This is a genomic window from Bacteroides graminisolvens DSM 19988 = JCM 15093 (genome assembly GCF_000428125.1).
GTDB lineage: Bacteria > Bacteroidota > Bacteroidia > Bacteroidales > Bacteroidaceae > Bacteroides > Bacteroides graminisolvens.
On the sequence record NZ_ATZI01000006.1, the window covers coordinates 1 to 115343 of the forward strand.

Below are 115343 nucleotides of genomic sequence, written 5' to 3' on the forward strand. Positions count from 1 at the left end.
TAAGTCAGAGAACTTCGGGACGACTCCTCTGCGAGGTATATTCCCTTTTTCGTTTACTAAATCAGCAGAAAACATCTTGCATATATCAAGAAATTTAGCGAATATTGCATATAAGTTGTGCATAATTGAGCTGTATATTAATAGTTTGATCACCATTAAAATACTAATAATCAATGATATGCACAACTTATTTCCTGACATTTTTTAGTGAATTAATTCCGCCAACGGGTATATCTTTGTTTCTATGTATGATCAGCTTGTTCTTGCTGGTTATTTCTTCTTTACCTCACCACCACCATGATGAAGGCGGTATTTGCTTTAAGAAAGATCTGGCCGAACATCCTATTCATCATCATGCTGATGATACGTGTTGCAATGATCAGTGCATCGCACAAATACAACCTCTTCACCCTTCAGGCGCTGAAAAGATTGTCTCGCCAGATTATTTTCTCATCCTTACACTCTTTACCGTGCCACTTATTGAGTGGCTGCTACAACCACAACAAAGGGTACTCAAAAACCAAGCATATCATTACCTAGAGAGGCTTCACAGCTCTCCGGTCACTTCGCATAACCAACTTCGCGCCCCTCCTGTGCTTTCTGCAATTCTGTAAAATACAGATTTTCTTATCAGTTAGCTGGGGTATTTCAGATCGAAATACTCGTTTATACGTATACTATTAATATTATAGATAAATAAACGATGAATAAAGTTATATATACAGGCGGCTTATTGCTGTGCCTGCTGGCATTGGGCGGATGCCGTTCAAATAGCGAAAGCGATCACCGTCACGAGCACGAAACAGAAGGTGAGCATGAACATGAAGGTCATGGCGAAGAGATTATTTTCCACAAAGAAAAAGCAGAAGCAGCCGGGATTGAGGTCAGCACCGTAAAAAGCGGAACATTCTATCAGGTTCTTCAAACGAGTGGTGAAATTATGGCTGCTCAGGGGGACGAAAAAACGTTAGTAGCATCAGTGTCAGGCATTGTCTCTTTTCAAACAAAGATAGTGGAAGGTATGAAAGTAGGTGCAGGTAGTATGCTGTTGAGACTTTCATCAAACAACATTGCCGATGGTGATCCGGTGCAGAAGGCCAAAGTTGCTTACGAAACATCGCAAAAGGAGTTTAACCGGATGCAGGTGCTGGTAAAAAGCAAAATTGTATCCGAAAAGGAGTTTAACACCGCTCGTCAGAACTATGAAACAGCTAAGATCAGTTACGAATCTCTGGCTTCCGGGCACTCCAGGTACGGACAAGCCATTCAGGCACCCATAAGTGGTTATATTAAAAACATTTTAGTGAAAGAGGGTGATTACGTATCAACCGGACAGCCACTCATGCAAATCAGTCAGAACCGTCGACTCTTCCTCAAAGCTGAGATCTCAGAAAAGGATTATGCACATCTGCCTCATATTACCACAGCCCGTTTCAAAACAGCCTACAGCCCAAAGATTTACTCCCTGAATGAGTTGAACGGCAAACTGCTTTCATTCGGCAAGAGCACTAACGGTAGTTCTTATTTTATACCGGTAACATTTGAATTTGACAACAGAGGCGATGTGGTTCCTGGCAGTTACGTGGAAGTTTATCTGCAATCGTCTCCGATAGAAAATACAATTGCCATTCCTCGAAGTGCGTTGACAGAAGAACAGGGTATTTACTACGTTTACCTGCAACTCGACGAAGAAGGATACGCCAAACAGGAAGTGACGCTGGGAACCGATAACGGCGAATTTGTTCAAATAACGAGCGGACTTAAAAATGGCGACCGTCTGGTTACCAAAGGTGCCATGCACATTAAACTAGCCTCCGCAAGTAATGCGATCCCTGCTCATTCACACGAACATTAAGAGAGAACGGTCATGCTAAATAAAATTATTCATTACGCATTGCACAACAGGTTAGTTGTGCTTGCCGCCTCGTTTATTTTACTGATAGCGGGGCTATGCACGGCTGTTCATACAGAAGTTGATGTCTTTCCCGATTTAAATGCGCCCACGGTGGTAATTATGACCGAAGCAAGTGGTATGGCGGCCGAAGAAGTTGAACAACTGGTTACTTTTCCCATTGAAACGGCCGTGAATGGTTCAATCGGCGTAAGAAGAGTACGTTCTTCCTCTACCAATGGTTTCTCGGTAGTCTGGGTGGAATTCAACTGGAACACTGATATTTACCTCGACAGGCAAATTGTATCCGAAAAACTAGCTGAGGTCAGCGAATCATTACCTCCTACCGTGGGTAGGCCTACGCTGGGGCCACAATCGTCTATTTTGGGTGAAATGCTTATTGTAGGACTTACGGCCGACTCAACTTCCTTGCTTGATTTGCGCACAATAGCCGACTGGAGTATAAGGCCGCGTCTTCTTTCGACCGGTGGTGTAGCTCAGGTTTCTGTTTTAGGTGGTGACATCAAAGAGTTTCAGATTCAACTAGATCCGGGATTAATGAAACACTACGGTGTTAGTGTTGATGAAGTGGTTGCAGCTACCAAGGATATGAACCTAAATGCGAATGGCGGTGTGGTATACGAATATGGCAATGAATACATTGTACGGGGTGTATTGTCAACCAACAACGTAGAGCGTTTAAAGAAAGCTCTGATTCGAAAAACCAACGAAAGACCAATATACTTAGGCGATGTGGCCGAAATTAAAATAAACGGCAAAGCACCCAAGCTGGGTTGTGCGTCTTTACGTGGTCACGAAGCTGTGTTATTAACCGTAACCAAACAGCCTAACACAAGTACGATTGAACTAACCGAAAAGTTAGAAGAAGCCTTGAATGATATACAAAAAAACCTGCCACGTGATGTTAAAGTATCTACTGATATATTCAGACAAAGTCAATTCATAGAATCATCTATCCACAATGTACAACGTTCATTGTTGGAAGGCGGTATTTTTGTAGTTATTGTTCTGTTCTTGTTTCTAGCCAATGTGCGAACGACACTTATCTCTTTAGTAACCCTTCCTCTGTCATTGCTTGTATCCATATTGGTACTACATTATATGGGAATGAGTATTAATACCATGAGTTTGGGAGGAATGGCCATCGCTATTGGTTCGTTAGTCGACGACGCCATTGTCGATGTGGAAAATGTATTTAAAAGGCTACGCGAAAATAAATTAAAGCCTGTAGCCGAACAAGATTCCGTTATTAAGATAGTTTTTGAGGCATCCAAAGAAGTACGAATGCCCATTTTGAACTCAACGCTAATTATTGTTGTGAGCTTTGTGCCTCTTTTTTTTCTAACAGGGATGGAAGGGCGTATGTTGGTTCCGCTAGGCGTTTCCTTCATCGTATCTTTATTTGCATCGACCATAGTGGCGCTCACTCTCACCCCCGTGTTATGTAGTTACTTGTTGGGCCGAGAAAAAGGAGACAAACTACCTAAAGAAGCTTTCGTTGCTTTATGGATGCAGAAAATTTACCGTAGAAGTTTGATGTGGGCATTAGCCAATAAACGCATCGTGCTGGCAGGTACGGCTGTTTTATTTATTGCAGCGCTAGTGACATTCCTGAATCTGGGAAGAAGTTTCCTCCCCTCTTTTAACGAAGGCTCATTTACTATCAACGTGAGCTCACTGCCGGGAATTTCGCTCGAAGAAAGCAATCGTTTAGGATTACAGGCCGAACAAGCCTTGCTCTCTATTCCGGAAATACAAACTGTGGCACGTAAAACCGGTAGAGCAGAACTTGACGAACATGCATTGGGAGTCAATGTATCCGAAATCGAAGCCCCTTTTATTCTGAAAGACAGGTCGCGTAACGAACTGATTGCCGATGTACGCAAGAAACTATCAATTATTTCAGGAGCAAATATCGAAATAGGCCAGCCCATCAGTCATCGTATTGACGCTATGTTATCGGGAACCAGGGCAAATATCGCCATTAAACTTTTTGGTGATGATTTGAATAAGATGTTTGTTATGGGAAATCGCATCAAACAAGCTATTGCGCAGATAGAGGGAATAGCTGACTTGAATGTAGAACAACAGATAGAACGCCCACAATTAACCATTGTGCCTCGTAGAGAGATATTGGCCAAATATGGTATCACTCTACCTGAGTTCTCAGAATACATCCGGATTGCATTGGCCGGAGAAACCGTTTCTCAGGTATACGAGGGGGGAAAAGCGTTCGACTTAACGGTGAAAGTGAAAGAGAATAGCAAGGATGAAATGGCCAAAATAGCAGCTTTGACTATTGATACATCCGACGGCAAAAAGGTTCCTCTTAGTTATGTGGCCGACATTTCTTCCACCGCCGGTCCCAACACCATTAACCGGGAAAATGTAAAGAGAAAAATTGTTATTTCAGCCAACGTGGAAAACAGAGATCTTCGTAGTGTGGTAAACGATATACAGAAGCAGATTGACGAAACCATTACCCTACCCGAGGGTTATCACATTGAGTACGGTGGCCAATTTGAAAGCGAAGAGGCGGCTAGTAGAACGCTGGCATTAACCTCCTTCTTGTCCGTTATCGTCATCTTTTTACTACTCTATCATCAATTCAAAAGTAGCACTCAGGCGGGAGTCATCCTGCTTAACCTGCCGCTTGCATTGATTGGTGGGGTATTTATGCTGGCCGTAACAGCCGGTGAACTAAGTATTCCGGCTATCATCGGTTTTATATCACTATTCGGAATTGCAACGAGAAACGGTATGTTGTTGGTGAGTCATTACCAGCATCTTCAAGACGTAGAAGGCTATTCTTTGCAGGAAAGTATCATTAAAGGTTCGCTCGACCGACTTAATCCGATATTGATGACGGCACTTTCATCGGCCTTAGCACTCATCCCGTTAGCCATTAATGGTGATCTGGCAGGCAACGAGATACAGAGTCCCATGGCAAAAGTTATTTTAGGAGGGTTGCTGACATCCACTTTCCTCAACGGATTCATTGTGCCCATTGTATACCGGTTCACCGCAGCTAAAAAGAAATCTAATCATTAATACGTATTAAAGATGAGAAAAATAAAAATAGTCCTCTACCTCGTTATTTGTTTCGGTAATATTTCAGCCAGCGGACAAATAACTCATGAGACGGGTTCCATAAACGAATTACTTCGTAGCGTGGAAACTCACAATACTGAACTGAAGGCCTTTTCTCAACGCATGCAGGCCCAGAAAACGGAAAACAAACTGAGTAATAACCTGCCAGATCCTACTGTGAGCTATTCACATCTGTGGGGAGCTGATAACAGTAGTGAAACAATTGGTGAATTGATTGTGTCGCAAAGTATGGACTTTCCTACATTGTACCATACTCGGCGGCAACTTAACAGGCAGAAAAATGTAATGGCCGATCACGAATATCAATTAAAAAGAAGAGCGATTCTGCTCAAGGCACAAGAAATCGGCTTTGACATTATTCTGCTCCGCAAGGAACAACTTCTATTAAAGGAACGCTATCAAAATGCTTCTGAACTAGCTATTTTGTATCAACAGCGGATTGAAAGTGGCGATGCCAATGTCATTGAACTTAATAAAGTTAAACTGGAATTGCTCAATGCTAAAACTGAAGCTAGTATAAACGAAACGAATCTTAAGAAGAAAGAAGAGGAACTGATTATATTAAATGGAAGCATTCCCTTTCAGACAGAGCAGCTAACTTACCCAGCGATTGTTTTGCCTACTGATTATGCCGAAATAAAAGATGATGTGTTGAACGGAGAATTGGCACTGGCAGCTTTAGAACAGGAAAGCCGGGTTGGGCACAACTTGCTGAAAGTAGCCCAAGAAAGCTGGTTGCCTAAATTGGAAATAGGATACCGCAGAAATACAGAATCGGGCGCCCCGTTTAACGGGTTCGTAGTAGGATTCAGCGTTCCATTGTTTGAAAACAAAGGCAAAGTAAAAATGGCCCGGCAGCAATTGCTCAGCACTGAGTTGAGTAAAGAGCAGGTTAAAAGCGAAACTTCCTACAACGCATTGCAGAACTTTCGCGAAGCACAAAAAACAAAACTACTCATGGATGAATATGCTTCGCTATTCAAGGAACACTCCGACTTACTTATTCTAAAGGAAGCATTAAAAAGTGGTCAGATATCATTGATAGAATATTTTTCCGAAGCAGCAATTATCTATCAAAGTCAACTCAACTATCTCCAGCTAGAGAACAAATATCATAAAACAGTAGCCAGCTTGTTTAAAAACAAATTATAGGGTGCGTACTATCTCGGGTAAATAACCGCTTCTTATCCTCCATTCTTGGGGATACAAATTATTAGCTCTGTTCCCGATATTTTTCACAAATCCTAATGGCAATTGTTTGTAAGTGAGCAATACATATCCGCGAGGGGCTGTTACATCTAATGTGACAGCCTCTTTCCTCAGGTAGGCAATGGCCTGTTCATAAGCGACTTCTACCCGAGGAAAAATGTCGGAACGAAGAACGGAGCTCATGGCTAGAGAGTGATCGGGAATCAGGTCCTTGCCTTTCACTTCTCCGATAACAACACCTGCAAAAATAACATGCAGATATTTCTGGATGAGCTGTAACTCATTTTGGTACTGCATTGGAAAAGCATATATCGCTGAGGGATTAAGAGACAACAATTGGTATTCCTCATTCTTATCAACCCATGTTTTGGCCTTTTCAAAAAACTCCTTCAAAGGTGCAACTCCTCCTTTGTTTTTGCTTTTACCGGACTTGGGTCCACCAGCAGAGAGAGTCCGCTGGTTTTCTTCTTTTCCGTATGGTTTACGTAAAACAGCTAAAAAGAATCCTTCTCCTTTGGTTATATGGGGCATAAAACGGTAAACTGGTAATCTCGCATCGATAAGACATCCTTTAATACCCCATTCTTCATGGGTATCAACAGGCAATACCTCCGCGCCCAATTCATGTTGCATCCACAAAAGATTTTCTTCATCTTCGTGTGTATTATAAGTGCAGGTACTGTAAATAAGTAGTCCACCCGGCTTAAGTGAAGGCCAGATATCAGCAAGTATCCGTCGTTGTCTTTTCCAGCACACATCCACGTTTTCTTGGCTCCATTCGGTTACGGCCGTTGCATCTTTACGGAACATACCTTCACCCGAACAAGGTACATCAGTGAGAATCACATCAAAGAAATGCTCCAAACAAGTGAAATCAGCCGGATCATTATTAGTTACCACCACACACGGGTTGCCCCACTTTATGATATTCTCAGCTAATATATTTGAGCGTGAACGAATCACTTCATTGGCAACAAGCAAACTACCTTCGGGTAAAACTCCCAAGCAATGCGTTGATTTTCCTCCGGGTGCTGCACATAGATCCAGCATCACAGACGGAACATTTACATATTGTTTCAGAGCTTGCTCCAAAAACATGGAAGAAGCTTCCTGCACATAGTAGCAACCGGCATGAAACAACGGGTCAAAGGTAAAGGTAAAACGTTCATCCAAGTAATAACCGGTAGAACACCATGGAACACTCTCCAGACGAGGGTCATTCCTATACCCTGCCATTGATTTTAAGGGATTGAACCGAATACTAACAGGGGTTTCCTGTTGCAAGGCTGTGTAAAGTTTATCATACTCCTCTTCGCCCAATAAATGGCGCGTATATGCTATAAAGTCGGCAGGTAAGTTCATTTTGTTCTTTTAAAGAATGCAAATATCAAAAATATTTCGTCTCTTTGCAACTTTCAGTCGCACATAATCCGTCTAACACACAAAGAAGAAATTTAAATTAAAAAATAAGAAGCATATGAAACGAATCATTTTTGTATTAATGGCCAGTATGGCCTTGTGTTCGCTGACGCTGGCTCAGAACAAAACAATCGCAGCAAAAGACAGCGTAGAAAAAACCAAAGTCACAGTTACTCAAAATGACAATTCTGCTGATGAAGAAAACTCAGATGCAACTTCCGCAGCTGAGTATACGGACACTCCCGATACCTCTTCAAACAATGCAACAATGTCTTTTGATGATGATTTTCCTTTTCAAACAAATGGAAAAGGCTGGGAAGCAGCTTTATTAATACCCATCATTGCTATTGTAATGGGCATAGGTCTTCCAATGTTTATTGTCTTTATAGCTTTTTACTTCAGGTATAAAAACAAGAAAGCGCAATACAGACTTGTAGAACAGGCTTTAGCCGCCGGACAGCCTATCCCGGAAAGCATGTTCAAGCAGAATTTGGATAGCGACATTCGGGTAAAGGGAATTAAGAATACCTTTTTAGGACTGGGACTTTTTATCTTCTTGTGGGCACTAACCGACGAATTCGGACTAGGGTGTATAGGTTTACTAATTATGTTTACCGGGTTGGGACAGTTGGTTATTCACTACACACAAGAATCGTCATTTAAGGGAAGCACGACTAACAGACCGACAGCTCCCAGACAATGTGACGAGAAAGCGGAAGAAAAAGAAGCCAAGCAGTCAGTTGAAGAATGAGTCAGCTTAACGACATATCATTAGTAGCGCAGGTCGTGGTGTTTAAAAACACCAAGGCCTTCGACGAGTTGGTTAAAAAGTATCAGTCGCCCATCAGGCGCTTCTTTTTAAATCTGACGTGTGGTGATAGCGAATTAAGCGATGACTTGGCACAAGACACATTTATAAAGGCATACACAAACATTGCATCTTTCAAAAATTTATCGAGTTTCTCAACTTGGCTGTACAGAATTGCATATAATATTTTTTATGACTATATTCGCAGCCGGAAAGAGACTAACGATTTAGATGCCAGGGAGGTAGATGCTATTAGCAGCGTAGAGCAAGATAATCTGGGCCAGAAGATGGACGTTTATCAGTCGCTTAAAACTCTCAAGGAAATAGAACGGACTTGCATAACACTATTTTACATGGAAGATGTAAGCATAGAGAAGATAGCAGGAATCACCGGATGCCCTGTTGGTACGGTAAAGTCACACTTATCAAGGGGAAAAGAAAAGTTAGCTAATTACTTAAACAAAAACGGTTATGACAGAAATTGATGATAAAATGCTAAAACAATTCTTCAATGACAATAAGAATGAGGTTGAAGATAACGGATTCAGCGAAAGAGTAATGTCACATTTACCGGGAAGAGCCCAACGCTTGGCTAAACTGTGGACATTGATTTCTTTCCTTTTAGCAATTACTTTATTTGTGATACTTGACGGTTTTCAAATTATTGCAGGTATCTTGAGAAATGTATTTGTTTCTCTTGTACAAAATGGAGCCGAGAATGTAGATCCCAAATCACTTCTCATTGCATTAATTGTACTCGTGGTAATAGGTATACGCAAAGCATGTTCCATTGCCTGATTGAATGATATATATTTTATTATTTTGACGTATACAAAAAGAGATATAAAACTATTGCTTTTTTTATTCATTTCTCTCTTGTGCATGCAAGGTTATGCACAAGAGAGAAATGATTCTATTTACACGACTGATTCGCTACTTAATAACCAAAGAAGCGATTCAATTCTGGTTCACTTTCTACAGAAAATACAAATTCCAATAACTGACACCAATGAAGTGAAACTTTTAAAGAGTGGAGAAGAAAAATTTCTCTGTCTCTTTTCTGAAATAAAAAAAGCTAAGCATCACATTCACCTAGAGTACTTTAATTTTCGCAACGACTCTATAGCCAATGCTCTTTTTGAGCTTTTAAAAGTCAAAGCCAAAGAAGGCGTTGAAATACGTTTGATTTTTGATGCATTCGGCAATTGGTCGAATGATAAACCGTTAAAACAAAAACACTTGGATTCCATAAGTAGTTATGGGATAGAGATTACTAAATTTGATCCGTTTAGATTTCCTTACCTAAATCATGCTTTTCACAGAGACCATCGAAAGATAGCCATCATTGACGGAACTATTGCATACACAGGTGGAATGAATGTGGCCGATTACTACATAAAGGGACTACCCAAGATAGGCAGTTGGCGAGATATGCACATCCGTATACAAGGAAAAGCCGTGAAATACTTACAAGATATTTTTCTGGAAATGTGGAATGAAACAACCAAACAGCAAGTTAAAGGAGCTGCTTATTATCCCCAATTCTCAGAAGACACAGCTATATTTGATAAAAGCATCGCTATTGTTGACCGCGCACCGCGCATCCGTTCCAAAGAAATGCGGAAGACTTATGCAGCATCCATACGGTCGGCCCAACACTGCATACAGATTGTAAATCCTTACTTTGTTCCTACGCATTCTATTCGTGAAGCCCTGAAAGATGCACTTGCCAGAGGTGTAAAAGTAGAAATCATGATTTCATCCAAATCGGACATACCTTTCACTCCGGAAGCGACATTCTACCTCGCTCATAAACTAATGAAACGAGGAGCTAACATATACTTATTTAATAAAGGGTTCCACCACTCCAAAATTATGATGGTGGATAGTTTATATTGTACCGTAGGTTCGGCTAACCTCAATAGTCGGAGTTTACGCTATGATTACGAAACCAATGCTTTCATTTTCAGCAAACAAACCACAAAAGAGTTAAGCGATTTATTTGAAAAAGATAAAAAAGGAAGCATCTTACTTACTCCTCAAAGATGGAAAGAACGCTCAAACTGGAAAAAAATTCTCGGATGGTTTGCTAACTTACTCACTCCATTTATTTAAAATTCGTATAGCAAAAAAGAAACATTCTGCGTACATTTGCATACATAAGCAATATTCACTGAAACATGAAACAATATTTGGAACTTCTCGACAGAGTACTAAAAGAAGGAATCAGAAAGGAAGACCGAACTGGAACCGGAACGATTAGCGTATTCGGACACCAGATGCGGTTTAACCTCGAAGAAGGTTTCCCATGCCTTACAACCAAAAAGCTTCACTTGAAATCAATTATCTATGAGCTTTTATGGTTTCTCAAAGGAGATACCAACATCAAGTATCTGCAGGAAAACAATGTTCGTATTTGGAACGAATGGGCAGATGCAAACGGTGATTTGGGACATATTTATGGATACCAATGGCGTTCGTGGCCCAATTACGAAGGAGGGTTTATTGACCAAATCAGCGAGGCTATCCATACCTTGAAAACCAATCCAGATTCTCGCAGAATCATTGTAAGTGCGTGGAATGTTGCAGATATTCCCCATATGAATCTGCCGCCCTGCCACATCCTTTTTCAGTTCTATGTAGCCAATAATCGTTTGAGCATGCAACTGTATCAACGAAGTGCCGACATTTTTCTAGGTGTACCTTTTAATATTGCTTCTTACGCCTTACTTTTACAGATGGTAGCGCAAGTCACAGGTTTACAGGCAGGAGATTTTGTGCACACATTAGGTGATGCACATATTTATCTCAATCATCTGGACCAAGTTAAACTACAACTATCACGTGATCCGCGTCCACTCCCCCAAATGAAAATAAACCCGGATGTGAATGATATCTTTAAATTCGAATTCGAAGATTTTAGTCTGGAAAACTATAACCCGCACCCACATATTAAGGGAGAAGTATCTATATAAGCTGATGAATGAAATTATTATAATAGCTGCTATTGATAAAAGGAATGCCATTGGTTTCCAAAATAAGCTCCTTTATTGGTTGCCCAACGATTTGAAACGTTTTAAGACGCTAACAACAGGCAATACACTCGTTATGGGAAGAAAAACGTTTGAGTCACTTCCCAACGGAGCGCTTCCAAACAGGAGAAATATCGTAATTTCTTCCAATCGGGATTTAAGCTACGCAAATGCTGAAATATTTTCAAATTTGGAAGAGGCCATACGGAGCTGTCAGGACGAGAAAGTATTTATAATTGGCGGTGAGAGCATTTATAAACAAGCTATTGATTGGGCCGATCGCTTGTGTATGACTGAAATACATGCAGAGGCAGAAGATGCAGATGCCTATTTCCCCACTATCAAACCTGATTATTGGAAAGAGGAAAGCAGAGACGATCATCCTGCTGATGATAAACATCCCTGCTCTTATTCGTTTGTCAATTACGTAAGACGAAATTAATCCTCATCAATATCTACCATGATGGGCATCTGTCTTTTAATTGCTTCATGGAAAGAAATCAGCGTTTCAGTTCTAGCCAAGCCCAATGGTTGTAATTTATCATGGATAATGCTCAATAAATGATGGTTGTTCTTGGCATATATTTTAATAAACATATCATATTGGCCGGTAGTAAAATGACATTCAACCACTTCAGGAATATGCTCCAATGCTTTCGCTACAGAATCAAAAGATTCAGGATCCTTCAAATATAAACCAATATAGGCACAAGTTTCATAACCTATCTTTTCCGGATCAAGAACATATTCAGAACCTTTTAGTATTCCTAAGTTTGTAAGTTTCTGAATTCGTTGATGTATGGCAGCACCGGAAACGTTACAAGCTCTGGCAACCTCTAAAAAAGGAATCCGGGCATTGCCAGCTATAAGTTTCAGAATTTGTTCGTCTAATGAATCCAATTGATGATGTCCCATTTAAATCAAATTATATAAGTATAAAATTATACATTGTATTTTTTCGCAATGAATATGCAAAGTTAATCATTTATTTCACAAATAATCATTCAATTTATTACTTTTATTTGCAAAATAAAGATAAATCAAAAGAAACAGAAAACAAAAACACAGTCTATGTATTAACAAGAATAATGCATACCTTTGCAATATTCAAATTGTTATATTATGAAATTACTATTAAGTATCCTTGTAGCTATTTTGTGCATTGGTAATACCTACGCACAGAAATTCGAAGATTATTTCGTCAACAAAAGTATAAGAGTTGATTACATATTTGCCGGAAACAGTTCGGCTCAACAAATCTATCTGGATGAACTATCGGCCTTGCCTGAATGGGCCGGTAGAAAAACACATCTAAATGAAGTGCCTCTGAAAGGGAACGGGCAAATCATTATGAAAGATATTAAAACCCAGCAAGTAATTTACAAAACATCCTTTTCTTCTCTTTTCCAAGAATGGATAACGACTGAGGAAGCTAAACAAACAGCTAAATCCTTTGAAAATAGTTTTGTTCTGCCGTATCCTAAGGATAGCGTGGAAGTGGTAGCATTATTGTTCGATAGCTACGGAAAAGAAACGAGTAAACTAAAACACATCATTGATCCGAAAGATATATTGATACACCAAAAAGAATCTGCGCACATCCCATACAAATACATTATACAAAACGGCGACTATAGCCAATGCATTGACATTGCTATTCTTGCAGAAGGTTACACGGAAAAAGAGATGCAACAATTCTATGCTGATGCAGAAATTGCCTGTCAAAGCCTTTTTGAGCATGAACCTTTCAAATCAATGAAAAGTAAATTCAACGTGGTAGCTGTTGCATCACCTTCAACTGATAGCGGGGTAAGCATTCCCAAAGATTGTTTATGGAAGAAAACTGCTTTTTCATCACATTTTGATACTTTTTACTCAGAGAGATACCTGACTACCAGCAGAGTGAAACAAATTCACAACGCCCTGGCAGGCATACCTTACGAGCACATCATCATTCTAGCTAATACCAAACAATATGGAGGTGGAGGAATATTTAATGCCTTTACACTTACTACAGCACATCATCCTCTCTTCCGCCCCGTTGTTGTACACGAATTTGGCCATAGTTTCGGTGGATTAGGAGATGAATATTTCTATGAAGATGATGTCATGAATGACACGTATCCTAAAAGCGTAGAGCCTTGGGAGCCCAATATTACCACTCTAGTAAACTTTAGTACGAAATGGAAAAGTCTACTGAATACCTCTACTCCGATACCTACGCCGGTAGATAAAAAAGACAAGTACCGCATTGGCGTTTATGAAGGGGGTGGTTATTCCTCCAAAGGGATATATCGTCCTGCATACGACTGCAGAATGCGTACCAATGATTGCACAGAATTTTGTCCGGCATGCCAAGACGCATTGCGTAAACTAATCCTTTTTTACACTGAAAAATAAAATGATTGAGATTGTCCGTATCACAGATTGTTCTACCCAAGAATATCAATTTACAGAAGAATTATTAACCGCGAGCTTTCCCGAAGAAGAATACCGGGAGTTAGCTATGCTGAGAAAATATGTAGAGAAGGAAAAAGATTTTTACTATCACATTATTTTGCATGACGAAGAACCCATTGGCTTGGTTTCATTTTGGCAACTAAGCAACTATTACTACGTGGAACATCTTGCTGTCCACACCAATAAAAGAGGGAAAAATTATGGAGGACTGATTCTAAGTCTACTGAAAGAGAGACTGCAACAGATTATATTAGAAGTGGAGCTTCCAAACGACGAAACATCCATGAAAAGAATCAAATTCTACCAAAGAAATGGTTTCCATCTTTTAGACTATGATTATCAGCAGCCTCCATATAGAAAAGGAGGCAGATGGATTCCCATGAGACTGATGACAAACTGCGTTTCATCGAGCGAACAGATCCCACAAATTGTGAAAGAAATACATCAGAAAGCATATCACTGCATCAAGTAAGTGATAAGACTACATAAAAAAAGAGATAGCCGTTTGACTATCTCTTTTTTTATATAATTAGCTAACTGATTACTGACGCGGCTGCGCAGAATAGTTAATCTTAAGAGCGTAAGCTTGACGAAGAGCCTGTTTAATATCAGTTACAACACCCATCTTAGTTTCTTTGTCAATTTTCAAAGATACCGTCATAAAGGGTTGGTCCTCTTCTTTCATACTTGATCTCTCTTGCGTAATATAGTCTTGAATCTGACTAATTTCAGCATAACTATCATTTAACTGGATACGGCTTTCAGAACCGAGTTTCTTACGAAATTCAGCGGTAGGCTTACCCACATAGATGAAAGTTACAAGAGACTTCTTCTCTAATTTTTCCAATTCAGTACCCGTAGGAACCTTGAACTCAACCTTTAATGTAACTTCACGCATTGTTGTTACAATCATAAAGAAGAACAACAAGGTGAAAATAAGGTCAGGTAGAGAAGAAGTATTCAGCGCAGGCATTCCACGCTTACCGGTTTTATTAAATTTTCCCATTACTTCTTTCCTCCTCCGTAGTTTTTAGGTTCAGCCTCAGATATCTTCTGAGGATAAATGTCACGAATCGCTTTTTGCTGCTCTTCATCCAAATCAAGATAATTTTTCTGCCACTTTTCCTGAGCAAGTTCATCTCTTAACTCATTGTATGCGGCAACTAGTTCATTTTGAACATCAATATATGCCTGATAAGTTGAATTACGGTCATTTTGTAAAGAGATCACGTGTTTCTCCGTTACCTGAACATTACCAAAGAAAGGAATATCCTTATTGTATTTTTCAGGCAATGATTCGTCATTGTACGGATTCGCAATGAAATCTTTTGCTCTTTGTCTTAATTGCTTAATGCTGATATAGTCCTTACCACACATTAGTTGGTCTTGGAAATTCAGGTAAACAACAAGAACATTTCGTTCTTTAACTATCACATCATCTTGTTTTTGATCCTTTTCGGGTGGAGGCGGCAAGCGTCTGGCCAAACCACGGTCAGTATCCATAGATGTTGTAATAAGGAAGAAGATAAGCAACAAGAAAGCAATATCCGCCGTAGAACTTGAGTTAATCTCAGGTACACTTCTTTTTCCTTTTGCCATTTTATGCTATCTCCTAATTATTTAAATTTCTTAGAAATCCCGAATCCTAAAATCAATAGGATCAGAACAGCCATCATTATGTAAATAGTATATAAGAACATATCTGTCAGCTTCAACCAGAAGGGCACATTTTCAGCACCATCATAACCCGGCATTACCAACGCCTGCTCACTACCTGCAGCCCAAGTAACGATTAAAAGACCTACAAGAACTATAATACTAGCTAACGATTTAATAGCAGCTTTTGGTGAATCAATAAAGTTCATCACAAACTGGTAAACAGCCGCAGCCAAAGTTATAACAATTGTTATACCTAATAGAACATACATCAAATAGATCAGAGAATCCGTATATACTGGCTGTGACATATCCGGTACAAGTGGATTGGGATCTTCCCCGCCAAAGAAGAAGAGGCCTGCCACAATAATCGTAATAGCAAGTATTACGTAAAGTACCGAACCTGAAACTTTCTGAATTTTCATTTTCATATCCCTGACTAATTATTTTTTGTATTTCAAATTGTATTTAATTACCATATCAAGCAATGTAATAGAAGAATCTTCCATATCACTTGTCAAGGCTTCAATTTTAGAAAGGATGTAGTTGTAGAATAACTGAAGAATCAAAGCAACGATCAAACCGAAGATAGTTGTGATCAAAGCCACTTTCATACCACCAGCAACAACTGTAGGAGAAATATCACCAACTTGTTGGATTTTGTCGAATGCCTGAACCATACCGATAACTGTTCCCAAGAATCCCAAAGAAGGAGCCATTGCGATGAACAGTGTGATCCAAGAACAACCTTTTTCAAGGTAACCAGCTTGTACACCACCATAAGAAACTACTGATTTCTCAACCACGTCGATACCTTGATCAACTCTCATCAAACCTTGATAGAAGATTGAAGCAATAGGACCTCTTGTGTTGCGACATACGTCTTTAGCAGCTTCAACATCACCTTTTTCCAAAGCAGCCTCAACAGCAGCAATCAGTTTCTTTGAGTTAACTTCAGCCAAGCTCAAGTAGATAACTCTTTCAATACAGAAAGCCAAACCGATAACTAAAGCGATAGCTACGAAACTCATGAAGAATGCAGAACCCTCGATGAACTTAACTTTAAGTTCTTTGTGAATACCACCTTCTTCAGCACTAACAGGTGCAGCAGCAGCTTCGTCAGCCGGAGCAGCAACTTCCTGAGTAGCAGCAGAATCAGTAGCAACAGCTTGTTCAGTTTGTTCAGCCGCAGGTGCATCTTGAGCCTGAGCAAGTTGAGTTGAGCCAAATGTAAGGACTCCCATCACAGCAACAATTGCAAATAACTTTTTCATTGTGTGTCTAATTTTTAAGATTAATTAATTGAATTATTATTATTATATTTACTCACGTTCTATCATTTAATAACAGCGGAGAGAGCGGGATTCGAACCCGCGATACACTTTTGGCGTATACACGCTTTCCAGGCGTGCCTCTTCAACCACTCGAGCATCTCTCCAACGATACATCCATCAAAGAAACAGATGTCTTGGTGATGCATCCGAATACCTTTTGAGGATTTCAGGCACAAATGTATTCTTTTTTTTCTTTTTCCCCAGCATTATCGCTTTTTTATATTTAAGTTTCCCACAAAATTAATAAACTTTAAAATCTGAATGGAGTTATTTGAGCATTCCAAACACTTTTAATGCATTCTCAGACGTGAGTTGGGAAAGGTGTTCTGGACTTACTTTACACACCTCTGCCACTTTCGTCAAAGTATCCTTTATAAAAGCACTTTCATTGCGTTTACCCCTGTGTGGTACAGGGGCCAGATAGGGAGAATCTGTTTCCAAGACAAGCCTATCGAGCGGAATAAGAGGTAGTATCTGAGGCAAAACAGATTTCTTGAACGTTACGGTTCCATTAATCCCAAACATAAATCCGCCAAATTCCATAGCTTGATTCAATTCTTCAGGTGTGCCCATAAAACTATGAAATATGCCTTTCAGCGAACTGCCTTCGTACTCTTTCAGCACCTTATATATATAGCTAAAAGCATCTCTACAGTGAATAACAATCGGCAAGTTATATTGCAAAGCCAATTCTATCTGAAATTTGAAAGCCTCAATCTGCTCATCAAGAAAAGTTTGATCCCAATACAAATCCATGCCCACTTCACCCACAGCAACATACGTTTCATTTTCCTTCAGCTGCCGGCTGATCTCTTGTAGTTCATGTTTGTACATACCATTCACACTAGTAGGATGTAATCCAATCATAGGGAAGCAATAACCTTTGTATTGGTTACAGACCTCTAATAAAGGAGTTACCGTACTACTGTCAATATTGGGCATAAATATATGTGAAACACCTGCCATACGGGCTCTTTCAATCACTTGAGGCAGGTCTGAGGAGAATTCCTCCAAAAACAGATGTGAATGTGAATCGATAACAGTCATTAATCTTTCTTTTCTCCGGCTCTATAATAATATACAATACCGTATTCACGGCATAAATCTAATCTCTTATCGACATCGGGTACGTCTTTATAATAATCTTCAATTTGATTCCACGCGTCCAAAATCAACTCATCAACCTGCGGCCTCATCAAAGTCACATCTTCCAGACTTTCTGCCGTCAGCCGCTGCAAATTCTTTTGCCTCTCGTTGCTTTCAACAAAGATATCATAACGGACCTTCACTTTGGCTATTGTGGGATTATAAATAGGTATCCCACCTTCGGATGTACGTTTCATTTCACCTACGATAATTTTCTCTCCCCACTCCATTAACGCAGTTTCGCTGATCAAGTCTGGGACATTATGTACATTGGGCTGTAATCCATAATAGTTTTTTTGCGCAGGTTTAATTTCCATACGCAATGCAGCCAAATTAAGTACCTGAATAAAATGAGAAATGTACAAGCGTGCCAATTTCGTATTTTCCTGATGCTTTCTACTAGCTTTAGACTGATTATCAAAACAATCTTTATAGTACTCACTCAATCGTCTGAAACGGTTTAGCAAGCCTCTGATCTTTGATATGGTATTCAAAGACACCGCCATTTCGGAAACAGAGATCATTCCAACTTTTTCCAGAAGCTTTTCCATGGCTCTAATTCTGGCTTGATCGGTATTTGGTAAACGTCTGTAGGGCATGAAACTATAAATTTAGGTCACACTTCTCTTTCTCTTAAATTATAAATAATATCTTTTAATTGCAATTTGCGTTCGTCGGGCACATTCAATTGCGTCAAACAATTTTCGGCCCGTTCGCAATACATTTCTATTTGCTGCTCACAATACATTCTGATCCCCAGCTCGTCATAAACAGACTTGACTGCAGCAATCTTCTCTTGAGGAACATATTCTGTAGCACTCAACCACTTTTGCAAGATTACTTTTTGCTCATTATTACTCTTTACCAAAGAATTGATGAGTAAGAACGTCTTTTTGTTGCACAAAATATCTCCGCCTATATTTTTGCCAAAAACTTTAGGATCACCATATACATCAAGCAAGTCATCTTTCAGCTGAAAAGCCAAACCAATATTGATACCTACTTCATATAATAAATCAGCATCTTTAATAGAAGCTCCTGCGAGAATAGCCCCCAGTTTTAAGCTACAAGCCAGTAAAACAGCCGTTTTCAACCGTATCATATCAAGATATTCCCTTTCAGAGACATCATTACGGTTTTCAAACTCCATATCAAACTGTTGGCCTTCACAAATCTCCAGTGCCGTGCGACTGAAAAGTGCAATAACCTCTTGCAATTGAGAAGAGTCACAGCTTCCTACCAGTTGATAAGACAATACCAACATGGCATCGCCCGAAAGAATAGCAGCATTATCATTCCATACCCGATGCACAGTGTCTTTTCCACGTCGTTTATCTGCTCTATCCATCAAATCATCGTGCAGCAACGTATAATTGTGATACATTTCAATGCCCATCGCCACGGGCAATATGTTTGCAACCTCCTCCTTATATATATTATGTGCCATCATCATCAAAACGGGCCTGATGCGTTTTCCACCCAAAGAAAGTACATATTTTACTGGATCATATAAACTTCTCGGCGATCTGTCGAAAGAGTAGGCCGACAAATACTCATTAAATAAATCAAGTAGTTGAGATTGCGAATACATCATTTTCGGGAAAGGTTAATAAAACGGTTATTTATGTAAAAGGGCTGCTTTTGGCAGCCCTTACACTTTAACAATATAAAAATTATTGTAGTCTAAACATTACAGGCACCGTGTACTTAACACGTACTGCCTTTCCTCTTTGCATACCGGGTTTCCATTTAGGCATGGTACCAATCACACGCAAAGCTTCCTTATCCAAGTAAGGGTCAACACTACGAACAACCACCGGGTCAACAACAGAACCGTCTTTGTTCACAACGAACTGAACGATTACACGTCCTTGAGTTCCGTTTTCCTGAGCAATAGTAGGATACTTGATGTTTTTAGCAAGGAACTGCATCAATGCAGCCTGTCCGCCCGGGAAATCCGGCATCACTTCCACTACTTGGAAAATGGTTTGTTCTTCAGGTTCTTCTTCCACCACCTTAACAGGTACATACTTCACTTCAACTTTAGCACCAGTCTCTTCAGTAGATGCAAGTGTAGTTTCCTGAAGGTCTGTCTTATCATCAACAATATTAAGCACTTCAGCTACAGCAGGCGCATCGGGTGGTGGAGGCGCTACTTTCTCTTCTTGTTGAGTGATAGGAATAATTTCCTCTTCAAAAACGACATCGGTCAAAGCCTGGCTGGTATCAATCTTTATGTCACGTTTGGTCCATTCGAACGCTACGAACATAAAGGCTAAAACTACCACGTAACCGACGAGCAACCAGGTAGACTTCTTATTCTCCAGGTCCGCTTTAGGCGATTTTTTAACTTCCATAATATAATTATTAATAAACGTGTGTCTTCTTTGTGGCAAATATAGTACATTTTCAATGATACGATAACACCTTAAATTCCTTTTTTTACTGCTTGCCCCTTATTTTTCGTTTTTTTAAGGTAATCAGAAGTTCTCAATGCAAACATGGCGTTGATATCTATAAAATGAAGTATATTTGACGCCGAAAACCGATCTGTTATATCATATTAAAAAACAATGAAAAAGATTACAATTGCCATAGACGGCTTCTCTTCCTGCGGTAAAAGTACAATGGCCAAAAGCCTTGCCAAAGAAATCGGATATATCTACATCGATAGTGGTGCCATGTATCGTGCCGTAACGCTATATTGCATAGAAAACGGGCTGATAGAAGACGGCGAGATACGTACAGAAATACTCAAAGAAGACCTAAAAAGAATAAACATATCGTTTAAGATTAATGCAGAAACCGGACAGCCCGATACATACCTGAACGCTGAGAACGTAGAAAACAAAATTCGCACAATGCTTGTTTCTTCCATGGTAAGTCAGGTTAGCGCTCTTGATTTTGTTCGTTCGGCCATGGTTGAACAGCAACAAAAAATGGGTAAAGAAAAAGGTATTGTCATGGATGGCCGCGACATTGGGACCACTGTTTTCCCCGATGCAGAACTTAAAATATTTGTTACGGCATCGGCTGAAGTACGTGCGCAACGCAGATTTGATGAGCTCAAATCTAAAGGCCAAGAAGCCAGTTATGATGAGATATTGCATAACGTGAAGCAGCGCGATTACTTGGATCAAAACAGAGAAGTAAGCCCGCTACGCCAAGCCAGTGATGCCATTTTATTAGACAACAGCACCCTAACCATAGAAGAACAAAAAGCCTGGCTTATCAATCAGTTTAACCGGGTGGTTAATCCATAAACAGATTAGCTGCCACAAAGCACAGGTATTATGATTAAAGTAGAAATAGACTCAGGATCCGGCTTCTGCTTCGGAGTGGTCAATGCTATCAAAAAAGCAGAAGAGGAGCTTTCAACAGGAGAAACGCTGTATTGTTTGGGAGATATTGTTCACAACGGACGCGAAGTGAACCGACTGAACACGAAAGGATTAATTACCATTAATCACGAAGAATTCAGCCAACTTAAAAACGTAAAAGTACTGCTAAGAGCTCACGGAGAACCACCTGAAACCTACGAAATAGCCAGAAAAAATAACATCGAAATCATTGACGCCACCTGTCCGGTAGTTTTGAGGCTCCAAAAGAGAATCAAGCAAGAGCATGACGGTAAACAAGAAGTAACTACTCCTGCGCCAAATGAAGACATACAAATTGTTATTTACGGTAAAAACGGACATGCCGAAGTGTTGGGATTGGTCGGACAAACAGCCGGAGAAGCCATTGTTATAGAGCATTTTGACGAAGTCAAAGAGTTGAATTTCAATAAAAGTATTCGTCTGTACTCGCAAACCACGAAATCACTGGATGGCTTTAAACGAATTGTGGAATACATACAAGAGCACATATCCCCCAAAGTTACTTTTGAGTATTACGACACTATCTGCAGGCAGGTAGCCAACAGAATGCCCAATATCAGAACATTTGCGGCCTCGCACGATCTTGTTTTCTTTGTTAGCGGTAAGAAAAGCTCCAACGGCAAAGTGTTATTCAACGAATGCAAAAAGATGAATGAGAACACTTATTTTATTGAAAGTGCTGATGAAATTGATCTTTCGGTTCTAACGAAAGACATCCGGTCCATTGGAATTTGCGGTGCCACATCTACGCCAAAATGGCTAATGGAAGATATTAGCATGTTTATCAAAGAAAAGGTCAAAGAACTTGAAAATTAACGTTATTTATTAGTAGATAGTTTACTTTGAGTGCAAAGCGCCCTAAATAATCTGGCTTTTTGCTATCTTTGCAACACATTTATATCTTAAAAAGGTTGTTATGGGAACGATTAAATGCATAGGTATTTTAACATCCGGAGGAGATGCTCCGGGCATGAACGCGGCTATCCGCGCAGTAACACGAGCTGCTATTTACAACGGACTTCAAGTCAAGGGTATTTACAGAGGCTATAAGGGACTCATCACCGGTGAAATTGCTGAATTCAAAAGTCAGAATGTAAGTAATATCATTCAATTGGGAGGAACGATCTTGAAAACCGCCCGTTGCAAAGAGTTTACTACGCCCGAAGGCCGACAAACCGCATACGAAACGATGCAGCGAGAAGGTATTGACGCGCTTGTCATCATTGGAGGAGACGGTTCACTTACAGGAGCCAGAATCTTCGCGCAAGAGCACAATGTTCCATGCATCGGATTGCCCGGAACCATTGACAATGACCTTTACGGAACCGATACCACCATTGGTTACGATACTGCGTTGAATACCATCTTGGATGCTGTTGATAAGATACGTGACACTGCAACTTCACACGAACGTTTGTTCTTCGTTGAAGTGATGGGAAGAGATGCCGGTTTCCTTGCATTAAACGGAGCCATTGCTTCGGGTGCCGAGGCAGCCATCATACCTGAGTTCAGTACGGAAGTTGACCAACTGGAAGAATTCATCAAGAACGGTTTCCGCAAGTCAAAAAACAGTAGTATCGTTATTGTAGCCGAGAGTGAACTAACCGGAGGCGCCATGCATTATGCCGAACGCGTAAAGAATGAGTATCCCGAATACGATGTAAGAGTAACCATTCTGGGTCACTTACAAAGAGGTGGAAGCCCTACGGCTCACGACCGCATTTTGGCCAGTCGTTTAGGTGCTGCTGCTATTGACGCATTAATGGAAGACCAGCGAAACGTGATGATTGGAATTGAGAACGATGAAATTGTTTACGTTCCCTTTACCAAAGCAATCAAGAATGATAAGCCGATTAAGAAAGAGTTAGTGAATGTTCTTAGAGAACTTTCCATCTAAATTGATCAGGGATATATACTAAAAAAGGCAACCTAACCGGTTGCCTTTTTTAGTATATGCCTATCGCTTCTTTAGCGGAACATATTCGGCTACATCAAGTACATTCTTGTACGCCGGACGAATAATGCGCTTACCGTCGAAGTTTAGTTCTTCGTTTCTGTGAGCACACCATCCAACGATACGAGCCATGGCAAACAGGGGAGTATATATTTCCTGGGGCAAACCTATCATCTCATATACAAATCCCGAATAGAAGTCCACGTTACTGGACACAGTTTTACCGTTATTCTTTACTTTAGCAAACATCGTAATGGCACGATCTTCGAGCAATTCAAGGAAAGCAAACTCCTTGTCACGACCTTTTTCTTTGGCCAAGTCGCGAGCCAATTCCTTCAACAGCAAGGCGCGAGGGTCAGAGATGGTGTACACCGCATGACCAATACCATAAATCAATCCGGTTTTATCGTAAGCCTCCTTGTTGAGCATACGAGTAAAATACGTATCAATCTCATCAACATTGGTCCAGTCTTTGATCTTTTCTTTCAGGTGATGAACCATATCAATAACCTGTAAATTAGCACCACCGTGGAGCGGTCCTTTCAATGAGCCGATACCCGCTGCGATAGCAGAATAAGTATCTGTACCCGTTGACGAAGTAACGCGAACAGTAAACGTAGAGTTGTTACCGCCACCGTGTTCTGCCTGCAACACAAGTAATAAATCGAGCGTGCGAGCTTCCAGTTCCGTATAATCCTTCTTCAACATGAACAAGAAGTTCTCGGCAATGGAAAGATTCTCCTGCGGGTGACGAATGTGCAGAGACCGTCCAAAAGTAGCATGCCTCAACATATTATAGGCATAAGCTATGATGGTAGGGAATTTTGAAATCAATTCAATGCTCTGCCTCATCAGATTATCACGAGAGTTATCATCGGGCTTTGGGTCAAAGGTGTAAAGTTCAAGTACACTTCTTGCCAGAATATTCATAATATCAGAACCCTCCAGTTCCAGAATATTCATTTTAGTTTTCTGTTCAAGCGGCATATTATCATTCAACAGCTCCAGAAAACCGGCCAACTCCTCTTTATCGGGCAAACGTCCCGACAGTAATAAGAAAGCCACCTCTTCGAATCCAAAACGTTTTTCCTTGATGGTAGAGTGAACAAGGTCCTCTACATCATAGCCCCTATAAAACAATTTACCGGGAATAGGCTGCAAGCCCCCACCGGGAATTCGCTCATAGCCCACTACGTTGCCAATCTTTGTAAGACCCACCAGCACTCCGGTGCCGTCTTCGTTGCGCAAGCCACGCTTCACATCGTATTTTTGGAAGAGTTCATTATCAATTTTGGTGCAACTCTTCATCTCTTCAGAAAGTTTGTATATAATATACTCCTTTTTCATATGGTTCATTGTTTTAGGGTTATTATTTCTTTTGTATTTTTTCCGTTATTTCTTTCGCAAAAACCGAGGTAGGCAACGCCTTTCCTCCGGGCATGAAACGAGCCAGATCATTGGTAGCCCTGCCATCGGCAAAGCTTTCTTCCAAAGCCTTTTCGATAACATCTGCTGCTTCTTGCCAGCCGAAGTACTCCAACATCATGACTGCCGATAAAATCAGCGAGCAAGGATTGACCACATCTTTTCCGGCAATATTGGGAGCCGTGCCGTGTGTCGCTTCAAAAATAGCATGACCTGAGTCATAATTAATGTTTGCCCCCGGTGCAATGCCAATACCACCTACCATAGCGGCCAACTGATCTGATACGTAATCGCCGTTGAGATTCAAAGTAGCAATAACGGAATATTCTTCGGGAACTAACAAGGTGTTTTGCAGAAAAGCATCGGCTATGCAATCTTTCATAACCAACTGGCCTGTGCTGATGTATTCACCAAATTCTTTTTCCGCCAGCTCGTAACCCCATTTCTTGAAGCCGCCTTCCGTGTACTTCATGATATTACCTTTGTGCACCAACGTTACCGAAGGTAAATGGTGCTCAATGGCATACTTACACGCCGCACGTACCAAACGCTCGGTGCCTTCACGCGAGACGGGCTTCACACCGAAAGAAGAAGTTTCCGGGAAGCGTACTTTTGTTACGCCCATCTCCTTATGAAGAAACTCGTAGAATTTATTTGCTTCAGGCGAACCTGCCTCCCACTCTATGCCGGCATATATATCTTCCGTGTTCTCGCGAAAGATGTGCATGTTGACCTTCTCGGGCTCTTTCACCGGAGAAACGACACCTCGGAACCAGCGAACCGGACGAAGACACACATATAAATCCAACGTTTGTCGCAAAGCCACATTCAAAGAGCGGATTCCACCTCCTACAGGAGTAGTGAGTGGGCCTTTAATACCTACCAAGTATTCTTCAAAAGCCAGCATCGTTTCGTCGGGCAGCCATGAACCGGTTTGGTTAAAAGCCTTTTCGCCGGCCAACACCTCCACCCAGTCAATCTTACGTTTACCTCCGTACACCTTTTCAACAGCCGCATTAACTATCAACTGCATCGCCGGAGTTATCTCGGCTCCTACTCCATCACCCGTAATATAAGGTACGGTCGGGGTATCGGGAACCAGTAATTTACCATCTTTTTGCTTAACAATCTTGCTCATTTTATTTTGTATTTAAAGCAGATCCTGCCTTAAACCAGGCAATCTGCTGTTCATTGTATGTATGTTGCACTTCAAAACTCTCCACCGTACCATCTGCATGCAGAAGTGTGATGGTGAAGTTTTTGCCGGGAGCAAACGCTGTCAATCCCGATAACGTGATAACATCCGCCTCACGAATGCGATCGTAATCATCTTTATTCACGAAAGTGAGTGCCAACATGCCTTGTTTCTTGAGGTTCGTTTCATGAATGCGCGCAAAGCTCTTTGCCAAAATCACTTTCACATTCAAGAATCGAGGTTCCATAGCCGCATGTTCCCGACTAGATCCTTCGCCGTAATTTTCCTCGGCTACTACGATGGACGAGATACCCGCCTGCTTGTATTGTTTGGCCGTGCCCGAAACGGTTTCATAAGTCTGTGTGAGCTGATTGAATACCTTGTTCGTTTCACCGTTGAAGGCATTGACCGCTCCCATCAGCATGTTATCGGAAATGTTTTCGAGATGCCCTCTGAAACGCAACCACGGACCAGCCATGGAAATATGATCAGTAGTACACTTACCCGCAGTCTTGATAAGTAATTTCATTGAAAGCGCATCTTCACCGTTCCAGGCAGAGAAAGGTTCCAATCGCTGCAAGCGCTGTGACTCGGGACTGATAGCCACCTGCACATGACCTCCCTTGGGAGCCAGGTAACCGCTTTCGCCGGGAGCAAAACCATGCAACGGAAGTTCATCACCTTTGGGCTCGGTCAGTTTCACTGCTTCGCCTTTTTCATTCACTAACGTATCAGTAAGCGGATTAAAGCCCAAGTCGCCTGCAATGGTCAGCGCCATAGTCAGTTCCGGAGAAGCGACAAAAGCAAACGTATTGGGATTACCGTCGGCACGTTTGGCAAAGTTACGGTTGAATGAAGTAACAATGGAATTTTTACGTGTAGGGTCATCGGTATGACGCTTCCACTGTCCGATACACGGACCGCAGGCATTGGCCATAATAACCGCCCCTACCTGTTTGAATGTATCAATCATACCATCGCGCTCCACAGTAGCCCGTATTTGTTCAGAGCCGGGGTTCACTATCAGCGGTGAAGCCACTTTTAAGTTCAACGCCACAGCCTCTTTCGCTATCGAGGCGGCACGACTTATATCCTGATACGAAGAGTTGGTACACGAACCAATCAGTCCCACTTCCATCTTCCGCGGATAGTCATTGGCCTTTACTTTAGCGGCAAATTCAGAGATAGGCGTAGCCGCATCGGGTGTAAACGGACCGTTAATGTAAGGTTCGAGAGTTGAAAGATCGATCTCAATCACCCGGTCGTAATACTGTTCTGGGGCAGCCATAACTTCAGCATCGGCACACAGTTCATGCGCCACGCTGCTTGCCATTTCGGCTACACAGGTTCGGCCTGTTGCTTTGAGGTAAACAGCCATGCGTTCATCATAAGGAAACAAAGAAGTAGTAGCTCCTACTTCGGCCCCCATGTTACAAATGGTGCCCTTGCCCGTTGCCGACAAACTTTCCGCGCCGGGACCAAAATATTCTATAATAGCATTGGTACCCCCCTTTACAGTTAAAATACCAGCCAACTTCAAAATAACATCTTTCGGCGAAGCCCAACCGTTGAGTGTGCCGGTAAGCTTCACGCCAATGAGCTTCGGCATTTTGAGTTCCCACTCCATGCCGGTCATCACATCAACCGCATCGGCACCACCCACACCGATGGCAACCATGCCCAGTCCGCCGGCATTGGGCGTGTGCGAGTCTGTTCCTACCATCATGCCGCCCGGAAAAGCATAGTTCTCCAGCACCACCTGATGAATAATTCCCGCACCGGGTTTCCAGAACCCGATACCGAATCGGGAAGAAACATCACGTAAGAAATCATACACCTCACGGTTGGTTTCCGTAGCCGTGGCAATATCTTCCTTTGCCCCTTTATAGGCTTGAATAAGGTGATCACAATGAACGGTAGACGGCACCGCCACGGTTTCTTTCCCCGCATTCATAAATTGCAGCAACGCCATCTGAGCAGTAGCATCCTGCATCGCCACACGATCGGGACGAAAGTCGACGTAGTCCTCTCCCCTTTGAAATGATTTCAGCTTGTTTTCATCGTAAATGTGAGCATACAGAATTTTTTCAGCTAGTGTGAGCGGGCGCCCCAAAGCCATCTTTGCCCGTTTTATTTTCTCCAGATAAGAGCCATAAAAGCTCTCTAACATTTCCTCGTCGTATACCATTGTCTCTTATATTTATAAATCTACATTATAACGAGCCAAAAAGCAGTAATGTTTAAGAAATAGGTGGTTTTTTGCGATTATCTTTCAACAAAAGACGTACCTTTGCAACGAATTCGAATAAAAATACAGGTGAACAAGATAAATACAAGCACTTTGTGCGCACAAACCTCTTTGCAGCAACAACAACTGTTGTTACGCATGGAATATGAATACGAAAAAGAAGAATTCCAACGTTTGACCCAGACCATGGGCATTGGAAGAAAGATAAAACGCGGACAATGCTGGTATCCTATTTCTACGGGAAGAAGTTATTACAACTCTCTGAATCAGTTCGTTATAGAAATAGAGCGCAAAGAGGATAAAGACATTGAACATGCTTTTGAATACGGTAAGCCGGTTTGTTTCTTCACGCAAGATGCCGGTAATCAGATAAAATATTTGCCATTTACCGCCCAGGTAAGCTATGCCGATGACGAACGAATGGTAGTGATCCTGCCCGGAGCTTCGGCACGCATTGAGCTGGAAGGAGCACATCAACTGGGTGTTCAGCTTTATTTTGATGAGACCAGTTACCGAACCATGTTCGAGGCATTGGCCGATGTGATCAGGGCAAAGGGCAACAGGCTGGCTGCTTTGCGAGACATCATGCTCGACAATCAGCTGCCTGCCGAGCGACAAATTTTCCCTCAACGCTTTCCCTGGCTCAACAGTACACAAGAAGAAGCTGTCAACAAGGTGTTACGAGCCAAAGATGTGGCGGTGGTGCACGGGCCTCCGGGCACTGGTAAAACAACCACGCTCGTGGAGGCCATATACGAAACATTGCATCGGGAGAATCAGGTGCTGGTTTGTGCGCAAAGCAACGCGGCTGTTGACTGGATTGCCGAGAAGCTGGTTGACCGCGGTGTGGCTGTGTTGCGCATTGGGAATCCCAGCAGGGTGAACGACAAGATGCTGTCTTTTACCTACGAGCGTCGCTTTGAAAGTCATCCGTTGTACAGTGAATTGTGGAGCATCCGCAAGGCTATTCGTGAAACGAGCCGCAAAAGGCATGAACGCATAAGCGAACTGAAGGATCGGGCCACACAAATTGAGATACAGATCAACGAAGATTTGTTTTCGCAAGCACGTGTCGTAGCCTCAACGCTGGTCAGCTCCAATCATCGCGTGCTGAGCGGACGCAAATTCAGCACGTTGTTTATTGACGAAGCGGCCCAGGCATTAGAAGCCGCTTGCTGGATTGCCATCCGAAAGGCCGAACGGGTAGTGTTGGCGGGCGACCATTGTCAGCTGCCACCCACCATCAAATGCATAGATGCGGCTCGCGGCGGACTGTCGAACACGTTGATGGAAAAGATCGTGACCGGTAAACCTCAAAGTGTTTCTCTGCTCAAAGTGCAGTATCGCATGCATCAAGCCATTATGCACTTTCCTTCGCATTGGTTTTACAGCGGCGAAGTTTATGCCGCTCCTCAGGTGCACAACCGAAGTATTCTGGATTATGATACTCCGCTGGTATGGCTGGACACGTCGGGACAGGACTTTCAAGAGGAGTTTGTGGGCGACAGTTACGGACGAATTAACAAATCCGAGGCTAACCTTTTGCTCACCGAACTGGAGAACTACATCAAACGCATCGGGGCCAAGCGCATGCTCGACGAGCGTATTGACTTCGGCATCATATCGCCATACAAAGCACAGGTGCAGTACTTGCGAAATGAAATAAAACGCAGTCGTTTCCTGCGGCCGTTCAAAGCGGCCATCACCGTTCACACCGTTGACGGTTTTCAGGGACAAGAACGCGATGTCATATTCATCAGCTTGGTACGCGCCAATGACGATGGGCAAATTGGTTTTCTGAGTGATCTCCGCCGCATGAACGTGGCCATTACCCGCGCACGGATGAAGTTGGTTATTTTAGGCGATGCCTCTACCCTGACCAAACATAAGTTCTACCGGGAGTTATTTGAGTACATTAAGTTGCTTTGATGGGGCGTTTTCATTAAAATACCTTTACTCCAACACCGCTTTCCGTGCTAATCTTGTCAAGAGCAAGTTTATGTATTATTAACTAATGGTTGGGTTCGCACCGACCATTGGGAAGAGTTGGGCAAAACATAACCAACTTTTTGAAAAACATAACGGCCGATTTGAAAAAGATAACGAGCAATTTGAAAAGACAAACCGTCTTTTGGGTCATGAGCAACCGTCTTACGGCCAAGAGACGGTTTGTCGCGGACCATTTGCTACCGTGCAAAACGGCATAAGCAACCGTCTCAGTGAAAAATGGAACCGTGCAAAACGAAAAAAGGCAGGAGTTTGAGCTCCTGCCTTTGCGCCTATATTAATTTGAATATACTATAGGATTATGATGACAAAGATAATACATTATACGATCAAAGTCAAGTATTAAAGCAATTATTTTGTATGTCAAGTCGGAATAGCATGAATAAAATGGACCTTCAAAACAAGCATTGGCTTCCATTACCAACAAAAAAACCGCCCCCAAGCCGGGAGCGGTTTCTATCCATCAACGAATGGATTGATTTATGTTAGTTGTTTTCAGGGCGAAGTTTACGAACCACTGCACCGGCTTGCCACATTTCACTTTCGCGAAGCTGACGAAGTTCTTCATTCAGTTTCTCACGATAGTCGGGTTGTGAGTTCGAGTCAATAGAACGTTGAGCCTCATTACCTACTTTTACTTCGTGATACAATTTCTCGAATACAGGCTTTGTTGCATCGTGGAACGGACCCATCCAGTCGAGCGCACCGCGTTGAGCAGTAGTTGAGCAGTTAGCATACATCCAGTCCATACCGTTCTTTGCAAACAAAGGCATCAATGACTGAGTCAACTCTTCCACTGTTTCATTGAAAGCTTCTGAAGGAGTGTGACCGTTTTCACGCAAAGTTTCGTACTGAGCCAATAAGATTCCCTGAATAGCACCCATCAAAGTACCACGCTCACCGGTAAGGTCAGAGTAAACTTCGCGTAAGAAAGTTGTTTCAAAAAGATAACCCGAACCTACGCCGATACCCAAAGCAACCACGCGCTCAAATGCACGACCTGTTGCATCTTGGAAAATAGCGTATGAAGAGTTCAAACCGCGACCTTCGAGGAACATGGTACGAAGTGACGTACCCGAACCTTTAGGAGCCACCAAAATAACATCGACATCTGCCGGAGGAACAATGCCTGTACGTTCTTTGTAAGTGATACCAAAACCGTGTGAGAAATAAAGAGCCTTACCGGCAGTCAGGTTTTTCTTCACTGTAGGCCATACTTCAATCTGTGCTGCATCTGAAAGCAGGTACTGAATAATTGTTCCGCGTTGACAAGCTTCCTCAATATCGAAAAGAGTTTCGCCAGGTACCCATCCGTCGGCAATTGCTTTTTCCCAAGTCTTTCCACCTTTACGTTGGCCAACAATTACGTTGAAGCCATTATCGCGCAGGTTCAATGACTGACCGGGGCCCTGTACACCATAACCAATTACGGCAATCACTTCGTCTTTCAATACTTCACGTGCTTTCTCCAAAGGAAATTCTTCACGGGTTACTACATTTTCAGTAACGCCACCAAAATTCATCTGTGCCATTTTGTTTTTAGTTTTTTATGCCTCTCTTACGCATTCTGTTTTACGTGGCGAAAGGCGGTTATTAATTATATAATTCTCTTTATTACTGTTATACGAATATCACTTTCGAACGACAAACCACCTCGTCATCGTTCTTCTTCACCTCCACATGATATTCATCGGGCCCGGCCTGCTGCATGGCAAATGCCAGCTTATCTCCGTAGTAGCTCTCGGCTACATAAGCCATTTCAAAGCGGCGGATACGCTTCGTTTGATACATTTCAATAGGAAACAAGTCGAGTATGTGCTCTATGTAACGAATACTATTAACGTGTCCGTTGATGTCAATGTCACTGTAACGTGCCTCCAGCGTACCGGCAGGCGGCACATCGGCATCGACTTTAATGCGCGAAGGCTTCTCAATAGGGCAAGGTTCCTTGCACACATAATCAACAATGCCGCCACCGTGCAAAGTAAGCAAGTCGGCAGGCTTGCGGGTTGAGAGGTTAATCATAGCCCAGATAGAACGGGCATAGCCAATCTTCTTGCCGTCTTTGTTAATGATGGCAAAGTTACGGTCTGTAAAAAGGCGATACACATTCTCAACCCAGGTTTGTATGCTGAACTCTTCGTATTGATAAGGCATTTCGTCGAGTTCAACGGCCAAACGTGAAAGAACCCACGTGTAATTGTCTTCATTGAGCGTGGCAATTCCAAAGCCACGGTCGGTAGCATGGAAGCCGGCACAGTTCAGTAAATGATTGCCCAGCACGCCCATGGTAAGCCTTCCGTTGAAGTCAACATGAAACGGTTCGGCAACAAAACGATAGGTTCCTATTTTATTCTCCGGTTCACTCATTCTTCACAATTCTTTTTACTGCGGATATGCTTCTGTTCTCTTTCGGTCAGATACTCACTCAGCTTTTCCACGCAACTCTTCGTAATGGCGATGCGGCCCGAACGAACAAATTGCAGTATGCCTATTTCCTTCAGGTCATCGTACAATTCCTGCGTTTCCTCCGTTGTTCCCGATTTCTGAATCACCATGTAAGTAGGATTAATTTCAATGATACGGGCATTGTGACGGCTCACGATGTACTCCACACGGTTACTGTCAAGCAACTCTTGCGTAGGGATCTTATAAAGTGCTATCTCGCGAAAGAAGATTTCATCATCCGTAAAGTAATGAGCCTGAACCACATCAATTCGTTTTTCAATCTGTTTGGTTACTTTCTGAATCGTATCTTCATCCGTACAAGTAGTGATGGTATATTTATGAATACCCTTGATGGAAGAAGCCGACACATTGAGGCTCTCTATGTTCAACTGTCTGCGGGTAAATATAGTAGTAATCTGATTAAGAATACCAGCTATGTTCTCCGAATAAACGTTGAGGGTGTATAATGTTTTATCCATAATGTTTTAATGATTAGCCTAACATCACATTGGTTACCGTATCTCCTGCTGGTACCATGGGATAAACCATGCCTACCTGCTCTACTTCTACTTCAAGCAGATAAGAGCCGTCGGTAGCAAGCATTTCTTCAATAGCACCGGCCAGTTCTTCGCGCTGCTGCACCTTACGTCCTTTGATGCCGTAAGCCGAAGCTATTTTCACAAAATCAGGATTTATCATAGGGGTGTTAGAGTATCTTTCCTTAAAGAAAAGCTCTTGCCACTGGCGAACCATGCCCAAGAAACTGTTGTTCAGCAAGATGATCTTCACGTTGGTACCGGTTTCCATGATGGTTCCCAGTTCCTGAATGGTCATCTGCAACCCGCCGTCACCACAAAAGAAACAAACAGTTCTGTTCGGTGCTCCGAAAGCAGCGCCAATAGCAGCCGGTAAGCCGAAGCCCATCGTTCCGAGTCCGCCCGATGTAACCATGCTGCGTTTCTGAGAGAATTTAAAGTAACGAGCAGCAAACATCTGATTCTGCCCCACGTCAGTAACAAGCACTGCCTGGTGGTTGGTCGCCTCCGAAACGGCATGAATAACCTCACCCATGGTAATTTGTCCTTCTTTAGGGTGAATTTCCTTTTCCACAACTGCCTCGTATTCTTTTTCTTCGCAAGGCAAGAAGCTATCTCTCCATTCACGGTGGTTGTTCTTCTCAAGAAGTTCGGTTACCGCTGCCAGTGTTTCCTTGCAATCGCCCAATACGGCTACGGTAGTCTTCACGTTCTTGTCGACCTCCGCGGGGTCAATATCGAAATGAATAATCTTGGCTTGTTTGGCGTATGTTTTGAGGTTACCGGTTACCCGGTCATCAAAACGCATGCCGATAGCAATCAGTACATCACATTCATTGGTCTTTAAGTTGGGACCCAAGTTACCATGCATACCCAACATGCCTTTGTTTAGCGGATGGGCCGACGGTAAAGCTGAGAGGCCGAGCAATGTGCATCCGGCGGGAATATCAGCCTTTTCAAGGAACTCCATCAGCTCGTTTTGTGCTTCACCTAGTTCAACGCCCTGGCCGACCAACGCCCATGGCTTTTTAGCTGAATTGATGATAGCAGCTGCTTCGGCAATGGCTTTCGGGTCCATTTCGGGAACCGGAACATAACTACGGATGTAGTCAATAGTACACGGCTCGTAAGCAACCTTTTCTATTTGTGCATTCTTGGCAAAGTCGAGCACTACCGGACCGGGCCTACCGCTGCGTGCTACGTAAAAGGCACGCGCTACCGCCCACGGTATATCTTCAGCTCTACGTATCTGATAGCTCCATTTGGTAATGGGCTGCGTTAAGCTAACTAAGTCTATTTCCTGAAAAGCATCCGAGCCGAGCAATGAGCTGACTACTTGTCCGGCAATCACCACTATCGGCGTACTGTCGAGCATGGCATCACCTATTCCGGTAATGGCATTGGTGGCACCCGGACCGCTAGTCACAACGCAAACACCAACTTCGCCCGATACTCTGGCATATCCTTGAGCAGCATGTGCGGCTCCTTGCTCGTGGCGAACAAGAACATGCTGCAACTTCTCTTTATAATCGTACAAACAATCGTAAACCGGCATAATCGCTCCTCCGGGGTAGCCGAAGAGGGTATGTACTCCCTCATGGATCAATGAGCGAACTAAAGCTTCCGATCCGGTGATGAGTTGTTTTTCCATTGTTTTATCTATTTCTTTTTTGTTTTTACTAGTTTTAATCAATCAACCGAACGGCTCCCTTATCGGCCGAGCTCACCATGCTGGCGTATGCTCTCAGGCTCTTTGAGACGTTGCGCTGACGGGTGACGGGTGTCATAGGCCGTGCAGCCAGTTCTTCGTCGGTCAGTTTCACGTTGATTGTTCTCTCGGGTATGTTTATTTCTATGATGTCACCGTCTTTAATTTTTCCGATATTACCTCCGGCAGCAGCCTCGGGTGAAACGTGTCCAATGCTTAACCCCGAAGTACCTCCGCTGAATCGGCCATCGGTTATCAAGGCACACTCTTTACCTAAGTGACGTGATTTGATGTAGGATGTAGGGTAGAGCATTTCTTGCATTCCGGGACCGCCTTTAGGGCCTTCGTGGGTAATGACGACGACATCGCCACTGACGACTTTGCCTTTCAGGATGCCTTCGCAAGCAGCGTCTTGAGAATCGAACACTTTAGCAGGACCGGTAAACTTCCAGATGCTTTCATCCACACCGGCTGTTTTAACAACACAACCGTCTTGCGCAATGTTTCCTTTCAAAACAGCTAGTCCGCCGTCTTTAGAATAAGCGTGTTCCATGTCACGGATACAGCCCGAAGCACGGTCGGCATCCAACTCTTTGTAATAGCATTCCTGCGATCCCATGACCAAGTTAAACTTGCCGGCAGGTGCGCTCTTGTACTTTTTCAAAGCTTCATCGCACACGTGGGGACTGGTAATACTATATTTATCAATGGCTTGAGCAAGAGTCATACCGTCAACACGATGTACGTTGGTTTCAACCAATCCGGCGTTAGCCAGTTCGTGCATAATGGCCATAATTCCACCTGCCCTGTTTACATCCTGAATATGATATTTTTGTGTATTGGGAGCAACCTTACACAAGCAAGGGCTTTTGCGCGAAAGCATGTCGATGTCATCCATCATAAAGTCAACTTCCGCTTCGTGAGCAATTGCCAATAAGTGCAACACGGTATTGGTTGATCCACCCATGGCGATATCAAGTGTCATGGCGTTGAGGAAGGCCGCACGTGTAGCAATGCTGCGGGGTAATACGGTTTCGTCTCCTTCACCGTAATATTTATAGGTATTTTCTACAATCAATTGGGCTGCATCTTGAAATAAAGCAGCACGGTTGGCATGCGTTGCCACGATGGTTCCGTTACCGGGCAAAGCCAATCCGATGGCTTCGTTCAAACAGTTCATGGAGTTAGCCGTAAACATGCCCGAACAGCTTCCGCAAGTAGGACAAGCACTACGTTCTATCTTCTCCACTTCTTCATCGCTCACGCTGGAATCGGCTGATTTAATCATCGCATCAATCAAATCAAGATGCTGACCGTTCAACTCTCCGGCCTCCATCGGACCGCCCGATACAAAAACGGTGGGAATATTCAGCCTCATCGCTGCCATCAACATACCCGGAGTTATTTTGTCGCAGTTGCTAATGCAAACCATCGCATCGGCTTTGTGCGCATTCACCATATACTCTACACTATCGGCAATTATATCTCGTGAAGGAAGCGAATAAAGCATCCCGTCATGTCCCATAGCAATACCATCATCAATGGCAATGGTGTTAAATTCGGCAGCAAAACAGCCCAGTTTCTCAATTTCAGCTTTCACCTTTTGGCCTATTTCGTGCAGATGCACATGCCCCGGCACAAACTGGGTAAATGAATTCACTATAGCAATAATTGGTTTACCCAATTGTTCTTTCTTCATACCATTGGCCGCCCACAATGCACGAGCTCCTGCCATACGGCGTCCTTGTGTACTAAACGAACTGCGTAACTGCTTTTTCATAATTCAAATCATTTTATAATTAAAGAGCCTCTCTCACACAGTGAGAAAGGCTCCAAATTAATATCTATACTATACTGACATACATATATAACCTTCCTCACGCTCTTGATGGGACCACCACGACGCTAATAATATCCAGCAGAGACAGGTTAATAGATGTACTTGTAATCATATTCTTCTTATTTCTTAAATCATGCTGCAAAGGTAGCGGCTTTTTTATAAACTCCAAACAAATCGAATAAAAAAAACGTTTATTAATTCATAATCGTAAGAAAAAGAGGTCTCAAAACCTTATTCTATTACAATTAGTTTCAGAAGAAACCTTTTAGGAGGGTATTATAAAAGAAGTTTCAGAACCACGGAAGTGCTTAATAATCTGAAATTTACGCGTCAAGATACCAGAATCGAACTAAATAATTAGTATATTTGCAAACTCTGTTATGGAGGTATTATTAACCAGCTATTAAAATTTGAAAATGGAAACATTAGGAAACAAGTATATCACTGTAGCGTATGATTTGTACACTACAGAAGATGGAGAAAGAGACTTGGTAGAACAGGCAACTGCAGAGCGTCCATTCCAGTTTATCTCTGGACTCGGAACAACTTTGGATTCTTTCGAGAGCCAAGTTGCAGGACTTGCCACAGGAGATAAGTTTGAATTTACATTAACTGCCGAAGAGGCATACGGCGAATACGTTGACGAACATGTTATTGAATTGCCTAAGCATGTCTTTGAAATAGACGGCAAATTTGATTCGGAAAGAATCTTTGCCGGCAACCCTATTCCTTTAATGGACTCAGAAGGTAACCGTCTAAACGGTACTGTAGTTGAAGTAAAAGACGAAGTTGTTATTGTCGACATGAATCATCCGTTAGCCGGTGCCGATTTGACTTTTATCGGTCAGGTAATCGAGAGCCGTTTAGCAACTAACGAAGAACTGCAAGGCATGGTAAACATGATGAGTGGTGAAGGTGGCTGCGGATGCGGTGGCAATTGCGGATGCGGTAGTGGCGATGAAGAAGGTGGCTGTGGCTGCGGAAGCAAAGAAGAAGGCGAAAGCTGCGGATGCGGCGGTGGCGGTTGTGGCTGTCACTAATCGGATAAGCTATACTTATTATAATAAAAGCCGTGAAAGTAGTTTCGCGGCTTTTATTTATATATATAGGTGTTTATCAAATAGCCGAACGCTACTCTTTGTGCGTCATAATATCAAGAACTAGTTTATCAGTTTCGTTCATTCCCTGTGAGCCAATAAGAGTAAGGTTCCGAATGCTGCGATCAACATCCTGATCAATAATACCCTCTACAGAAGTAACGCATCGATTCTCCATGGCCATCATAGCCGACAAAACAGCAGTTGATACGCCACTCGCTACTTTCAATGCGCAACTGGGCTTGGCCCCGTCACAAATCATTCCCGTCAGGTTGGCTATCATGTTCTGGACTGCAGAGGCAACTTGCGGAAAGCCTCCTCCCATGAGCCAGGTTATACCGCAACTGGAACCGGTCGCTGCCACCACGCAACCACACAAAGCCGATAACCGACCTAAACTTTGCTTAATGTAGATAACCGTAAGATGGCTCATCATCAGTGCACGTATCAGTTCTTCTTCTGTTTTTTCGTTTTCCTCGGCATAAATCACAACCGGCAGCGTAGCCGAAATACCCTGATTACCACTGCCGGAGTTACTCATAACAGGAATCATGGCTCCTGCCATACGAGCATCACATGCACCGGATGTATACGAAAGAATACGCGAAAGCGTACCGTTTCCCATCATTCGTTTCTCGGAATCACCTTTCAGCATTCTGCCTAAAGAATGACCGTAGTTTCCTTTAAAGGAACTCTCGGCAGCTGCTTTATTTAACTTTGCCGTATCTAAAATAAAGGCTATTTCAGCGAGTGGGGCCGTTAATGCAAAATCATACACCTTGTGTAAGGTCAGATTCAATGTTTTTTCTTGGGCGGAAGCATCTGCCACAACATCTTCTTTCAAGAGCACATCGGCATCTTTGGAAACAAATACAAAACGGGTGTGTTCACCCGATATAATTGCGCCTGAGTGTGATGAACCAGCCTCACACACAACCTCAACATATAACTTCTCCGTGCAATCGTCTTTCAAAGCAATGGATATACGCTTTTCGTTTAAGTAAGCTTTTCCTTCTTCCACTGCTTGAGGAGTGCTGTCTTTAAGAACTTCCAGCTGATAGCTTGATTTACCAATCAAGGCTCCTAGAGCAACTGCAATAGGCAAACCGATCATGCCTGTTCCGGGGATACCTACTCCCATTGCATTTTTAAGTATGTTGGCACTTAAAAACACATTAATCTTTTCGGGGCGACACCCCAATACCTCAGTTGCCTTCGCCACACACAAAGCAACGGCAATGGGCTCTGTACATCCAATAGCAGGAATAACCTCCTGTTTCACCAGGTTTATAATTTGTTGTCTCTCTTCTTGTGTCATAGGGAATATTACTATACGGTGCAAAAGTAGGCAATAATAAAGAGGGTGCAAAATAAAGGCATAGAAATACGGTCCGAATCTTTCTCTCAAAGACTCGAACCGTAGAAATCAATTAACCTTAATGAAAAAATATTATGAAAAACTAATTCGAAATATTATTTATGAGTGATTTTAAAAGTTACCTGACCTTTTAATGGATTCTCTGTTAAGAGCCATTTATCTTGCTGCTGTTTTATCTTCAAGTGATGCAAACGATTATCCGATGGGAAACAAACACTTCCCTCAGCAACAGAACTATCGGCAGTAAAAAGGCGAAGTTCAATGTTACTCCAATCCATTTTATCTGTACTCTGCGCCAAAGCGATGTGCGGCAAAGCTACACCATCACGTACTAAAATAACCGCAGGAATTTGTCCGGCTTCAATTTCATTCCAACCCGGTTGGTATACTTTGCCCGACTGGTAATCAATCCATTTACCACCGGGTAGGTAAACATTTCGTTTGTTTCCTGCTTCCATCAAAGGAGCCACCAACAAATCGCTGCCAAACAGATATTGATCTTCGATAGTCCACACAGCAGGATCGGTCGGATATTCAATGCAAAGAGCACGCAACATAGGCAATCCTTTCTCCGTACATTCTTTGGCTTGTGCATAAATGTAAGGCATCAAACGGTATTTCATCTCGGCGCTCTCACGGAAAGCACGAACAAAAGAATCGTTATATAACCACGGTTCTTTAGGAGGTGCACCGTGCGCACGACTATGTGAGGTTAAGAATCCGAATGGCAGCCAACGTCGATAAAGTTCCTCAGGGGCCTTCTGTACAAAACCACCAATATCATGACTCCAAAAACTAAAACCGCTTAAACCAAGAGAAAGTCCGCCCCGAATTGTACCTAGCATACCAATATCCGTATTAGCAGCATCTCCTCCCCAATGAAGCGGATAACGTTGAGAACCCGCCCATGCACTTCGTGCCCAAATAATGTTTTCACCTTTTACTTGCTTGGTTATCTCGGCTACCGCTTTATTGTATCGCAGCGGATATAAGTTATGTTCGTACAACCCTCCTTTGCCCGATGCATAAAAACCGTTAAGCGGTGCTGCTTCGCCAAAATCAACCTTTATGGCACCAACACCCATTGAAAGCAACCCTGATAACTTTTCCTGGTACCAACTAACGGTCTGTGGATTTGAAAAGTCGAGTACGGCATCTTCATAAGGCAACGTACCTGCAGCATTCTTCACTTGTAATCCTTTCTCTATTATTTCATTGAAATAGCGATTTTTAGGAGTGAAATAAGGAAGCTGCCACAACGAAATATGAAAGCCATCGGACAGTAAGTCTTTTATCATCTTCCGGGGGTTTGAAAAACGACTGGGTGCAAAGACATAATCACATTGCCAGTCCGTTTCAAACCAACCGGTATCAAAATGAATGACGTCGGCAGGTATCTTATATTTCCTTAGGTTCCGCGCCACATCGTACCCTTCGGCTTCACTGAAATAGGTAATGCGACTCATCCAAGTACCAAAGCTCCACAACGGAGGCATGGGTGATTTACCAGTCAGGCAGGTATATTCATTAAGAACCTCTTTGGGTTCTCCGAAGAAAACAAATAAGTCGAGCGCTTCATCAGCCATAAACAGTTTATTGATACCGATGTAAGTAGATCCAAAATCGCAAGTTACGGGTGCCGAAGTGTGCATGAACATACCATAACCCCGATTACTCATAAAGAAAGGTATTGGTTTATACATTTGATCCGTTTCCGGGCCTTGCGGATCAGTCACAAACAAATTCACTTTCTGCCCCACTTTATTAATGGAAGTAAAGGACTCTCCACAACCCACAATCTTTTCACCCGGCGACAAAGTAAATACAGGATTGATGCTGCGTGAATTATCAACCCCTCTTTTAATAAAGTTGAACGGCAGGCTTTTCACTTGGGTAGAATCATTGTCGCACCACCGCCAAGTGTCTGTCAGTCGGCGACCGGCAGCATCGTAGAAACTAACTCTCCAAGGGTTCTCCTCAATAACGATGCTACCAAAAGCACTTTTATATTGGTGTGCACCCTTTAACGCCGTATATTTCCAGCTAGTATCCTTACTAGGGGCTCCTGCCAGCATAAGAGAAGGCGCATCTGCGGGTGCAGCAGATGATGTCACCATGCGAATACGCAATGTACGCGGTGTAACAAAATCAACAGAAAAATTCAGTCGGGGATTGTTATCATAAGCAGCTTCAGGAAAATCAAGCATCTTTAAAGTTTGCGGCAACACAGTATTCACATTAAAAGCTTGCCGGGTATATAATGAATGACGTTTCCACTCAATGGTTCCCTGAGCTTTTTCAGTATCAAAAGCCGATAGCTTGTCGGCAAAGAAAAACAGATTGGTAAAATCGGCAAAGTCGGCACTCATATCTTTGGCCTGACTTAGCAAATAGGGTGTTCCTCCATTAGCAGATAACTGAGCAAAGAGTGGTAATGAGAGCGAGAAGATAAAAATCAAGACAGTTATTATTTTCCTATTCATATTTATTGCATTTAAGGTTATTAACAAGAATGCGTAAAAGTAGAATAAATAAACGGCTCGGATAGTAGTCCTTTGTTTTATTATGGGGAATGAAATGTTGCATTGAGAAAAGTTTGTTATATTTGCAAGATAACGTAACATTAAAACCACAACTATATGTTTAATTCATTCGGCAATATTCTCAGACTCACAAGTTTCGGCGAGTCGCACGGTAAAGGTGTAGGTGGAGTCATTGACGGCTTCCCGGCCGGTGTGGAAATCGACATGGAATTTATTCAGCAAGAACTAAATCGCCGCCGTCCCGGACAATCGGCCATTACCACCGCCCGTAAAGAGCCCGATGAAGTAGAGCTTCTTTCGGGGGTATTTGAGGGAAAAACGACCGGATGTCCCATCGGGTTTATCGTTTGGAACCAAAACCAACACTCTAACGACTATAACAACCTCAAAGATATTTATCGCCCATCGCATGCCGACTATACGTATGCAGTTAAATACGGAGTTCGCGATCACCGCGGAGGAGGTCGTTCCTCGGCACGCGAAACAACTTCGCGGGTAGTAGCAGGTGCTTTAGCCAAGCTGGCGCTGAAACAATTAGGAATCAAGATTACCGCCTATACAGCCCAAGTTGGTGAAATCAAACTTGAGAAAGATTATACGGCATACGATTTAAGTACAATAGAAGAAAATCCTGTTAGATGCCCGGATCAGGAAAAGGCAAAAGAGATGCAGGAACTTATTTACCAAACAAAAGGTGAAGGTGACACCATTGGAGGTATAGTTACGTGTGTAATCAAAGGTTGCCCGGTTGGGTTGGGACAACCTGTATATAACAAATTGCATGCAGCACTAGCTAACGCCATGATGAGCATCAACGCAGCCAAAGCCTTTGAATATGGAATAGGCTACAAAGGCATACACCAAAAAGGCTCTCAACAAAATGATATCTTCTTCAACGACAACGGTACCATAAATACCCATACCAACAATTCAGGAGGTATACAAGGCGGTATCAGCAATGGTCAGGACATCTACTTTAACGTATTGTTCAAACCCGTTGCCACCGTATTAATGGAACAACCTACTGTGAATGCCGACGGTACGGATACCACTATCAAAGCACGCGGCCGTCACGACCCTTGTGTGTTGCCACGTGCAGTGCCCATCGTTGAAGCCATGTCTGCTCTGACCATACTAGATTATTATCTGCTCGATAAGGCTACCAGATTATAATCAGAGTCATAAATAAAGAAACAATCATGAACAGAATTCAAGAATACATCAAAAAGAATGAAGAAGGCATGATGAACGATTTGTTCAGCCTAATCCGCATTCCCAGTATTAGTGCTCTTCCCGAGCACAAAGACGATATGACGGCTTGTGCACAAAGGTGGAAACAGCTTTTGCTCGAAGCCGGTGCCGACGAGGCAATAGTGATGCCTTCAGCCGGCAATCCTATTGTTTATGCACAAAAGCTGGTAAACCCGCAGGCCAAAACCGTATTAGTATATGCACACTACGATGTGATGCCCGCCGAACCATTAGAATTATGGAAAAGCCAACCTTTCGAACCGGAAATCAGAGACGGATACATCTGGGCAAGAGGAGCCGATGATGACAAAGGACAGTCATTCATTCAGGTTAAGGCATTTGAATATTTGGTAAAAAACAACCTGCTAAAGAATAACGTCAAATTTATCTTCGAAGGAGAGGAAGAGATTGGATCACCTAGTTTAGAAGCCTTTTGCGAAGAACATAAGGAAATGCTCAGAGCCGACATCATTTTGGTAAGTGACACCAGTATGCTCGGAGCTGATCTACCCTCACTGACTACCGGCCTGCGAGGCCTTGCCTATTGGGAAATTGAAGTGACCGGACCTAACCGTGATCTTCATTCAGGTCACTTTGGAGGTGCCGTGGCCAACCCTATCAACACTCTCTGCGCCATGATCAGCCGTATTGTTGATCACGACGGACGCATTACCATCCCCGGCTTTTACGATGATGTGGAAGAAGTACCGCAAGCAGAAAGAGAGATGATTGCGCAAATTCCGTTTGACGAAGAGAAATACAAAGCCTCTATCGGCGTCAAAGAATTGTTTGGTGAAAAAGGGTATTCCACATTGGAGCGCAACAGTTGCCGTCCGTCTTTTGACGTTTGTGGCATTTGGGGTGGTTATACCGGTGAAGGCTCCAAAACGGTATTACCTTCCAAAGCTTATGCAAAAGTTTCTTGTCGATTAGTTCCGCATCAAGACCATCACAAAATATCCAAGCTGTTTGCCGAATATATTACCAGTATAGCTCCCCAAAGTGTACAAGTAAAGGTCACACCTATGCATGGCGGTCAAGGATATGTATGCCCCATCACACTCCCAGCCTATCAAGCAGCTCAAAAAGGATTCGAGATAGCGTTCGGCAAAAAGCCATTGGCCGTTCGCCGAGGAGGAAGTATTCCTATCATCTCTACTTTTGAACAGGTATTGGGAATTAAAACCATTCTAATGGGATTCGGTCTGGAGTCTAACGCCATTCATTCTCCCAACGAAAACTGCTCACTAGATATTTTCAGAAAAGGCATAGAAGCCGTAGCCGAATTTCACTTGGCGTATCAGGAATAATATATTATTTTGAAAATGGAAAGCTTAACAATTCAAGCAATAGGCCTCATGTCCGGCACATCACTAGATGGGCTGGACATTTGTTGCACCACCTTTCAAAAAAGCAACGACCAGTGGGCATTTAAAATAGATTGTTCCAAAGCGTATTCTTATTCGGATGAGCTCAAAGAAAAGCTCGGAAACAAAGCGCAACAAATGTCAGCTATTGAATTTGTGACCTTTCATAGTGAATATGGAAAGTTCCTAGGCAAGAGAGTGAATGATTTCATGAAAGAGTTTCACGTAAAGCCCGATATTATTGCCTCACACGGACACACCATTTTTCATAAGCCGGAAAAACAAATCATGTTTCAGATTGGAGATGGAGCTGCAATTGCTGCGGAAACTCACATACCCACAGTCTCTGACTTTAGAAGATTAGACATCATGCTTGGCGGACAAGGAGCACCGCTCGTTCCTATAGGCGACCGTCTTTTGTTTGGGGCTTATGATTATTGTTTGAACCTGGGAGGTTTCTCAAACATTTCGTTCGAGAGCCAAGGGAAGCGTATCGCATTTGACATCAGCCCGGTAAATTATGTTATAAACCATTATTGCCGGCAAATTGGTCTGGAATTTGATAAAGACGGGGAAATTGCTCGTTCGGGTAATATCTACCAACCTCTTTTAGACGAGCTTAACTCTATCAAGTTTTATCAGCAACCGGGACCTAAATCACTGGGAAGAGAATGGGTGGAAACATTTATTTATCCCATATTAGTAAAGTACAATCTACCACTCAAAGATACACTTCGTACTTTTTATGAGCATGCAGCTTATCAAATTTCCCGTATTGCTAAAGGCGGAAATTTGCTGATTACCGGAGGAGGAGCATTCAACTTATTCCTTGTAGAACGAATAGAAGAGTTAACTGCCTGCCGCATTGTAATTCCCGACAGGCAGATTATAGAATACAAAGAAGCTCTTATTTTTGCTTTTTTAGGAGCACTATATTGGAACAATGAGCCCAATTGCCTTGCTTCCGTTACCGGTGCCCCTTTTGATAATATTGGAGGAATGTTATTTAAAATGAACCATTCACGTTAAAACGCGTCTTCATTCATCGTATAATGGCCTCAGTCAACTCCTCCACGGAGAAACCGGCAAAGAATTCAGCTGTATTAATGCTTTCAAGAGCACTGTGCACGTCCTCAACCGTATACCTCACTCCCTTTAAAGCATTCTCTACTGGCGAGAGATCACCGTTATTGCCAAAGAACGTTCCGTAAAATTTAATATTTTCAATCACCGAATTCTTTACCGTAGCAAAGACCTGAATTTTACCGGCAGTAAAACGAGTGGTGAGTGTAATATTAAACTGAGGCGAATGACCGTAATTCCATTCCCAAGAAGAAAATTTATCCTGACTGACCCGTTCTATTTCAGCCAATTCCTCATCACTGAATACATACTCCTGCATATCCGGGAATTTACGCTTCATGTGTTGTAAAATAGTCTCCGAGAATTCCTCAACCGTAATTTTCCGGGGCAAGTGAGGCAATATATTTGTTACCGCACTACGAACTGATTTGACACTCTTCGAGTCAATCAGATCCTTAGGAACCTCCAGCGCCTTAGATAAAACACCCAAATTCGTATCAAACAAAATGCAACCATGATGCATGATGCGCCCATTAATATAGGCTTGAGCATTACCACAAATTTTTTGTCCCCCAATCACCAAATCATTTCTTCCGGTGAAGCTAGCCTCAACGCCCAACTCTTTCAACGTTTCAATAACCGGTTCCGAGAAAGATTTAAAGTCAAATTGACTTCCTTTTTCCTCATTAGATATGATGGTATAATTGAGGTTGTTGTGATCATGATAAACAGCCCCGCCGCCCGAAATTCGTCTCACCACATTGATGTGATTCTCACGCACATATTCTGCGTTAATCTCTTCCAGTGTATTCTGATGTTTGCCAACTACAATAGTTGGTTCGTTGATCCACAACATGAACACCTTTTCGTGATTCAGCAACTTTTTGAAACAATACTCCTCAAGTGCAATGTTATACTGAGGCTTATTTGATTTACTGATAATATAGATCATACTGCATTATTTATAAAAAAGAAAATCAACTTACTGCATCCAAAGATAAGCAGAAATTGATTTTCTTTATCATGTATAGTAAAATTCCGGTTAAGATTTCTTTTTCGGGATATGTATAGACTCACCCAACACATCGGCAAAAGCCTCATATAAAGCTTCTGAATACGTAGGGTGTCCATAAATCACCTTCACAACCTCATCGACTGTTATCTCCAACTCCATCAATGCAGCAGCTTGATTGATCATTTCAGCAGCTGTAGGTCCAACGATATGAACCCCCAGAATCTCACCGTATTTGGCATCGGCAATTACTTTTACAAAGCCCAGATTATCACCGGAAGCCATGGCACGTCCGTTGGCTGCAAAATCAAAACGTCCAACCCTGATGTCATACTTCTCACGAGCTTGTTCTTCGGTCAATCCAACCATGGCAACCTCAGGTATGGTGTACACTACCGAAGGAGCAGAAGCCAGTTTCACTTCACGATGATTACCTTTCACTGCGTTTTCGGCAGCCACCTCACCCATACGGAAAGCAACATGTGCCAACATCTTAATACCGTTCACGTCACCCGGCGCATAAATACCTTTTACGCTAGTTTCCATAAACGAATCAACCTTAATCTTTCCACGCTCGGTCTCGAACTCAATTTCGCCTACCCCCTCTAAATCAGGAACGCGCCCGATAGAAAGAAGAGCTTTATCAGATTCAATCACCTCACCGTTAGCCAATTTTACCTGAAGCTTATTTTTTGCTTCTTCAATACCAACAATAGAAACGGAGTTCAGAATCTTAATACCTTTCTTTTTCAACGTATCCGCCAGTACTTTAGACGCTTCGGAATCAATTGCCGGAACTATTCGGTCCATCATTTCGACAATGGTCACTTTACTACCAATGGCATGCATGGCCAAAGCCATCTCCACACCAATCACACCACCACCAATTACAGTCAGTGTTTCAGGTACTTCCTTCAATGAAAGAAGTTCATCACTTGACAGAATACGAGGATTGTCAATGCCGGGAATATTGATTCGAGAAACCTTAGAACCACCTGCTAATATGATTTTATCAGCCTTAATAATTCGGTTACCGTCAACCACCACATCTTTGTTCTTATTAATTTTGGCCACCCCACGGAAAACATCCACACCATTACTTTTCAGCAACGCTTCAACGCCCATGGTAAGCCTCTTCACCACACCGTCTTTGAATTTCACCACCTGATTCATATCGATGGAGTATTTTGTGCTGGCAAAATTAATACCGCGGGCTGCTCCCATCTCGATAGCCTCAATAATTTCAGCGTTCTTCAAATACGTTTTGGTAGGTATACAACCCACATTTAAACAAGTACCTCCGTACCATCTCTTTTCAATGATAGCCACCTTGGCTCCCAACTGCGCAGCACGAATGGCAGCAAAATATCCGGCAGGGCCACCTCCGATCACAGCCACGTGATACTCGTCATCGGCCACCGAGGCCAAAGGTTCTTGTTCAGCCACCGGTTTGGGAGCAGGAACCTCTTCGTCAGATAAAGTCTCCAATGACTCACCCGGCTGTCCGATATAAGCAATCACTTCGGTTACAGGAACCATATCGCCCGCATGGCGGAGTATTTTCAACAAAACTCCAGAAGCCTCAGCTTCAATCTCCATACTCGTTTTGTCGGTCATAATCTCAAGAATAATCTCCCCTTCCGTGACCGTATCACCTTCTTGTTTCAGCCATTTTACGATTTGCCCTTCGGTCATATCAATTCCCGCTTTAGGCATAATTACTTCAAAAGCCATATCTTTTTATTTTTATATTATCATGAACTAGTTACCCATCAAATCAATAACGAGAACGGATTTTCAATCAAAGCCTTTAAATCCGTCATAAATTTAGCCGCCACCAAACCGTCAATCAGTCGGTGATCACTTGTCAGACTCATGTTCATCATCGGACGAATAACGATTTCATTATTGATAACGACCGGTTTTTTCACAGTTGCCGCTACACTAAGAATCGCCGCATTGGGTTGATTGATAATAGCAGAAAAATGACTCACACCATACATACCTAAATTACTGATTGTAAATGTACTTCCCATTTGTTCGTCGGGTAACAATTTTTTAGAGACAGTACGTGCAGTCAAATCTTTGATAGCGACCACCAATTCGCTGAGTGACATTTTTTCAGCATGTTTTACAACGGGAACAATCAATCCTTCTTCCAAGCCAACAGCAACAGCCAAGTTCACGTAATTGTGAAAAATAATTTGATTGCCGTCTTCCGAGAGACTTGAATTGATATACTTATGTTTCAACAGCATACGTACCAGTGCCAATGAAAGCAAATCAGTGACTGTGATTTTCTTTCCCGTCTTCTCCATAATGGGTTCAATCAGTTTGGCACGTAAAGCATTCATCTCCGTCATGTCCACCTCCCAAGTCTGCATGAAAGTAGGCGCACCAAAATAACTCTCAGACATACGCCGCGCTATCACCTTTCTCATCATACTCATCGGAACCATTTCCGTTTCATCAGTTGAGTTACTTACAGCAGCAACTTGCTGAGAAGCTTGTGCATTAGTAGCAGCTTTCGCAGCAACAGCGACTTTTATCCCGGCAGGAGGTGTTCCATACAACTCATCACGGGTAAAGAAGGCTTTCACCTGCGGATCAGACACCAACGCAAGCACATCATCCTTCATGATTTTACCATTGTGCCCAGACCCGCTAATGCCATTTAAATCAATATGTTGTTCTTCTGCAACGCGACGAGCTAAAGGAGAAACATGTATTTTTTTCACATAATTAAATCCCGCTACATCGTTTTTATGTATACGCCCTTTTGGCCCTGTACCTTCTACGTTTAGGAGACTGACTCCCAAACGCTTGGCCAAAGCACGTGCCGCAGGGGTTGCTCTAAATTTTAGTTCTTCCATCTTCCCCCTCCTTTACCTATTGTTCACTAATTTGAGGATATATTTCTTTATACGCTCAACACTCGGAATCATAGCCGTTTCAAGAGCCTGATTATATGGGACCGGAATATCTTCTGCAGCCAAACGTAAAATAGGGCCATCCAGATAATCAAAAGCTTCACTTTCTGAAATAATAGCAGACACCTCACCGATAAACCCGTTGGTTTTATGCGCATCATTCACCAATAAAACGCGTCCGGTTTTCTTCACTGACTCCAAAATAGCTTCTTTATCAAGAGGAATCAGTGTACGCAAGTCAACAACCTCAACACTTATTCCTTCAGTATCACGAACCTGATCGGCCGCTTGTAACACCCGGTCGAGCATACGTCCGTAAGTAATCACCGTCACATCCTTTCCTTCCCTTTTCAGATCAGCCTTTCCTAAAGGAAGCACAAAATCGGGATCAAGAGGAACCTCACCTTTCATGTTGTATTGGGCTTTGTATTCAATAAAAATAACCGGATTGTTGTCACGAATAGAAGCTTTCAGAAGCCCTTTAACATCAGCAGGAGTACCCGGAGCAACGACCTTTAATCCGGGAATGTGGCAAAACCACGACTCAAGCGACTGCGAATGTTGCGCCGCAGACCCTACACCAGAGCCAGCTGCACAGCGAAACACAACAGGTACCTGCCCTTTTCCTCCAAACATATAACGCGTTTTAGCCGCCTGATTAACAATGTTATCCATCATGTAAACTACAAAATCCATGAAAGTAACATCAACAATGGGACGCATACCGGTCATCGCTGCACCGATAGCACAACCCGAGATGGCATTTTCTGAAATAGGTGTGTCACGTATACGTTCCGCACCGAACTCTTCAAGCATCCCTACCGAAGTACCGAAATCTCCACCGAAAATACCGACGTCCTCACCCATGAGAAATACGTTTTCATCGCTACGCATTTCTTCAGACATAGCCATAATAATGGCATCTCTGACAGACATTAATTTGGTTTCGTTATTCATTTATATCGTATTCTTTTTTATTATTATACAACTTGCAACCTTAAATATGATGCTGAAAATCAATCGGCAAAAACATCTTCAAAAGCCGATTCATAAGATGGTTCCGGGCTACTCAATGCAAACTTAACAGCATCTTCCACAGCCGCTTTCGACTGCACATCCAGCTCATCAAGTTCTTGTGCGGTAGCGAGGTTATTATCAACAAGATAATTCCTGAATTTCACGATAGGATCTTTCTTTTTCCAACTATCAACCTCCTCCTTGGTACGATATTTACCGGGATCTGAAGTAGAGTGCCCAAACCAACGATAGGTAAGACTTTCAACCAATACAGGTCCATTACCGTTGCGCACATAGTCCACAGCCTCTTGCACTTTCTCGTACACAGCAACTACATCGTTACCGTCTTCAATAAAATGTCCGGGAATACCGTAAGCAGATGCTCTTTGATAATTATAGTCAACGTTAATAACATTCTTTATCGGGGTACTGATACCATAGAAGTTGTTAATGGAATAGAAGATAACGGGAAGCTTCCAGATAGAAGCAAGGTTGAGTGTTTCATGAAAAGTACCTTCATTACAAGCCCCGTCGCCAAAACAACAAAGAACAATTTTCCCTGTATTTTTCATTTTTTGAGTTAACGCAGCACCAATAGCCATTCCCATGCCTCCGCCAACAATGCCATTGGCACCAAGATTGCCATTGTCCAAATCAGCAATATGCATGGAGCCGCCTTTGCCTTTACAAGTTCCGGTAGCTTTTCCCATAATTTCGGCCATCATTCCGTTCAGGTCAATCTCCATGGCTATACTCTGTCCATGTCCACGGTGATTGGAAGTGATGAAATCTTGTTGTCCGATTGCTGCAATAGCACCCACATTGGCAGCTTCCTCGCCCACAGAGAAGTGAGTCATTCCAGGTACCTGCCCCTTTTTAACCATTTGGTTCACTTTATTATCAAAGTTACGAATGTCAAGCATCAGCCTGTGCATGTGCAGTAACTTTTCCTTTGGTATTTTTGCCATAAACTAATCGTATTACTATAGATTATATAGAATCATTCTACATAACGAACGATAAACGATACAGATTGTTCAGGCCTTTTATCATTTTAACAGTGGTATAGGTATTTTGGATAAACTAATCCAGCGGATGACGGAAGCTACAGCCGTTCCTCCATTCCGAGCAACCGTAAGCTGTTTTGCCCCGAATGATAGTTCCCTTACCACAAAGCGGACACACTTGTCCCGCCGCTACGGACATAGAGGTCGGCAATGATGCGGCACCTTTCTCTTTCTTCGGTTTCGGAGTTGTGGCCTTGCGCTCACGCTTCTTGGGTTCCTTTTCCTGCAGAGTAACGGCTTCCTGAATCGTAATGCGACGGTTGGTATTATCTGCCAACACCGTCATCACCACTTCCGTAACCATTTGCTTCAGCTCCTCTAAAAACTGGTGTGCATCATACGTGCGCTTCTCTATTTCCCGCAGTTTCTTCTCCCACAAGCCAGTTAACTCAGCCGATTTTAATAGCTCTTCGCGAATAAGTTGAATCAGTTCCACACCTGTTGGAGTGGCAATGAGGTTTTTTCGTTCTTTACGAATATAATTGCGTTTAAACAACGTTTCTATTATAGCAGCACGAGTAGACGGGCGACCTATACCATTTTCCTTTAAGGCATCGCGTAATTCATCATTATCGACCAACTTACCTGCCGTTTCCATGGCACGCAATAACGTAGCTTCGGTATACGGACGCGGAGGTTGAGTCCATTTCTCGTACAAATCGGGCACATGCGGTCCGCTCTCTCCTTTCACAAAGGCAGGCAATACATTTTCCTCCTCCTCAAGCTCTTTTTCTTCAGAAGTTTCCTTGGCAAAGACCACGCGCCACCCCGGATCCAGAATCTGCTTTCCCGTAACTTTGAATTCAATCTGATCCACCTCACCCAATACGGTAGTGGTAGCCACCTTACAGTCAGGATAGAACACAGCGATGAAACGGCGGGCAATCAAGTCGAACACGCGTCGTTCCATATCCGTTAATGCCTGCGGATGAACCCCTGTAGGAATAATAGCGTGGTGATCGGTCACCTTCGCATTATCGAATACTTTTTTTGATTTAGTCAACGGTTTTCCCTCCAAAGGAGCCGTGTAGACAGTATAATCACGCAAACCCTTTAAAATACCGGGGCACTTGGGATAAATATCTTCACTCAGAAAAGTAGTATCCACGCGCGGATAAGTAGCCACCTTCTTCTCGTACAGAGCCTGAATCAACTTCAATGTTTCGTCTGCCGAGTAGCCAAACTTCTTATTGCATTCCACCTGCAAAGAAGTAAGGTCAAACAAACGAGGAGGAAACTCTTTTCCCTCTTTCCTGTTTACGCCGGTTACTTCAAAAGGAGCCTCTTTGATTTGTTCCAACAGTGCCATGCCCTGCTCCCGGTTCTCAATAGGATCGATACCCGGATTGGGTTCCACTTTCTTATTGGCTGCATCACCCTTCTTCTCTTCCTCAAGCAACACCTCCTCCTCACTCTTCTTAATGATAGCCGAGAAAGTAGTATCCCGATACACCGTTTTGAGTTCCCAGTATTGCTTAGGGGTAAAATTCTCAATTTCAAGTTGACGGTTCACTATGAGCGCCAACGTAGGAGTCTGCACCCGTCCGATGGAAAGCACCTGTTTGCCTTGCCCATATTTGATGGTATACAAACGAGTAGCATTCATGCCCAGCGTCCAGTCACCGATAGCGCGTGACAGTCCGGCTTCATAAAGCGGCTGAAACTCCGATTGATCCTTTAGTTTAGAAAAGCCTTCGCGAATAGCCTCCTCCGTCAGTGAAGAAATCCACAAACGTTTCACCGGACACTTTGCTCCCGCCTTTTGCATGACCCAACGTTGAATAAGTTCCCCTTCTTGTCCGGCATCACCGCAGTTGATAATTTCATCGGCCTGCTGCATCAATTTCTCGATGGTGTGAAACTGCTTCTCATAAGTAGGATTACTGATCAGCTTTATACCAAAGCGAGGCGGAATCATGGGTAAACTGCTTAAGTTCCATGATTTCCAAGAAGGAGTGTATTCGTGCGGCTCTTTTAATGTGCACAAATGACCAAACGTCCAGGTAACCTGGTATCCGTTTCCTTCTATGTATCCGTCTTTTTTGATTTTAGCTCCGAGTACATCGGCAATATCACGCGCCACTGAAGGCTTTTCGGCAATGCAAACTATCATTCTGTCTTTTTATTGTAGAAGCAAAGGTATGGAAAATAGGGGATAGTTGAAAGGGATGGACAAAAAAAAAGGAGTCACGCCTGACTCCAACCTTTGTTAACCTTAAATCTAATACTATGAAAAACACATTGCAAAGGTACGCACTTTTTTGGCATTTGCAAGCTTCGTGTGCGAAAACGCATGCTTTATAACATAGTTTAAGAGTTACGCCCTATTTAATTAATTTTATAACAAAGAACAAAAAGAGGTAGCAAGTTTACCCTGCTACCTCTTTTATTTATCTAAAACCCGAAAGAGTTTTTAGTCTTCCATGAGTATCTCCAGAATCTGACAAGCAGCCTTGGCAACCGGAGAACCGGGACCAAAGATAGCTGCTACACCCGATTTGTAAAGGAAATCATAGTCCTGCGCCGGAATTACACCGCCGGCAATAACTATAATATCTTCGCGACCTAACTTCTTAAGTTCCTCAATAATTTGAGGAATAAGAGTTTTGTGTCCCGCAGCCAGTGAAGAAACACCTACTACATGCACGTCATTTTCAACGGCTTCGCGTGCAGCTTCGGCCGGAGTCTGGAACAACGGTCCCATATCCACATCGAATCCGCAATCAGCATAACCTGTTGCAACAACCTTGGCACCACGGTCGTGACCGTCTTGTCCCATTTTTGCAATCATGATACGAGGTTGACGTCCCTCTTTCTTGGCAAACTTATCGGCTAGTTCACAAGCACGCTTGAAGTCTGCATCGTTTTTACTTTCTGATGAATACACGCCTGATATAGTTCTGATTACTGCTTTATAACGTCCTACAATCTTTTCGCACGCATAAGAAATCTCACCTAAAGTAGCACGTACACGAGCTGCTTCAACAGCCAGTTCAAGCAAGTTACCCTCTTTTGTTTCCACACATTTGGTGATGGCATCGAGAGCAGCCTGAACTTTTGCTTCGTCACGACCTTCCTTGAGTTCCTTCAAACGCTCAATCTGTTCTTTACGAACAGCCGTGTTATCAATCTCAAGAATATCAATAGGAGCCTCTTTTTCGAGACGATATTTGTTAACACCTACAATGGTTTGCGAACCAGAGTCGATACGAGCCTGTGCACGAGCAGCAGCCTCTTCGATACGCATCTTGGGGATACCTGTTTCGATAGCCTTAGCCATACCGCCCAGCTTCTCAACTTCCTCAATCAATTCCCAAGCCTTGTGCGCCAACTCGTTTGTCAGACTCTCTACATAGTAAGAACCACCCCATGGGTCAACGTTCTTGCAGATGTAAGTTTCTTCCTGAATATAGATCTGAGTGTTACGGGCAATACGAGCAGAGAAATCAGTAGGCAAAGCAATAGCCTCATCGAGCGCATTGGTGTGCAAAGACTGAGTATGTCCCAAAGCAGCAGCCATAGCCTCGATACAAGTACGGCCAATGTTGTTGAACGGATCTTGCTCGGTAAGTGACCAACCCGAAGTTTGCGAGTGCGTACGCAACGCCAGTGATTTAGAGTTTTTCGGGTTGAACTGTTTTACGATTCTTGCCCAAAGCATACGTGCAGCACGCATCTTGGCTATTTCCATAAAGTGGTTCATACCGATAGCCCAGAAGAAAGAAAGACGAGGAGCGAAAGCATCGATATCGATACCCGCAGCCACACCGGCACGAAGATACTCCAAACCGTCGGCCAACGTGTAAGCCAGCTCGATATCGGCAGTAGCACCTGCTTCCTGCATGTGGTAACCCGAGATAGAAATAGAGTTGAACTTAGGCATCTTTTGAGAAGTATACTCAAAGATGTCAGAGATAATCTTCATAGAGAATGCAGGTGGATAAATATAAGTGTTACGCACCATAAACTCTTTCAAGATATCATTCTGAATAGTTCCGGCCATTTCTTCCAATTTAGCACCCTGTTCCAGTCCGGCATTGATATAAAACGCCATGATAGGAAGCACGGCACCGTTCATTGTCATTGAAACAGACATCTTATTCAAAGGAATACCATCGAACAAAACCTTCATATTCTCCAATGAACAGATAGAAACACCCGCCTTACCTACGTCGCCAACCACACGTTCGTGATCGGGGTCGTAGCCACGGTGTGTAGCAAGGTCGAACGCAACAGAAAGACCCTTCTGACCAGAGGCCAAGTTACGGCGATAGAAAGCATTTGATTCTTCTGCAGTAGAGAATCCGGCATACTGACGGATGGTCCAGGGACGCAACGTGTACATCACCGAGTAAGGACCACGTAAATAAGGAGGAAGACCAGCAGCATAGCCCAAGTGTTCCATTCCTTCGAGGTCTTCTTTTGTATAAACAGGCTTCACATTGATGTGCTCCGGAGTTTTCCAGTCGGCCTGAATACCGTTTGCCTTTTGCCATTCAGCACCGTTCACAGGCTGAAAAGCAGCATATATATCTAAGTTTTTAAAATTTGGTCGCATGTTCTTATTTCCTTTTTATTTCAACAGCTTTGCGTTATACTCTCTCAGTGTTTCAAGCACATTAACACGTACGTGAATAAAGTTCTCGATTCCGGCAGCCTTGAGCTCGTCCATGTTGGCAGGTGCTCCGGCTACGATAAACATGGCACGGCCGTTGAGTGCCTTAAAGGCAGGAACTGCATATTCAACGTATTCGTCATCGCTTGAACAAAGAACCACAATGTCTGCATTGGCAGCCATAGCCGCTTCAACACCGGCTTCAACTGATTCAAAGCCGAGGTTATCAACCACCTCGTATCCGGCACATCCCAAGAAGTTGCAAGAGAACTGAGCACGAGCCTGACGCATAGCCAAGTTACCGATGGTAAGCATAAATGCTTTCGGACGTTTGGCAGCTGCTTCTGTTTCCAGACGTAAAGCTTCGAATTCACTTGCTGCACGTTGCAATTTCACCGTGGCAATTTCCTTATGCTCGCATCCGCAAGAACAATCGGCATCAGCCGGTTTCTTTTCGCCTGCTTTTTCAGAGAAGTTAGGGAATTGATTGGTTCCGAGCAACACTTCCTTGCGTTGTGCTACTGCTTTGTGGCGAGCTGCGCAACTTGCGTTAACAGCAGCCTGAACAGTTCCGGCAGTTAATGCCATGTAGAAACCGCCTTTATCTTCTACTTCAAGGAAAAGATCCCAAGCCTGCTGTGCAATGGCAACAGTTAGGTTCTCAACATAATAAGAACCGGCTGCGGGGTCAACCACTTTGTCGAGGTGAGACTCTTCTTTAAGAAGCAGCTGTTGGTTACGTGCCAAACGTTCAGAGAACTCATCGGGGTTTTGGTAAACCTTATCAAACGGAGTTACCGTGATTGAATCTACACCTGCCAACGCAGCACTCATCGCTTCAGTCTGAGTACGCAACAAGTTTACATGCGCATCAAACAAAGTCATATTGAATGTACTTGTTTCAGCATGTACTTTCATTTTAGCAGCACAGCGGCATTCATCGTTTTCACCTTTATTATCGCAGTCGCGCAGGCAAGTTGGTTCATAAGAAGCAACGATATTGGCCCACAACATACGAGCAGCACGGAACTTAGCTATTTCAAGGAAATAATTAGAACTGATACCGAAGTTGAATTTGATTTTCTTAGCTACCACAGTTGCAGGTAAACCGGCATCAGTAAGCTGACGAAGATATTCATTTCCCCAAGCGAGCGCATAACCCAGTTCCTGAGAAATATAAGCACCGGCATTGTTCAAGGTAAGTGCATTTACATTGAGCACTCGGTAGAAAGGAAGAGGTTGAACGGCTTCGATAAGAGATTTGGCTGTTTGAATCAAATCACCCTTTTCTTTACCGTCAACAAGCATCTTATTAAAATAATCATAGTTAATAGATCCTTGCAGCTTCTTCAAGTCATAGTCTTTCTTCTCGAAATAAGCCACCAGAAGTTGAGCCAGCTCTACCACATGTCGTTGGCAAGTTGAGAAGTTCAGCTCTACGTTCTCTGCGCAAATATCCTTCAACAGAGTTTCAATCACTTCTGCTTTCAGATCTTTGGAGTCGATACGGAAAGAAAGAGAATCGATTCCTTTCATCAGAATGTCCAGCGCTTTTTTGTTAGCCTCTACCGGATCAACCACATTGATATCCTGACGCACCAACCATACATTGCTTTTCTTGGTACCTCTCAGGTAAGGAAATTCACCCGGAAGTGCATCAACGGTTTTCAAGCCCTCGAGGTCTTCCATGCGGTAGAAAGGTTTCACTTTAAAGCCTTCGTTTGTTTTCCAAACGAGTTTCTTCTCATAATCAGCCCCTTTAAGGTCGGCTGTTACTTTCTCCATCCACTTTTCTGTGGTTACGGGAGCGAAGTCCGAGAAGAGTTTTTCTTTACTGTCTGCCATAGTTTATTTAAATATTTAAATATAATAATAGTATATTTATTCTTTAATCTGCTTATTGAATGAAACGAATAAGGCTTGCAAATATACTGAATAACTTAAAACGAGGTACTTATTTTATAGAAAATTGATAATGAGAAGCTACCTGTGAGGCTCTTTTGGCATTTGTAGATTGCAAATTGACGTAATTTAGCGCTGGCCTGCTTGACGGGTCAGAACAATATTTCAAACTTACAGAATTTTATTCTACTTATTAGAATGAGATACAACTGAAAAACAAGATCACAAAAAAACATGAAATATAATTCTGATTTATTTTTTAAAGGAGCATAAGATGCTTCTAAACACAGAAATAGTGCAGTCATAATACAATGTTTTTTTATAAATATTTTCAAAACATTATTTTTTATTTAAAAGTTTACCATGTATAGTGTATTTACAATAACCAATTTCAATTTAGCAAAAAAAATGTAAGCCAATAGGTTACTTATTCCCAAAATTTCAAACACGTAAATCCATCACAAATATTTTATTATAAATTTAATTTACACATTAGACATTGCTACATAGTTAGAATACGTAGTCTCTTTCTTCAATATGTTAATACATATACTAGATAAAACGATTAGTCACACTTGGACCTATTTTAATCTTACAAACATTTACAATCGTTTCTTGTTCTTAGAAAATCGCGAATAAAAAATAAATCCGAGTAAAAAATGATCTATATCTTGTAGAACACATTTTTTATATATATTTTTGCAAAACGTTCTAAGGGAACAAACGGGTAGATTTATGTTTGATTGAAAAACCAAACCTTGGTTCTTTAAATTTAGTTCAAGATTTGAAGGAAGAAGAAAGCTTATTTTTACTTTTTCTCCCCGTGAAAAGCTCTTGTTAATCAAGAGCTTTTTGTTTTTTTTAAATTTTTAATATAATGGAAAAAATAATATTGCAAGATATATTAAAAGAAGCCAAAGAAAAGGCTGAATCTTTTCATCTATATCATAATCATTTAGAATTAAGTTATAAAAGAAACAGAAGGCGTATTCAAGATGCGCCTCGTAAAAAAATATACATTCCTGAAGAGTGGAATGGTGACTCAAAACATAATCCATTTTATGTCATAAAAAGAAGAAAGCAAATTGCTAAATCGATTTCCAAAAGTATATTAACGCACTCCTATAAGCCAAACCCTCCTTATTTAAAAAATATACCAAAAAAGGGAGGAGGCAGCCGTAAAATCAGAGTCTATCAAATCCCAGACGCTGCCGTTTCTGATAGATTTTACCATAATCTTTTATCCAAAAACAAACACAGATTCAGCTCTCTTTCTTATGCTTATCGAAATGACAGGAATATCCATTTTGCGATTCAAGACATTGCTCATGAGCTAACAAATGTATCTAGAATATTCGTTGCCGAATTTGACTTTAGCGATTTTTTCGGTTCCATAAATCATGATTTTTTATTTAAACAGTTTGAAGAAAATGCATTTTTAATAAGTGAATTAGACAAATACATAATACATGCATTTATTGATGATTTTGAGGTTGGCATTCCTCAAGGAACTTCAATCTCTTTATTTTTAGCAAATCTTGTATGCTGGAAATTAGATCGCCGCTTAGAAAATGAAGGCATCAGGTTTGCGCGATATGCAGATGATACTATTATTTGGTCTAAAGAGTATGCAAAAATATCAAAAGCCTTTGATATTATATCTGAGTTTTCAAAAGAATCTGGTATAAGAATTAATAAAAAGAAGTCCGCTGGCATAAACTTACTCCAAAGTAAAGAACTCGAATCCGAATTTCAAAGCACAAAAGAATATATAGAATTTTTAGGATATCGTATTTCGTATGAAAATATAGGAATAAAAGATACTTCTATACAAAAGATAAAGAAGCAAATTTCTTATCTTTTGTATAGAAATTTAATACAGCCTATAAAATCAGAACCTTTTAAAGCTATTAAGATACCCTCTAATGGACTTGATAGAGACTTTATGACTGCAATTATGCAGGTCCGCAGATATTTATATGGTAATATGACAGAGAACGTATTAAGAAGATATGTAAATGGAACTTATAAAAGACTATCTTTTAAAGGAATAATGAGTTTTTACCCTTTAATTACAGATGAAAGCCAAATGAAATATCTAGATCAATGGCTAGTATCAACGATTATCAATGTTATAAGAAAGAGAGAGAAATTATTAATACAACATAATCCTAATTTTAACGTAAATCAATTTCCTTTTAATTGCGACAAAGATTCTTTAATAATAAAATGCAAACATGAAGAAGTATTTGGAAAGAAAGGCCTAATGCAAATACCATCGTTTCTAAGAATTTACAAAGCACTAAGGTTAGGATTAACGCGAGAAGGTATTGAAAAGATAATGAATCCTAATTCTTTTTCATATTACGACAGTTAAATGACCATTGCCTATTATAAAGATATCACTAATACTGAAGCTCTGTCTAATTAAAATATAAGCTAAATAAAGTATTATGATGAATAACTAGTATCAAAGATTGCAATAGATATAAACTCTCTTCTAAAATATGAGGAATACATAATATCAAAATCTATTTCAAATTAAACTAAATTTCTTATAGGTCATATATCCCCATGGAATTGCTGATATTACATTTATCCCTAAAATAAAAAGTAGTAGTTTAAGATAAGACGCATCATTCTCTATTAAATTAAAAAGAAACAGAACGACAATAATAGAATTATTTTTCGCTGCATTCACAAAACCACTTACACAAATAAACTTCCACTTGCTTGTTTTTTGGAACAGTCGATATTCCCAACCATTCATATTAATATATTGCACCAATGGTTTCTTCGCAAACAGTCGCCACAAATAAAAGAGTAAACATGCGGCAAAAAATACAAGTCCGACTATCAGAATACTATCCGACATATTTTTATCACCGGTTACTATTTCAAATAAAATTAGACCTAAAAGACATGTACTGACTACAATCCCAAAAATGGTTCCAGGTAAGTTAGCATACTGGATTCTCTTTAATGCTTTCTTTTTCATATTGATATGGATTCAAAGAAGATTTATGGTGCGAATATAGGTAATATATTTCTAACACAAATGCAATTCATCGAAATAATTTTACCAAAACACGATTTTTCACCCCTCTTCGGCCGATTTTTGTCAAGAGCAGGTTTATACATTATTAACTAATAAAGCAGGGAGCAACAATCATCAGCAAGACTTTGGCAAAACATAACCAACTTTTTGAAAAACATAACCACCAATTTTAAAAAGATGACGAGCAATTTGAAAAGAGAAACCGTCTTTTGGGTCATGAGAAACCGTCTCTTGGCCGTGAGACGGTTTCTCGCGGACCTTTTGCTACCGTGCAAATGGCAATAAGCAACCGTCTCCGGGAAAAAATGAACGGCACATAACGAAAAAAGGCAGGAGTTTGAGCTCCTGCCTTTGCGCCTATAATAATTTGAATATACTATAAGATTATAGGTACAAAGATAATACATTATACTGTCAATTCCAAGTAATCCGGTCTTTTATTTGTTTGCAACAATCACACAATTATCTGTTATCCAATCCATGCTATTCAAACCAACAGAGACTGAACGGTTTTTTGCCGTTTTTCATCAAAAAGCACTCGAAATAGCCTAAACGTCGTCGTCTTTTTAGTTAAATTGGAGTTAATGAATCTATACTCTTAGTTAAAAGTGATAGATAGTGAGGGTAAAACAGTCGTTTTAGTGGTAGACATATTTTACCATCACTACCCCGAAACGCCTTTCAGCAAGTAGTTTTAGCAAGTTAGTGAGGGTAAGTGATGGTAAAACACACTTTTTTTTCTCTGGGAGAAGAGTTGTAAAACAAGCTAGCGGAACGTTCTAATTACAGCTGCAACTTCTTCTTCACAAATTCGGCTACGAACAGAACCGTATCATCTACTCCTAAAGCCGAAGAGTCTATGCATAGATGGTAGGTAGCAGCAGCTCCCCACGTTTTGTAGCTATAGTAATTATAGTATTCCGATCTTTTTTTATCTGTACGCTCAATCAGTTCCTCGGCCTCAGCCTTACCCACGTGCATGGTTTGACACAAACGCTCTATGCGGTCGTCAAGCGAAGCCGAAACAAACACATTGACGTGTCTGGGGTGATCTCTCAAAATATAATCGGCACATCGCCCCACAAACAAACACGACTTTTCGGCGGCCAGTTTGCGAATCACATCGCTTTGAACCTTAAACAAGGCATCATTGCTCAGGCAGCTGTTGCATGCCATAATGCTGTCATTCGGAAAAGGGAAACGCATACCAAACAATCCGTTCATCAACGGTTGAGAAGGTTTCTCGTCTGCCTTTTCAAAGAAATCACGACAGAGGCCGCTTTCTTCGGAAGCCAAGTTTATAAGTTCTTTATCATAAAAAGAAATCTCCAGAGAAGCAGCCAACTTCTCTCCTATCTCGCGGCCGCCACTTCCCAGTTGCCTGCCTATGTTAATTACAAAATTATCTCCCATAGCATTTTATTTTATCATGTTCAGCTACAAACTTACTGATAATTTCTAAAAATACATATCTTTGCACCGACAAAGTTCTTTCTCATCATTATCATTAAGGTGCCCCGGTAAAACGGGGAGAATAGGGAACCATGTGAAAATCATGGGCTGACGCGCAACTGTAAGCTGATCACGGTTTACCGCTCAATATCCACTGTGCAAACGGGAAGGATGGTAAATTATGCTAGCCAGGAGACCTGCCTTAATTGAGCTTTGACATGCTTCGCGAATAAAGCTAATGTCTGGAAATCCAATGGTATCTCCCGCCAAATAGTGTCATTTTGTTATTTCCTCTCAAAAAAACTTCTCAAGAAACATCCAAAGAAGCCCGTAATGTGTTATTAGATACGTGAGAAAGATATTTATTAACTCAAACAAATAAATATGATTAGAAAAATCTTAATCGCCAACAGAGGTGAGATTGCAGTCAGAGTGATGCGCTCCTGTTATGAAATGGGCATTCAATCGGTTGCAGTATTTTCCGAGGCCGACAGAACAGCAAGACATACTTTGTATGCCGACGAGGCATATTGTATTGGCAGTGCATCAGCAAAAGATAGTTATCTGAATATAGAGAAAATCATTCAAGTAGCCAAGGCTTGTCAGGCGGATGCCATACATCCGGGATATGGCTTTTTATCAGAAAATGCTGATTTTGCCAGAAGATGCAGGGAAGAGAACATTGTATTTATAGGTCCGCAACCGGAAACAATGGAGGCGATGGGAGACAAGATTGCTGCCCGTATCAAAATGATAGAAGCGGGGGTTCCTGTTGTGCCCGGCACACAAGATAATCTTAAAAGTGTAGACGAGGCAATAACCCTTTGCAAGCAGATCGGATTTCCGGTGATGCTGAAGGCTTCCATGGGTGGAGGCGGAAAAGGCATGAGGCTGATTCATTCGGAAAGCGAAGTGGAAGAAGCTTACACCATGGCCAAGTCAGAAGCAATGGCCTCTTTTGGTGACGACACGGTTTACCTGGAGAAGTTCGTAGAAGAGCCGCACCACATTGAATTCCAGATTTTGGGTGACAAGCACGGAAACGTTATTCATCTTTGTGAACGGGAGTGTTCTATTCAACGAAGAAATCAAAAAGTAATAGAAGAAAGTCCGTCGCCATTCATCAACGAGACTATTCGTCAGGAGATGGGAATGAAAGCGGTGGCCGCTGCAAAAGCGGTCAATTATGAAGGAGCGGGTACCATTGAGTTTTTGGTCGACAAACATCATCAGTATTATTTCTTGGAAATGAATACCCGCCTGCAGGTGGAGCATCCCATTACGGAAGAAGTTTTAGGGGTCGATTTGGTGAAAGAACAGATTCGCATTGCCGACGGACAGGTGATGCGTCTTTCGCAAAACAACATCAAACAGCGCGGACATGCCATTGAATGCCGGATATGTGCCGAAGACACCGAACAGAACTTCCGTCCGTCGCCCGGCATTATCAAACAGTTAATTGAGCCCAACGGCATCGGGGTGCGCATTGACAGTTATGCATACGAGGGGTATGAAATACCGGTTTACTATGACCCGATGATTGGCAAGCTCATTGTCTGGGCTACTACCCGGGAGTATGCCATCGAACGAATGCGACGTGTTTTGTATGAGTATAAAATTACCGGTATAAAAACAAACATCAACTACCTGAGGTGCATTGTGGAAACGGAGGACTTTATCGACGGGAAGTACGATACCGGCTTTATTCCCAAACACAGTGATCATTTACACATCGGCATTACGACACACACCGAGGAAGAAGAAAATGTAGCCATGATTGCAGCTTACATTGATTATTTAATGAATCTGGACGAGAACTCTACTCAGTCGGCAGACAATCGCCCCATAAGCAGGTGGAGGGAATTCGGCTTGCACAAAGGTATATTAAGAATTTAAACAGTGAAAGATGGAAATACACATTGGAAACAGAATAGCCGATATTCAATTAATCAGCAAAGATGGCAATAATGTAGTGCTAAGCATTGACGGAAAAGAGTTTGAAATAGATGTAGTAATGGCCGAAAACGGTTCTTGTTCCATATTGCACGACGGAAAGTCGTTCAACGCACAACTCATTCGTCAGGAAGACGGCAAAACGTATCAGGTGGATACACACATGTCTTCGTTTAAAGTCAATATTGTAGACAGTCAGGCCAAGTATCTGCAAATGAGAAAAAAGACTTCGGAAACACCCGAAGATAAAATTGCTTCGCCAATGGCCGGAAAAGTGATCAGCATTCCTGTTACGAAAGGACAGGAAGTGAAGGCGGGTGATGTGTTGATCATTGTGGAAGCCATGAAAATGCAGAATAGTTATAAGGCTTCCTCGAATGGAACCGTGAAAGAAATCTTGGTGCAAGAAGGAGATACAATCAACAGTAACCAGGTATTAATTACACTCGATTTATTTAAAGAATAACAAGATGAATACAACGAAATATAACGATTTTGAGGAGAAGAACCGGAAAGCCGAACTGGGCGGAGGGGCCGATAAGATTGAGAAACAACATGCAGCCGGTAAGATGACGGCTCGTGAACGCATTAACCTGTTGGTTGACAAAGATTCTTTTGTGGAACTGGATAAGCTGGTTACGCATCATTGTACCAACTTCGGCATGGAGAAAAACAAACTGGCCGGTGATGCCATGGTTAGCGGGTACGGAAAAATAGACGGACGCCTGGTGTTTGTTTATGCGTATGACTTTACTGCTTACGGCGGATCACTCGGAGCAGTAACGGCTCAGAAGATTGTTAAGGTACAAAAGCTTGCATTAAAAAACGGTGCGCCGGTTATCGCTCTCAATGATTCGGGCGGTGCCCGTATTCAAGAGGGAATAGAGAGTTTAAACGGTTATTCGGAGATTTTCTATCAGAACATTATGGCAAGCGGGGTGGTTCCGCAAATCTCAGCCATATTAGGCCCTTGTGCCGGTGGTGCGTGCTACTCTCCCGCTCTGACCGATTTCATCTTCATGGTGAAAGAGAAAAGCCACATGTTTATTACCGGTCCCGATGTGGTAAAGGCGGTAACTCATGAGGAGATTGATAAGGAGAAGCTTGGCGGAACAAGTACGCACGGTTCGCAAAGCGGAGTGACTCATTTTGTGTGTGATACCGAAGAGGAGTTGCTGATGTCCATTCGTGAATTAATCAGCTTTCTGCCGGCCAATAATATGGAGGATGCTCCCGTTAAGCACAACACTGACGATCCCAAAAGGGAGAATGAGGAGTTGCAAGACATCATCCCCGATGACCCCGATCAACCGTATGACATCAAGCAAATCATCGAATGTGTTGTTGATGAGCGGTATTTTTTTGAAATCATGCCCGACTTTGCCCGCAACATCGTAATCGGTTTTGCACGTTTAGCCGGACAATCGGTTGGCATTGTAGCCAACCAGCCCAACTATCTGGCAGGGGTGCTCGACATCAATGCGTCTGACAAAGCAGCTCGTTTCATCCGTTTCTGCGACTCTTTCAATATTCCGATTGTTACGTTCGTTGATGTTCCCGGTTTTCTTCCCGGTTATTCACAAGAGAGTAACGGTATTATCCGTCACGGTGCAAAGATGGTTTATGCTTACGCTGAAGCGACTGTTCCTAAAATCTCTGTGATTACTCGTAAGGCTTACGGCGGTGCTTACATTGTGATGAACAGTAAGTTAACCGGATCTGACGTGAACTTCGCCTACCCCACAGCCGAGATCGCGGTCATGGGTGCAGAGGGAGCTATCAATATTCTGTTCAGGAATGCCGACGAAGCAACCAGACTAAAGGAGTTGGATGCTTACAAGAATAAGTTCGCAACGCCCTATCAGGCTGCCGAACTAGGAAGCATTGATGAAATCATTCTGCCCCGGCAAACTCGCATCAGACTTATTCAGGCTCTTGAGATGACTCAAAACAAAGTGGTGACCAATCCACATAAGAAACATGGTAACATGCCTTTATAAGCATGTCAGGCCATCTTCTTGAATTTTCGGAACTGTCGCCAAAGCATAAAGCCTGATACAAGACTTGCCGCTAAATCGGCCGTTGGCATACTAGACCATACGCCGACAGCTCCAAAGTGTTGAGGAAGGATGATCAGGCAAGGAACTAAAAACAATAACTGGCGGGTAAGTGAAAGAAAAATCGCTTTACCCGCCATTCCTATGCTTTGGAAGAAGTTGGCAGTAACCATCTGGAATCCTACGATAGGAAAGAAGGTCACCACAATACTCAAACCTTGAGAAGCTAACGCAATGAGTTCTTCATCTCCGGTAAAGATCGAAGTGGCCAAATGAGGAATGAACATACCGATTAAGAAGCCGGTTGTGGTAACGAATGTGGCTCCATAAATGGTGAGTTTAAGCACTTCGGTTACACGCGGATACAACTTAGCACCGTAATTATATCCTGCAATAGGCTGCATACCTTGGTTAAGCCCCATCACAATCATGGCAAAAAGAAAGACCAGCCGGTTAACAATTCCGTATGCACCGATAGCTAAGTCTCCACCATGTTCCTTTAAACCATGATTGATTAAGATAACGATTAAGCAGGAGGCTAAGTTCATCATGAAGGGTGACATACCGATGGCTAAGGAATTAAGAACGATCTTCTTACGTAGCCTAAAAATACCTTTGTGAAAATGCAACAGTTCGTTTGGGTTACTGAATACTTTCAATTGCCAAAGCAAAGCAAAAAATTGTGCTAAGACTGTAGCAGTGGCAGCTCCGCGGATACCCCATCCTAACACAAAAATAAACAGCGGTGCCAGCAACACGTTGATAACAACTGTTGAAACGGTAGCCATCATGGCTTTCTTAGGATGTCCGGCAGCACGCAACGTAGCATTCAACCCCATGTATAGATGGGTCACAATATTACCCGCCAATATAATCTGCATAAAATCTCTTGCATACCCGATGGTTTGCTCGCTGGCACCAAAGAAGTAAAGTATGGGATCTAGAAACAGCAACGTAAGTAAAGTAAAGAAGATGCCTATTATAATATTGAGTACCACCACATTACCTAGTACTCTTTGAGCGGTATCATAGTCTTTTTGTCCCAGCTTGACTGATATTAAAGTGGCGGCACCGGCACCGACCAAAGAACCGAAAGCTGCTGCTAAATTCATTAAAGGAAACGTAATAGCCAGCCCGGATATAGCCATAGATCCTACTCCGTGTCCTATAAAGATGCTATCAACCATATTGTATAGTGAAGAAGCCGTCATGGCAATAATAGCCGGAACTGAATATTGCATGAGCAATTTTCCGATTTTCTCTGTACCAAGCGCTGTTGGAGTTCTTTGAGTAGTCATAAATAAATAATTTTGTGACTGCAAAAGTACGGAATTTAAATAAGGACTAAAAAAGAAAAACATTCTTTCACATTGCAGAAAGCTCATGAGAGGTTAGCAGGAAATAGCTCGTTTTATCAATTAAGCACGAAAATAATGCCGTAAATAAGAAATGTTTCGTATTTTTGCATGCGAAATTGAGTTAATACGTAACGAAATGAACATATTAGAATTAAGTGAACAGGAGATTATCAGACGAAAAAGTCTGGAAGAGCTCCGTGCAATGGGTATTGAACCCTACCCTGCTGACGAGTATATAACGAATGCTTACTCTACCGATATAAAACAAGAATTCAATGAAAACGAGGAAGGTGAACCGCGCAAGGTGTCGGTTGCCGGACGTATGATGAGTCGTCGTGTGATGGGTAAGGCTTCGTTTATTGAGCTACAAGATTCCAAAGGACGTATTCAGGTATATATCACCCGAGACGATATTTGTCCGGGAGAGAACAAAGACTTATATACAACTGTATTCAAGCGCTTGCTCGACTTGGGTGACTTCATCGGTATTGAAGGTTTCGTATTCAAAACGCAAATGGGTGAAATCAGCATCCATGCGCAGAAAATAACCGTATTAGGCAAATCAATTAAACCTCTTCCTACCGTTAAATACAAAGACGGTGTTGCATTCGATTCGTTTGAGGATCCTGAAATGCGCTACCGTCAACGTTATGTTGACTTGGTTGTGAATGAGGGTGTTAAAGATATCTTCATCAAAAGAACAAAGGTTTACTCTTCCATGCGTGAGTTCTTCAATGTAAGAGGCTACATGGAAGTGGAAACTCCTATACTTCAGGCAATCCCCGGTGGAGCGGCTGCTCGTCCGTTCATTACTCACCACAACGCTCTCGACATTCCTTTGTATCTGCGTATTGCAGATGAGTTGTATCTCAAAAGATTGATCGTAGGTGGCTTTGAAGGGGTATATGAATTCTCCAAGAACTTCCGTAACGAAGGAATGGACCGTACACACAATCCGGAGTTTACAGCCATGGAAATTTATGTGGCTTACAAGGACTACAACTGGATGATGGAGTTCACCGAACAGATGCTTGAGAAGATATGTATGGACGTTAACGGCACCACTGAACTAAAAGTAGGTGATAAGGATATCAGTTTCAAAACTCCGTTTAAACGAGTTACCATGCTCGACTCTATCAAAGAGTTTACCGGATACGATTTATCGGGTAAGGGCGAGGAAGAGATTCGTGAGGTTTGCAAAAAACTGAAGATGGAGATTGATGAAACAATGGGTAAAGGTAAACTCATTGATGAAATATTCGGAGAGTTCTGCGAAGGTAATTACATTCAGCCTACCTTTATCATTGACTATCCGGTTGAAATGTCACCGCTGACCAAAAAGCACCGTAACAATCCTGAATTAACGGAACGTTTCGAGTTGATGGTGAACGGAAAAGAATTATGTAATGCATACTCTGAGTTGAATGATCCAATCGATCAGTTGGAACGTTTTCAGGATCAGCTTAAGTTGAGCGAAAAGGGTGACGATGAAGCTATGTTTATTGATATGGACTTTGTGCGTGCACTTGAGTATGGAATGCCTCCTACATCGGGAATGGGAATCGGGATGGACCGTCTTGTCATGCTTATGACCGGACAAACCACCATACAGGAAGTTTTATTCTTCCCACAAATGCGTCCGGAAAAGACTATCAAGAAAGATCCTGCATCCAAATATGCGGAACTGGGCATCAGTGAAGATTGGGTTCCGGTTATTCAGAAAGCCGGTTACAATCTGGTTGATGATTTGAAAGAAGTAAATCCGCAGAAGTTGCATCAGGACATTTGCGGTATTAACAAAAAATACAAATTAGAGTTAGCAAGCCCATCGGTCAATGATGTTGCCGAATGGATTCAAAGACTTAATTCGTAATTGTAATGAAACTACCCGGCAAGATAGCTATAATGGGAGGAGGAAGCTGGGCTACAGCCATTGCAAAAATGGTATTGGCCCAGGAAGATTCAATCAATTGGTATATGCGGCGAGACGACCGCATTGCCGATTTCAAAAGGCTGGGACATAACCCGGCCTACCTAACCGGTGTAAAGTTCGATATGAAACGGATTAATTTCAGTTCGAATATCAACGACATCGTAAGGGAGTCTGACACACTGGTATTTGTCACCCCCTCTCCTTATCTGAAAGCTCATCTGAAGAAACTTAAAACTCGCATCAGAGATAAATTCATTATTACCGCCATCAAAGGTATTGTTCCCGATGACAATTTAATTGTATCGGAATACTTCACCAAAGAATATGGTGTACCCGAAGAAAACATTGCCGTTCTTGGCGGACCGTGTCATGCGGAAGAGGTTGCTCTTGAGCGTCTTTCTTACCTGACTATAGCCTGTCCCGATATGGACAAAGCCAGACTTTTTGCACGTAAATTGGCGAGTAGTTTTATCAAAACATCTGTCAGCGATGATGTTATTGGTGTTGAATACAGTTCGGTACTCAAAAACGTGTATGCCATTGCGGCCGGTATTTGTAGCGGACTGAAATACGGTGATAACTTTCAGGCGGTTCTGATGTCGAACGCCGTACAAGAGATGAATCGTTTCCTGAATACTGTTTATCCGCTGAACAGAAACGTTGATGATTCTGTTTATTTAGGAGACCTACTGGTAACCAGCTACTCTAATTTTAGCCGCAACCGGACTTTCGGAACCATGATTGGAAAAGGATATTCGGTAAAAAGTGCGCAAATAGAAATGGAAATGATAGCTGAAGGGTATTACGGAACAAAGTGTATCAAAGAGATTAACAAGCATCACCATGTGAATATGCCCATTCTTGATGCTGTTTACAACATTCTTTACGAACGTATTTCTCCGATGATAGAGATCAAATTACTGACAGACTCGTTCAGGTAATGTACTCCTTTCGTTGCATCAACTGGAGCAGGTTCAACCGTATTATTTTATTTATTACCAACCTTTAAACAAAATAGAAAGTATGATTAGTTTGAACATTGAAAAAACTTTAGGATTCATATCCAGAGAAAAAGTTTTTGCATACGAGCCTCTTGTTAAAGAAGCGCAAAATGCATTAGAGAAAGGAACCGGAAAAGGAAACGATTTCCTGGGATGGTTGCACCTCCCCTCTTCTATTACACAAGAGCATCTGGAAGATATCAAAGCTACAGCTCAAGTCTTGAGAGAGAACTGCGAAGTAGTTATTGTGGCAGGTATCGGCGGCAGTTATCTGGGCGCTCGTGCAGTAATTGAGGCTTTATCAAACAGCTTTACCTGGTTGCAGGACAAGAAAAGTGCGCCTAGCATTATCTATGCCGGCCACAACATCGGCGAAGATTATTTGTATGAGCTGACTCACTTCCTGCAAGACAAGAAGTTTGGAGTCATCAACATCTCTAAATCAGGAACGACTACTGAAACGGCTCTTGCTTTCCGTATATTGAAAAAACAATGTGAAGATCAACGCGGAAAAGAGATGGCACAGAAAGTTATCGTTGCCATTACTGACGCATCAAAAGGTGCTGCACGTGTTACAGCCGACAAAGAAGGATACAAATCATTCATCATCCCTGATAATGTAGGTGGTCGTTTTTCAGTGCTTACTCCGGTAGGTTTATTGCCTATTGCCGTAGCAGGTTTCAACATCGACAAATTGGTGGCCGGTGCTCGCGAAGCTGAAAAAGCATGTGGAGCAGACGTGCCGTTTGCTGAGAACCCCGCCGCTATTTACGCTGCTACCCGCAATGAATTATATAAAAGCGGAAAGAAAATTGAGATTCTTGTTAACTTCAACCCCAAACTTCACTACGTAAGTGAATGGTGGAAACAGCTTTACGGAGAATCTGAAGGAAAAGAAAACAAAGGTATTTTCCCTGCAGCAGTAGACTTTTCTACTGACCTTCATTCCATGGGTCAATGGATTCAGGAAGGTGAAAGAACCATCTTTGAAACTGTTATTTCAGTAGAAAAGACAAACCATACGGTATTGGTTCCTTCTGACGAGGCCAACTTAGACGGTCTGAACTTCCTTGCCGGAAAACGTGTTGACGAGGTGAATAAAATGGCAGAGCTAGGCACTCAGTTGGCACATGTTGACGGTGGTGTTCCTAACATGCGACTTTGCATAGCCGACCTTAGCGAACAAACCATCGGAGAGTTGCTATACTTCTTCGAGGTGGCATGCGGCATAAGCGGCTATCTTCTTGGCGTGAATCCTTTCAACCAACCGGGTGTTGAAGCATACAAAAAGAATATGTTTGCCCTACTCAACAAGCCGGGTTATGAAGAAGAATCAAAAGCCATTCAGTCAAGACTGTAATTGATACAGCATTAATTAAATAATCCTCTTGTGTTAACTGATAGCGAGCACAAGAGGATTTTCTTTTTCAAAGCGTCAGAAGCCACTGACATAATTCGTACCTTTGCAGAAAATTATAGAAGTCGTATGTTTAAAGAAGAAATAAAGAAATATTTAGCCGAAAACCAACACGCACGCATTCAGTTAAAGTCGGTTTTGTTCGACATGGACGGGGTGTTGTTTAATTCCATGCCATATCATGCTGACGCCTGGCATAAAGTAATGGCAAGCCGCGGACTTGAATTGAGTCACACTGAGGCTTACATGCACGAAGGACGCACCGGTGCAGGAACCATCAATTTGGTATATCAACGCCAACTGGGACGTGATGCTACAGAAGAAGAAATACATGATATCTATAAAGATAAGACCATTGAATTCAACAAACATCCGTTAGCAAAACGTATGGATGGAGCTGCTGAAATCATCCGAAAAGTAAAAGAAGATAAACTGGTGCCGACAGTGGTAACCGGTTCGGGTCAAGCCTCACTGCTTAACCGACTGGAAGAAAACTTCCCCGATACGTTTCAGGAAAAATTAATGGTAACGGCTTTTGATGTACAATACGGCAAGCCGCATCCCGAGCCTTATCTGATGGCTTTGAAAAAAGGAGGATTAAAGCCCAACGAAGCAATTGTCATAGAAAACGCACCGTTGGGAGTGGAAGCCGGAGTAGCAGCGGGCATCTTTACCATTGCAGTCAATACGGGTCCGCTCGATGCCAGTGTGCTGTTGAATTCGGGTGCACATCTTCTTTTTCCATCCATGAAAAGCTTATGCGATGCGTGGGAAGATCTGTTCAGCGCTTTACAAGCCACACAGTTATAAAGAAAGAGGTGTTTACCTAGAAACAAGTAAACACCTCATTTTCATGATATTAAAGTTAATGTGACCTGGGTGGGACTCAAACCCACGACCTTCAGAACCGGAATCTGACGCTCTATTCACTAAGCTACCAAGCCTTAATTGCAGTGCAAAATTATAAAAAAATACGCTTCTTCCTAGTAAAAAACTTGTTTTTATACTAAGCAGACTGAATTTCACGGCTTTCAAAATGTTATTTTGACACCATATAGACTTAATCTTAGTCAAATAGAATGTATTTTAAACAAATATTCAAACAGATATAAATATTATTTCTATCTTTGCCGACAATTAAAGATACTAAAATATTATGAGTTACCTAATAAAACCAACAAATTACAGGCCTTTGCTTGACCTGAAGCAAACCGAACTGGGAATAAAGCAAATCAAAGAGTTTTTCCAACTGAATCTATCTTCGGAACTTCGTTTGCGCAGGGTTACAGCACCGCTTTTCGTGTTGAAAGGAATGGGGATTAATGATGATTTGAACGGAGTGGAAAGAGCTGTTTCATTCCCGATTAAAGATCTTCAGGACGCTCAGGCAGAAGTGGTACATTCATTAGCTAAATGGAAAAGAATGACGTTGGCTGATTATCACATTGAACCGGGATACGGAATATATACCGACATGAATGCTATCAGAGCCGACGAAGAACTTGGTAATATTCACTCTTTATACGTTGATCAGTGGGATTGGGAACGCGTAATTACCAAAGAAGACAGAAACATCGATTTTCTTAAAGAGATCGTGAACCGTATATACGCTGCTATGATCCGTACCGAATACATGGTTTATGAAATGTATCCGGTCATCAAGCCTTGCTTGCCCAAGGAGTTGTTCTTTATTCACTCGGAAGAACTCAGACAGTTGTATCCCGACATGGAAGCAAAAGACAGGGAAAATGCCATTACTAAACAATATGGCGCGGTATTTATTATCGGTATAGGCGGTCAATTGGGCGACGGTAAGAAACATGACGGCAGAGCTCCTGATTACGATGACTATTCCAGCAAAGGATTAAACGGTTATCCCGGACTGAATGGCGATTTACTACTGTGGAACGATGTATTGCAAAGAGCCATCGAATTATCGTCTATGGGGATTCGTGTCGACAAAGAGGCTTTAGTACGCCAGCTCAAGGAAGAAGGAGAAGAGAAAAGACTTGATCTTTACTTCCACAAACGATTGATGAATGACACACTTCCATTATCAATAGGAGGCGGTATCGGACAGTCTCGCCTTTGTATGTATTATTTGCGCAAAGCACACATCGGTGAAATTCAGGCTAGCATCTGGCCCGAAAGCATGCGCAAAGAGTGCGAAGCACTTAATATGCCGCTGATTTAAACAAGTAAATCATGCAAGTACAAATAGAAGAGAGCTGGAAAAATCGTCTGGCTCCTGAATTTGAAAAAGATTATTTTCGTGTACTCACTGACTTTGTGCGCAGTGAGTATACTCATTATACCATCTATCCTCCGGGGAAGCTGATTTTCAACGCTTTCAACCTCTGTCCGTTTGACAAGGTTAAAGTTGTCATCATCGGACAAGACCCTTACCACGGCCCCGGGCAAGCTCACGGACTCTGTTTTTCGGTCAATGACGGAATACAATTTCCGCCTTCTCTGATGAATATATTCAAAGAAATCAAAGCAGACATCGGACACGATGCCCCCACTAGCGGTAATCTGACCAGATGGGCAGAACAAGGAGTGCTGCTACTAAATGCCACGCTGACAGTCAGAGCACATCAGGCCGGATCACACCAGAAAAAAGGATGGGAGGAGTTTACAGATGCAGCCATAAAACTGCTTGCCGAAGAAAAAGAACATCTGGTTTTTATTTTATGGGGAGCATACGCACAAAAGAAGGGAGCTTTTATTGACCGCAACAAACATCTCGTTCTGGCTTCGGCTCACCCATCGCCCTTATCAGCTTACAACGGATTCTTTGGCAACAAACATTTCAGCAAAACCAATGCTTACTTAAAAGCAAACGGTAAAGAAGAAATCAACTGGTAGTTTCCATACCATAATAATAGCATAACTGCCCTGTCTTTTTGTTTAAAGGCAGGGCAGTTATGCTATACTCACCACTCAGAATATCTATAGCAACACATGGTTAATACCATTGAATATTGCTTTGCGTCTGGCTCCTCTGTTCCCATTTCAAATCCTGAAGCACGCTGGCATTGGCACGTATGGTAAAGTTATAGTATTTATAAACGCCAAACGGAGATAGGCTGGCAGACATGTTCCAACAGTGCAAGTCACGTGAAATGGTAAATGCCGTTTGCGTAATCTCTTTAGCTTCAAAATCATAACCGGAGTTAAAGCTCATGTTCCAACGATTAGAAATTTTAATGTTGCCGGACGCACTCAGGTTATGCGTATACCGATACGGATACCGCATACTTTTTTCATTAATAGGTTTAGAAGTATCCTCACGAATGTTAAACGAATAGTTGAAGTTCAAGTTCCAAGGCATTTTAAATACCTGATAACCATCAGCATCTACCTTCGCCTTTTCAACTTTCTTCTCAGTCTGCCCGTTACCATCCGTCATTTCATCCGTACCTTCTCCCGGCTTTTTCTCGTCTTTCTTGTCGTTAGCGCCTTTTTCGTCTTTAGGGCCGAACCACTTCTTCCACGTATCATTATTGAAACTATAGTTAAAAGAGGAGCCCCATCCCTGGAAGCGTCCGAAGCGCCCGTATGACCATTCCGTGCGATCACCCACTACCACTTTACCATTTTTATCGAACTCATACGCATACGTAGCAAAAGACGAATTCAAGTTCAGCGTGTAATTCTTAGAAAGCTTTAAGCGCAAACGCATGGAAAGATCACTCCACGGACGAGTTTCAGCAGCCATATTGTAAGAGATGCTGGCACCCAGTTCATCAATGATACTAATCTTACGTATCGAATCGTTCTTTGTTTTGTACTTGGCTTCAATGTTATTGGATAAATCAAAACTCACCGAACCCTGCTTTCCTCGTCCGGGAACACCAAAGGGTTGATTACTGTAAGGCGAATACGTCACCGTATCAAGTTCGTTATTTGAATTGCGGTACACATAAGACTTATAATATCCATAATGAGAAGAGCCAAAATCGGGAGCCGCACTTAAACTGATTTGCGGAGTGATAACGTGACGAATTTGAATCTCTTTCTTCTTGGCGAACAAAGGTTTATACATACCGTACAGTTTGGTACTCACGCCCAAGCTGGTATTGTAGTTGTACACCCGGTGAAAACCATGAATCGTATCCGTTAGCACCTCCTTACCGGCAGCAGAATCCCAGTCGCGCATCACCTTCTTAGTATACCATCTTTCCGTATAATTAAAAGAAGGAGTGACATTGAAATACTTGAAAAGAGTAAAGGTAGCACTAACGGGTATGGTGTGACTCATACCATTGTTCCAGTCGTTCACCAGATTTGATTTGAACAACTTATCATCTTTAGTCGTAATACTATTCGTTAATCGTCCGGTGTAACTCATTGAAATCTTCTCATACCAACGTTCGTCACCTACCGCTTTCTTACGTTTAAAAGGATAGATGCGGCTCAAAGCAATGTTTAAGTCGGGTAAGGTAATGGCTACAGAAGAATCGCGCAAGGTCTGTGCAATATTAAAAGTGCTTGAAATAGTCAGGTTCTGATCCGGGAAACTTCTTGAATAACTAACACTAGACGTTTTGGTGCCTTGCGACATCAACTGTGAATTATAAAGGTTATTGATATTTGTGCGTTCATAACTGCTGGTCGAGAAGTTCACGCTAGCAGAAAACGTGGAGTTAGGACTGGCCTTAGCGTCTTGACGATGCGACCAAACCACCTTAAAGTCTTTGGCTACCAAATAATCATCGAGCCCTTTATCGCCCGTTTTGGTTACCTGATAATCTGCCTGAAAGCTACCCGAATATTTATATCTTCTGTTGTAATTAGACTGAACTCCAAGCGCCCAAGAACCTTTGGTGAAAATATCGGCCGTCACTTTCATATCCATCTTATCACTGATGGCAAAATAATACCCCCCATCGGTCAGACCAAACCCACGGCTTGAGTCATCCATATAGGTAGGCATGATAAAACCCGACGAATAACTACTTGAAAACGGGAAGAAGAAGAAAGGTACCGCAATAGGAAGCGGAACATCTTCAACCACCAGGTAAGCCGGACCAGTTACCACATTCTTTTTCGGTTTTACTTTGGCACGAGTCAACTGCAAGTAAAAGTGAGGATGATCGTGGTGATCGCAGGTTGTATACTTACCACCTACCATAAAAAGTTCATCGTCGGCACCTTTTTTGGCATTATTACCAACCACATACCCTTCACCCTGTTGAGTGACGATATTACTGATAAGACCTTTTTTACTTTTGAAATTATATCTTATGGTCTTGGTTTCATAAGGAGTCTCTCCGTCTTTGAAAACCGGAGTTCCCTGCATATTTCCCAAAGAATCGGCCACACCATGAGCATACACCGTGCTGCTATCCATGTTCATGGAAATAACCTGAGCTCCGAGCTCTATCTTCTCATAGTTCACCTTGCCTTTGCCGTACAGATGCGCATAACCGCCTTGGGTAAAGACAATGGAATCATTGGCCTCATAAACAACGGGAGCATTCAACGGCTGTTTCTTTTTAGCCGGACCCTGCAAAACGGATGAATCTTTTTGCAACGTATCCTTTTTCAGAGAATCAGAAACGCTTCTGGGAGCAATGGGCCTCCTTCTACGCTGAGACATTGCACCGTCAGACAATGTCAACATGACACACAGTAGTATGAATGATATAATTGTATTTGCTTTCAATGGCGTCATTAACTAAATTGTTTACGCTTGGAGAGGCAAAAGTACGCATTCTCTGCCAATTATAAATGTGATTGCCTCTTTTTAATTATTTTTTTAGTTCCTACAAAAACAACTCACACCAACGATCAAAACGTACAAGTCCCTCAGTGCCATGCTTCAGCAAACTCTTACGCGCTCCTTCCACACTCTTTTCTTTGTCGAGCTTCGTCTTAGAAAAAAACTTGTCGGCAAAACAAATAACCTGTTCCTCCATACTAACCGGTAACATATCACGATGTGGAAGCGGAAGATTTTGTTTGATAATATCTTGCAAAGATAGTCCGGCTCCGGTATGTCGTTCGCAAACCAAAGCATGCTTGGGGTATCCGGCTTCACGAAGAAAATCGGCTCCCAGATAACCGTGGCAGATATAAGGATAATCACCGTGACAATGAATGCCCGGTGCATTCGTCAACCCTATTCCGATGTCGTGCAACATAGCAGCCTCGGCAATGAACTGAGTATTGAGTTGTAACTCAGGATGTTTCTCTGCTATATCAAGAGCCTTACGGGTTACCGACCGGCTGTGTACTAACAATATATTTTTCAGTTCATCCTCCAGAGGATAGAGCTTGTTTATCAAATCGATGGGACGTATCATTTCTCTGTTTTTATTGCAAAAATAAATATTATTGAATACATTTGCACAGATATAAATCAAAAATAACTATAAAGAAATGGATATTCAAGAATTCTTAAACCTTACTATCTTCGGCATAGCCATTAAGCAACCCGTTACTTTTTTAGTAAAAGCTTTATTAATTTACCTGGTTACACAAGGTGCGGTTTCACTTATTAAGTTTCTTTTCCGAAGATCGCAAAGAAAACACAACTCCACTTTTCTTGATAAAACGACGGCCAGCTTCCTGCAGCGCATAAGCGTTTATGCACTGTACATCATAGGAGGTGCCATTTTTCTTTCGTTAATTCCGGGAATGGAAAAAGTTGGAAACTCTATTTTGGCCGGTGCCGGTATCATGGCTATGGCTGTGGGTTTCGCTTCTCAAGAAGCTCTTTCAAACTTTATCAGCGGACTCTTCATTGTTTTCGGCAAACCTTTCAGGATTGGTGACATCATTAAACTGGACGACATTGTAACGGGAACCGTTGCCGAAATCACACTGCGGCACACCGTTATTAAAAGTTTGGAAAACCGTACCATTATCATACCCAACAGCAAGATTAATTCGAGTACGATTATTAACTCTACGCTTAGTGCGGAAGACATCTGTAGCTTTATCGAGGTGGGGGTTTCTTATGATACCGACTTAGACAAGGCCATGGGAATTATGCGTGAAGAAGTGATGAAGCACCCTTCGTTAAAAGACCACCGAAGTGATGAAGAAAAAAAGAAGAATGCTCCCGTGGTAACAGTCAGGGTGATCAATCTGGGTGATTCGGCCATCACACTCCGGGCGTGGGCTTGGGCAAACAACAGCGGAGAAGCCTTTGCCATGAAATGTGATCTGCTCAAATCCGTCAAAGAACGTTTTGACAGGGAGAACATTGAAATTCCATTCCCATACAGCAATTTGATCATAAAAAATCAGGTGAAAGGATAGATTTCATGCATTTTATGCAACCATTGCTACATAAAATGCATGAAAAAAAGTATCACCAAGTATCACCAACCCGGTAATAGCTTGATAATCAGACTTTTTCGTGTGACACTTGGCTAAAAAAAAGCCTCACCAAGTATCACCAAGTGTCACCAACTTTTTTCATAGTTATTATTTACAAGTACATCACTATTTAGCTTCTATATATAAGCTTTTTAATAAGCACGGTTAGATGATTTATTTTGCAGGTGAGTAAATTTCGTCTCCACCCGGATGTACACACTTTGTACACCCCCATGTAGGAGACCTGTACACCGGGGTGTACAAATGTCCTACACCCGGGTCTACAAAGAATTTGGCAACGAGAAAAAAAATAATTCAACCGTAGCACACCAAGCACATGCTTGTTGCTAATCTTCAGCCCTTTTCCTCACGCTTTCTCTTCTTCCATAACTGCCAGGAATTAATCACATTTTGCCACAGCACATAAGAGCCCGGGCCTACAGACGCCAACGGATTGAGGTACGTATGCGCCATCCAAATGGCAAGAATAGTATTCTTCTGCCCCAATGACTGTCCCCCGCTTATTCTGTCATGATACACACTTCCTATTGTTTTGCCTAAGAAAAATTGCAAGCAACAAGCCACTAAGGCACCAACGGCAATTAAAATCTCGGTTACACCATCAGCCGGATTATGAATCAACGAGTTGACTGTTTGGGCCGTAACAATGGCCAGAGAGAATGCCCACAGATAGAAAGCTAATTCGTGATAACTCATTAATTTCCGATGCACTTTAGGTAACACATGTTGCAAAGCCCAAGCCAGCAAGAACGGGAAGATAAGCAACGGAACCACTTTGCTTAGAATCAGGAAAAAAGATTCATAAAAATCAGCTCCCGCACGGGGTTCAATGACCGGAAAAATAAGTGGCACCGCAATAGCCGCACCGATATTGGCTAAAAGAGTATAAGTGGTTACGCTCGCTGCACTTCCTCCTAATTTAGAAGTAATCACTGCCGCAGCCGTTGCAGTGGGACAAATTATACAAACGATAATGCCCTCGGCCACCAACTTATTGAAACGATATAGTAATAAATATATTGCCAGAGCACCAAGAATCTGAATACCAAGTAACCAAAAATGAAGTGGACTAATCTTTAAATCCTTGGGTTGCACCTTACTAAAGGTCAGCAGCAACATAACAAAGATGAGCAACGGAGTAACAAATGAAAACAATATAAAAACCTGATAACCAATGGCTCCCACCAACATGGCAATGGGTAAGGTCCAGTCCTTAAAAAACTTAAGCATCGGGAAACATTTTAAAATTCAGTTGCAAAGTAAGACCTTAATAAGGAATAATACTATCTTTGCGGCGATTTTTTAATTTAAAACAGTTTAAAAATGAAAGAAAACAAGTTAACCGGGCGAACAGCCATCCGTTGGAAACAGTTCAACCACAAAACTTACTCTGTCTTCTGTAGCTTGAAGAAAGAAGTCAACATCGGTGTCTTAACAATTGCAACATTGGCTTTTGCCAACGTAAAAATTGCATCGGCACAGAATGACACAATCGGACAACTGAAGAACATGGAGCTGGAAGAGGTTGAGGTTACCGGCACCCGCGTTCCCCTAACCGAGATGCAATCGGCCAAAATGGTCACTGTACTCTCCCGTGATGAAATTCAAGCGGCAGCGGTACACAGTATCAACGATCTTTTAGAATATGCCGCAGGCGTTGATGTCCGCCAGCGAAGCGAATTCGGTATACAAACAGACATCTCAGTACGGGGAGGTACTTTTGACCAAACCACCATTCTTCTCAACGGGATCAACATCTGCGATCCTCAAACCGGACACAACACCGGAAATTTCCCGGTATCCATCCATGACATTGAACGAATAGAGATACTTCAAGGCCCAGCTGCCAGAGTATTCGGAACCTCAGCCTTTACGGGAGCAATCAACATTGTGACCAAGAAAGCTACTGAGAATCAAATCACCGCCCATTTAACAGGAGGCGGATACGGACTGCTGGGAACCGGTGCAGGGGTCAGCTACACTAACAAAAGGTTCGGGCATCAGCTTTCAACCAATTATAGCCGAAGTGACGGAGCTACCAAAAACAGTGATTTCAATACCCGGCGAGGGTTTTATGCGGGCTCATTCAACCACAAGGATGTAAATATGAAGTGGCAGCTTGGGCTAAGTGATCAGAAATTTGGAGCAAACACCTTTTATTCTGCCGCTTACGATAACCAATACGAAGAGACCCGCAAATACATTGCTTCCGTACAGGCACAAACCAAAGGAACAATTAAATTTACTCCGGCTTTCTACTGGAATCGTTCCCTCGATCATTTTCAACTGATCAGGAATACTCATACCGGAGAGAACTTTCACCAGACCGATGTTTTTGGTGCCAGTCTGAACGCTTCGTTCAATTCTTCATGGGGCAAAACCTCCTTGGGTGCCGAGATTCGTAACGAGGGAATATTGAGTACAAACTTAGGCAAGCCTCTTGACGAAGATCAGTACGTAAACATTCCCGGAGAGGACCAGCAATATACCCGGAAAGATAACAGAACCAATGTAGGATACTATTTGGAACACAACATCTTATTCTCTCGGGTTACCGTTTCCATGGGTGCCTTGGCGAATATGAATACGGCACTGGATCATAAGTTTCGCTTCTATCCGGGAATAGACATATCGTACAGGCCAACCGATAACATCAAATTGTTTGCCTCATGGAACATGGCGCTGCGAATGCCTACTTTTACGGATTTGTATTACAAGAGCCCAACCATACAGGGAAATGTAGGATTAAAACCCGAAAAGACTCAGGCTTTCAGTATCGGTGCCAACTACCGGACTGACTATTTCCAATCGTCATTAAGTTCTTTCTACAACAAAGGAAAAGACATGATTTATTGGGTGATGTACTCGGTCGACGACATTTACCATTCTGCCAATTTTGAACTGGATAACATGGGAGTGGAGCTTTCTTCGTCCATCGACTTCCGGCGACTGACTAACGGAAAGAGTTGGCTGCAAGATTTAAGCATTAATTATGCGTACATCTATCAGCACCGCAAAGACAATGAGGAAATCTATAAATCAAGTTACGGGCTGGAGTATTTACGACACAAACTGGTGGCACGCCTCAATCATCGTGTGTGGAATAAACTAACAGCCAACTGGGCGTTCCGGTGGCAAGACCGCACAGGCAGTTACATCAAATACAACGAGATGAATCAATCAACCAATCAGTTGGTTCCCTATGCTTCGTACTGCGTGCTCGACCTGAGGTTGTCGTGGAATGCACCCAAATATAAACTCTTTGCAGAAGCAAATAACCTGCTCAACCGGACTTACTATGATTTCGGCAACCTGCCTCAACCCGGAATATGGCTGAAAGCAGGCATCAGTTATCAAATCAATCTGTAATCATTAACAAATACCAAAGGCGAGGTGTTATCTCATCCATACGCCTCGCCTTTATTTATAGTCTATTAGTAACATATTCTTTGAAGATTAGCGCAAAAAGTCCAAAAGTTAAGGGTAAAAGGTCTAGTTTCGGCAAATTTCTACTACATTTGCAATTAATTACCCTATGAAGCAAGTATATAAATACATATTGTTATTTTGTATTGGCCTCTGGTTGCCATGGCTGCCCGACTGCTCCACTGCTTGGGCCAAAGATTTTGTTGTCGTTATTGATCCGGGGCATGGCGGACACGATCCGGGTGCCGTAGGTAGAATATCTAAGGAGAAGAACATCAACCTGAACGTGGCTCTTAAGTTAGGCAGACTCATCAAGAACAACAATGATGATGTCAAAGTGATTTTCACCCGAAGCACGGATGTTTTTATTCCGCTCGACCGACGGGCGGAAATTGCCAATGATGCCAAAGCCGATCTCTTTATCTCAATACATACTAATTCCGTAGCCGGCTCAAGAACAGCAAAGGGCGCATCGACATGGACGCTGGGTCTAGCCAAATCAGAAGCAAACCTGGCTGTTGCCAAACGAGAGAACTCCGTTATTCTGTATGAAAGCGATTACAAGACAAGGTATGCTGGTTTTAATCCTAACTCAGCCGAATCATATATCATTTTTGAGTTCATGCAAGACAAATACATGTCGCAAAGCGTGCACCTGGCTTCGTTAGTACAAAAAGAATTCCGCAATACCTGCAACCGCATTGACCGGGGTGTGCATCAAGCCGGTTTTTTGGTGCTCAAAGCAAGTGCCATGCCTAGCATTTTGGTTGAACTTGGCTTTATTTCTACCCCCGAAGAAGAAGCGTATCTCAACACGGAAGAAGGAACATCATCACTAGCCCAAGGCATATACAGAGCATTTCTCAGATACAAGCGAGAGCATGAGATTAGAATCAACGGCTCCAGCCGTACTGTGATTCCCAAAGATATAGAAGACGATACAACCAAAGCAATAACCGCAGCAGCAGATTCTTCTAAAAAAGACAGTTCATCGAGAGCTTCTCAAAATCAGGAAGTGAAGCAGGAACAGAAAGTGGAGAAAACCGTGGTTCCACTTGTGGAAACAAACGCTGCAACGAAAGAAGAAATTATATTCAAAATACAAATACTAACCTCCTCCAGCCCATTGAAAAGTACCGATAAACGTTTCAAAGGCTTGAAAGATGTAGAGTACTACCAAGAAGGAGGATTGTACAAATACACTTATGGCGCTTCTGCGGATTACAATAAAGTACTCAGAACAAAGCGCTCCATCTCGACCGACTTTAAAGATGCGTTCATTATAGCTTTCAAAGAAGGAAAGAAGATGGACGTAAACGCCGCTATCAGTGAATTTAAAAAGAACAGGAAATAATAAAAAGAAAAAATATGATTGCTAAATATATTACGAAGGAAGTTAAAATAGGCATAGCAAGTATTATCGCATTAGGAGTAGTTGTTTATGGCATTAATTATCTGAAAGGAATCAGAATGTTCAAACCAAGCAGTTACTTTTATTTTAAATACGAGGATGTGAATGCATTAGCTAAATCGAGTCCGGTATTTGCCGATGGCTTTCGCGTAGGTATTGTAAGTGACATATCATACGACTACAACCAGCGTGGCAACGTTGTGGTAGAAGTGGAACTCGACAAAGACATGAGAATTCCCAAAGGTAGTACCGGCGAACTGGTAACAGAGATGATGGGAGGAGTCAGAATGAACATATTACTGGCCAACAACCCTCGCGAAAGCTACTCCGTTGGCGACACCATTCCCGGAACACTTAACAACGGCATCATGGCCGGTGCGGCCGAACTGATGCCCCAAATAGAGAAAATGCTTCCCAAACTCGATTCTATTTTAATATCTTTAAATACGATTCTTAGTAATCCCGATATTCCAGCTACGCTGAAATCGGTCAGAAACAGCACGGCAAACCTGGAGGCTGCAAGCGGACAAATGAGAAAGCTCATGAATAAAGACATTCCTCAGCTAACAGGCAAGCTCAATACAATCAGTGATAACTTTGTTGTAATCAGCAGCAATTTAAAAGAGATTGATTACGCAGCCACGTTTAACAAGATTGATTCTACCATTCATAACGTGCAGCTAATCACTCAGAAGCTTAACAGCAAAGACAATAGTGTAGGACTACTACTGAATGACCCCGCTCTGTATAACAACCTAAACACTACCAGTGCCAATGCAGCAAGTCTTCTTGAGGACCTCAAAGCCAATCCGAAAAGGTATGTTCACTTCTCTATTTTTGGAAGAAAACAAAAATAAGATCTCGGTTTATATAGATTATATCTAAATAACAAGTTATGGTTTTACATACCCTTAAAAGTGGGCTAACTCGCTGTTACAAACCTATTGCGAGAGCTTATGTTATAAAACACAAGCGCGACACATAGGAGGTAAAACAACTGATTATCAAGGATTTAAATAAAATCAAGTATCTATATAAGAGAGCAGAATAGTGTCATTCTATAAGTGGCTGAAACAAAAGGATTTATTCTTTCATTGAAAAACGCAAGAAAAAAAGCATTTGTTTTTCTCGAATAAGATTCCCAAATTTGCAATTGTAGAAGTTTTACTTAATTAATAAATGTATTGATGTCGTTATGATTGAAACAAATCATGTCGGCTTATGGAACCGCTGTCTTCAAGTTATTAGAGACAATGTTCCCGAGACGACGTTTAACACCTGGTTTGTCCCTATTGTCCCCCTGAAATACGAGGACAATACATTGACTGTACAAGTTCCGAGTCAGTTCTTTTATGAATTCATAGAAGATAAGTTCGTGGATTTGCTTCGTGCTACTTTATATAAGGTTATTGGAGATGGTACAAAGCTGATGTACAACGTCATGGTTGACAAGAGTTCAAAGACTACTGTTAACCTTGAAGCGAGTAATCGTTCTACCGCCATCCCCAATAAAAGCACGATAAGAAGCGGAGGCAACAAAGCTCCGAACATTCTCAAGGCACCGGCTGTGCAGGATCTTGATCCTCAATTGAACCCGGATTATAATTTCGATAACTTTATTGAAGGGTACAGCAACAAACTATCGAGAAGCGTAGCCGAAGCCGTGGCTCAAAGTCCGGCTAAAACAGTATTCAACCCTCTTTTTATCCACGGAGCCTCCGGAGTAGGAAAAACTCACTTGGCCAATGCAATCGGAACAAAGATAAAAGAGATTTATCCCGAGAAAAGAGTGTTATATGTATCTGCACACTTGTTTCAGGTACAATATACGGACTCGGTTCGTAATAACACGACAAACGATTTCATCAATTTCTATCAAACCATTGATGTATTGATCATTGATGATATTCAAGAGTTTGCAGGAGTAACCAAAACCCAAAATACTTTTTTCCACATCTTCAATCACTTACATCAGAACGGTAAGCAGCTGATATTGACTTCAGACCGCGCTCCTGTTCTATTACAAGGCGTTGAAGAGCGATTGCTTACCCGTTTTAAGTGGGGTATGGTAGCCGAGCTCGAAAAGCCGACTGTGGAGTTAAGAAAGAATATTCTTAGAAATAAGATTCATAGAGACGGATTGGAGTTTCCACCGGAAGTGATTGAGTATATTGCCGAGAACGTAAACGAGAGCGTTCGAGACCTGGAAGGCATTGTGATATCAATCATGGCACACTCAACGATTTATAACAAAGACATTGATTTGGAATTGGCTCAACGAATCGTTAAGAAGGTTGTTAAGTACGAGACCAAAGCCATAACGATTGATGACATCATCGGTACAACGTGCAAGCATTACGAAATTGAACCTGCGGCAATTTATACTAAATCAAGAAAAAGAGAAGTTGTACAGGTCAGACAAGTGGCCATGTTCCTGGCTAAGAAGCACACTGATTATTCTTCATCCAGAATAGGACAGCTCATTGGCAACAAAGACCATGCAACCGTACTTCATGCTTGTAAAATAGTGAAAGAACTTTGTGAAGTAGATAAAAGCTTCCACTCTGATTTGGAAGCAATAGAAAATACCTTGAAGAAAAGAAACTAAGAAAAATACTTATTAAGTAAATGCCGGTATAAAATCATGTTTTATACCGGCATTTATATTATATGCTAGTCAAGAAAACCTTGAGCACGCAATGCATTGAGCAAATTCACTGAGGTTGCTTCATTGTCTTTCTTGGTGTACCTCACATCCGTAAACACTTGAGCCAATGTTTCTTTCTTATTCTCTTGAATAAACTTCATATTTTGAGGCAAAGACTCTTTATACGCATACAACTGATCCAGCTCATCGGGCGTATAATCATGATAGTGCTCTTGATGAATAAGCCCCTGAAAAGGCAACCGATCTACCTGGTCAGGTATCTCAGCCGGGTAGCCAAGCGTAATGGTCGTAACCGGAAATACCAGTCGCGGCAACTGAAGAGCATCAATGATAGGCTGAGGATTGTACGTCGTGGTGCCCAGGTAACAAATACCCAAACCTTTGTCTTCGGCCAGCGTGCAAAAAGTTTGCGCAACCAGCAAGGTATCTACAGCAGCATTCATGAACGACTGAAAATTTTCGTATCCGGGTTCTGCGTTTCTTTGAACGCACCATTGGCTGAAACGTCTGAAATCAGCGCAAAAGGTTAACACTACCGGAGCCTGCTTCACCATCGGCTGATTATAATGCGCAGGAGAGAGTTTCTCTTTCATTTCAACATCCCGGGTAACAATAACGCTGTAAACCTGCATATTGCCAACCGTAGAGGCCCGAAAAGAAGTCTCAAGCAAATCATTTAACAATTCATCAGCCACATCGGTCGTCTGATACTTGCGAATGGTTCGTCTATTCTTTATTGATTCCATTGTTTTAGTTTTCAGCAAATATATACCAATTTCACTTCACAAACGAACATCAAATGATTAAAAATACCAAAAAAGAAAAACTATTCATCTGTTTGAAACAAGTAAATTATATATTTTGGATAACTTTAAAGGATACATAAAAACATAAAACACTGATAATCAACTATTTAAATATTCAATTTGGAAAACTTTATTTTTAATATTAAAAACCTATCTATAAATTTGGGAATAACAAAAAACATTCCTAGATTTGCAAATACATTTGTTAACGATAAGTATTACTTCTACACCTTACTTATTATTTTTAATCATCTAAGAAAATAGCAACGTGAAAAAACAAATTTATTCTTATGAAGAAGCCTTCAAAGAATCTTTACGATACTTCCAAGGCGACGAACTTGCTGCAAGGGTTTGGGTAAACAAATACGCAGTAAAAGACTCTTTCGGAAACATTTACGAGAAGTCGCCGGAAGACATGCATTGGAGAATCGCTAACGAGATAGCCAGGGTTGAAGCAAAATATAAAAACGGTCTGAAAGCAGAAGAACTTTTCACTTTGCTTGATCAATTCAAATACATTGTTCCTCAGGGTAGTCCGATGACGGGCATAGGCAATAATTATCAGGTTGCCTCTCTTTCCAACTGCTTTGTAATAGGTATTGACGGGGCAGCCGACTCATACGGTGCCATCATCAAGATTGACGAAGAACAGGTTCAACTGATGAAAAGACGCGGTGGTGTGGGACATGACCTTTCACACATCCGTCCTAAAGGTTCACCGGTAAAAAACTCTGCACTCACATCGACCGGCATCGTGCCTTTCATGGAAAGATATTCGAACTCTACCCGTGAAGTAGCGCAAGACGGACGACGAGGAGCCTTGATGCTTAGTGTTTCCATTAAGCACCCCGACTCGGAGTCGTTTATCGATGCTAAAATGACAGAAGGTAAAGTTACCGGGGCCAATGTGTCGGTGAAACTGGACGATGCGTTTATGACTGCCGCTACAGAAGGCAAAACATACGTTCAGCAATACCCCATCAACTCGGCCAACCCCACTACCGTCAAAGAGATTGATGCCTCGGCATTGTGGAAAAAGATTGTTCACAATGCATGGAGATCAGCAGAACCCGGTGTACTTTTCTGGGATACCATTATCAAAGAGTCAGTGCCTGACTGCTATGCCGACCTGGGTTATCAAACCGTGTCGACCAATCCTTGCGGGGAAATTCCGCTTTGCCCGTATGACTCATGTCGTCTGCTGGCCATCAACCTTTACTCATACGTTGTGAACCCATTCAAAGCCGATGCTTATTTCGACTTCGAATTGTTTAAGAAACACGTAGAGCTGGCGCAGCGCATCATGGACGATATTATTGATCTGGAACTTGAAAAGATAGAACAGATCATCAAGAAGATAGAAGATGATCCTGAAGGCGAGGAAGTAAAACGTGCCGAGCACGTGCTTTGGGAGAAGATATACAAGAAGAGCGGACAAGGAAGACGTACCGGTGTGGGTATCACAGCCGAGGGCGATATGCTGGCCGCATTGAACTTGCGTTACGGAACCGAAGAAGCAACCGAGTTCTCCGAAGAAGTACATAAAATAGTAGCTTTGCATGCCTACCGTTCATCGGTACAAATGGCCAAAGAGCGCGGAGCATTTGAAATATACAGTACGGAGCGTGAGGCCAACAATCCATTCATCAACCGTTTGCGTGAAGCCGATCCGGCACTTTACGAAGACATGAAGAAGTACGGTCGCCGTAACATTGCCTGTTTGACTATTGCTCCCACCGGAACAACCAGTTTGATGACACAAACCACATCGGGCATTGAACCGGTATTCTTACCTGTTTACAAACGCAGAAGGAAGGTGAACCCCAACGATACGCAAGTACGAGTGGACTTTGTGGACGAAACGGGCGATGCATTCGAAGAATATATTGTATTCCACCACAAGTTTGTTACTTGGATGGAAGCCAACGGATACGACCCGGCAAAGAGATACACTCAGGCAGAGATTGATGAACTGGTTGCCAAATCACCTTATTATAAAGCGACATCGAATGATGTGGACTGGTTGATGAAGGTGAAGATGCAGGGACGCATTCAAAAATGGGTTGACCACTCAATCAGCGTAACCATTAACCTGCCTAATGATGTAGACGAAGACTTGGTTAATCGTCTTTATGTAGAGGCATGGAAATCGGGTTGCAAGGGATGTACCGTTTACAGAGACGGTTCACGCTCGGGAGTGCTCATTGCTGCTACGCCCGAGAAGGACAAGAAAGAGGAACTGCCTCCTTGCAAACCGCCTACGGTAGTGGAAGTACGCCCCACTGTTCTGGAAGCCGATGTGGTGAAGTTCCAGAACAACAAAGAAAAGTGGGTAGCCTTTGTGGGCTTGCTCGATGGCAGACCTTACGAAATATTCACCGGTTTACAAGATGACGACGAAGGTATCCTTCTTCCCAAGAGTGTGACTAGCGGACGAATTATCAAGAGTGTAGACGAGCATGGCAACAAGCGTTATGACTTCCAATTTGAGAACAAACGCGGATACAAAACCACCATCGAAGGCTTGTCCGAGAAGTTCAACAAAGAATACTGGAACTACGCCAAACTGATCTCGGGAGTGCTCCGCTGGAGAATGCCTATTGAACAGGTCATCAAGTTGGTTGGCTCTTTACAGCTCGACAGTGAGAACATCAACACCTGGAAAAATGGTGTGGAACGTGCACTGAAGAAATATATTCAAGACGGTACCGAAGCTCACGGAAAGAAATGTCCCAACTGCGGTAATGAAACGCTCATCTATCAGGAAGGTTGCTTAATATGTACCAGTTGCGGTGCATCCAGATGCGGCTAGAATGGAAAAAAGATAAGAAAGAAAAGGAATCTCTAGTCGGGTTCCTTTTCTTTTTTCTCATGCAGCACAAACGTTTGCGGACTATTTTGAACGAGTTCAGCAAGGACAGATTTCTAATATCTACAGAATATTTCTATCATTGCACTATCATGAATGGATCAAATTAAATCTAATATATATGATAGTATCATTTAACATCGAATATCGCACCAACTGGGGTGAGGATGTCAGAGTTCTGGGTTCAACAACAGAGCTGGGGAACAATGACCATAAGCAAGCTATTCCCCTCCGTACTACGGACGGTACGCATTGGGGCGCCGAAGTGGAGTTATCATATCCTGAAGCAGGAATTGCAAACTATATATACCTCATTTACAAAGAGAACCAAGTTGTCAGAGAAGAGTGGCACGGCATTCAACGCTGTTTGCTTTTGCCTCAAACGGCTGATGCCGCGAAGAAAATAACAGTATATGACAGCTGGAAGAATCTGCCGGAGGAACAATATTTCTACAGCTCGGCCTTTACCGAATCGTTGCTGGCACACCGCAAACGCGGAGCACTGCCCAAAAGTCACAAAAAAGGATTGATGATAAAGGCTTATGCACCCCGTATCAGTGAGGATTATTGCCTGGCTATCTCGGGCAACCAAACCATTTTGGGCAACTGGGAAGCCGATAAAGCCTTGCCCATGAGCGATGCTTGTTTCCCTGAATGGGTGACCGAAGTAGATGCCTCCAAACTAACATTCCCACTGGAATATAAATTTGTTCTCTATAACAAAAAGGAGAAAAAAGCAGAAGCTTGGGAGAATAACCCGAACCGCTACCTAGCCGACCCGGGCATCAAAGCCAATGAAACACGGGTACTGTCTGACCGATACGTGTACTTCGACACGCCAGCTTGGAAGGGTGCCGGTGTGGCTGTGCCTGTCTTTTCACTGAAATCGGAAAAGAGTTTCGGTGTGGGCGACTTCGGCGATCTGAAGTTACTGATTGACTGGGCGGTTGAGACGCACCAAAAGGTGGTGCAGGTTTTGCCGGTGAATGACACCACCATGACGCATAGCTGGACGGATTCTTACCCGTACAGCAGCATTTCCATTTACGCATTTCACCCCATGTATGCCGACCTTAGCCGGATGGGCAAGCTCAAAAAAGCAGCTGACGCCAAACGTTTCAACGAGAAACAAGCCGAGTTGAACAGTTTGTCTGTTATCGATTACGAGGCGGTAAACCAAGTGAAGTGGGAATATTTCCGCCTGATCTTTCAGCAAGAAGGAGAAAAGGTATTGGCATCCGAGGCGTTCAAGGAGTTCTTCGAGGCCAATCAGGAATGGCTGCGGCCGTACGCGGCATTCAGCTACCTCAGAGACGCTTACAAAACACCCGACTTCCGGTTATGGCCCAAGTACAACACGTATAAGTCTAAGGAAATTGAGCAGATGTGCCGGCCGGGAACAGCCGACTATCCGCACATCTCCATCTATTATTTCATTCAGTTTCATTTGCACCTCCAACTCTTGGAGGCAACCAACTACGCACGCGCCAACGGCGTGGTGCTAAAAGGTGATATTCCCATCGGCATCAGCCGCAACAGTGTGGAAGCATGGACAGAGCCGCACTACTTCAACCTGAACGGACAAGCCGGTGCCCCACCCGATGACTTCTCGGTAAACGGGCAGAACTGGGGCTTACCCACTTACAACTGGGAAGTGATGGAACAGGATGATTACAGCTGGTGGATGAAACGTTTCCGGAAAATGTCGGAATACTTCGACGCTTACCGCATAGATCACATTCTGGGTTTCTTCCGTATCTGGGAGATTCCGATGCACGCCGTGCACGGATTGCTGGGACAGTTCGTCCCTTCCCTGCCCATGTCGCGCGAGGAAATTGAGAGCTACGGCCTGCCTTTCCGCGAAGAGTTCTATCTCACCCCTTACATTCACGAGTACTTTTTGCAGCAAGTGTTTGGCGAGCAAACAGATTATGTGAAGCAACACTTCATTGAGCCAACCAACACGTGGGAGGTCTACCGCATGCGCGAAGCGTTTGACACGCAGCGAAAGGTGGAAACGTTCTTTGCCGGAAAAACGGATGCCGACAGCATTCGGGTACGCGACGGTCTGTACTCGCTTATTAGCGACGTACTTTTTGTGCCCGATCACAAAGAACCGCATAAATACCATCCGCGCATCGGCGTGCAGCACGACTTCATTTACCGGGCGCTGAACGATGGTGAGAAAGAGGCGTTCAACCGTTTGTATGATCAGTATTACTACCATCGCCACAATGAGTTTTGGCATCAGCAAGCCATGAAGAAGTTGCCACAGTTAACACAGTCGACCCGCATGCTGGTGTGCGGAGAAGATTTGGGTATGATACCCGATTGTGTAGCTTGGGTGATGAACGATTTGCGCATTCTGAGTCTGGAAATTCAGCGCATGCCCAAGAATCCGGCAGAAGAGTTCGGCAACCTGCACCATTATCCGTACCGCTCGGTTTGCACCATCTCCACCCACGACATGTCCACCCTTCGTGGTTGGTGGGAAGAAGACCGCCAGCAAACACAACGGTACTACAATAACATGCTGGGGCATTACGGAGAAGCACCGCAGACGGCCACGCCTGAAGTTTGCGAAGAGGTGGTTCGCAACCACCTGTACAGTCAGTCCATATTCTGCATCCTATCGTTGCAAGACTGGTTGTCGATGGATGGAAACTGGCGCCGGACTGTGGCCGACGAAGAGCGCATCAACATACCCGCTAACCCCCGTCATTACTGGCGTTACCGCATGCACCTCACACTGGAGCAGCTGCTGGGAGCCGAAAGCTTGAACAAGAAAATAACCCATCTCATAGAGCAATCGGCCCGCAACCTTTACTGGTAAGTCGCATCTTCAGCATAAGAATGCAAATATAGAGAGAGCAAAACAGCAAATTATCTCTATATTTGCATTTCTTATTTAAGTCCGTTTGTCATGAAAACAACATCAACCATCTTTCTACAGAACTTGGTTTTCTACGCTTACCACGGTGTAGCGCCTCAGGAAACCGCAGTGGGCAATACCTTCATCATCAACCTGAGTCTGAAAGGCGACTTCGGGCAAGCCATGCAAAGCGATTGCGTGGACGACACGGTAAGCTATGCCGATGTGTTTCTGGCGGTGAAAGAAGAGATGAGCATCCCGTCGAAACTATTGGAGCATGTTTGCGGACGCATTGTGCAAAGGCTTTTCCGTGACTTTCCACTTATTGAGGAAATCAATCTGAAGCTGGCAAAAACCAATCCGCCCATGGGGGCCGATATTGATGCCGCCGGCGTAGAGGTTCACTGCATCAGGTAAATGGCCCACATCGGCGGGGCAATAGTAAGGGGCTTCACCGCAATGCTCTCAAACCCGCTTTTCTTTTTATCATACAAGGAAGCATTTCTTGTCAAGTGCAGTTTTATGCATTATTAACCATTGCAGGGAATGCCGGAAGCACCGCCTGTGTTTTCGGGAACAACCACTGCCTTTTTGGAATGGCTGGCGGACTTTTCTGAATAGTTGGCCAACTTTTTAAAATCCCCGCCCAACTTTTTAGAAAACATAAAGAGGAATTTAAAAAAGTCCTTGATGTTTTTTGAAAAGATAACGAGCTTTTTCTCCAAAGCCACGAGCAATTGGGCCAATTGCCACGAGCAATGGAGGTAATTGCCACGAGCAATGGGGTGAATTGCCACGAGCAATGGAGGTAATTGCCACGAGCAATGGGGTGAATTGCTGGTGACAATTTACAAAAATAAAAGAAACAAAGAGCCGGAACAACGGGTTTTGGGGAAGAATTGCTAACCACTGAAACGAAAAAAGGAGAAGCGCCGGCTTCTCCTTTTACGTGCATTATAAATTGAATACACTTTAACTTTACGTTTACAAATATACAACATTACAAACACAAAGTCAAGCTTTTACTCCAAAAAAATCATTCCTCAACGCCATAAAAAAGCTGTTTACTTCACACGCTTCAATCTCACTGTGTGTATGAGTCTGTGTGACATGCCAAAGTAGTCGGTGCGGTGATGAAATGTTCTGCAAACAACCGGCATTTGTCAGCATACCGACAGACAAATAACCGTGAAGCGTTTTACTTTAACGTCTTCTTTTTCTTGCTTACAGCCTCAACAATTTCGGTAACCACCGTCTGGTTCTCAAAGCGTTTGGCGTAACCTGTATAATCCGGACGGGTACGTTCGTATTCGGCATCGAGGAACAGCGGACTAGATATGATATGATCTGCCGTTGAACGATTGCAGCAAAACACAATGTTCTCCACACCCGCCAGTCGGGTCAACGCTTTTACGTCCGTGTCATGCGGCTGAAGCGTCATGGGATCGGTAAAGAAGAAAAGATAATCAATCTCGCCGTCAACAATGCGCGAACCCATTTGCTGGTCGCCCCCAAGCGGACCCGATTTCAGAATGGTAAAGTCCCACTCCACCTCCGGATGCTTTTCTTTCAGCGCAGCAAGTATAAGAGTTCCTGTAGTTCCCGTACAGTAAAATTTATGTCCCACGAGCAATTCGGAGTTCCATACCGCCCATTCAATAAGATCCTTCTTCATGGCATCGTGAGCCACCAAGCCGATTTTTCTGATTAGTTTTTCCATAATAATTTGTCTGTTTACTGATAAATGTTTCGTTGCCTATGTTTATATTATAATTTCAAGGAAGAAAAGCTCTTTCGTCCCTTTGCATAGAACTGCACCAAGATACTGCTTTTTATTTGTTCGGGAATGGAATGAAGAATTGTTTTTTTCATATTTTCATCCCGTGAGGCTTTAAAATCTTTCCTGATAGCAGCATATTCACGTCTTGCCGCCAACACAGCACGAGCGTTGGGCAGCTGTCCCTTCAACACAAAAGCAAGTGCCGCCACATAATCGAGCACCATCCTAGCACGCATCACCGGCACCAGTTGATCGGCCGGCAAGTTCTTGTACAGCATGATGAGGTTGTTGCGGAAGTTGAGAAACGTTTTGCGCGGATTTTCCTTTTTCAACGTAGCTCCCCCCACATGAAAGACCGTGCTTTGCGGCACACAAACAATGCCGCGACCGCGGGCACGCAAGCGCCAGCACAAGTCAATTTCCTCCATGTGCGCAAAGAAACGTCCGTCGAGTCCGCCTGCATCGCGGTAATCTTTCAGGCGAATAAAAAGTGCTGCACCCGTAGCCCAGAAAACAGGTATCGGTGCATCATATTGTCCGTCGTCTTTTTCCACCGATGAGAAAATGCGTCCGCGGCAAAACGGATAGCCATAAGCATCTAAGAATCCGCCGGAAGCACCGGCATATTCAAAGTAGGCTTTGTCTCGCCAACTGCGTATTTTGGGCTGACAAGCAGCCACTTCGGGGTGCACATCCATGTAGGCGGCCAGCGGTTGCAACCAGCGAGGCTCCACCGCCACGTCAGAGTTGAGCAGCACCACGTACTCGGCTTCCACCTGTTGCAGGGCGAAATTGTACCCATCGGCAAAGCCATAATTTTTTTCCAGACGGATGATGCGCACAGACGGGAAAGCCGTTTCCAGCAAAGCAACCGAGTCGTCGGTCGACGCATTATCGGCCACACAAATTTCCACACCGCCATCGGCTGCGGAGTGCTCAATGACCGAAGGCAGGAAGGTGCGGAGCATTTCACTTCCGTTCCAGTTCAGAATGACAACTGCTATTTTATTCATGCGTTTATTTTAAGGGTTGTTTGTGTTTCCAGCGTTTGTGCGACCAAAACCAGTAGGCCGGTTCGCGTAAAATGGTTTGTTCAACGTGGCGTACAAACATTTCGGTTATTTCACCTTCGGCGGTTTGTTTGGGGTGTTCGGTCATTAACACGAACGTGGCCTCGCAGTATCCGCGTTTTTCTTTCTGCAACTCACAATAAAAAACCGGGTAGTTCATCATGCGGGCAATGCGCTCACCGCCATCCATGAACGAGGTCTCTTGGTTGAGAAAGGTAGTCCAGAAGTGCAAACTCTGGAGGTTGGGCGATTGATCGGCCACCAGTCCCAAGGCAAGTTTCTTGCCTGCATGCCTGGCTCTGATGACTTCGCGTGCCGTATCGTGTTTGGGCACATTATACCCTCCGAAGCGGGAACGTATGTTCTGAAAGAGCTTGTCTACATACGGGTTGCGGAGTGTTTTGTAAACCTGCATGGGTATGTCTTCGGGGTTCATGTACATTCCCATGCCGATTGTCCACTCGAAATTGGCGTAGTGCGGCATCATCACCACAATGCCGCCGTACTTGTCGATCATTTCAAGGTATTGCTCCGTATTATGGAACTTCATGCGTTGGTGTAGCTCGTCGACGGGCATCTTGAGCATCTTCAAGCTTTCGAGCATGTAGTCGCAGATGTAGTGGTAGAACTTGCGTTCAATAGCCAGCAGCTCCTTTTCCGTCTTCTCGGGGAAGGAGTTCTTCAGGTTACGCCACACCACCCTACGCCTGTAACGTGCCAGCTTATACATGAGCACATAGAGCACATCCGACAGCACATAAAGGGCTTTCATGGGCAATGAGGCCAGTAGCCACATGCCCAGGTAAATAAAAAAATAGACTAATCTAGACATTCCAATTATTTATTTACTATGGTGGCTTGCAAAGCCGTACCATCTTCATTAAAATCACCCAGACGTACCTGCACTACTTCGTTATCTTTCGCCTCAGTGTCTTGCAGCTCTATGCGAATGTAGTTCGTGGTAAAACCGTGCATCGGACTTCCGGCTTTGGGTTTCTCGAGCAGCACGGGCCATTCCTGACCGATAAAGCGCGCATAGAATTCCCGGGTCTTTTCGTCCGACAGTTCAAGCAACAGCTGACTGCGCTTGTGTTTTTCTTCGCTCGTAACCACGTGGTCAATTTTCAATGCCTGCGTTCCGGGGCGTTCCGAGTAACTGAACACGTGCAGTTGCGACACATCCAGCGATTTGATGAAGGCATACGCCTGCTCAAAACACGCATCGGTCTCCCCTCTTGTGCCCACAATCACGTCGACTCCAATGAATGCATGCGGCATCAACTCTTTTATTTTCTTCACCTTTGAGGCAAACAATGCCGTATCGTATTTACGGTGCATCAGTTTCAATACTTCGTCACTTCCCGATTGCAGGGGAATGTGGAAATGCGGCATAAACCTTTTCGACCGCGACACGAACTCAATGATCTCATCCGTCAGCAAGTTGGGCTCGATGGAAGAGATGCGGTAGCGTTCAATGCCCTCCACTTCATCCAATGCCTTCACCAGCTCAAAGAAATTTTCTCCGGTTGTTTTTCCGAAATCACCTATGTTTACGCCCGTAAGCACAATCTCTTTTCCACCTTCGGCAGCCGCCTGAGCCGCTTGTTTCACTAACGACTCAATGGTTCCGTTACGACTTCGTCCGCGAGCAAACGGTATGGTGCAGTATGTGCAATAGTAATCGCATCCGTCTTGCACCTTAAGGAAATAACGCGTACGGTCGCCCCGCGAACAAGAAGGAGCAAACGAACGGATATCTTTCAGCACGGAAGTGTGTGCCTCACCCGACTCGTTTTTCTTCAAATCGCCCAGATATTGCATAATATCTGCCTTTTGTTCGGCACCCAATACCAAGTCAACTCCCTCAATCTTTGCCACGTTATCGGGCTTCAGCTGGGCGTAACAACCCGTAACTACCACGAAAGCACCCGGGTTTTCTTTCACCAACTTATGAATAACCTGCCGGCACTTCTTGTCGGCCATCTCCGTAACCGAACAAGTATTCACTACACAAATATCAGCCTTTTCACCTTTTCGCGCAGTACGTACGCCTGCTTCACGAAGTATTTTACCTATTGTAGATGTCTCTGAGAAGTTCAATTTGCAGCCTAAAGTATAATAAACTGCCTTTTTATCCTGAAATACAGTTGTATCAATCATACATTAATAAACAAAAAATATGGCGCAAAGGTACACATTATTATAATTAAAATTTGTTATACAGCCTAAGAGTTAACCACTCAGGGCCTCTAAATGTGGAACTTTATTTCTATTTTTGCACAATATACCAAAATTCGTGCAATGATTAAAGAGAATTTTATCAAACTCTACGAGAATAGTTTTCGTGAGAATTGGGACCTTCCTTGTTACACTGACTACGGTGAAGATGTAAATTATACGTATGGTGAAGTAGCCCGTGAAATAGCCCAACTGCATTTGTTGTTTAAACATTGCAGCATCAGGCGCGGCGAGAAGATCGCTATCATAGGAAAGAATAATTCGCGCTGGTGCATTGCCTACATGGCAACCATCACTTACGGAGCGATTGTGGTTCCTATTCTGCAAGATTTCAATCCCAATGATGTGCATCACATTGTGAATCATTCCGAATCTGTTTTCCTTTTTACCAGTGATACCATTTGGGAAACATTGGAGGAGGAACGATTGAGCGGGTTGCGTGCCGTCTTTTCATTAACTGATTTTCGCTGCCTGCATCAGCGCGACGGAGAAACGGTGCAGAAGTTCCTTAAGCACATCAACGAGGAAATGCAGCAAACGTACCCCAACGGCTTTCAAAAAGAAGATATTCAATACACCACATTGGGCAATGAAAAGGTGATGTTGCTCAACTACACTTCGGGAACCACCGGTTTCAGTAAAGGGGTAATGCTTACGGCCAACAACTTGGCGGGTAATGTTACTTTCGGTATCCGAACGGAATTACTTAAAAAGGGCGACAAAGTACTTTCTTTTCTGCCTTTGGCACATGCCTACGGCTGCGCGTTCGACTTCCTCACTGCCACTGCCGTGGGAACGCACGTCACTCTTTTGGGCAAAGTTCCCTCACCGAAAATCATCATGAAGGCTTTTGAGGAGGTCAAGCCCAATCTCATCATTACCGTGCCGCTGGTTATTGAGAAGATCTATAAGAATGTCATTCAACCTCTCATCAGCAAAAAGGGAATGAAATGGGCGCTCAGCATTCCATTGCTGGATAACCAGATTTACGGCCAGATCCGCAAAAAACTCATTGAGGCGCTGGGTGGTCGCTTCAAAGAAATTATTATTGGCGGAGCAGCCATGAACCCCGAAGTAGAAGAGTTTTTCCAGAAAATTAAATTCCCTTTCACCATCGGATATGGAATGACGGAATGCGGACCGCTTATCAGCTACGCACCGTGGAATGAATTTGTGCGCACTTCGTCGGGTAAGATTCTCGATATCATGGAAGCACGTATATATAAGGAGAATCCCGAATCGGAAACAGGTGAGATACAGGTAAGGGGCGAAAACGTAATGGCCGGCTACTACAAAAACCCCGAAGCTACCGCCGAAGTCTTCACCGAAGACGGATGGTTGCGCACCGGCGATTTGGGAACGATGGACGGCAACGGCAATATATTTATCCGTGGAAGAAGCAAAACTATGATTTTAAGCTCTAGCGGACAGAATATCTTCCCCGAAGAAATTGAGGCACGCCTTAACAATATGCCATTCATTCTTGAAAGTCTGGTTATTGAGCGCCACAAGAAACTCGTTGCTCTGGTTTATGCCGATTATGAAAGTCTGGAATCTCTGGGACTGAACCACGCTGAACACTTAAAAACCATTATGGATGAAAATCTCAAGAGTTTAAATAATTCAGTGGCGGCCTACGAAAAGGTAAGTGAGATACAACTTTATCCCACCGAATTTGAGAAAACACCCAAAAAGAGTATAAAAAGGTATCTTTATAATAGCATCGTCGAAAAATAATATGTTGTTAAACATGCCTGAAAATCAGGGGATAAGCACACGGAACAAAAAAAAATAAAAAAAAATCGGCCAAAAGAGTACAACGTATCAAAAAAGTCTATACATTTGCAACGTTTTAATAAGCAATTGATTGTATTACAGATTTAAAAAAGCAAAGAAAATGAAAAAATTAATTTTAATGTTCGCAGCTATCGCAGCAGTATCTTTCGCATCATGTGGTAACAAACAAGCTGAAGCTGAAAAAGCTAAAGCTGATTCAATCCGTATCGCTGATTCAATCGCAGCAGTAGAAGCAGCAGCAGCTGAAGCAGCTGCAGCAGCAGCTGATACTACAGCTACTGATAGCGCAGCAGTTGTAGCTGAGTAATCTCAGAACAACTCAAAAATTTAAAAAGTCTGTGGTGCTTAGCACTACAGACTTTTTTTTATGCATTATGCACTCATGCAAAAGAATAATCAGTAAACAAAGAAGCACTTCAAGCTTAAGCATAAAAAAAATGGGCACCCAAAAGGATACCCATTTATATTATGTGTCGGAGTATAATTACTCAGCAACTACTTCAAAAGCAACTTCTACTGAAACTTCTTTGTGAAGCTTAACTACTGCTTTGTAAGAACCTACTTCTTTAACAGCGTCCTTAACAACAATAGTTTTTCTATCGATTTCGAATCCAAGCTTAGACAACTGCTCAGCAATTTGAATATTACCTACAGAGCCAAAGATTGTACCGGTAGAACTTACTTTAGTTGCAATGGTCAATGAAACACCTTCCAATTTCGCAGCCAGTTCTTCAGCATCTTTTTTAATCTTTTCAAGCTTGTGTGCACGCTGCTTAAGGTCTTCAGCAAGCATTTTCTTTGCAGAAGGAGAAGCAATAACAGCTTTTCCGGTAGGGATTAAGTAATTACGACCGTATCCAGACTTAACTGTAACGATGTCATTCTTATAACCCAAGTTTGCTACATCTTCTTTTAATATAATTTCCATACTTTTCCTCCTTACAATTATTTCATCATATCAGTTACATATGGCAACAACGCCAAGTGACGAGCTCTTTTAACAGCCTGGGCAATTCTACGCTGGAACTTCAAAGAAGTACCTGTGATGCGACGTGGAAGAATCTTTCCTTGTTCGTTAAGGAACTTCTTCAAGAATTCAGGATCTTTGTAGTCAATGTACCTAATACCGCTCTTTTTGAAACGACAGTACTTTTTCTTCTTAACATCTACTGAGGGCGGAGTTAAATATCTTATTTCAGATTGATTTTGTTGTGCCATGATTAATTTTCCTCCTTTTTAGTTGATTTTACACTTCTTCTCTTAGCAGCATATTCTGCAGCGTACTTATCCATTCTGAAAGTTAAGAAACGGATAATGCGTTCATCACGACGGAAGTTAATCTCCAGCTTCTCAATAACAGAAGGCTCAGCATTAAACTCAATCAGTTGATAAAAACCAGTTGACTTCTTTTGAATGGGATAAGCCAATTTCTTAAGTCCCCAGTTCTCTTCATTAATAATCTCAGCACCTTCTTCAACAAGAAGAGCTTTGAATTTCTCTACCGCTTCCTTCATCTGTACATCAGACAAAACGGGAGTCAAAATGAAAACGGTTTCGTATTGATTCATACTCATTTAATTAAAAAAATAATTTTGTTTTTAAAATCAGTGCGCAAAGTTAGCCATTTTATTCTGAACCACAAATAATTAATCTTTTTTTGTATCTTTCCCACTAGGAATTCTAAAAGAAGAAAACTATCTTTGTGAGGTTGCTTAAACAATAATTTAATGACAGAACAGTTTAATTTTGATATTAATTTGATCTTCGCCATTTTAAATGGCAAAGTATCAGCAGCTATTAACCGAAAGTTATACCGAAACTTCCGGCTAAACGGCTTGGAGATGACTCCGGAGCAGTGGACTGTAATGATATACCTTTGGGAGAAAGACGGGGTAACTCAGCAAGAGTTATGCAATGCGACTTTTAAAGATAAACCTAGCATGACCCGACTTATTGACAATATGGAACGGCAACATCTTGTGGTTCGCATAAGCGACAAAAAGGACCGGAGGAACAATTTAATCCACCTCACTAAAACTGGGAAAGACGTTGAGCCACAAGCTCGCATAGTTGTAAGTAAAACCTTAAAGGAAGCTTTACAAGGAATTGAGGTTAAGGATTTGCAGATAAGTCAGGATGTGCTGAAAAAGATCTTTTTAAACATTAAAGACTGATTAAACCGAGAAAGGAATTGAAAGCAAAGAAGCTAACAATTTGAGATGTTTAATGTTTTTTTTGCATAAATAATTTCATGCGTTAAAGAATAATGCTTTTCTTTGCGACTAGAAAATAATAACCGATTAAAAGACACACGTAATGAAGGCTTTTTTGAAAAATTTGGGACTAATCCTGATTATACTAGGAACAGTTATACTTATAGCTTGTTCTGTTACAGGAAATGTTAATAACAATGCTATCTTGCTTACTGCAGCCGCATTGGTTGTAGGTGGAGTTATCTCTTATATTGTTATCAATAAAAGAATAACTGACTAAGCTCATAAAGCAATCAGGAATAAAAAAAGCCGGAACATGTTCCGGCTTTTTTTATTCCTGATTGCTTTATACTTCACCATCGGGAGTAATAAGCTTATATCCCTTACCGTGGATATTTATAATCTCAATTGATTCATCTTCTTTCAAATGTTTACGTAACTTAGTGATATACACATCCATACTACGTGCATTGAAATAATTATCGTCAATCCAAATGGTCTTCAAGGCGAAATCACGCTGAAGAATTTCATTGGCATGAGCGCACAATAGCCCTAACAGTTCTGATTCCTTAGTAGTAAGCTTAGTCTGTTTACCTTCGCTAGACAGAATTTGTTTCTGAGTATCGAAAGTGAACTTACCAATCTTATACACATTGTTTTCTTTGTTTTTCTTTCCGCGAACCCTTCTCAGAATAGCTTCAATTCTAAAAGTAAGCTCTTCCATACTGAAAGGTTTGGTAATATAGTCATCAGCTCCTATCTTAAAGCCTTCTAATATATCTTCTTTAAGGGTCTTAGCCGTTAAAAATATAATAGGTATTTCAGCATTTGCTGCACGGACTTCTTGAGCCAACGTGAAACCATCTTTTTTAGGCATCATCACGTCGAACACACACAGGTCGTATTTGTTTTTCAGAAAAGCTTTAAAACCAGCCTCACCATCAGGATACAGTTCAGCGGAATAACCCTTTGCCTGTAAATACTCTCTCAAAAGCATGCCAAGATTTTCATCATCCTCGCATAGTAAAATTCGCAGTTTCTCGTCCATATCATTCATTTTTTAATAAAGGTAATGCAATAATAAATTTAGTTCCCACATTCAGTTCACTCTCCGCTCTTATAGAACCTTTATGATCCTGAATTATTTTCTTCACATAAGCAAGTCCTAATCCGAAGCCCTTCACATCGTGTAAATTACCTGTATGAACACGATAGAACTTCTCAAAGACTTTCTTCAAATTTTCTTTTTTAATACCAATGCCATTGTCTTGTACCGAAATCATCAGCTTACCTGCTTCATTCCAGGTTCTAATGTCTAGCAACAAATCTTCGTCCGGCCTTTTATACTTAACAGCATTGTCCATCAGATTGAATATCACATTGGTTATATGCATCTCATCAGCAAAAATCACCGAATCTTCAGCATCCAGGCTAGAGGTAATCTTACCGTTATAACGTTCTACTTTCAAAGTAAATGTATTAATAACCCCAGCTATCATTTCGTTGGCATCTATTTCTTTCATCTTCAAGGTTGCTTTCTGCTTGTCAAACATAGACATCTGCAAAACCTTTTCAACTTGGAATCTCAACCTTTTGGTTTCATCGTTTATCACCCCGGATATATGTTGAAACATTTGCGGCGACTTACCCACAGCCGGGTCTTTCAACATCTGTGCAGCCAGAGAAATAGTAGAAATCGGAGTTTTGAATTCATGAGTCATGTTATTGATGAAGTCATTTTTCATCTCCGTCAATTTCTTCTGCCTGAAAATAATATAAATCGTGAAGATAAATGTAATCAGCAAAACCAGCGTAAAGACCAATGACGGGATCATAAAGCTCACTGAATCAAAAATATAATCTCTTTTTGCCGGAAAATGAACCTTAACTACACTCATCTTTGCGGGAGGGTCATTCGGAAAAAGAATCTGACTATACGAGCTCTCACTACCTTTATCTTCATAGTCAGAGCATCTGTAAACCTCACGGCCGTCTTTATCAATTACAATAAAATGATAAGGTATATCAATTCCATTATTAATTAATTCAGATTTTAAATATTGGTCCAGGTTTTTAAAATTAACCCTCTCTTCCAACGATTTATCACTAGCTCTGTAAAGCATTTGCCAAACGACCTCATCAAGCAAGAAGCGCTGATACAAGTAACGGTTCTTGATGGCCTCCTGCAAAGTTCTGGAAGTCTGCGGTATCGTATTAGTACCGTGTCTTCTAGAAATCATCGCTTTCGGAAGTGCCGATGGTTTGGTTGTTATTGTTTTCAACTCAAATGCCGAATACATGGTACCGTCCTGAGAAGAAACGTTGTAGCGTTGAGTCTGCTGTATGATATCGCCTTTTTGAGGAGAAGAGGAACTTTGCGACAAAGCCTCTCTTTCAGTAGCCGTGACATCCTTTTCGAGCCAGCGTTGCGTCTCATCATATTCCACATTCTTAGAGACCTGGTACAAACTGCGCTTCACTGATTCATCAAATTGCTCATTGCGCATTTTAACCATTTCCTCTATATAACTTACTTGTAAGTAAAGTAAGCTAAGAAAAGAGAGGCCCATAATTACACCTAATATCCAGATTGTTGACTTTTTCATAGCAACAAAATTAACAACTGCTAATTAACACTCCTAATCAATTAACCTGATTTAACCGCAAGTTGTTGTTAATTAACTCAAAACGGCTCGTTAAATGGTATTCTGATCATTATAACAAAGCTTTCGCCTGTTTGGTTTGCAAATTTAATAAAAAATTAAAGAATTCCTTAATCAAAGAGAATAAATAAAAAAGTCACTATCGCTAGAGTTTACCAGCAACAGCGACTTTTTATATATATCAGTCAAAAAGAACTACTCTTCAGCATGTTTTGCTTCAAACTCTTTTATCAATTTATCTTGTACATCTACAGGTACTAATTCATAATTAGCAAATTTCATTATAAAGGACGCACGGCCTCCTGTCAACGAGCTTAAGGCTGTTGAATAAGACGACATTTCTTTTAAAGGAATCTTCGCCACAAGCTTTTCAAATCCTTTTTCACTGCTCATACCCATGATAATGGCGCGTCTTCCCTGAAGATCTCCCATTACATCTCCCATCTTATCCGACGGAACAAAAACTTCCACATCATAAATTGGTTCCAGAATTTTGGGGCCTGCATTTTTAAAGGCCTCACTGAATGCATTTCTTCCCGCCAGCATAAAAGAAATTTCGTTAGAATCTACCGGGTGCATTTTACCTTCATAAACAATAACTCTTACATCTCGGGCATAAGATCCAGTTAAAGGACCCTGTTCCATACGAGCCATGATACCTTTCAAAATAGCAGGCATAAACCTAGAATCGATAGAACCGCCAACGATACTGTTGATAAAGACAAGTTTGCCACCCCAATCCAAAGAGATCTCTTCCACTCCTTTCACACTGATTTTAAATTCCTGACCATTAAATTTATAAGTATCAGGTACCGGCATTCCATCTTTATAAGGTTCTACGATAAGATGTACTTCACCAAACTGACCCGCACCACCCGATTGTTTTTTGTGCCTGTAATCAGCTCGGGCAGCTTTGGTGATTGTCTCCCTGTAAGGAATCCTGGGTTCTTCAAATTTAATCGCTATTTTTTCATTATGTTCCAATCTCCATTTCAATGTACGAAGATGAAATTCTCCCTGACCGTGTACCAATGTCTGCCTCAATTCCTTCGATTGCTCTATCACCCAAGTAGGATCTTCTTCGCGCATGCGATTAAGAACACTCATCATCTTTTCCACGTCAGCTTCGTTGACCGGTTTAATGGCTCTGGAATATTTAGAATTGGGATATTTAATAAAATCAAATTTATAGCTACAATCCTTTCCATTCAAGGTATTTCCGGTTTTTACATCCTTTAATTTAACGGCAGCACCAATATCGCCAGCTTGCAATTCTTCTACTTTAATACGATTGGGACCAGCCACTACATAAATCTGAGCAATGCGCTCTTTAGACCCTCTATTAGCATTTGTCAGATCATCTCCCTCTTTTACTTTGCCACTCATTACTTTAAAATAAGAGACTTCACCTATGTGAGGCTCTACACTTGTTTTAAAGAAATAGAGAGACGAAGGGCCATTTGAATCGGGAGCAACTTCTTTCCCTTCCGTATTCACAACTTTGGGCATATCTGAAACAAACGGAACCACATTTCCCAAAAACTCCATCAGTCGCCGAACTCCCATGTCTTTTCCGGCACAAACACAGAACACTGGAAACATTCCCCTATTAGCCAATCCCATGCGAATACCTTCACGCATTTCATCTTCACTAAGAGATTCTTGCTCAAAGAACTTTTCCATCAGCTCTTCTTCATTTTCAGCTGCTGCCTCTACTAAAGCCTTATGCATTTCCATGGCTTTGTCCATCTCTTCAGCAGGTATATCTTCAATGATAGGAGCGCCTCCTTCGGGCTTCCAGGAATACTTCTTCATCAACAACACATCGATCAACGCATTGAAATTAGGGCCTGTTGCTATGGGATATTGAACAGGAATTACTTTATTTCCATAGGCTTCTTTGAGCTGCTCCAAAATGTTATCGTAATCACATTTTTCATTATCAAGCTGATTCACTAAGAATATAACCGGTTTATTGAATTTTTCAGTATACCTGAAATGATTTTGCGTTCCTACTTCAACACCGTATTGACCGTTAATAAGTAGGATGGCCGTATCAGTCACATTGAGTGCAGTAACAGCTCCGCCAACAAAGTCATCTGCACCCGGACAGTCAATCATATTCAGCTTCTTGTTATTCCACTCCACATGAAATACTGTAGAAAAAACAGAGTAACCATATTCCTGCTCAACAGGAAAATAGTCACTCACCGTATTTTTTGCTGCGACAGAGCCGCGGCGTTTTATAACTCCACTCTCGAAGAGCATTGCTTCAACGAGAGTGGTTTTCCCAGAGCCGGAACTTCCCAATAATGAGATGTTCTTAATTTCATTAGTCTGATATACTTTCATGATATCTAAGATTTAAGTGATTAACTAATTATATTCTTCACAAATTCATTTAACTAAGGCGCAAATTATAAATAAATAAATATAAAAACAATTATTATACCTCTGTTTCTAAACAATGTTATGCAACATTTATATTCAGTATTTCTAAATTTTGTATATTTACAGCCAAATCAATCAAAAATACAGGAGTGCCAAGCAAGCTCTTCCTTATAATTCAAAAACTGATGGCGGGCATTTACATACATGTTCCTTTCTGCAAGACGCGTTGCATTTATTGCGATTTCTATTCAACGACACAAAGTTCGCTGCAACCAAATTACGTTTCAGCATTATGTAAGGAGCTGGTTCAACGAAAAGAATATTTAGATTCAGAATCGGTAGAGACAATTTATTTTGGAGGAGGCACACCTTCACAGCTCAGTTACGAAGAACTCACTGCAATCTTCCAAACGATTACAGAAAACTATAGGGTTACCGAAAATGCAGAAGTCACTATGGAAGCTAACCCGGATGATTTATCGTCAACATACTTAAGCCTACTTCGTAAATTACCGTTTAACCGTATCAGTATGGGTATTCAGACGTTTCACGATGGCACACTTAAACTTCTTAAGCGACGTCACAGCGCATTACAAGCACTTGAAGCGTTCAAAAAAAGTAGAGTTGCAGGCTTTAATAATATCAGTATTGATTTAATGTATGGACTACCGGGCGAAAGTATCCAGACTTGGAAAGAGGATATTAACAAGGCTATATCACTAAGTCCTGAACACATATCTGCCTACCATCTTACATATGAACAAGGTACACCTATATATAATATGTTGCAACAGCATAAGATAAGAGAAGTCACCGAAGAGCTCAGCGTGACTTTCTTTAATATCCTCCGAGAGGAATTACTCAAATCCGGATACGAGCATTACGAAATATCAAACTTTTGTCAGCCTGGTAAGGAATCCAAGCACAACACATCGTATTGGAAAGGGGTGAACTATTTGGGGTGTGGTCCTTCTGCCCATTCGTTTAACGGAAAAAGCAGAGAATGGAATGTATCTTCACTTAATGACTATATAAAAGGGATAGAGAAGGGAGAAAGAGATTTTGAAACAGAGGAACTCAATGCAGACACCCGATACAACGAACTGATAATCACATCGTTGCGAACATCAAAAGGAATATGCCTAGATCAAATTACACAAATATTTGGAGGTGCATATACTGATTATTGCCTAAAAATGGGAACAAAATACATGGAACAGGAGTCGTTAATAATAGAATCAGGCTATTTAAGACTAACGGAAAAGGGCCTTTTTATTTCCGATGGAATCATGAGCACTTTATTAAAAGTAGAGAACTAGCACTATATACAACATTAATTAACTACAATAGAAACTAATATGAAAACAAGTAAAAAACTATTCTATCTATTCATTTTTGCCTGCTGCCTCAGTTCATGCAGGAGCAGCAAAAGTATGCAAGCTGATTTCAGACAACTAGAAACAAGTCTGTTCTACGAATTAACTACTCCAGAGTACAAAGGGACTAAAAACACTAAGGTCTACTTGGATCGTATTGATAAGTCCAAAATGCCAGTCTTTACCAAAGTCAAAAAGGACGGCAGCCTATTTCTGCCTCTTCTGTTTGTTAATTATAGTTCGCAAGACTACGCTATAACAATGGGAGAGAGCTGTTTAAAGGAGAACTATTGCAAGTTTCTAACAGATGCATTGTTGGCAGAATGTAACAGTAGCAGTTGTTTTTATCTGACTGATTCCATGCATGAAATGTATAGCGACTCTGATTACGTACTTAAAGTTGAGATTGTGCAAAATGAAACCACAAGTCAAGTTAAGATTGAACAAGGAAATTACTACGTATATGGAGGAAATGATGAAGAAAGCTATTACGGCGAGTACTCAAACCGAGCAGCCAAAAAAGCAACTACAAACCTTTCATTTTGGGTAAGACTATTTAAAGGGAATAACTGCCTCACGACGAATATATACAATGTGAACAAGAGTTTTAAATGCAAAGACTGTAGCTTTGAACAAACGATTGACGCCAATCAGGCAAGCCTTGACAACATGGCAGAATGCCTTTCATTAGCAACGAAAGAGATGGTCGAACAAATAAGCAATGAGATAAACCTCTTTTTAGTGGTAAGATAAGCCAAGCAAACAAGAGCAATCGTTGGATGATTGCAGGCAAAATGCCCTCTAGACAATCACAAGAGGGCATTTTTAGCATACTTATATTACAAATTCATTTCATTTACATACTAAAACAGAACAAATACACAACAAGCAATTGACCTATATCAAGAAAACATGCTAAAAAACATATTTTTAGAAACTTCTCTTTTATGTTATAAAACATACCCTTATCTTTGTATCGGTAAAAAGAAAAAGCTAAGCGCTTAGACCTGATTCAACAGGTATTAGTTTTTTTATAGTTTTCAAGGATAACAAAAGTTTTTAGGTATAACAAATTAAAAAAGTAGGTATTATGAAACGTTTAGGATTAACATTAGTAGCAGTATTCTGCTTGGCTGCCAGTTCTTTTGCAGCAGGAAACCAACCTACAACTGCAAATTGGGAAGGTAACATCAACGTAAACAAGTTGAGTAAATATTTGAAATTGAATTCAAATCAAACTGAAGAAGTAGCTAGCATCTGCGATTATTTCTCTAATCAAATGGATAAAGCGGCTAATTCATCAAAGAAACAAGATGAATTATTGAAGAACGCTGTTTACGGCAACCTCAAACTGATGAAAAAAACCCTGTCTCCAGAACAGTACAGCAAGTACAATACAGTTTTGAACATCACTTTGCAGAATAAAGGTATTGAGCTGAAATAAAGATCTCAAATAAGATCTTCCTTATTAATAGATGCACCGAAAAGCCGAAAAGAAATGGCTCTCCGGTGTTTTATTTTTTTATAGCACAAAAACATCATGATAGGTAAAACCTTTAATAAGATTACAATTTGATGACACATCAATCCATTTATGATCATAAAACCTCATAAATAGTTGATCTAAATCAAAAAAGGACGCTAAACAATAAAATAGATGCATTTTAATTTTTATGTTGTAGAACATATGATTATCTTTGCATCAGTAAAAAGAAAAAGCTAAGCGCTTAGACAAAATTCAATAGATATTAGATTATTAAAGTTTTTAGGTATAACAAATTTAAAAAGTAGGTATTATGAAACGTTTAGGATTAACATTAGTGGCAGTATTCTGCTTGGCTGCCAGTTCTTTTGCAGCAGGAAATCAACCTACAACTGCAAAATGGGAAGGAAACATCAACGTTAATAAGTTGAGTAAATATTTAAAGCTCACTTCTAATCAAACAGAAGAAGTAGCCAATATATGCAATTATTTCTCTGAACAAATGGACAAAGTGTCTAACTCTTCAAAGAAACAAGATGAATTAATTAAAAATGCTGTATACGGTAACCTAAAGTTGATGAAAAAGACTTTATCACCTGAGCAGTATGCAAAGTACAACACCCTTCTAAATATTACTTTGCAAAATAAAGGGATTGAATTGAAATAAAAAGTTTCAACTATATAAAAAAGGTATTGCAGTTTTAACCTGCAATACCTTTTTTTGTTTCAGCCATTAAATTGTAATCATCGTAGCTCCAAAACCATATTCCTGAAAAGATGCATCTTGATAACGACACTTATTATATTTCTTTCTAAGCTCATCTAGTAATGCTTTACGCAACACGCCATCACCTTTACCATGAATAAATACTATTTTTTGCCCTGATTTATTTTTATAACACTCCATTACTTCCCTAAATTTATCTAGCTGATAATTCAGCATCTCACTATTTGACATGCCAGCAGTAGAATCGAGCAACTCATTAATATGCAAATCAACCTCCACCACATTATTTTTAATAACTTCTCGGCGACCGGCTTTGTTTTTAGGTTCTTCCAAATCTTTCTTCTGCAGCAACGCCGATTTAATATCATCAGCAGAAACCAAAACTTGTCGGCCCGGCACATCAGCTTTAACTATATCATAAATGAGAACCGGTTCTTCAAAAAAGACAGACTCACTAAATGTATGTAGCTTGTAAAATTTGACTGTATCAATACGGAACTCTACAGAAACAGCTGGCTTCTGAGCAAAAGTTTTTCCATCCTTAAAAGCAATTAGTTGAATGGCCACATGCTCTATTTCATTAAGGACTTCACGACCAAATTCTTCAAGCAGCAATTTAGTATTAGGCTCTAATAAACCGTGTGAACGACTCTTCCACGCCTTACCCTCCGCACTTAAATATTGGTAATACATAAAGTAGTTACTATCATTCACTAAATAACTTGCAAAAGAAGTGTTGCTGATAACTTTGATATCATCGGGCACAAAAGCCAAAAAGACATTCAATTTATCCCCCCCACTCAGTTCAACCGGACGTAGTGTTATTTCGGGTTTATTGATTTTCTTTTCAGGCTGAACAGAAACTGGGCCTGACGAAGATTTACGTTTTATATTGTAATCATCCGTTTCAATTACGACGCATTCGCGAATTAGCATAGGAAAATCAAAACCGTCTGCATCTTCTACCAAAACGATGTCTTTTCCTTTAAAACCTGTCACAATTCCCCCACCCACTTCATTAAGGAATCTGACTCTATCTCCTATTTTCATAAGCACATATACAAATTAATTCTTTATTTCAGCAAATATCGCTACTTTTGCGCAAGAAAGAAAGAAATCATGCAAGAAAACCCAAAACATATCAAAATAAGCGAATATAACTATTCTCTTCCAGAGGAACGCATCGCTAAATATCCGCTGACAGTAAGGGATGAGTCAAAACTACTCATTTACAACCGAGGCGAAATTACTCAGGATCACTTTTTGTCTCTACCGAATTATATTGATTCAAACGATTTAATGATTTTCAATAACACGAAAGTGATTCAGGCCAGACTTCATTTTCGTAAAGAAACAGGCGCATTAATTGAGATATTCTGCTTAGAACCAATATCACCTAACGACTATGTACTCAACTTCCAACAAACGGAACATGCAGCTTGGTTATGCATGATTGGAAATCTCAAGAAATGGAAAGAAGGAGTTTTACATAAAACAATTATTGTAAAAGGGACAGAAATGATGCTGACCGCTACACGCGGTGCAAATCACGGAACAAGTCATTGGGTCGATTTCAAGTGGAACAATCCAGGGATAACTTTTGCGGATATACTGGAAGAGTTCGGAGAGTTACCCATTCCTCCTTATCTTAACCGTGAAACAGAAGAAAAGGATAAAGAAACATATCAAACAGTTTACTCAAAAATAAAAGGATCCGTTGCGGCACCTACTGCAGGACTACATTTTACGCCACGTGTATTTGAGGCCTTAGCTAATAAAAAAATAGAATGCGAGGAATTAACCCTTCATGTGGGAGCAGGAACATTTAAGCCTGTAAAGAGTGAAGAGATAGAAGGGCATGAAATGCATACAGAATATATTTCTGTATCACGAACCACCTTGAAGAAACTCATAGAACATCATGGAAAAGCAATTGCAGTAGGAACTACCTCAGTGCGCACATTGGAAAGTTTGTATCATATTGGCGTGAAATTATATAATAATCCGAATGCACAAGAAGAGGAACTACATGTACAACAATGGCAGCCATACAATAAAAATTCAGAAGAAAATATTTCTGCCACTGAAGCATTGCAATGCATTGTAGACTACTTGGATAAACATCAGATGGAAGCATTACATAGCAGCACTCAGATTATTATTGCTCCAGGTTATAACTATCGCATTGTAAAGGCTATGGTGACCAATTTCCACCAACCACAAAGCACTTTATTACTTCTTGTTTCAGCGTTTGTGAAAGGTAATTGGAAAGCCATATACAATTATGCATTGAAAAATGAATTCCGTTTCTTAAGCTACGGAGATTCTTCACTACTAATTCCTTAAAATAAAGATGAACAAAGATAATAACGAGGAACTATTTCCTTTAGTCGACGAAGAAGGCAACATAATCGGTGCTGCCACACGTGGTGAATGCCACGATGGAAGCAAGAAACTACATCCGGTTATTCATTTGCACGTTTTTAACTCAAAAGGAGAACTTTACTTGCAAAAACGTCCTGAATGGAAAGATATTCAGCCCGGCAAGTGGGATACTTCCGTAGGCGGACATGTCGATCTTGGTGAAAGTGTCGAAATAGCGCTCAAGAGAGAAGCGCAGGAAGAGTTGGGTATCAGCGATTTCAAACCTGAAATTCTAGCACATTACATATTCGAATCAGAACGAGAACGAGAATTGGTTTTTGCGCACAAAACCATATATGACGGAGTTATAAATCCCAGCGAAGAACTTGACGGTGGTCGTTTCTGGAGTATTGATGAAATCAAAGAACATTTAGGAAAAGGCGTATTTACTCCCAACTTTGAAAGCGAGCTTCAGCGAATAAAACTTTTCTAAACAAGACAACCATGCGATTGTACAATAGGATCAATGCTATTAAACGTATCAATCAACTTGCCGGAAAAGGTGTTCCGTTTGTTTTTCTCATCAACTTTGAACATAATTGTTCATACATTGAAGAAACAAACGCAATAGATACCGACGAACTGTTGTATCAGTTTGGTACTAAAACGAATTACCAGCATACAAATACACCAGTTAAACCTCATCCTATTGTATGGAGTCCTAGTCCAATACCTTTCGAAGAATATCAAAAAGCATTCCATCAAGTGAAAAACAACATCTTAAAAGGAAATAGCTTTTTGGCAAACCTTACTTGTATAACACCAGTGGAATCTAACTTAAGCTTAGATGATATTTTTATTCATTCTGAGGCAACCTATAAAATCAGGTTAGCTAACCATTTTGTATGTTTCTCACCAGAAACTTTCATTAAAATCAATAACGGCATTATTAGTAGCTACCCCATGAAAGGAACTATTCGAGCTGACCTTCCCCGCGCAGCCGAAAAGCTATTGGAAGATGAGAAAGAGATGGCCGAACATGCCACAATTACTGATCTCATCCGTAATGACCTCAGCATGGTTGCTCACAAAGTTTCAGTGACCCGCTACCGCTATATTGACAAACTCACAACCAACAGCGGAAAGATCCTACAAACCAGCACGGAAATAACAGGTAGATTACCTGATAACTATCATCAAAATTTAGGAAACATATTATTTAGACTACTCCCTGCTGGTTCTATTACCGGTGCACCTAAAAAGAAAACAACCGAAATTATAAAAGAAGCCGAGAACTATGATCGAGGATTTTACACCGGAATAGCCGGTTATTTTGACGGTTTTTCTTTAGATTCAACAGTTATGATTCGCTTTGTTGAATTGCAAAACGGCAAACTTTATTTTAAAAGCGGAGGTGGAATTACTTGTCAAAGTAATGCAATAAGCGAATATCAAGAAATGATTCAGAAAATATATGTGCCAATTTATTGAAACCATACGAATTGAAAATGGAGTTA

95 protein-coding genes, 2 tRNA genes, 2 pseudogenes and 1 riboswitch (1 of these 100 running past the window's edge) are annotated in these 115343 nt (G+C 42.0%); of the genes and pseudogenes, 49 read left to right on the forward strand and 50 right to left on the reverse strand.

Annotated elements, in window-relative coordinates; genetic code table 11:
* Positions 1 to 135: pseudogene (locus C511_RS18630) on the reverse strand (IS982 family transposase); the annotation flags it as partial.
* Between the two features lie 38 nt (positions 136 to 173).
* On the opposite strand from C511_RS18630, the gene C511_RS17840 reads away from it, so the two are divergent.
* The 4 genes from C511_RS17840 to C511_RS0106365 all read left to right on the forward strand — a co-directional run bounded on the left by C511_RS17840 (position 174) and on the right by C511_RS0106365 (position 6175).
* On the forward strand, positions 174 to 614 hold the full coding sequence (locus C511_RS17840) for a DUF6769 family protein (RefSeq protein WP_161625900.1): 441 nt from the start codon (positions 174 to 176) through the stop codon (positions 612 to 614).
* A gap of 89 nt (positions 615 to 703) precedes the next feature.
* Entirely contained in the window at positions 704 to 1855 is a 1152-nt protein-coding gene (locus C511_RS0106355) for an efflux RND transporter periplasmic adaptor subunit (RefSeq protein ID WP_024997605.1), read from the forward strand.
* A gap of 12 nt (positions 1856 to 1867) precedes the next feature.
* A complete protein-coding gene (locus tag C511_RS16315; RefSeq protein ID WP_051260468.1) occupies positions 1868 to 4963 on the forward strand; it encodes an efflux RND transporter permease subunit in 3096 nt (1031 codons plus the stop codon).
* Positions 4964 to 4975: 12 nt separating this feature from the next.
* On the forward strand, positions 4976 to 6175 hold the full coding sequence (locus C511_RS0106365; RefSeq protein ID WP_024997606.1) for a TolC family protein: 1200 nt from the start codon (positions 4976 to 4978) through the stop codon (positions 6173 to 6175).
* On the opposite strand, the gene C511_RS0106370 is transcribed toward C511_RS0106365, so the two are convergent.
* On the reverse strand, positions 6170 to 7594 hold the full coding sequence (locus C511_RS0106370; RefSeq protein ID WP_024997607.1) for a methyltransferase RsmF C-terminal domain-like protein: 1425 nt from the start codon (positions 7592 to 7594) through the stop codon (positions 6170 to 6172). The two genes, C511_RS0106365 and C511_RS0106370, sit on opposite strands and share 6 nt — an antisense overlap.
* A 115-nt stretch (positions 7595 to 7709) precedes the next feature.
* Between C511_RS0106370 and C511_RS0106375 the strand changes: the two genes are divergently transcribed.
* The 6 genes from C511_RS0106375 (at position 7710) to C511_RS0106400 (ending at position 11933) form a co-directional block, all read left to right on the forward strand.
* Positions 7710 to 8402, forward strand: coding sequence for a DUF6249 domain-containing protein (locus C511_RS0106375; protein ID WP_024997608.1), 693 nt, complete (start codon positions 7710 to 7712; stop codon positions 8400 to 8402).
* Positions 8399 to 8944, forward strand: coding sequence for an RNA polymerase sigma factor (locus C511_RS0106380; RefSeq protein ID WP_024997609.1), 546 nt, complete (start codon positions 8399 to 8401; stop codon positions 8942 to 8944). Before C511_RS0106375 ends, C511_RS0106380 begins: the two co-directional genes overlap by 4 nt.
* Positions 8931 to 9257, forward strand: a complete 327-nt coding sequence (locus tag C511_RS0106385) for a DUF5056 domain-containing protein (protein WP_024997610.1) — start codon at positions 8931 to 8933, stop codon at positions 9255 to 9257. Before C511_RS0106380 ends, C511_RS0106385 begins: the two co-directional genes overlap by 14 nt.
* A gap of 84 nt (positions 9258 to 9341) precedes the next feature.
* Positions 9342 to 10574 (forward strand): cardiolipin synthase, encoded by a 1233-nt coding sequence (gene cls / locus C511_RS0106390; RefSeq protein ID WP_051260470.1) that lies wholly within the window; start codon positions 9342 to 9344, stop codon positions 10572 to 10574.
* A 65-nt stretch (positions 10575 to 10639) separates the two neighbouring features.
* Positions 10640 to 11434 (forward strand): thymidylate synthase, encoded by a 795-nt coding sequence (locus tag C511_RS0106395; protein ID WP_024997612.1) that lies wholly within the window; start codon positions 10640 to 10642, stop codon positions 11432 to 11434.
* A gap of 4 nt (positions 11435 to 11438) precedes the next feature.
* The gene (locus tag C511_RS0106400) at positions 11439 to 11933 is read left to right on the forward strand and encodes a dihydrofolate reductase (RefSeq protein ID WP_024997613.1); all 495 of its coding nucleotides are present in this window, start codon (positions 11439 to 11441) and stop codon (positions 11931 to 11933) included.
* On the opposite strand, the gene C511_RS0106405 is transcribed toward C511_RS0106400, so the two are convergent.
* The gene (locus tag C511_RS0106405; RefSeq protein WP_027317952.1) at positions 11930 to 12406 is read right to left on the reverse strand and encodes an Lrp/AsnC family transcriptional regulator; all 477 of its coding nucleotides are present in this window, start codon (positions 12404 to 12406) and stop codon (positions 11930 to 11932) included. The two genes, C511_RS0106400 and C511_RS0106405, sit on opposite strands and share 4 nt — an antisense overlap.
* A 207-nt stretch (positions 12407 to 12613) precedes the next feature.
* Here C511_RS0106405 and C511_RS0106410 point away from each other — a divergent pair, with 207 nt between their 5' ends.
* Together C511_RS0106410 and C511_RS0106415 are read left to right on the forward strand one after the other, a co-directional pair.
* Entirely contained in the window at positions 12614 to 13891 is a 1278-nt protein-coding gene (locus tag C511_RS0106410) for an IgA Peptidase M64 (RefSeq protein ID WP_024997614.1), read from the forward strand.
* A 1-nt stretch (position 13892) separates the two neighbouring features.
* Complete coding sequence (locus C511_RS0106415) at positions 13893 to 14423, forward strand: GNAT family N-acetyltransferase (protein ID WP_024997615.1); 531 nt, start codon at positions 13893 to 13895, stop codon at positions 14421 to 14423.
* A 69-nt stretch (positions 14424 to 14492) separates the two neighbouring features.
* On the opposite strand, the gene C511_RS0106420 is transcribed toward C511_RS0106415, so the two are convergent.
* From C511_RS0106420 to C511_RS0106460, 9 genes are all read right to left on the reverse strand, one after another.
* Positions 14493 to 14957 (reverse strand): ExbD/TolR family protein, encoded by a 465-nt coding sequence (locus C511_RS0106420; protein ID WP_024997616.1) that lies wholly within the window; start codon positions 14955 to 14957, stop codon positions 14493 to 14495.
* On the reverse strand, positions 14957 to 15550 hold the full coding sequence (locus tag C511_RS0106425) for an ExbD/TolR family protein (RefSeq protein ID WP_024997617.1): 594 nt from the start codon (positions 15548 to 15550) through the stop codon (positions 14957 to 14959). The genes C511_RS0106420 and C511_RS0106425 overlap by 1 nt, the downstream gene beginning before the upstream one ends.
* A gap of 17 nt (positions 15551 to 15567) precedes the next feature.
* Complete coding sequence (locus tag C511_RS0106430; RefSeq protein ID WP_024997618.1) at positions 15568 to 16038, reverse strand: hypothetical protein; 471 nt, start codon at positions 16036 to 16038, stop codon at positions 15568 to 15570.
* A gap of 12 nt (positions 16039 to 16050) precedes the next feature.
* Positions 16051 to 16881, reverse strand: coding sequence for a MotA/TolQ/ExbB proton channel family protein (locus C511_RS0106435; protein ID WP_024997619.1), 831 nt, complete (start codon positions 16879 to 16881; stop codon positions 16051 to 16053).
* Between the two features lie 76 nt (positions 16882 to 16957).
* Positions 16958 to 17045 (reverse strand) — tRNA-Ser (locus C511_RS0106440).
* 163 nt (positions 17046 to 17208) lie between these two features.
* On the reverse strand, positions 17209 to 17988 hold the full coding sequence (locus C511_RS0106445) for a TatD family hydrolase (protein WP_024997620.1): 780 nt from the start codon (positions 17986 to 17988) through the stop codon (positions 17209 to 17211).
* Positions 17988 to 18686, reverse strand: coding sequence for a hypothetical protein (locus tag C511_RS0106450; protein WP_024997621.1), 699 nt, complete (start codon positions 18684 to 18686; stop codon positions 17988 to 17990). The genes C511_RS0106445 and C511_RS0106450 overlap by 1 nt, the downstream gene beginning before the upstream one ends.
* A gap of 17 nt (positions 18687 to 18703) precedes the next feature.
* Positions 18704 to 19678: a polyprenyl synthetase family protein gene (locus C511_RS0106455; RefSeq protein WP_027317953.1), complete on the reverse strand. Its 975-nt coding sequence runs from the start codon at positions 19676 to 19678 to the stop codon at positions 18704 to 18706.
* 82 nt (positions 19679 to 19760) lie between these two features.
* Positions 19761 to 20444, reverse strand: a complete 684-nt coding sequence (locus C511_RS0106460; RefSeq protein WP_024997622.1) for an energy transducer TonB — start codon at positions 20442 to 20444, stop codon at positions 19761 to 19763.
* Between the two features lie 216 nt (positions 20445 to 20660).
* Between C511_RS0106460 and cmk the strand changes: the two genes are divergently transcribed.
* From cmk to pfkA, 3 genes are all read left to right on the forward strand, one after another.
* A complete protein-coding gene (cmk, locus tag C511_RS0106465; RefSeq protein WP_027317954.1) occupies positions 20661 to 21350 on the forward strand; it encodes a (d)CMP kinase in 690 nt (229 codons plus the stop codon).
* Between the two features lie 30 nt (positions 21351 to 21380).
* Positions 21381 to 22283 carry a 4-hydroxy-3-methylbut-2-enyl diphosphate reductase gene (locus C511_RS0106470; protein ID WP_027317955.1) on the forward strand — a complete coding sequence of 301 codons (903 nt, stop codon included), beginning with the start codon at positions 21381 to 21383 and terminating at the stop codon, positions 22281 to 22283.
* Between the two features lie 100 nt (positions 22284 to 22383).
* A complete protein-coding gene (gene pfkA, locus C511_RS0106475) occupies positions 22384 to 23364 on the forward strand; it encodes a 6-phosphofructokinase (RefSeq protein WP_024997623.1) in 981 nt (326 codons plus the stop codon).
* Between the two features lie 60 nt (positions 23365 to 23424).
* Here pfkA and C511_RS0106480 read toward each other — a convergent pair whose 3' ends face one another.
* From C511_RS0106480 to C511_RS0106490, 3 genes are read right to left on the reverse strand one after another with little or no spacing between them, the layout of a single operon-like run.
* Positions 23425 to 24768 carry a citrate/2-methylcitrate synthase gene (locus tag C511_RS0106480; RefSeq protein WP_024997469.1) on the reverse strand — a complete coding sequence of 448 codons (1344 nt, stop codon included), beginning with the start codon at positions 24766 to 24768 and terminating at the stop codon, positions 23425 to 23427.
* Positions 24769 to 24790: 22 nt separating this feature from the next.
* Positions 24791 to 25984 carry an NADP-dependent isocitrate dehydrogenase gene (icd, locus tag C511_RS0106485; RefSeq protein ID WP_027317956.1) on the reverse strand — a complete coding sequence of 398 codons (1194 nt, stop codon included), beginning with the start codon at positions 25982 to 25984 and terminating at the stop codon, positions 24791 to 24793.
* 1 nt (position 25985) lies between these two features.
* Positions 25986 to 28229 carry an aconitate hydratase gene (locus C511_RS0106490; protein ID WP_027317957.1) on the reverse strand — a complete coding sequence of 748 codons (2244 nt, stop codon included), beginning with the start codon at positions 28227 to 28229 and terminating at the stop codon, positions 25986 to 25988.
* A 123-nt stretch (positions 28230 to 28352) separates the two neighbouring features.
* On the opposite strand from C511_RS0106490, the gene C511_RS0106495 reads away from it, so the two are divergent.
* Entirely contained in the window at positions 28353 to 30218 is a 1866-nt protein-coding gene (locus C511_RS0106495; RefSeq protein WP_051260475.1) for an AAA domain-containing protein, read from the forward strand.
* 563 nt (positions 30219 to 30781) lie between these two features.
* Here C511_RS0106495 and ilvC read toward each other — a convergent pair.
* The 5 genes from ilvC to ilvD form a co-directional block, all read right to left on the reverse strand.
* Positions 30782 to 31828, reverse strand: coding sequence for a ketol-acid reductoisomerase (ilvC, locus tag C511_RS0106505; RefSeq protein WP_024997471.1), 1047 nt, complete (start codon positions 31826 to 31828; stop codon positions 30782 to 30784).
* 88 nt (positions 31829 to 31916) lie between these two features.
* Positions 31917 to 32666, reverse strand: a complete 750-nt coding sequence (locus C511_RS0106510; RefSeq protein ID WP_024997472.1) for an acyl-[acyl-carrier-protein] thioesterase — start codon at positions 32664 to 32666, stop codon at positions 31917 to 31919.
* On the reverse strand, positions 32663 to 33223 hold the full coding sequence (gene ilvN, locus C511_RS0106515) for an acetolactate synthase small subunit (RefSeq protein ID WP_024997473.1): 561 nt from the start codon (positions 33221 to 33223) through the stop codon (positions 32663 to 32665). Before ilvN ends, C511_RS0106510 begins: the two co-directional genes overlap by 4 nt.
* 13 nt (positions 33224 to 33236) lie before the next feature.
* The gene (gene ilvB / locus C511_RS0106520; RefSeq protein WP_024997474.1) at positions 33237 to 34931 is read right to left on the reverse strand and encodes a biosynthetic-type acetolactate synthase large subunit; all 1695 of its coding nucleotides are present in this window, start codon (positions 34929 to 34931) and stop codon (positions 33237 to 33239) included.
* 34 nt (positions 34932 to 34965) lie between these two features.
* Entirely contained in the window at positions 34966 to 36768 is a 1803-nt protein-coding gene (ilvD, locus tag C511_RS0106525) for a dihydroxy-acid dehydratase (RefSeq protein ID WP_024997475.1), read from the reverse strand.
* 476 nt (positions 36769 to 37244) lie between these two features.
* Here ilvD and C511_RS0106530 point away from each other — a divergent pair, with 476 nt between their 5' ends.
* Positions 37245 to 37868: an FKBP-type peptidyl-prolyl cis-trans isomerase gene (locus C511_RS0106530; protein WP_024997476.1), complete on the forward strand. Its 624-nt coding sequence runs from the start codon at positions 37245 to 37247 to the stop codon at positions 37866 to 37868.
* 91 nt (positions 37869 to 37959) lie between these two features.
* Here C511_RS0106530 and C511_RS0106535 read toward each other — a convergent pair whose 3' ends face one another.
* Positions 37960 to 39243, reverse strand: coding sequence for an L-cysteine desulfidase family protein (locus C511_RS0106535; protein WP_027317959.1), 1284 nt, complete (start codon positions 39241 to 39243; stop codon positions 37960 to 37962).
* A gap of 155 nt (positions 39244 to 39398) precedes the next feature.
* Positions 39399 to 41786, reverse strand: a complete 2388-nt coding sequence (locus C511_RS0106540; protein ID WP_024997477.1) for a glycoside hydrolase family 31 protein — start codon at positions 41784 to 41786, stop codon at positions 39399 to 39401.
* 156 nt (positions 41787 to 41942) lie between these two features.
* Between C511_RS0106540 and aroC the strand changes: the two genes are divergently transcribed.
* The 3 genes from aroC to C511_RS0106555 are packed head-to-tail and all read left to right on the forward strand — an operon-like array spanning position 41943 to position 45493.
* Positions 41943 to 43019, forward strand: coding sequence for a chorismate synthase (gene aroC, locus C511_RS0106545; RefSeq protein WP_024997478.1), 1077 nt, complete (start codon positions 41943 to 41945; stop codon positions 43017 to 43019).
* A gap of 26 nt (positions 43020 to 43045) precedes the next feature.
* A complete protein-coding gene (locus tag C511_RS0106550; protein WP_024997479.1) occupies positions 43046 to 44407 on the forward strand; it encodes a dipeptidase in 1362 nt (453 codons plus the stop codon).
* A gap of 15 nt (positions 44408 to 44422) precedes the next feature.
* Positions 44423 to 45493, forward strand: coding sequence for an anhydro-N-acetylmuramic acid kinase (locus C511_RS0106555; protein ID WP_024997480.1), 1071 nt, complete (start codon positions 44423 to 44425; stop codon positions 45491 to 45493).
* Between the two features lie 13 nt (positions 45494 to 45506).
* Here C511_RS0106555 and C511_RS0106560 read toward each other — a convergent pair whose 3' ends face one another.
* The 8 genes and pseudogenes from C511_RS0106560 to mutA all read right to left on the reverse strand — a co-directional run bounded on the left by C511_RS0106560 (position 45507) and on the right by mutA (position 58033).
* Positions 45507 to 46499 (reverse strand): lipoate--protein ligase, encoded by a 993-nt coding sequence (locus C511_RS0106560; RefSeq protein ID WP_024997481.1) that lies wholly within the window; start codon positions 46497 to 46499, stop codon positions 45507 to 45509.
* A 90-nt stretch (positions 46500 to 46589) separates the two neighbouring features.
* A complete protein-coding gene (gene lpdA, locus C511_RS0106565; protein ID WP_024997482.1) occupies positions 46590 to 48293 on the reverse strand; it encodes a dihydrolipoyl dehydrogenase in 1704 nt (567 codons plus the stop codon).
* 38 nt (positions 48294 to 48331) lie between these two features.
* On the reverse strand, positions 48332 to 49432 hold the full coding sequence (locus tag C511_RS0106570; RefSeq protein WP_024997483.1) for a dihydrolipoamide acetyltransferase: 1101 nt from the start codon (positions 49430 to 49432) through the stop codon (positions 48332 to 48334).
* A 12-nt stretch (positions 49433 to 49444) separates the two neighbouring features.
* Complete coding sequence (locus tag C511_RS0106575) at positions 49445 to 50446, reverse strand: alpha-ketoacid dehydrogenase subunit beta (RefSeq protein WP_024997484.1); 1002 nt, start codon at positions 50444 to 50446, stop codon at positions 49445 to 49447.
* 59 nt (positions 50447 to 50505) lie between these two features.
* A complete protein-coding gene (locus C511_RS0106580) occupies positions 50506 to 51474 on the reverse strand; it encodes a thiamine pyrophosphate-dependent dehydrogenase E1 component subunit alpha (protein WP_024997485.1) in 969 nt (322 codons plus the stop codon).
* Between the two features lie 115 nt (positions 51475 to 51589).
* A pseudogene (locus C511_RS0106585) lies at positions 51590 to 53730 on the reverse strand (DNA topoisomerase 3).
* 256 nt (positions 53731 to 53986) lie between these two features.
* Positions 53987 to 56131: a methylmalonyl-CoA mutase gene (gene scpA, locus C511_RS0106590; RefSeq protein WP_024997487.1), complete on the reverse strand. Its 2145-nt coding sequence runs from the start codon at positions 56129 to 56131 to the stop codon at positions 53987 to 53989.
* A gap of 15 nt (positions 56132 to 56146) precedes the next feature.
* Positions 56147 to 58033 carry a methylmalonyl-CoA mutase small subunit gene (gene mutA / locus C511_RS0106595; protein WP_027317960.1) on the reverse strand — a complete coding sequence of 629 codons (1887 nt, stop codon included), beginning with the start codon at positions 58031 to 58033 and terminating at the stop codon, positions 56147 to 56149.
* Positions 58034 to 58967: 934 nt separating this feature from the next.
* Here mutA and C511_RS0106600 point away from each other — a divergent pair.
* Positions 58968 to 60467, forward strand: coding sequence for a reverse transcriptase domain-containing protein (locus C511_RS0106600; RefSeq protein ID WP_027317961.1), 1500 nt, complete (start codon positions 58968 to 58970; stop codon positions 60465 to 60467).
* 159 nt (positions 60468 to 60626) lie between these two features.
* Here the strand turns inward: C511_RS0106600 and C511_RS0106605 are convergent, their stop codons facing one another.
* Positions 60627 to 61088: a hypothetical protein gene (locus C511_RS0106605; protein WP_024996586.1), complete on the reverse strand. Its 462-nt coding sequence runs from the start codon at positions 61086 to 61088 to the stop codon at positions 60627 to 60629.
* Positions 61089 to 61931: 843 nt separating this feature from the next.
* Positions 61932 to 62561 carry a cytidylate kinase-like family protein gene (locus tag C511_RS0106610; RefSeq protein ID WP_024996587.1) on the reverse strand — a complete coding sequence of 210 codons (630 nt, stop codon included), beginning with the start codon at positions 62559 to 62561 and terminating at the stop codon, positions 61932 to 61934.
* A gap of 80 nt (positions 62562 to 62641) precedes the next feature.
* A riboswitch (cobalamin riboswitch) is annotated at positions 62642 to 62819 on the forward strand.
* A gap of 165 nt (positions 62820 to 62984) precedes the next feature.
* Here C511_RS0106610 and accC point away from each other — a divergent pair.
* Genes accC through C511_RS0106625 form a run of 3 tightly spaced genes read left to right on the forward strand, consistent with a single transcriptional unit; the run spans position 62985 to position 66553 of the window.
* Entirely contained in the window at positions 62985 to 64496 is a 1512-nt protein-coding gene (gene accC / locus C511_RS0106615; RefSeq protein WP_024996588.1) for an acetyl-CoA carboxylase biotin carboxylase subunit, read from the forward strand.
* A 10-nt stretch (positions 64497 to 64506) separates the two neighbouring features.
* Entirely contained in the window at positions 64507 to 65019 is a 513-nt protein-coding gene (locus tag C511_RS0106620; RefSeq protein ID WP_024996589.1) for a biotin/lipoyl-containing protein, read from the forward strand.
* 4 nt (positions 65020 to 65023) lie between these two features.
* Positions 65024 to 66553, forward strand: a complete 1530-nt coding sequence (locus C511_RS0106625; RefSeq protein ID WP_024996590.1) for an acyl-CoA carboxylase subunit beta — start codon at positions 65024 to 65026, stop codon at positions 66551 to 66553.
* 5 nt (positions 66554 to 66558) lie between these two features.
* On the opposite strand, the gene C511_RS0106630 is transcribed toward C511_RS0106625, so the two are convergent.
* Complete coding sequence (locus C511_RS0106630) at positions 66559 to 67908, reverse strand: MATE family efflux transporter (RefSeq protein ID WP_024996591.1); 1350 nt, start codon at positions 67906 to 67908, stop codon at positions 66559 to 66561.
* Positions 67909 to 68104: 196 nt separating this feature from the next.
* Here C511_RS0106630 and lysS point away from each other — a divergent pair, with 196 nt between their 5' ends.
* From lysS to C511_RS0106650, 4 genes are all read left to right on the forward strand, one after another.
* A complete protein-coding gene (gene lysS, locus C511_RS0106635; RefSeq protein ID WP_024996592.1) occupies positions 68105 to 69841 on the forward strand; it encodes a lysine--tRNA ligase in 1737 nt (578 codons plus the stop codon).
* Positions 69842 to 69846: 5 nt separating this feature from the next.
* Positions 69847 to 70842, forward strand: coding sequence for an NAD(P)H-dependent glycerol-3-phosphate dehydrogenase (locus C511_RS0106640; protein ID WP_024996593.1), 996 nt, complete (start codon positions 69847 to 69849; stop codon positions 70840 to 70842).
* An 82-nt stretch (positions 70843 to 70924) separates the two neighbouring features.
* Positions 70925 to 72262, forward strand: a complete 1338-nt coding sequence (locus tag C511_RS0106645; RefSeq protein ID WP_024996594.1) for a glucose-6-phosphate isomerase — start codon at positions 70925 to 70927, stop codon at positions 72260 to 72262.
* A gap of 126 nt (positions 72263 to 72388) precedes the next feature.
* Complete coding sequence (locus C511_RS0106650) at positions 72389 to 73129, forward strand: HAD-IA family hydrolase (RefSeq protein ID WP_024996595.1); 741 nt, start codon at positions 72389 to 72391, stop codon at positions 73127 to 73129.
* A gap of 61 nt (positions 73130 to 73190) precedes the next feature.
* Here the strand turns inward: C511_RS0106650 and C511_RS0106655 are convergent.
* Positions 73191 to 73263: transfer RNA gene (locus tag C511_RS0106655), tRNA-Arg, on the reverse strand.
* 212 nt (positions 73264 to 73475) lie between these two features.
* Between C511_RS0106655 and asnA the strand changes: the two genes are divergently transcribed.
* Together asnA and C511_RS0106665 are read left to right on the forward strand one after the other, a co-directional pair.
* Positions 73476 to 74513, forward strand: a complete 1038-nt coding sequence (asnA, locus tag C511_RS0106660) for an aspartate--ammonia ligase (protein ID WP_024996596.1) — start codon at positions 73476 to 73478, stop codon at positions 74511 to 74513.
* An 11-nt stretch (positions 74514 to 74524) separates the two neighbouring features.
* Positions 74525 to 75187 (forward strand): uracil-DNA glycosylase, encoded by a 663-nt coding sequence (locus tag C511_RS0106665; protein WP_024996597.1) that lies wholly within the window; start codon positions 74525 to 74527, stop codon positions 75185 to 75187.
* Positions 75188 to 75287: 100 nt separating this feature from the next.
* Here the strand turns inward: C511_RS0106665 and C511_RS0106670 are convergent, their stop codons facing one another.
* Both C511_RS0106670 and C511_RS0106675 read right to left on the reverse strand, forming a co-directional pair.
* Complete coding sequence (locus C511_RS0106670; RefSeq protein ID WP_024996598.1) at positions 75288 to 77999, reverse strand: putative LPS assembly protein LptD; 2712 nt, start codon at positions 77997 to 77999, stop codon at positions 75288 to 75290.
* A gap of 91 nt (positions 78000 to 78090) precedes the next feature.
* Positions 78091 to 78627, reverse strand: coding sequence for an HDIG domain-containing metalloprotein (locus C511_RS0106675; RefSeq protein ID WP_024996599.1), 537 nt, complete (start codon positions 78625 to 78627; stop codon positions 78091 to 78093).
* 79 nt (positions 78628 to 78706) lie between these two features.
* On the opposite strand from C511_RS0106675, the gene C511_RS0106680 reads away from it, so the two are divergent.
* Positions 78707 to 79591, forward strand: a complete 885-nt coding sequence (locus tag C511_RS0106680; protein WP_051260471.1) for a mechanosensitive ion channel family protein — start codon at positions 78707 to 78709, stop codon at positions 79589 to 79591.
* Between the two features lie 414 nt (positions 79592 to 80005).
* Here C511_RS0106680 and C511_RS0106685 read toward each other — a convergent pair whose 3' ends face one another.
* A complete protein-coding gene (locus C511_RS0106685; RefSeq protein WP_024996601.1) occupies positions 80006 to 80902 on the reverse strand; it encodes a bile acid:sodium symporter family protein in 897 nt (298 codons plus the stop codon).
* A 93-nt stretch (positions 80903 to 80995) separates the two neighbouring features.
* Between C511_RS0106685 and C511_RS0106690 the strand changes: the two genes are divergently transcribed.
* The 4 genes from C511_RS0106690 (at position 80996) to dnaA (ending at position 87117) form a co-directional block, all read left to right on the forward strand.
* Complete coding sequence (locus C511_RS0106690) at positions 80996 to 83041, forward strand: TonB-dependent receptor plug domain-containing protein (RefSeq protein ID WP_024996602.1); 2046 nt, start codon at positions 80996 to 80998, stop codon at positions 83039 to 83041.
* Between the two features lie 166 nt (positions 83042 to 83207).
* Positions 83208 to 84452: an N-acetylmuramoyl-L-alanine amidase family protein gene (locus C511_RS0106695; protein WP_024996603.1), complete on the forward strand. Its 1245-nt coding sequence runs from the start codon at positions 83208 to 83210 to the stop codon at positions 84450 to 84452.
* A 14-nt stretch (positions 84453 to 84466) separates the two neighbouring features.
* Positions 84467 to 85366, forward strand: a complete 900-nt coding sequence (locus C511_RS0106700) for an MlaD family protein (RefSeq protein WP_034781827.1) — start codon at positions 84467 to 84469, stop codon at positions 85364 to 85366.
* A gap of 338 nt (positions 85367 to 85704) precedes the next feature.
* A complete protein-coding gene (gene dnaA / locus C511_RS0106705) occupies positions 85705 to 87117 on the forward strand; it encodes a chromosomal replication initiator protein DnaA (RefSeq protein WP_024996605.1) in 1413 nt (470 codons plus the stop codon).
* Positions 87118 to 87182: 65 nt separating this feature from the next.
* Here the strand turns inward: dnaA and C511_RS0106710 are convergent, their stop codons facing one another.
* A complete protein-coding gene (locus tag C511_RS0106710) occupies positions 87183 to 87923 on the reverse strand; it encodes an NADPH-dependent oxidoreductase (protein WP_024996606.1) in 741 nt (246 codons plus the stop codon).
* Between the two features lie 328 nt (positions 87924 to 88251).
* Between C511_RS0106710 and C511_RS0106715 the strand changes: the two genes are divergently transcribed.
* The 3 genes from C511_RS0106715 to folB all read left to right on the forward strand — a co-directional run bounded on the left by C511_RS0106715 (position 88252) and on the right by folB (position 94141).
* Positions 88252 to 90795 (forward strand): adenosylcobalamin-dependent ribonucleoside-diphosphate reductase, encoded by a 2544-nt coding sequence (locus C511_RS0106715; protein WP_024996607.1) that lies wholly within the window; start codon positions 88252 to 88254, stop codon positions 90793 to 90795.
* Between the two features lie 178 nt (positions 90796 to 90973).
* The gene (locus C511_RS0106720; RefSeq protein WP_027317965.1) at positions 90974 to 93685 is read left to right on the forward strand and encodes a 4-alpha-glucanotransferase; all 2712 of its coding nucleotides are present in this window, start codon (positions 90974 to 90976) and stop codon (positions 93683 to 93685) included.
* 90 nt (positions 93686 to 93775) lie between these two features.
* The gene (folB, locus tag C511_RS0106725) at positions 93776 to 94141 is read left to right on the forward strand and encodes a dihydroneopterin aldolase (RefSeq protein WP_024996608.1); all 366 of its coding nucleotides are present in this window, start codon (positions 93776 to 93778) and stop codon (positions 94139 to 94141) included.
* A 113-nt stretch (positions 94142 to 94254) separates the two neighbouring features.
* Here the strand turns inward: folB and C511_RS18415 are convergent, their stop codons facing one another.
* The 5 genes from C511_RS18415 to mtaB form a co-directional block, all read right to left on the reverse strand.
* Positions 94255 to 94389, reverse strand: coding sequence for a hypothetical protein (locus C511_RS18415; RefSeq protein ID WP_262482326.1), 135 nt, complete (start codon positions 94387 to 94389; stop codon positions 94255 to 94257).
* Between the two features lie 533 nt (positions 94390 to 94922).
* A complete protein-coding gene (locus C511_RS0106735; protein WP_024996610.1) occupies positions 94923 to 95444 on the reverse strand; it encodes a methylglyoxal synthase in 522 nt (173 codons plus the stop codon).
* Positions 95445 to 95491: 47 nt separating this feature from the next.
* Positions 95492 to 96517 (reverse strand): glycosyltransferase family 2 protein, encoded by a 1026-nt coding sequence (locus C511_RS0106740; protein ID WP_024996611.1) that lies wholly within the window; start codon positions 96515 to 96517, stop codon positions 95492 to 95494.
* Between the two features lie 4 nt (positions 96518 to 96521).
* A complete protein-coding gene (locus C511_RS0106745; protein ID WP_034781830.1) occupies positions 96522 to 97406 on the reverse strand; it encodes a lysophospholipid acyltransferase family protein in 885 nt (294 codons plus the stop codon).
* Between the two features lie 5 nt (positions 97407 to 97411).
* On the reverse strand, positions 97412 to 98734 hold the full coding sequence (mtaB, locus tag C511_RS0106750; RefSeq protein ID WP_024996613.1) for a tRNA (N(6)-L-threonylcarbamoyladenosine(37)-C(2))-methylthiotransferase MtaB: 1323 nt from the start codon (positions 98732 to 98734) through the stop codon (positions 97412 to 97414).
* 141 nt (positions 98735 to 98875) lie between these two features.
* Here mtaB and C511_RS0106755 point away from each other — a divergent pair, with 141 nt between their 5' ends.
* Entirely contained in the window at positions 98876 to 100549 is a 1674-nt protein-coding gene (locus C511_RS0106755) for a long-chain fatty acid--CoA ligase (RefSeq protein WP_024996614.1), read from the forward strand.
* Between the two features lie 160 nt (positions 100550 to 100709).
* Positions 100710 to 100916 carry a hypothetical protein gene (locus C511_RS0106760; protein ID WP_024996615.1) on the forward strand — a complete coding sequence of 69 codons (207 nt, stop codon included), beginning with the start codon at positions 100710 to 100712 and terminating at the stop codon, positions 100914 to 100916.
* 177 nt (positions 100917 to 101093) lie between these two features.
* Here C511_RS0106760 and rplI read toward each other — a convergent pair whose 3' ends face one another.
* From rplI to rpsF, 3 genes are read right to left on the reverse strand one after another with little or no spacing between them, the layout of a single operon-like run.
* Positions 101094 to 101537: a 50S ribosomal protein L9 gene (rplI, locus tag C511_RS0106765; protein ID WP_024996616.1), complete on the reverse strand. Its 444-nt coding sequence runs from the start codon at positions 101535 to 101537 to the stop codon at positions 101094 to 101096.
* Between the two features lie 17 nt (positions 101538 to 101554).
* Complete coding sequence (gene rpsR / locus C511_RS0106770; RefSeq protein WP_024996617.1) at positions 101555 to 101827, reverse strand: 30S ribosomal protein S18; 273 nt, start codon at positions 101825 to 101827, stop codon at positions 101555 to 101557.
* Between the two features lie 2 nt (positions 101828 to 101829).
* Positions 101830 to 102177, reverse strand: coding sequence for a 30S ribosomal protein S6 (gene rpsF, locus C511_RS0106775; RefSeq protein WP_024996618.1), 348 nt, complete (start codon positions 102175 to 102177; stop codon positions 101830 to 101832).
* 159 nt (positions 102178 to 102336) lie between these two features.
* Here rpsF and C511_RS0106785 point away from each other — a divergent pair, with 159 nt between their 5' ends.
* Positions 102337 to 102783 (forward strand): MarR family winged helix-turn-helix transcriptional regulator, encoded by a 447-nt coding sequence (locus C511_RS0106785; protein ID WP_024996620.1) that lies wholly within the window; start codon positions 102337 to 102339, stop codon positions 102781 to 102783.
* Positions 102784 to 103168: 385 nt separating this feature from the next.
* Here the strand turns inward: C511_RS0106785 and rprY are convergent, their stop codons facing one another.
* The 3 genes from rprY to C511_RS0106800 all read right to left on the reverse strand — a co-directional run bounded on the left by rprY (position 103169) and on the right by C511_RS0106800 (position 107837).
* A complete protein-coding gene (gene rprY / locus C511_RS0106790; protein ID WP_024996621.1) occupies positions 103169 to 103870 on the reverse strand; it encodes a response regulator transcription factor RprY in 702 nt (233 codons plus the stop codon).
* 1 nt (position 103871) lies between these two features.
* Positions 103872 to 105428: a sensor histidine kinase gene (locus C511_RS0106795; protein WP_024996622.1), complete on the reverse strand. Its 1557-nt coding sequence runs from the start codon at positions 105426 to 105428 to the stop codon at positions 103872 to 103874.
* Positions 105429 to 105680: 252 nt separating this feature from the next.
* Positions 105681 to 107837, reverse strand: coding sequence for an elongation factor G (locus C511_RS0106800; protein ID WP_024996623.1), 2157 nt, complete (start codon positions 107835 to 107837; stop codon positions 105681 to 105683).
* 224 nt (positions 107838 to 108061) lie between these two features.
* Between C511_RS0106800 and hemW the strand changes: the two genes are divergently transcribed.
* From hemW to C511_RS0106820, 4 genes are all read left to right on the forward strand, one after another.
* Positions 108062 to 109195, forward strand: a complete 1134-nt coding sequence (hemW, locus tag C511_RS0106805; protein ID WP_024996624.1) for a radical SAM family heme chaperone HemW — start codon at positions 108062 to 108064, stop codon at positions 109193 to 109195.
* Positions 109196 to 109234: 39 nt separating this feature from the next.
* Positions 109235 to 110005: a hypothetical protein gene (locus C511_RS0106810; protein WP_024996625.1), complete on the forward strand. Its 771-nt coding sequence runs from the start codon at positions 109235 to 109237 to the stop codon at positions 110003 to 110005.
* A 337-nt stretch (positions 110006 to 110342) separates the two neighbouring features.
* A complete protein-coding gene (locus C511_RS0106815) occupies positions 110343 to 110696 on the forward strand; it encodes a hypothetical protein (protein WP_024996626.1) in 354 nt (117 codons plus the stop codon).
* A 352-nt stretch (positions 110697 to 111048) separates the two neighbouring features.
* Entirely contained in the window at positions 111049 to 111402 is a 354-nt protein-coding gene (locus C511_RS0106820; RefSeq protein WP_024996627.1) for a hypothetical protein, read from the forward strand.
* Positions 111403 to 111468: 66 nt separating this feature from the next.
* Here C511_RS0106820 and C511_RS0106825 read toward each other — a convergent pair whose 3' ends face one another.
* The gene (locus C511_RS0106825) at positions 111469 to 112512 is read right to left on the reverse strand and encodes a DUF2027 domain-containing protein (protein WP_027317967.1); all 1044 of its coding nucleotides are present in this window, start codon (positions 112510 to 112512) and stop codon (positions 111469 to 111471) included.
* Positions 112513 to 112581: 69 nt separating this feature from the next.
* Between C511_RS0106825 and C511_RS0106830 the strand changes: the two genes are divergently transcribed.
* The 4 genes in view from C511_RS0106830 to C511_RS0106845 are tightly spaced (at most 11 nt apart) and all read left to right on the forward strand, a layout consistent with a single transcriptional unit that may run on beyond the window.
* A complete protein-coding gene (locus C511_RS0106830) occupies positions 112582 to 113808 on the forward strand; it encodes an S-adenosylmethionine:tRNA ribosyltransferase-isomerase (protein ID WP_024996628.1) in 1227 nt (408 codons plus the stop codon).
* Between the two features lie 7 nt (positions 113809 to 113815).
* Positions 113816 to 114319: an NUDIX hydrolase gene (locus C511_RS0106835; protein WP_024996629.1), complete on the forward strand. Its 504-nt coding sequence runs from the start codon at positions 113816 to 113818 to the stop codon at positions 114317 to 114319.
* An 11-nt stretch (positions 114320 to 114330) separates the two neighbouring features.
* Positions 114331 to 115317 (forward strand): aminodeoxychorismate synthase component I, encoded by a 987-nt coding sequence (locus C511_RS0106840; protein ID WP_024996630.1) that lies wholly within the window; start codon positions 114331 to 114333, stop codon positions 115315 to 115317.
* Positions 115301 to 115343: the start of an aminotransferase class IV family protein gene (locus tag C511_RS0106845; protein ID WP_024996631.1), read on the forward strand. The gene runs 581 nt beyond the window's last position; the window shows 43 of its 624 coding nt (coding positions 1–43); its start codon is at positions 115301 to 115303; its stop codon lies off the right edge, out of view. The genes C511_RS0106840 and C511_RS0106845 overlap by 17 nt, the downstream gene beginning before the upstream one ends.

Bases quoted from the DNA above. Each gene is read 5' to 3' on its own strand.
- C511_RS17840 (WP_161625900.1), top strand. From the start codon at position 174: ATGATATGCACAACTTATTTCCTGACATTTTTTAGTGAATTAATTCCG.
- C511_RS0106355 (WP_024997605.1), top strand. From the start codon at position 704: ATGAATAAAGTTATATATACAGGCGGCTTATTGCTGTGCCTGCTGGCA.
- C511_RS16315 (WP_051260468.1), top strand. From the start codon at position 1,868: ATGCTAAATAAAATTATTCATTACGCATTGCACAACAGGTTAGTTGTG.
- C511_RS0106365 (WP_024997606.1), top strand. From the start codon at position 4,976: ATGAGAAAAATAAAAATAGTCCTCTACCTCGTTATTTGTTTCGGTAAT.
- C511_RS0106370 (WP_024997607.1), bottom strand. From the start codon at position 7,594: ATGAACTTACCTGCCGACTTTATAGCATATACGCGCCATTTATTGGGC.
- C511_RS0106375 (WP_024997608.1), top strand. From the start codon at position 7,710: ATGAAACGAATCATTTTTGTATTAATGGCCAGTATGGCCTTGTGTTCG.
- C511_RS0106380 (WP_024997609.1), top strand. From the start codon at position 8,399: ATGAGTCAGCTTAACGACATATCATTAGTAGCGCAGGTCGTGGTGTTT.
- C511_RS0106385 (WP_024997610.1), top strand. From the start codon at position 8,931: ATGACAGAAATTGATGATAAAATGCTAAAACAATTCTTCAATGACAAT.
- cls (WP_051260470.1), top strand. From the start codon at position 9,342: ATGCAAGGTTATGCACAAGAGAGAAATGATTCTATTTACACGACTGAT.
- C511_RS0106395 (WP_024997612.1), top strand. From the start codon at position 10,640: ATGAAACAATATTTGGAACTTCTCGACAGAGTACTAAAAGAAGGAATC.
- C511_RS0106400 (WP_024997613.1), top strand. From the start codon at position 11,439: ATGAATGAAATTATTATAATAGCTGCTATTGATAAAAGGAATGCCATT.
- C511_RS0106405 (WP_027317952.1), bottom strand. From the start codon at position 12,406: ATGGGACATCATCAATTGGATTCATTAGACGAACAAATTCTGAAACTT.
- C511_RS0106410 (WP_024997614.1), top strand. From the start codon at position 12,614: ATGAAATTACTATTAAGTATCCTTGTAGCTATTTTGTGCATTGGTAAT.
- C511_RS0106415 (WP_024997615.1), top strand. From the start codon at position 13,893: ATGATTGAGATTGTCCGTATCACAGATTGTTCTACCCAAGAATATCAA.
- C511_RS0106420 (WP_024997616.1), bottom strand. From the start codon at position 14,957: ATGGGAAAATTTAATAAAACCGGTAAGCGTGGAATGCCTGCGCTGAAT.
- C511_RS0106425 (WP_024997617.1), bottom strand. From the start codon at position 15,550: ATGGCAAAAGGAAAAAGAAGTGTACCTGAGATTAACTCAAGTTCTACG.
- C511_RS0106430 (WP_024997618.1), bottom strand. From the start codon at position 16,038: ATGAAAATGAAAATTCAGAAAGTTTCAGGTTCGGTACTTTACGTAATA.
- C511_RS0106435 (WP_024997619.1), bottom strand. From the start codon at position 16,881: ATGAAAAAGTTATTTGCAATTGTTGCTGTGATGGGAGTCCTTACATTT.
- C511_RS0106445 (WP_024997620.1), bottom strand. From the start codon at position 17,988: ATGACTGTTATCGATTCACATTCACATCTGTTTTTGGAGGAATTCTCC.
- C511_RS0106450 (WP_024997621.1), bottom strand. From the start codon at position 18,686: ATGCCCTACAGACGTTTACCAAATACCGATCAAGCCAGAATTAGAGCC.
- C511_RS0106455 (WP_027317953.1), bottom strand. From the start codon at position 19,678: ATGTATTCGCAATCTCAACTACTTGATTTATTTAATGAGTATTTGTCG.
- C511_RS0106460 (WP_024997622.1), bottom strand. From the start codon at position 20,444: ATGGAAGTTAAAAAATCGCCTAAAGCGGACCTGGAGAATAAGAAGTCT.
- cmk (WP_027317954.1), top strand. From the start codon at position 20,661: ATGAAAAAGATTACAATTGCCATAGACGGCTTCTCTTCCTGCGGTAAA.
- C511_RS0106470 (WP_027317955.1), top strand. From the start codon at position 21,381: ATGATTAAAGTAGAAATAGACTCAGGATCCGGCTTCTGCTTCGGAGTG.
- pfkA (WP_024997623.1), top strand. From the start codon at position 22,384: ATGGGAACGATTAAATGCATAGGTATTTTAACATCCGGAGGAGATGCT.
- C511_RS0106480 (WP_024997469.1), bottom strand. From the start codon at position 24,768: ATGAAAAAGGAGTATATTATATACAAACTTTCTGAAGAGATGAAGAGT.
- icd (WP_027317956.1), bottom strand. From the start codon at position 25,984: ATGAGCAAGATTGTTAAGCAAAAAGATGGTAAATTACTGGTTCCCGAT.
- C511_RS0106490 (WP_027317957.1), bottom strand. From the start codon at position 28,229: ATGGTATACGACGAGGAAATGTTAGAGAGCTTTTATGGCTCTTATCTG.
- ilvC (WP_024997471.1), bottom strand. From the start codon at position 31,828: ATGGCACAGATGAATTTTGGTGGCGTTACTGAAAATGTAGTAACCCGT.
- C511_RS0106510 (WP_024997472.1), bottom strand. From the start codon at position 32,666: ATGAGTGAACCGGAGAATAAAATAGGAACCTATCGTTTTGTTGCCGAA.
- ilvN (WP_024997473.1), bottom strand. From the start codon at position 33,223: ATGGATAAAACATTATACACCCTCAACGTTTATTCGGAGAACATAGCT.
- ilvB (WP_024997474.1), bottom strand. From the start codon at position 34,931: ATGGAAAAACAACTCATCACCGGATCGGAAGCTTTAGTTCGCTCATTG.
- ilvD (WP_024997475.1), bottom strand. From the start codon at position 36,768: ATGAAAAAGCAGTTACGCAGTTCGTTTAGTACACAAGGACGCCGTATG.
- C511_RS0106530 (WP_024997476.1), top strand. From the start codon at position 37,245: ATGGAAACATTAGGAAACAAGTATATCACTGTAGCGTATGATTTGTAC.
- C511_RS0106535 (WP_027317959.1), bottom strand. From the start codon at position 39,243: ATGACACAAGAAGAGAGACAACAAATTATAAACCTGGTGAAACAGGAG.
- C511_RS0106540 (WP_024997477.1), bottom strand. From the start codon at position 41,786: ATGAATAGGAAAATAATAACTGTCTTGATTTTTATCTTCTCGCTCTCA.
- aroC (WP_024997478.1), top strand. From the start codon at position 41,943: ATGTTTAATTCATTCGGCAATATTCTCAGACTCACAAGTTTCGGCGAG.
- C511_RS0106550 (WP_024997479.1), top strand. From the start codon at position 43,046: ATGAACAGAATTCAAGAATACATCAAAAAGAATGAAGAAGGCATGATG.
- C511_RS0106555 (WP_024997480.1), top strand. From the start codon at position 44,423: ATGGAAAGCTTAACAATTCAAGCAATAGGCCTCATGTCCGGCACATCA.
- C511_RS0106560 (WP_024997481.1), bottom strand. From the start codon at position 46,499: ATGATCTATATTATCAGTAAATCAAATAAGCCTCAGTATAACATTGCA.
- lpdA (WP_024997482.1), bottom strand. From the start codon at position 48,293: ATGGCTTTTGAAGTAATTATGCCTAAAGCGGGAATTGATATGACCGAA.
- C511_RS0106570 (WP_024997483.1), bottom strand. From the start codon at position 49,432: ATGGAAGAACTAAAATTTAGAGCAACCCCTGCGGCACGTGCTTTGGCC.
- C511_RS0106575 (WP_024997484.1), bottom strand. From the start codon at position 50,446: ATGAATAACGAAACCAAATTAATGTCTGTCAGAGATGCCATTATTATG.
- C511_RS0106580 (WP_024997485.1), bottom strand. From the start codon at position 51,474: ATGGCAAAAATACCAAAGGAAAAGTTACTGCACATGCACAGGCTGATG.
- scpA (WP_024997487.1), bottom strand. From the start codon at position 56,131: ATGCGACCAAATTTTAAAAACTTAGATATATATGCTGCTTTTCAGCCT.
- mutA (WP_027317960.1), bottom strand. From the start codon at position 58,033: ATGGCAGACAGTAAAGAAAAACTCTTCTCGGACTTCGCTCCCGTAACC.
- C511_RS0106600 (WP_027317961.1), top strand. From the start codon at position 58,968: ATGGAAAAAATAATATTGCAAGATATATTAAAAGAAGCCAAAGAAAAG.
- C511_RS0106605 (WP_024996586.1), bottom strand. From the start codon at position 61,088: ATGAAAAAGAAAGCATTAAAGAGAATCCAGTATGCTAACTTACCTGGA.
- C511_RS0106610 (WP_024996587.1), bottom strand. From the start codon at position 62,561: ATGGGAGATAATTTTGTAATTAACATAGGCAGGCAACTGGGAAGTGGC.
- accC (WP_024996588.1), top strand. From the start codon at position 62,985: ATGATTAGAAAAATCTTAATCGCCAACAGAGGTGAGATTGCAGTCAGA.
- C511_RS0106620 (WP_024996589.1), top strand. From the start codon at position 64,507: ATGGAAATACACATTGGAAACAGAATAGCCGATATTCAATTAATCAGC.
- C511_RS0106625 (WP_024996590.1), top strand. From the start codon at position 65,024: ATGAATACAACGAAATATAACGATTTTGAGGAGAAGAACCGGAAAGCC.
- C511_RS0106630 (WP_024996591.1), bottom strand. From the start codon at position 67,908: ATGACTACTCAAAGAACTCCAACAGCGCTTGGTACAGAGAAAATCGGA.
- lysS (WP_024996592.1), top strand. From the start codon at position 68,105: ATGAACATATTAGAATTAAGTGAACAGGAGATTATCAGACGAAAAAGT.
- C511_RS0106640 (WP_024996593.1), top strand. From the start codon at position 69,847: ATGAAACTACCCGGCAAGATAGCTATAATGGGAGGAGGAAGCTGGGCT.
- C511_RS0106645 (WP_024996594.1), top strand. From the start codon at position 70,925: ATGATTAGTTTGAACATTGAAAAAACTTTAGGATTCATATCCAGAGAA.
- C511_RS0106650 (WP_024996595.1), top strand. From the start codon at position 72,389: ATGTTTAAAGAAGAAATAAAGAAATATTTAGCCGAAAACCAACACGCA.
- asnA (WP_024996596.1), top strand. From the start codon at position 73,476: ATGAGTTACCTAATAAAACCAACAAATTACAGGCCTTTGCTTGACCTG.
- C511_RS0106665 (WP_024996597.1), top strand. From the start codon at position 74,525: ATGCAAGTACAAATAGAAGAGAGCTGGAAAAATCGTCTGGCTCCTGAA.
- C511_RS0106670 (WP_024996598.1), bottom strand. From the start codon at position 77,999: ATGACGCCATTGAAAGCAAATACAATTATATCATTCATACTACTGTGT.
- C511_RS0106680 (WP_051260471.1), top strand. From the start codon at position 78,707: ATGGATATTCAAGAATTCTTAAACCTTACTATCTTCGGCATAGCCATT.
- C511_RS0106685 (WP_024996601.1), bottom strand. From the start codon at position 80,902: ATGCTTAAGTTTTTTAAGGACTGGACCTTACCCATTGCCATGTTGGTG.
- C511_RS0106690 (WP_024996602.1), top strand. From the start codon at position 80,996: ATGAAAGAAAACAAGTTAACCGGGCGAACAGCCATCCGTTGGAAACAG.
- C511_RS0106695 (WP_024996603.1), top strand. From the start codon at position 83,208: ATGAAGCAAGTATATAAATACATATTGTTATTTTGTATTGGCCTCTGG.
- C511_RS0106700 (WP_034781827.1), top strand. From the start codon at position 84,467: ATGATTGCTAAATATATTACGAAGGAAGTTAAAATAGGCATAGCAAGT.
- dnaA (WP_024996605.1), top strand. From the start codon at position 85,705: ATGATTGAAACAAATCATGTCGGCTTATGGAACCGCTGTCTTCAAGTT.
- C511_RS0106710 (WP_024996606.1), bottom strand. From the start codon at position 87,923: ATGGAATCAATAAAGAATAGACGAACCATTCGCAAGTATCAGACGACC.
- C511_RS0106720 (WP_027317965.1), top strand. From the start codon at position 90,974: ATGATAGTATCATTTAACATCGAATATCGCACCAACTGGGGTGAGGAT.
- folB (WP_024996608.1), top strand. From the start codon at position 93,776: ATGAAAACAACATCAACCATCTTTCTACAGAACTTGGTTTTCTACGCT.
- C511_RS18415 (WP_262482326.1), bottom strand. From the start codon at position 94,389: ATGTTTTCTAAAAAGTTGGGCGGGGATTTTAAAAAGTTGGCCAACTAT.
- C511_RS0106735 (WP_024996610.1), bottom strand. From the start codon at position 95,444: ATGGAAAAACTAATCAGAAAAATCGGCTTGGTGGCTCACGATGCCATG.
- C511_RS0106740 (WP_024996611.1), bottom strand. From the start codon at position 96,517: ATGAATAAAATAGCAGTTGTCATTCTGAACTGGAACGGAAGTGAAATG.
- C511_RS0106745 (WP_034781830.1), bottom strand. From the start codon at position 97,406: ATGTCTAGATTAGTCTATTTTTTTATTTACCTGGGCATGTGGCTACTG.
- mtaB (WP_024996613.1), bottom strand. From the start codon at position 98,734: ATGATTGATACAACTGTATTTCAGGATAAAAAGGCAGTTTATTATACT.
- C511_RS0106755 (WP_024996614.1), top strand. From the start codon at position 98,876: ATGATTAAAGAGAATTTTATCAAACTCTACGAGAATAGTTTTCGTGAG.
- C511_RS0106760 (WP_024996615.1), top strand. From the start codon at position 100,710: ATGAAAAAATTAATTTTAATGTTCGCAGCTATCGCAGCAGTATCTTTC.
- rplI (WP_024996616.1), bottom strand. From the start codon at position 101,537: ATGGAAATTATATTAAAAGAAGATGTAGCAAACTTGGGTTATAAGAAT.
- rpsR (WP_024996617.1), bottom strand. From the start codon at position 101,827: ATGGCACAACAAAATCAATCTGAAATAAGATATTTAACTCCGCCCTCA.
- rpsF (WP_024996618.1), bottom strand. From the start codon at position 102,177: ATGAATCAATACGAAACCGTTTTCATTTTGACTCCCGTTTTGTCTGAT.
- C511_RS0106785 (WP_024996620.1), top strand. From the start codon at position 102,337: ATGACAGAACAGTTTAATTTTGATATTAATTTGATCTTCGCCATTTTA.
- rprY (WP_024996621.1), bottom strand. From the start codon at position 103,870: ATGGACGAGAAACTGCGAATTTTACTATGCGAGGATGATGAAAATCTT.
- C511_RS0106795 (WP_024996622.1), bottom strand. From the start codon at position 105,428: ATGAAAAAGTCAACAATCTGGATATTAGGTGTAATTATGGGCCTCTCT.
- C511_RS0106800 (WP_024996623.1), bottom strand. From the start codon at position 107,837: ATGAAAGTATATCAGACTAATGAAATTAAGAACATCTCATTATTGGGA.
- hemW (WP_024996624.1), top strand. From the start codon at position 108,062: ATGGCGGGCATTTACATACATGTTCCTTTCTGCAAGACGCGTTGCATT.
- C511_RS0106810 (WP_024996625.1), top strand. From the start codon at position 109,235: ATGAAAACAAGTAAAAAACTATTCTATCTATTCATTTTTGCCTGCTGC.
- C511_RS0106815 (WP_024996626.1), top strand. From the start codon at position 110,343: ATGAAACGTTTAGGATTAACATTAGTAGCAGTATTCTGCTTGGCTGCC.
- C511_RS0106820 (WP_024996627.1), top strand. From the start codon at position 111,049: ATGAAACGTTTAGGATTAACATTAGTGGCAGTATTCTGCTTGGCTGCC.
- C511_RS0106825 (WP_027317967.1), bottom strand. From the start codon at position 112,512: ATGAAAATAGGAGATAGAGTCAGATTCCTTAATGAAGTGGGTGGGGGA.
- C511_RS0106830 (WP_024996628.1), top strand. From the start codon at position 112,582: ATGCAAGAAAACCCAAAACATATCAAAATAAGCGAATATAACTATTCT.
- C511_RS0106835 (WP_024996629.1), top strand. From the start codon at position 113,816: ATGAACAAAGATAATAACGAGGAACTATTTCCTTTAGTCGACGAAGAA.
- C511_RS0106840 (WP_024996630.1), top strand. From the start codon at position 114,331: ATGCGATTGTACAATAGGATCAATGCTATTAAACGTATCAATCAACTT.